The 87,459-nt window shown below is 39.5% G+C and carries 97 protein-coding genes, 1 rRNA gene, 1 pseudogene and 2 other annotated features (1 of these 101 running past the window's edge); of the genes and pseudogenes, 94 read left to right on the forward strand and 5 right to left on the reverse strand.

What is annotated here, in order from left to right:
• Positions 1-1,303 carry the 5' portion of a glycine betaine uptake BCCT transporter gene (locus tag AC1VU3_RS07615; RefSeq protein ID WP_480389162.1) on the reverse strand. Its footprint begins 185 nt before the window's first position, so 1,303 of the gene's 1,488 nt are visible here — the first part of the coding sequence; it begins with the start codon at positions 1,301-1,303; its stop codon lies off the left edge, out of view.
• A gap of 654 nt (positions 1,304-1,957) precedes the next feature.
• Between AC1VU3_RS07615 and AC1VU3_RS07620 the strand changes: the two genes are divergently transcribed.
• From AC1VU3_RS07620 to AC1VU3_RS07865, 50 genes are all read left to right on the forward strand, one after another.
• Positions 1,958-2,257 (forward strand): hypothetical protein, encoded by a 300-nt coding sequence (locus tag AC1VU3_RS07620; protein ID WP_480389161.1) that lies wholly within the window; start codon positions 1,958-1,960, stop codon positions 2,255-2,257.
• Positions 2,258-2,526: 269 nt separating this feature from the next.
• Positions 2,527-3,351, forward strand: a complete 825-nt coding sequence (locus AC1VU3_RS07625) for a M55 family metallopeptidase (protein ID WP_480389160.1) — start codon at positions 2,527-2,529, stop codon at positions 3,349-3,351.
• A gap of 10 nt (positions 3,352-3,361) precedes the next feature.
• Complete coding sequence (locus AC1VU3_RS07630) at positions 3,362-4,297, forward strand: ABC transporter permease (protein WP_480389159.1); 936 nt, start codon at positions 3,362-3,364, stop codon at positions 4,295-4,297.
• On the forward strand, positions 4,297-5,241 hold the full coding sequence (locus AC1VU3_RS07635) for an ABC transporter permease (RefSeq protein ID WP_480389158.1): 945 nt from the start codon (positions 4,297-4,299) through the stop codon (positions 5,239-5,241). The genes AC1VU3_RS07630 and AC1VU3_RS07635 overlap by 1 nt, the downstream gene beginning before the upstream one ends.
• Positions 5,242-5,246: 5 nt before the next feature.
• Positions 5,247-6,380 carry an ABC transporter ATP-binding protein gene (locus AC1VU3_RS07640; RefSeq protein WP_480389157.1) on the forward strand — a complete coding sequence of 378 codons (1,134 nt, stop codon included), beginning with the start codon at positions 5,247-5,249 and terminating at the stop codon, positions 6,378-6,380.
• A 48-nt stretch (positions 6,381-6,428) separates the two neighbouring features.
• Positions 6,429-8,081, forward strand: coding sequence for a peptide ABC transporter substrate-binding protein (locus tag AC1VU3_RS07645; RefSeq protein WP_480389156.1), 1,653 nt, complete (start codon positions 6,429-6,431; stop codon positions 8,079-8,081).
• A gap of 84 nt (positions 8,082-8,165) precedes the next feature.
• Positions 8,166-9,089 (forward strand): S66 peptidase family protein, encoded by a 924-nt coding sequence (locus AC1VU3_RS07650; protein ID WP_480389155.1) that lies wholly within the window; start codon positions 8,166-8,168, stop codon positions 9,087-9,089.
• A 10-nt stretch (positions 9,090-9,099) separates the two neighbouring features.
• Positions 9,100-10,197 (forward strand): dipeptide epimerase, encoded by a 1,098-nt coding sequence (locus tag AC1VU3_RS07655; protein WP_480389154.1) that lies wholly within the window; start codon positions 9,100-9,102, stop codon positions 10,195-10,197.
• Entirely contained in the window at positions 10,194-11,117 is a 924-nt protein-coding gene (locus AC1VU3_RS07660) for a C40 family peptidase (RefSeq protein ID WP_480389153.1), read from the forward strand. Before AC1VU3_RS07655 ends, AC1VU3_RS07660 begins: the two co-directional genes overlap by 4 nt.
• 12 nt (positions 11,118-11,129) lie before the next feature.
• A complete protein-coding gene (locus tag AC1VU3_RS07665) occupies positions 11,130-12,092 on the forward strand; it encodes an ABC transporter ATP-binding protein (protein WP_480389152.1) in 963 nt (320 codons plus the stop codon).
• Positions 12,093-12,319: 227 nt separating this feature from the next.
• Positions 12,320-13,117: a hypothetical protein gene (locus AC1VU3_RS07670; RefSeq protein WP_480389151.1), complete on the forward strand. Its 798-nt coding sequence runs from the start codon at positions 12,320-12,322 to the stop codon at positions 13,115-13,117.
• On the forward strand, positions 13,110-13,478 hold the full coding sequence (locus tag AC1VU3_RS07675; RefSeq protein ID WP_480389150.1) for a GntR family transcriptional regulator: 369 nt from the start codon (positions 13,110-13,112) through the stop codon (positions 13,476-13,478). The genes AC1VU3_RS07670 and AC1VU3_RS07675 overlap by 8 nt, the downstream gene beginning before the upstream one ends.
• On the forward strand, positions 13,475-14,182 hold the full coding sequence (locus tag AC1VU3_RS07680; protein ID WP_480389149.1) for an ABC transporter ATP-binding protein: 708 nt from the start codon (positions 13,475-13,477) through the stop codon (positions 14,180-14,182). Before AC1VU3_RS07675 ends, AC1VU3_RS07680 begins: the two co-directional genes overlap by 4 nt.
• Positions 14,175-15,098 carry an ABC transporter ATP-binding protein gene (locus tag AC1VU3_RS07685; protein WP_482983215.1) on the forward strand — a complete coding sequence of 308 codons (924 nt, stop codon included), beginning with the start codon at positions 14,175-14,177 and terminating at the stop codon, positions 15,096-15,098. Before AC1VU3_RS07680 ends, AC1VU3_RS07685 begins: the two co-directional genes overlap by 8 nt.
• The gene (locus AC1VU3_RS07690; RefSeq protein WP_482983216.1) at positions 15,076-16,002 is read left to right on the forward strand and encodes an ABC transporter permease; all 927 of its coding nucleotides are present in this window, start codon (positions 15,076-15,078) and stop codon (positions 16,000-16,002) included. The genes AC1VU3_RS07685 and AC1VU3_RS07690 overlap by 23 nt, the downstream gene beginning before the upstream one ends.
• 320 nt (positions 16,003-16,322) lie before the next feature.
• Entirely contained in the window at positions 16,323-17,366 is a 1,044-nt protein-coding gene (gene rsgA / locus AC1VU3_RS07695) for a ribosome small subunit-dependent GTPase A (RefSeq protein ID WP_480389274.1), read from the forward strand.
• Between the two features lie 509 nt (positions 17,367-17,875).
• Positions 17,876-18,346, forward strand: a complete 471-nt coding sequence (locus AC1VU3_RS07700) for a CtsR family transcriptional regulator (protein WP_480389146.1) — start codon at positions 17,876-17,878, stop codon at positions 18,344-18,346.
• Positions 18,347-18,366: 20 nt separating this feature from the next.
• Positions 18,367-18,903: a UvrB/UvrC motif-containing protein gene (locus AC1VU3_RS07705; protein ID WP_482983217.1), complete on the forward strand. Its 537-nt coding sequence runs from the start codon at positions 18,367-18,369 to the stop codon at positions 18,901-18,903.
• A complete protein-coding gene (gene mcsB, locus AC1VU3_RS07710) occupies positions 18,893-19,990 on the forward strand; it encodes a protein-arginine kinase McsB (protein ID WP_480389144.1) in 1,098 nt (365 codons plus the stop codon). Before AC1VU3_RS07705 ends, mcsB begins: the two co-directional genes overlap by 11 nt.
• A complete protein-coding gene (locus AC1VU3_RS07715; RefSeq protein WP_480389143.1) occupies positions 19,980-22,430 on the forward strand; it encodes an ATP-dependent Clp protease ATP-binding subunit in 2,451 nt (816 codons plus the stop codon). The genes mcsB and AC1VU3_RS07715 overlap by 11 nt, the downstream gene beginning before the upstream one ends.
• A 57-nt stretch (positions 22,431-22,487) precedes the next feature.
• Complete coding sequence (gene radA / locus AC1VU3_RS07720) at positions 22,488-23,858, forward strand: DNA repair protein RadA (RefSeq protein ID WP_480389142.1); 1,371 nt, start codon at positions 22,488-22,490, stop codon at positions 23,856-23,858.
• Positions 23,859-23,938: 80 nt separating this feature from the next.
• A complete protein-coding gene (locus AC1VU3_RS07725) occupies positions 23,939-25,036 on the forward strand; it encodes a PIN/TRAM domain-containing protein (protein WP_482983218.1) in 1,098 nt (365 codons plus the stop codon).
• Positions 25,037-25,103: 67 nt separating this feature from the next.
• A complete protein-coding gene (ispD, locus tag AC1VU3_RS07730) occupies positions 25,104-25,793 on the forward strand; it encodes a 2-C-methyl-D-erythritol 4-phosphate cytidylyltransferase (protein WP_482983219.1) in 690 nt (229 codons plus the stop codon).
• Between the two features lie 2 nt (positions 25,794-25,795).
• Positions 25,796-26,275, forward strand: a complete 480-nt coding sequence (ispF, locus tag AC1VU3_RS07735) for a 2-C-methyl-D-erythritol 2,4-cyclodiphosphate synthase (protein ID WP_482983220.1) — start codon at positions 25,796-25,798, stop codon at positions 26,273-26,275.
• A gap of 116 nt (positions 26,276-26,391) precedes the next feature.
• A complete protein-coding gene (gltX, locus tag AC1VU3_RS07740) occupies positions 26,392-27,855 on the forward strand; it encodes a glutamate--tRNA ligase (protein WP_480389138.1) in 1,464 nt (487 codons plus the stop codon).
• Positions 27,856-27,911: 56 nt separating this feature from the next.
• Positions 27,912-28,129: a binding site (T-box leader), on the forward strand.
• Between the two features lie 104 nt (positions 28,130-28,233).
• Complete coding sequence (cysE, locus tag AC1VU3_RS07745) at positions 28,234-28,908, forward strand: serine O-acetyltransferase (RefSeq protein ID WP_480389137.1); 675 nt, start codon at positions 28,234-28,236, stop codon at positions 28,906-28,908.
• Complete coding sequence (gene cysS / locus AC1VU3_RS07750) at positions 28,889-30,289, forward strand: cysteine--tRNA ligase (RefSeq protein WP_482983221.1); 1,401 nt, start codon at positions 28,889-28,891, stop codon at positions 30,287-30,289. Before cysE ends, cysS begins: the two co-directional genes overlap by 20 nt.
• A 59-nt stretch (positions 30,290-30,348) precedes the next feature.
• Positions 30,349-30,708, forward strand: a complete 360-nt coding sequence (locus AC1VU3_RS07755; protein ID WP_482983237.1) for a Mini-ribonuclease 3 — start codon at positions 30,349-30,351, stop codon at positions 30,706-30,708.
• A 2-nt stretch (positions 30,709-30,710) separates the two neighbouring features.
• Positions 30,711-31,472: a 23S rRNA (guanosine(2251)-2'-O)-methyltransferase RlmB gene (rlmB, locus tag AC1VU3_RS07760; protein ID WP_482983222.1), complete on the forward strand. Its 762-nt coding sequence runs from the start codon at positions 30,711-30,713 to the stop codon at positions 31,470-31,472.
• Between the two features lie 4 nt (positions 31,473-31,476).
• Positions 31,477-31,986 (forward strand): NYN domain-containing protein, encoded by a 510-nt coding sequence (locus AC1VU3_RS07765; protein ID WP_482983223.1) that lies wholly within the window; start codon positions 31,477-31,479, stop codon positions 31,984-31,986.
• A gap of 70 nt (positions 31,987-32,056) precedes the next feature.
• Positions 32,057-32,701 carry an RNA polymerase sporulation sigma factor SigH gene (gene sigH, locus AC1VU3_RS07770; RefSeq protein WP_480389132.1) on the forward strand — a complete coding sequence of 215 codons (645 nt, stop codon included), beginning with the start codon at positions 32,057-32,059 and terminating at the stop codon, positions 32,699-32,701.
• Between the two features lie 72 nt (positions 32,702-32,773).
• Positions 32,774-32,923 (forward strand): 50S ribosomal protein L33, encoded by a 150-nt coding sequence (gene rpmG / locus AC1VU3_RS07775; protein ID WP_480389273.1) that lies wholly within the window; start codon positions 32,774-32,776, stop codon positions 32,921-32,923.
• Between the two features lie 41 nt (positions 32,924-32,964).
• A complete protein-coding gene (gene secE / locus AC1VU3_RS07780; protein WP_480389131.1) occupies positions 32,965-33,150 on the forward strand; it encodes a preprotein translocase subunit SecE in 186 nt (61 codons plus the stop codon).
• A 100-nt stretch (positions 33,151-33,250) separates the two neighbouring features.
• Positions 33,251-33,784: a transcription termination/antitermination protein NusG gene (gene nusG, locus AC1VU3_RS07785; RefSeq protein ID WP_480389130.1), complete on the forward strand. Its 534-nt coding sequence runs from the start codon at positions 33,251-33,253 to the stop codon at positions 33,782-33,784.
• Positions 33,785-33,949: 165 nt separating this feature from the next.
• A complete protein-coding gene (gene rplK / locus AC1VU3_RS07790; protein ID WP_480389129.1) occupies positions 33,950-34,375 on the forward strand; it encodes a 50S ribosomal protein L11 in 426 nt (141 codons plus the stop codon).
• 129 nt (positions 34,376-34,504) lie between these two features.
• Positions 34,505-35,197, forward strand: a complete 693-nt coding sequence (rplA, locus tag AC1VU3_RS07795; protein WP_480389128.1) for a 50S ribosomal protein L1 — start codon at positions 34,505-34,507, stop codon at positions 35,195-35,197.
• A gap of 42 nt (positions 35,198-35,239) precedes the next feature.
• Positions 35,240-35,385: a sequence feature (ribosomal protein L10 leader region), on the forward strand.
• 32 nt (positions 35,386-35,417) lie between these two features.
• Entirely contained in the window at positions 35,418-35,918 is a 501-nt protein-coding gene (rplJ, locus tag AC1VU3_RS07800; protein ID WP_480389127.1) for a 50S ribosomal protein L10, read from the forward strand.
• Between the two features lie 73 nt (positions 35,919-35,991).
• Complete coding sequence (gene rplL, locus AC1VU3_RS07805; protein WP_480389126.1) at positions 35,992-36,354, forward strand: 50S ribosomal protein L7/L12; 363 nt, start codon at positions 35,992-35,994, stop codon at positions 36,352-36,354.
• Positions 36,355-36,429: 75 nt separating this feature from the next.
• Positions 36,430-37,050, forward strand: coding sequence for a class I SAM-dependent methyltransferase (locus AC1VU3_RS07810; protein ID WP_480389125.1), 621 nt, complete (start codon positions 36,430-36,432; stop codon positions 37,048-37,050).
• Positions 37,051-37,259: 209 nt separating this feature from the next.
• Positions 37,260-40,814, forward strand: coding sequence for a DNA-directed RNA polymerase subunit beta (gene rpoB / locus AC1VU3_RS07815; protein WP_480389124.1), 3,555 nt, complete (start codon positions 37,260-37,262; stop codon positions 40,812-40,814).
• Between the two features lie 161 nt (positions 40,815-40,975).
• Positions 40,976-44,578, forward strand: a complete 3,603-nt coding sequence (gene rpoC / locus AC1VU3_RS07820) for a DNA-directed RNA polymerase subunit beta' (RefSeq protein WP_480389123.1) — start codon at positions 40,976-40,978, stop codon at positions 44,576-44,578.
• Positions 44,579-44,824: 246 nt separating this feature from the next.
• A complete protein-coding gene (locus AC1VU3_RS07825; RefSeq protein WP_480389122.1) occupies positions 44,825-45,073 on the forward strand; it encodes a ribosomal L7Ae/L30e/S12e/Gadd45 family protein in 249 nt (82 codons plus the stop codon).
• Between the two features lie 98 nt (positions 45,074-45,171).
• The gene (rpsL, locus tag AC1VU3_RS07830; RefSeq protein ID WP_144540957.1) at positions 45,172-45,591 is read left to right on the forward strand and encodes a 30S ribosomal protein S12; all 420 of its coding nucleotides are present in this window, start codon (positions 45,172-45,174) and stop codon (positions 45,589-45,591) included.
• A gap of 40 nt (positions 45,592-45,631) precedes the next feature.
• On the forward strand, positions 45,632-46,102 hold the full coding sequence (gene rpsG / locus AC1VU3_RS07835; protein ID WP_480389121.1) for a 30S ribosomal protein S7: 471 nt from the start codon (positions 45,632-45,634) through the stop codon (positions 46,100-46,102).
• A 50-nt stretch (positions 46,103-46,152) separates the two neighbouring features.
• Positions 46,153-48,231 (forward strand): elongation factor G, encoded by a 2,079-nt coding sequence (gene fusA / locus AC1VU3_RS07840; RefSeq protein WP_482983224.1) that lies wholly within the window; start codon positions 46,153-46,155, stop codon positions 48,229-48,231.
• Between the two features lie 115 nt (positions 48,232-48,346).
• Positions 48,347-49,534, forward strand: coding sequence for an elongation factor Tu (gene tuf, locus AC1VU3_RS07845; protein WP_480389119.1), 1,188 nt, complete (start codon positions 48,347-48,349; stop codon positions 49,532-49,534).
• A 95-nt stretch (positions 49,535-49,629) separates the two neighbouring features.
• Entirely contained in the window at positions 49,630-50,319 is a 690-nt protein-coding gene (locus AC1VU3_RS07850) for a response regulator (RefSeq protein ID WP_480389118.1), read from the forward strand.
• A complete protein-coding gene (locus AC1VU3_RS07855; RefSeq protein WP_482983225.1) occupies positions 50,316-51,347 on the forward strand; it encodes a sensor histidine kinase in 1,032 nt (343 codons plus the stop codon). The genes AC1VU3_RS07850 and AC1VU3_RS07855 overlap by 4 nt, the downstream gene beginning before the upstream one ends.
• 98 nt (positions 51,348-51,445) lie before the next feature.
• Entirely contained in the window at positions 51,446-52,207 is a 762-nt protein-coding gene (locus AC1VU3_RS07860; protein WP_482983226.1) for an ABC transporter ATP-binding protein, read from the forward strand.
• Positions 52,197-54,173, forward strand: a complete 1,977-nt coding sequence (locus AC1VU3_RS07865; RefSeq protein WP_482983227.1) for an FtsX-like permease family protein — start codon at positions 52,197-52,199, stop codon at positions 54,171-54,173. The genes AC1VU3_RS07860 and AC1VU3_RS07865 overlap by 11 nt, the downstream gene beginning before the upstream one ends.
• A gap of 42 nt (positions 54,174-54,215) precedes the next feature.
• Here AC1VU3_RS07865 and AC1VU3_RS07870 read toward each other — a convergent pair whose 3' ends face one another.
• Positions 54,216-55,502, reverse strand: coding sequence for a protoglobin domain-containing protein (locus AC1VU3_RS07870; RefSeq protein WP_482983228.1), 1,287 nt, complete (start codon positions 55,500-55,502; stop codon positions 54,216-54,218).
• A 185-nt stretch (positions 55,503-55,687) separates the two neighbouring features.
• Between AC1VU3_RS07870 and AC1VU3_RS07875 the strand changes: the two genes are divergently transcribed.
• The 38 genes from AC1VU3_RS07875 (at position 55,688) to AC1VU3_RS08060 (ending at position 80,605) form a co-directional block, all read left to right on the forward strand.
• Positions 55,688-57,004: a Na+/H+ antiporter family protein gene (locus tag AC1VU3_RS07875; RefSeq protein WP_482983229.1), complete on the forward strand. Its 1,317-nt coding sequence runs from the start codon at positions 55,688-55,690 to the stop codon at positions 57,002-57,004.
• Between the two features lie 626 nt (positions 57,005-57,630).
• A complete protein-coding gene (gene rpsJ / locus AC1VU3_RS07880; RefSeq protein ID WP_042478628.1) occupies positions 57,631-57,939 on the forward strand; it encodes a 30S ribosomal protein S10 in 309 nt (102 codons plus the stop codon).
• A 46-nt stretch (positions 57,940-57,985) separates the two neighbouring features.
• Complete coding sequence (rplC, locus tag AC1VU3_RS07885) at positions 57,986-58,615, forward strand: 50S ribosomal protein L3 (RefSeq protein ID WP_480389112.1); 630 nt, start codon at positions 57,986-57,988, stop codon at positions 58,613-58,615.
• A gap of 26 nt (positions 58,616-58,641) precedes the next feature.
• On the forward strand, positions 58,642-59,265 hold the full coding sequence (gene rplD, locus AC1VU3_RS07890) for a 50S ribosomal protein L4 (RefSeq protein ID WP_480389111.1): 624 nt from the start codon (positions 58,642-58,644) through the stop codon (positions 59,263-59,265).
• Positions 59,265-59,549 carry a 50S ribosomal protein L23 gene (gene rplW, locus AC1VU3_RS07895; RefSeq protein ID WP_480389110.1) on the forward strand — a complete coding sequence of 95 codons (285 nt, stop codon included), beginning with the start codon at positions 59,265-59,267 and terminating at the stop codon, positions 59,547-59,549. Before rplD ends, rplW begins: the two co-directional genes overlap by 1 nt.
• A gap of 42 nt (positions 59,550-59,591) precedes the next feature.
• Positions 59,592-60,422: a 50S ribosomal protein L2 gene (rplB, locus tag AC1VU3_RS07900; RefSeq protein WP_480389109.1), complete on the forward strand. Its 831-nt coding sequence runs from the start codon at positions 59,592-59,594 to the stop codon at positions 60,420-60,422.
• Positions 60,423-60,482: 60 nt separating this feature from the next.
• Positions 60,483-60,761 carry a 30S ribosomal protein S19 gene (rpsS, locus tag AC1VU3_RS07905; protein WP_480389108.1) on the forward strand — a complete coding sequence of 93 codons (279 nt, stop codon included), beginning with the start codon at positions 60,483-60,485 and terminating at the stop codon, positions 60,759-60,761.
• 21 nt (positions 60,762-60,782) lie between these two features.
• Positions 60,783-61,127, forward strand: coding sequence for a 50S ribosomal protein L22 (gene rplV, locus AC1VU3_RS07910; RefSeq protein WP_480389107.1), 345 nt, complete (start codon positions 60,783-60,785; stop codon positions 61,125-61,127).
• Between the two features lie 3 nt (positions 61,128-61,130).
• Positions 61,131-61,787 (forward strand): 30S ribosomal protein S3, encoded by a 657-nt coding sequence (rpsC, locus tag AC1VU3_RS07915; RefSeq protein ID WP_480389106.1) that lies wholly within the window; start codon positions 61,131-61,133, stop codon positions 61,785-61,787.
• Between the two features lies 1 nt (position 61,788).
• Complete coding sequence (rplP, locus tag AC1VU3_RS07920; RefSeq protein WP_480389105.1) at positions 61,789-62,223, forward strand: 50S ribosomal protein L16; 435 nt, start codon at positions 61,789-61,791, stop codon at positions 62,221-62,223.
• A complete protein-coding gene (gene rpmC / locus AC1VU3_RS07925) occupies positions 62,213-62,413 on the forward strand; it encodes a 50S ribosomal protein L29 (protein WP_053591325.1) in 201 nt (66 codons plus the stop codon). Before rplP ends, rpmC begins: the two co-directional genes overlap by 11 nt.
• Positions 62,414-62,431: 18 nt before the next feature.
• The gene (gene rpsQ / locus AC1VU3_RS07930; protein WP_480389104.1) at positions 62,432-62,695 is read left to right on the forward strand and encodes a 30S ribosomal protein S17; all 264 of its coding nucleotides are present in this window, start codon (positions 62,432-62,434) and stop codon (positions 62,693-62,695) included.
• Positions 62,696-62,737: 42 nt separating this feature from the next.
• The gene (rplN, locus tag AC1VU3_RS07935; protein ID WP_480389103.1) at positions 62,738-63,106 is read left to right on the forward strand and encodes a 50S ribosomal protein L14; all 369 of its coding nucleotides are present in this window, start codon (positions 62,738-62,740) and stop codon (positions 63,104-63,106) included.
• 36 nt (positions 63,107-63,142) lie between these two features.
• A complete protein-coding gene (gene rplX / locus AC1VU3_RS07940) occupies positions 63,143-63,451 on the forward strand; it encodes a 50S ribosomal protein L24 (protein ID WP_480389102.1) in 309 nt (102 codons plus the stop codon).
• Positions 63,452-63,474: 23 nt separating this feature from the next.
• Positions 63,475-64,014, forward strand: a complete 540-nt coding sequence (rplE, locus tag AC1VU3_RS07945; protein WP_480389101.1) for a 50S ribosomal protein L5 — start codon at positions 63,475-63,477, stop codon at positions 64,012-64,014.
• Between the two features lie 18 nt (positions 64,015-64,032).
• Positions 64,033-64,218, forward strand: a complete 186-nt coding sequence (locus AC1VU3_RS07950; RefSeq protein ID WP_480389100.1) for a type Z 30S ribosomal protein S14 — start codon at positions 64,033-64,035, stop codon at positions 64,216-64,218.
• 30 nt (positions 64,219-64,248) lie between these two features.
• Complete coding sequence (rpsH, locus tag AC1VU3_RS07955) at positions 64,249-64,647, forward strand: 30S ribosomal protein S8 (RefSeq protein WP_480389099.1); 399 nt, start codon at positions 64,249-64,251, stop codon at positions 64,645-64,647.
• A gap of 31 nt (positions 64,648-64,678) precedes the next feature.
• Positions 64,679-65,218, forward strand: a complete 540-nt coding sequence (gene rplF / locus AC1VU3_RS07960) for a 50S ribosomal protein L6 (RefSeq protein ID WP_480389098.1) — start codon at positions 64,679-64,681, stop codon at positions 65,216-65,218.
• A 30-nt stretch (positions 65,219-65,248) separates the two neighbouring features.
• Positions 65,249-65,608: a 50S ribosomal protein L18 gene (gene rplR, locus AC1VU3_RS07965; protein ID WP_480389272.1), complete on the forward strand. Its 360-nt coding sequence runs from the start codon at positions 65,249-65,251 to the stop codon at positions 65,606-65,608.
• Between the two features lie 21 nt (positions 65,609-65,629).
• The gene (rpsE, locus tag AC1VU3_RS07970) at positions 65,630-66,130 is read left to right on the forward strand and encodes a 30S ribosomal protein S5 (RefSeq protein ID WP_480389097.1); all 501 of its coding nucleotides are present in this window, start codon (positions 65,630-65,632) and stop codon (positions 66,128-66,130) included.
• A gap of 14 nt (positions 66,131-66,144) precedes the next feature.
• Complete coding sequence (gene rpmD / locus AC1VU3_RS07975) at positions 66,145-66,327, forward strand: 50S ribosomal protein L30 (RefSeq protein ID WP_480389096.1); 183 nt, start codon at positions 66,145-66,147, stop codon at positions 66,325-66,327.
• A 31-nt stretch (positions 66,328-66,358) separates the two neighbouring features.
• Positions 66,359-66,799 (forward strand): 50S ribosomal protein L15, encoded by a 441-nt coding sequence (rplO, locus tag AC1VU3_RS07980; RefSeq protein ID WP_480389095.1) that lies wholly within the window; start codon positions 66,359-66,361, stop codon positions 66,797-66,799.
• Positions 66,799-68,088 carry a preprotein translocase subunit SecY gene (secY, locus tag AC1VU3_RS07985; protein WP_480389094.1) on the forward strand — a complete coding sequence of 430 codons (1,290 nt, stop codon included), beginning with the start codon at positions 66,799-66,801 and terminating at the stop codon, positions 68,086-68,088. Before rplO ends, secY begins: the two co-directional genes overlap by 1 nt.
• 68 nt (positions 68,089-68,156) lie before the next feature.
• Positions 68,157-68,810, forward strand: a complete 654-nt coding sequence (locus AC1VU3_RS07990) for an adenylate kinase (RefSeq protein WP_480389093.1) — start codon at positions 68,157-68,159, stop codon at positions 68,808-68,810.
• A 450-nt stretch (positions 68,811-69,260) separates the two neighbouring features.
• Positions 69,261-69,479, forward strand: a complete 219-nt coding sequence (gene infA / locus AC1VU3_RS07995) for a translation initiation factor IF-1 (protein WP_016429904.1) — start codon at positions 69,261-69,263, stop codon at positions 69,477-69,479.
• A gap of 37 nt (positions 69,480-69,516) precedes the next feature.
• Entirely contained in the window at positions 69,517-69,630 is a 114-nt protein-coding gene (gene rpmJ, locus AC1VU3_RS08000; RefSeq protein WP_076758849.1) for a 50S ribosomal protein L36, read from the forward strand.
• Positions 69,631-69,653: 23 nt separating this feature from the next.
• Positions 69,654-70,019, forward strand: a complete 366-nt coding sequence (gene rpsM, locus AC1VU3_RS08005) for a 30S ribosomal protein S13 (RefSeq protein WP_480389092.1) — start codon at positions 69,654-69,656, stop codon at positions 70,017-70,019.
• Positions 70,020-70,044: 25 nt separating this feature from the next.
• Positions 70,045-70,434, forward strand: coding sequence for a 30S ribosomal protein S11 (rpsK, locus tag AC1VU3_RS08010; RefSeq protein WP_480389091.1), 390 nt, complete (start codon positions 70,045-70,047; stop codon positions 70,432-70,434).
• A gap of 143 nt (positions 70,435-70,577) precedes the next feature.
• On the forward strand, positions 70,578-71,522 hold the full coding sequence (locus AC1VU3_RS08015) for a DNA-directed RNA polymerase subunit alpha (RefSeq protein ID WP_480389090.1): 945 nt from the start codon (positions 70,578-70,580) through the stop codon (positions 71,520-71,522).
• A gap of 54 nt (positions 71,523-71,576) precedes the next feature.
• Positions 71,577-71,957, forward strand: a complete 381-nt coding sequence (rplQ, locus tag AC1VU3_RS08020) for a 50S ribosomal protein L17 (RefSeq protein WP_480389089.1) — start codon at positions 71,577-71,579, stop codon at positions 71,955-71,957.
• 312 nt (positions 71,958-72,269) lie between these two features.
• Positions 72,270-73,118 carry an energy-coupling factor ABC transporter ATP-binding protein gene (locus AC1VU3_RS08025; protein WP_480389088.1) on the forward strand — a complete coding sequence of 283 codons (849 nt, stop codon included), beginning with the start codon at positions 72,270-72,272 and terminating at the stop codon, positions 73,116-73,118.
• Entirely contained in the window at positions 73,094-73,960 is an 867-nt protein-coding gene (locus tag AC1VU3_RS08030; RefSeq protein ID WP_482983230.1) for an energy-coupling factor ABC transporter ATP-binding protein, read from the forward strand. The genes AC1VU3_RS08025 and AC1VU3_RS08030 overlap by 25 nt, the downstream gene beginning before the upstream one ends.
• Before the next feature lie 2 nt (positions 73,961-73,962).
• Complete coding sequence (locus AC1VU3_RS08035) at positions 73,963-74,760, forward strand: energy-coupling factor transporter transmembrane component T family protein (RefSeq protein ID WP_480389086.1); 798 nt, start codon at positions 73,963-73,965, stop codon at positions 74,758-74,760.
• Between the two features lie 10 nt (positions 74,761-74,770).
• The gene (gene truA / locus AC1VU3_RS08040; RefSeq protein ID WP_482983231.1) at positions 74,771-75,523 is read left to right on the forward strand and encodes a tRNA pseudouridine(38-40) synthase TruA; all 753 of its coding nucleotides are present in this window, start codon (positions 74,771-74,773) and stop codon (positions 75,521-75,523) included.
• Positions 75,524-75,691: 168 nt separating this feature from the next.
• Entirely contained in the window at positions 75,692-76,129 is a 438-nt protein-coding gene (rplM, locus tag AC1VU3_RS08045; protein WP_480389084.1) for a 50S ribosomal protein L13, read from the forward strand.
• Positions 76,130-76,151: 22 nt separating this feature from the next.
• Positions 76,152-76,544, forward strand: coding sequence for a 30S ribosomal protein S9 (rpsI, locus tag AC1VU3_RS08050; protein WP_480389083.1), 393 nt, complete (start codon positions 76,152-76,154; stop codon positions 76,542-76,544).
• Positions 76,545-77,394: 850 nt separating this feature from the next.
• On the forward strand, positions 77,395-79,161 hold the full coding sequence (locus AC1VU3_RS08055; protein WP_480389082.1) for a glycoside hydrolase family 3 protein: 1,767 nt from the start codon (positions 77,395-77,397) through the stop codon (positions 79,159-79,161).
• Between the two features lie 175 nt (positions 79,162-79,336).
• Positions 79,337-80,605, forward strand: coding sequence for a S41 family peptidase (locus tag AC1VU3_RS08060; protein WP_480389081.1), 1,269 nt, complete (start codon positions 79,337-79,339; stop codon positions 80,603-80,605).
• 145 nt (positions 80,606-80,750) lie between these two features.
• Here AC1VU3_RS08060 and AC1VU3_RS08065 read toward each other — a convergent pair.
• A pseudogene (locus AC1VU3_RS08065) lies at positions 80,751-81,013 on the reverse strand (excalibur calcium-binding domain-containing protein).
• Positions 81,014-81,209: 196 nt separating this feature from the next.
• Between AC1VU3_RS08065 and AC1VU3_RS08070 the strand changes: the two are divergent.
• The 4 genes from AC1VU3_RS08070 (at position 81,210) to AC1VU3_RS08085 (ending at position 84,811) form a co-directional block, all read left to right on the forward strand.
• Positions 81,210-81,713: a GNAT family N-acetyltransferase gene (locus AC1VU3_RS08070; protein WP_482983232.1), complete on the forward strand. Its 504-nt coding sequence runs from the start codon at positions 81,210-81,212 to the stop codon at positions 81,711-81,713.
• Between the two features lie 16 nt (positions 81,714-81,729).
• Positions 81,730-82,914 carry an MFS transporter gene (locus AC1VU3_RS08075; RefSeq protein WP_480389079.1) on the forward strand — a complete coding sequence of 395 codons (1,185 nt, stop codon included), beginning with the start codon at positions 81,730-81,732 and terminating at the stop codon, positions 82,912-82,914.
• A gap of 51 nt (positions 82,915-82,965) precedes the next feature.
• Complete coding sequence (locus AC1VU3_RS08080) at positions 82,966-83,679, forward strand: N-acetylmuramoyl-L-alanine amidase (RefSeq protein WP_482983238.1); 714 nt, start codon at positions 82,966-82,968, stop codon at positions 83,677-83,679.
• Positions 83,680-83,758: 79 nt separating this feature from the next.
• Positions 83,759-84,811: an Mrp/NBP35 family ATP-binding protein gene (locus AC1VU3_RS08085; protein ID WP_482983233.1), complete on the forward strand. Its 1,053-nt coding sequence runs from the start codon at positions 83,759-83,761 to the stop codon at positions 84,809-84,811.
• 32 nt (positions 84,812-84,843) lie between these two features.
• Here AC1VU3_RS08085 and gerD read toward each other — a convergent pair whose 3' ends face one another.
• The gene (gene gerD, locus AC1VU3_RS08090) at positions 84,844-85,449 is read right to left on the reverse strand and encodes a spore germination lipoprotein GerD (protein ID WP_480389077.1); all 606 of its coding nucleotides are present in this window, start codon (positions 85,447-85,449) and stop codon (positions 84,844-84,846) included.
• A 139-nt stretch (positions 85,450-85,588) separates the two neighbouring features.
• Here gerD and AC1VU3_RS08095 point away from each other — a divergent pair, with 139 nt between their 5' ends.
• Positions 85,589-86,269, forward strand: a complete 681-nt coding sequence (locus tag AC1VU3_RS08095) for a KinB-signaling pathway activation protein (RefSeq protein WP_482983234.1) — start codon at positions 85,589-85,591, stop codon at positions 86,267-86,269.
• Between the two features lie 31 nt (positions 86,270-86,300).
• Here AC1VU3_RS08095 and AC1VU3_RS08100 read toward each other — a convergent pair whose 3' ends face one another.
• Positions 86,301-86,960, reverse strand: a complete 660-nt coding sequence (locus tag AC1VU3_RS08100) for a polysaccharide deacetylase family protein (RefSeq protein ID WP_480389075.1) — start codon at positions 86,958-86,960, stop codon at positions 86,301-86,303.
• Positions 86,961-87,383: 423 nt separating this feature from the next.
• Here AC1VU3_RS08100 and AC1VU3_RS08105 point away from each other — a divergent pair.
• Positions 87,384-87,459, forward strand: a 16S ribosomal RNA gene (locus AC1VU3_RS08105); the annotation flags it as partial.

An 87,459-nucleotide genomic window follows, 5' to 3' on the forward strand; every position in this document is an offset into this window, starting at 1 on the left:
TATTTGGTGGAGTTAAAGATCCGTTTGTAGACTGCATACCAAGCACAAAAGTCGCCGAATCAGCAGAGGTTATAAAGAAGGAACCGATCAGTAAGATGGCAAACAGGGAAATAACAGTGGATAGTGGCATCGTATGGAACATTTCGAAGATAGTTAGTTCTGTTGATAAGCTAGCTAAATCCACTAGTCCATTTTTTTGGATATCTATTGCCGTTGTACCGAATGCTGAGAACCATATAGCACCTAATAGTGTGGGAACGATTAATACTCCCGTCATAAATTCACGAATTGTCCTTCCTTTGGAAACTCGAGCAATAAACATACTGACGAAAGGTGCCCAAGAGATCCACCAAGCCCAATAGAATATTGTCCAAGCGTCTAACCACTCTCGATTTCCTTCGTTAAGTGGAGCAGTACGCATACTCATTTGTACGAGGTTTGCCAAGTAACCTCCAAGGGAGTCCGTAAACATGTTGAATATTAACAAGGTTGGACCAAGCACTATAACAAACAGTAATAAAGCCAAGCCGAGAACTAAATTAATATTTGATAAGTATTTAATTCCCTTGCTTAGACCAGACCAAGCAGATGCAACAAACAATATGGTGACTACTACGATGATTAGGAATTGAGAGAATGCGCTTATTTCAAAGCCAAATAAATAATTAAGACCAGCATTAATTTGAACAGCGCCGAAGCCAAGTGAAGTTGCTACCCCAAAAGCGGTCGCAAATACTGCTAGCACATCGACTAGAATACCCCATGGGCCTTCCATTTTTTTGCCGAAGATTGGCTTCAGTGTTGATGAAATTAAACCAGGTTCTTTCTTTCTAAATTGAAAGTATGCAAGCGATAATGCAATTACTCCATACATAGCCCAAACATGTAGACCCCAATGGAAAAAGGATTGCCTTAGCGATTCTTTAAATGCTTCATCGGTATTAGGTTCTGCTGTAGCCGGATTGATCGCAAAATGTGATAGTGGTTCTGCCGCACCATAGAATACTAACCCAATTCCCATACCAGCCGAAAATAACATGGCTAGCCACGATATTGTGCTGAATTCAGGTCGATCTGAATCTTTTCCTAATCGAAGTTTTCCATATGGGCTAACGATAAAAAATAGGCTCACAAGAACCATGAGCGACATTAAGAGCATGTAATACCAACCAAAAGAGGTTGAAACAAATGTCTTGATCTTATTTGTAACGATCTCAAAACTTTCGGGAGCTATTACACCATACCCGACAGCTAAAATAATGAGTCCTATTGTAATATAGAACACTTTTGATATATTCTTCATGCCTACCTCCTAAAAATTTTAATACAAGTTTCTACTATACTAATATAGAATTTGAGAATCAACCTTTATGACCTACATAATTAATATATGATTAATATATCCTTGTTTCCAAATTACAAAACATTATCAATTGCCCATAAGTTTGTTAAAAATAATAATGGTCTCTATTTTCAGACAAAGTTAAACTGAATAATCAAATTATCATCCCTTTTCATTTTAAAAGATTTTTTCCTCATTTACTATGTCATATTTTTTAAAAAAATAATTCTGTCCTTTAATGGGTTATTTGATTAGCAGAGTTTTTATTAGAAATGAAGGTCAGCAGGTGGAAAAAGGGTTAAGGAAAAATTATTATATGCAGGAGTATTTAGAGGGATACCATTTTAATAATGAAATAATCAAAGATTGTTGGGAATTGTTACGAACGGTAGTCCTTGGACTTATTTAGAAAGCAGGATTTTCAAATGGAATTCAAAGAAGGGAAATCCTTCGATCATTCAATCAGCAAGTTGGTCACGCTCACCTTGAAGGGAAAAGTAAGGGGATCATCAAGAAAACGATAGCTACAAGAAAAATATTTAGCAATTGAGGTGTTTGTCTAGGTTGTCTTTCTTCTTCATGCATTTATTAAGTATATAAAGGAGGTGACAAAACATGCACCATAACAACTGTCATTCATGCAAGCAGTCAAAATGGGCTTCTCCAGCTCAGCCGATTGTATGTCCGCCTCAGTATCGTGTTCACGATACATTCGTTCCACGAATCCAACCGGTTATCCAACCGATTGTAAATGTAAATAGAGAGCACACGGTAAATATTCCTCAATACTACTATGCAGAAACAAATGAAACTGTAGCAGGAGAATCTATTAGAGCATGCCCTAGGTCCGGTAACGATTTTGGCTTTGGTGGCGGAGGAGGTTTCCCATCGCAATCCTTCCCTAGATTAAGATAGTTTATTATTCCTATGTCCTACTTCAAAACAAAAGCAATAGTTATTGAATAATTAGTATAGTTAAGAAGGTCACAGACATCCTAGTCTGTGACCTTCTTTTTTTATTTGATACCTTCCTTTTACATAAACTAGTCAATTCTATAGAATTTTCTTATAATAAATTGTTGCATTTGAAAAAATTTCCTCCTATAGAGATATTGAAATTTTCTATATATTTTGATAAAGTTGTTACACAAATTAGAAAATAGGCAAAAGTTGGGGGCTAAGGAATGAAGCTGTTTATATCTGTAGATATGGAAGGGATAACTGGGCTTCCAGACTATACGTTTGTCGAGTCTAATAAGCACAACTATGAACGTGCTAGAAGAATTATGACTCAAGAAGCAAACGCAATCATTGAAGGAGCACTGTCCGCTGGAGTCAAAGATGTTTTGGTAAATGATAGTCACTCTAAAATGAATAATATTTTAGTAGAGGAGTTACATCCTGAAGCAAGTTTGATAACGGGTGATGTCAAGCCATTTTCTATGGTTCAATCATTAGATGAAAGCTTTACAGGTGCGGTTTTTGCTGGTTACCATGCCAGAGCGGGACAGCCGGGTGTTATGAGCCATTCCATGATATTTGGAGTTCGTAATTTTTTTATTAATGATGTGGTTGTTGGTGAATTAGGCTTTAATGCTTATGTAGCGGGCTATTACGGTGTGCCAGTATTAATGGTTGCAGGAGATGACGGAGCCTGCAAGGAGGCAGAAAAACTAATTGATCATGTAGTAACTGTTGCAGTAAAAGAATCTATTTCCAGGTCCGCAGTAAAAACACTGCATCCTAAGAAAGCGCAAGTTCTTCTTTCAGAGGGAATTAAAAAAGCGCTAGCAAACAAAGATAAAATTAAACCTCTTATACCTCCGGATAATCCTACCCTAAAAATAGAGTTTGCTAACTATGGACAAGCTGAATGGGCAGCCTTGATGCCTGGGTGTCATATTATTGAAGGTACGACAATTGTTCAGTACAATGCCAAAGATATTCTTGAGGCATACCGCGCGATGCTTGTTATGACAGAGCTAGCAATGCAGACAAAATTTTGTTAGGAGGACTGTCATGACAAAATATATTATAAAGCGTTTCTTAATGATGGTTGTGACAATCCTTGTCATAGCTTCTCTTACTTTTGTGTTAATGCACTCCATCCCTGGATCTCCATTTAATGAAGAAAGAACAACGAATGAAACAATACAAGCCAATCTTGAAAAGTTTTATAAGCTAGATCAGCCATTATATGTACAGTACTTTTACTATCTGAAATCGATTGTGACTTTTGACTTTGGGCCATCTATTAAGAAGCCAAATGAAACAGTCAATGATTTACTCGCAAGGGGCTTCCCTATTTCCTTTGAGTTAGGAATTACCACCATTCTAGTTGCTTTATTATCTGGAATTATTCTAGGAACTTTAGCTGCTCTGAGGCATAATGGCATATTGGATTATGCGGCCATGACCTTTGCAGTAATTGGTATATCCGTGCCAAACTTTGTGCTTGCCACGCTGTTAATTCAGCAGCTTGCTGTAAATTTAGAATGGTTACCAGCTGCTACTTGGAGTAGTCCAAAACATATGATATTACCAACACTTGCTTTAGCAACAGGACCTATGGCTATCATAGCGAGGCTTACAAGGTCAAGTATGCTGGAGGTATTAACACAGGATTATATTAAGATGGCGCGTGCCAAAGGGCTATCTCCTGTACGCATTGTTATACGCCATGCATTAAGAAATGCACTAATGCCGGTGGTAACCATTATGGGTACAATGCTTGCTGGAATATTGACGGGAACCTTCGTTATTGAGCGTATTTTTGCTATTCCTGGAATGGGGAAATACTTTGTAGAGAGTATTAATAACAGGGATTATCCAGTCATTATGGGTACAACGGTTTTTTATAGTGCCTTTCTAGTGTTCATGTTGTTTCTAGTAGATATCGTATACGGCATTCTAGATCCGCGTATTAAGCTGCACAGAAAAGAGGGGGATGCATAATGACTAATATACAACCTGTATCTCCTGAAGAGATAAAAGATGAATGGTTTCGTCCAAAGGTTAAGGAAGAAGGAGAGGCAGAAGCTGTTGTTAGACCTTCCCTATCATATTGGAGCGATGCATGGAGAAGGCTAAGAAAAAATAAGCTAGCAATGAGTGGATTAGTATTTTTAGTTATCCTTGCAATTATGGCTATATTTGGTCCTATGATGACACCGCACACAATGGATGGTCAACAGCTTTCGAATCAAAATAAGGCACCTTCATTAGAGCACTGGTTTGGAACGGATGAGCTTGGAAGAGATGTCTTTACTAGAACTTGGTATGGAGCAAGAGTTTCTCTTTTCGTTGGCTTAATGGCAGCATTAATTGACTTCTTTATCGGTATTATTTATGGAGGAATCTGTGGTTATAAGGGTGGAAAAACAGACACGGTTATGATGCGAATAGTAGAGGTGTTGTACGGGCTTCCGCATTTATTAGTCGTTATTTTACTAATGGTAGTGATGGGTCCGAGCTTAACCACCATTATTGTAGCGTTGACTGTGACTGGTTGGGTAGGAATGGCCCGGATTGTAAGGGGCCAGGTACTACAAATTAAAAACTATGAATTTGTAACGGCATCGAAGTCTTTTGGAGCCAAAACTTCTCGTATAATAAGAAAAAATCTTCTCCCAAACACGATGGGTCCAATTATTGTACAAATGACCTTAACAGTACCAAGTGCAATTTTTGCAGAGGCTTTTCTTAGCTTTTTAGGGTTAGGGGTTGCTGCTCCTTTTGCGAGTTGGGGAGTAATGGCAAATGATGCGCTTCCAGTAATTTTATCGGGACATTGGTGGCGTCTATTCTTCCCAGCGTTTTTTATCTCCTTAACAATGTTTGCATTTAACGTGCTTGGAGATGGGCTGCAAGATGCACTTGATCCAAAGCTTAGGAGGTAAGGAAGATGACAGAACATCAATTGGATAATGCGAGGGAGCTTATACGAGACAGAGTCGATGAATTAGGGGCAACAATCCAAGAAGGAGATTCTGTTGCCAAAACGAGCAAGCAAAAGTATAAAAAAGTGATATCTGATGAAAAAATTCTGGAAGTGAAGGATTTGCAAGTAGCCTTCAAAACCTTTGGTGGAGAGGTTCAAGCCGTAAGGGGAGTCAGTTTTGACTTATATAAGGGAGAGACTCTGGCAATCGTGGGAGAGTCTGGCTGCGGAAAGAGCGTCACTTCTAATGCCATAATGGGTCTTATCCCTAAGCCTGCTGGCATTATTAAAAATGGCAGCATCTTGTTTAAGGGTAATGACACCACGAAAATGACTGATAAGGAATTGAGGAAGGTTCAAGGGGTAGATATTTCGATGATATTTCAAGACCCTATGACTGCCCTGAATCCTACATTGACGATTGGGGAGCAGCTCACGGAGGGATTGCGTACTCATAAAAAAATTAGTAAGCCTCAAGCAAGGCAAAAAGCCATTGAGATGTTAAATCTCGTGGGTATTCCAAATCCTCAAGAGCGTTTAAAGCAATATCCTCACCAATTTTCTGGGGGAATGCGACAGCGAATTGTGATTGCTATAGCTTTAATTTGTGAACCAGAGCTTCTGGTTGCGGATGAGCCAACGACAGCGCTTGACGTAACGATTCAGGCTCAAATTCTAGAATTATTTGAAGAGATTCAGAGAAAAACCAATATATCTATCATCCTGATCACGCATGACTTAGGGGTGGTAGCGAAAATTGCAGACAGAATTGCCGTAATGTACGCAGGTAAGATTGTGGAAATAGGAGATAAAAGAGAAATTTTTTATACCCCACAACACCCTTACACAAAAGGATTACTAAATTCCGTGCCACGTCTAGACTTGCTGGACGAGGAGCTACAGCCAATCGAGGGTACACCACCCGATTTATTTTCTCCACCAAGCGGGTGTCCTTTTGCAGCAAGATGTAATTTTGCAATGGAGGTTTGTGATCGTGTCTACCCGTTTACGGCAAACTTATCAGAAAAGCATGCGGTAGATTGTTGGCTCCAGGATGAACGAGCAAAAGCAATGCAAAGTCAAATTAAACAGGGATGAGCGCATGAAAGTGCATTCACATAAACATTAAAAAAGGGGGAACTAATTTTGAAAAAATGGTTATCGTTAATGGTTATTGCATTCCTTACAATCGTATTGGCTGCGTGTACTGCAAATGAAGAAGCTGGTAAAAAACCTGCGGATACCGATACTAAGGCTCCTGAAACAGGGGAGAAGGAAGAACCAGCTGAAGAAGAAAAAGTGCTGTATTTAAACAATGGAAACGAACCAACCTCGTTTGACCCATCTGTTGGCTTTGATTCTGTTTCGTGGAGTGCTTTAAATAACTTAATGGAAGGCCTCGTACGACTTTCACAGGACCATCAAGCAGAAGCTGCAACTGCTGAAGATATACAAGTTTCTGAAGATGGTTTAACTTATACGTTTACCATTCGCGATAATGCAAAATGGTCAAATGGAGATCCTGTCCTTGCAAGTGATTTTGTGTATGGCTGGCTGCATATGTTAAACCCTGAAACTGCTTCTCCTGCAGCGTTTTTAGCATATTTCATTGAAGGTGCAGAAGCGTATAACACAGGCGAAGGTGCTCCGGAAGATGTAGCTATTAAAGCGGTTAGTGAAAAGGTTTTTGAGGTAAAGCTAAATGCTCCTACTGAAGCATTCTTAAATATCATTACGAATCCAAGCTTCTTCCCGGTTAACGAAAAAGTTGCGACAGAAAATCCAGAGTGGTTTACAGAAGCTGAATCCTTTGTAGGGAATGGTCCTTTTAAATTGGCGAAATGGGAGCATGATACAAGCTTTAGCTTTGAGAAAAATGAACATTATTGGGACGCTGCTACTGTAAAGCTTGATCGCGTGGAATGGGCAATGATCAATGACTCGAATACAGAGTATCAAATGTACGAAACTGGGGAGTTAGATGTATCTGGAGTTCCTAGTGAGATGGCTGAACAATTAATGGATAATCCTGAGATGAAAGTAGAAGACCAAGCGGGTCTGTATTTCTATCGTTTTAACGCGTCTATGGAGCCTTTTACAAATAAGAAAGTACGTCAAGCATTTGCTTATGCTGTAAACTATCAAGATATGGTTGATTACGTAACAAAGAATGGAGAAAAACCAGCTGAAGGGTTCGTACCTTATGGTTTTGTTGGACCAGATGGGAAAGAGTTCAGGGAGACTGCAGGAAAATTAGTTGAATTCAATCCTGAAAAAGCAAAAACATTACTGGAAGAAGGAATGGCAGAGGAAGGCTGGTCTGAATTACCGGCAGTAACTTTAACTTATTCTACGAATGATACACATAAAAAAATTGCAGAAGCACTTCAAAGTATGTATAAAGATACTCTAGGAGTAGAGGTTGCTCTCCAAAGTATCGAATCAAGTGTATTTGCTACCGAGCAAAAAGAATTTAAATATCAGCTGTCTCGTTCTTCTTTCTTATTCGATTATGCAGACCCGGTAAATGCTTTAGAAAGCTTTATCACTGGTTCTTCCATGAACAGAACTACTTGGTCAAACGCAGAATTTGATAAACTGATTGCTGATATTAAAAATGAAACAGATTCACAAAAACGTTGGGCAATGTTAATTGAAGCAGATAAGATGCTAATGGAAGAAATGCCAATCTTCCCACTTCATTACTACAACCAAGTGACGCTAGAAAAACCAAATGTTTCTGGTATTGTTAGACACCCAGTCGGATATTTAGATCTGAAATGGGCAGATAAACAATAGATTATAATTATTAGATTACTAAGGGAGAAACGGCACTTACATGTATAAAGTGCCGTCCTTTCTTTATTCACAGGAGGAAGATTAATGAAATTAAGACCAAGAAGATTACAACAAGGTGACACGATTGGCATTATTGCTCCTTCAAGTCCTCCAAACAAAGATCAATTAAAGCGCTCTCTGACCTTCTTAGAAGAACTTGGATTATCTTATCAAATGGGAAAAAGTGTAGATAAAGTCTATGGATATTTGGCTGGAACAGATGAAGAAAGATTAGAAGATTTGCATGAAATGTTTGCTGACCCAGGGATTGCTGGAATTATTTGTGCAGGCGGTGGATATGGTTCAGCAAGATACGCTGATAAAATTGACTATCAACTGATGAATGAACACCCAAAAATCTTTTGGGGTTATTCTGACATAACCTTTTTACACACTGGAATGAATATCTATTCTAATATGGTGACATTTCATGGACCGATGCTGGCTTCCGATGTTGGAAAAAACACGTTTGCTGATCTTTCTAAGAAAATGTTCCTTCAATTATTTCAGCCAATGGAATTGCATTACACAGAAGATATTTCCCCTTTGACTCAGATAACTCCAGGTATAGCCAGTGGTGAATTAACTGGCGGTAACCTATCCCTGCTGGCAAGTGGGATAGGAACAAAATACGAAGTAGATACGAAGAATAAGCTTTTATTATTAGAAGATATTGGAGAGGAACCTTACCGAGTAGATGGAATGTTAAATCAGCTACGACAGGCAGGAAAGCTACAGGAGGCAGCAGGATTTGTAATAGGTGATTTTTGTGATGCGGAACCTAAAAAGAGGAAGGAATCGCTCACGTTAGATGAAGTGTTTGATCACTACTTAGGAAGCCTCGGCAAGCCGACGGTAAAAGGTTTTCAAATAGGCCATTGCCAGCCTCATTTTGCTGTTCCATTGGGCTCAGAAGCAGAGCTTGATGCTAATAATCTAACACTCTCTATTTTGCCGGGTGTGGAATAAGGAGAAGAACATGTATATCCAATCAATTGAAACATTTGATATAGCGGTACCATTAACTAAGCCATTTAAAACAGCACTCCGAACAGTGACAACCGCGTTCTCTGTATATGTAAAGGTAACTACAAGTGATGGAAGGGTAGGATACGGGGAAGCCCCTCCTACTCATGTAATTACCGGCGATTCAATGGATAGTATCCGCTATGCAATCAATAACATTATTGCTTCGCAACTCATTGGCCTACATCTGTTAGAAAAGGAAGTTGTATTTGAGCGGTTAAATAAATCGGTAGTTCGTAATACAAGTGCAAAGGCAGCGGTTGATATGGCTCTTTATGATCTCCTTGCTCAGCATGCCGGGCTGCCTTTATACCAATACCTAGGTGGATACCGGAGTAAAATTGAAACGGATTATACAGTCAGTGTAAATGAACCAGAAGAGATGGCAGAAGATGCGGCCAATTATCTAAGTAACGGTTTTGGAATTTTGAAAATAAAGGTAGGAATCGGCGAGATACAGGATGACATCGCGCGTATCAAGGCTATTAGAGAAAAAATTGGCTATAAGGCTTCACTTCGTTTAGATGCGAATCAAGGATGGAGTGCTAAGGAAGGGGTTAGAGCCATCCGAGCTATGGAGGATGCGGGTTTAGATATTCAGTTTGTGGAGCAGCCTGTCCCAGCGCATGATTTAGAAGGTTTAAAATACGTAACAGATCATACGGATACACCTATCATGGCAGATGAAAGTGTTTTTAGTGTGTATGATGCAACTAGAGTAATTAGTATGCGAGCAGCGGATTACATAAATATCAAGCTCATGAAGGCCGGTGGAATCTACAACGCATTAAAGATTAATAATCTAGCAGAAGCATATGACATAAGTTGCATGGTAGGTAGCATGATTGAAACAAAGCTAGGTATTACTGCTGCAGCCCACTTTGCTGCGAGTCAACCAAACATTCGGTATTTCGATTTCGATGCACCGCTTATGCTTGCAAAAGATTTGGTGGAGGGTGGAGTAATCTATCATCAGAATATGATGTCCTTTCCTCCAGAAAGCGGTTTAGGTGTCAAGAGTATACAAAGGGAAGGGGTAGCACCGAAATGATGTCAAAACAACCGTATGAATGGGTATGTGGAGTAAAGGTCGCTACTGTTTGGACAAATCCAGCATCAGCTAGAGAAATAGATACACCTGGAATTTCTAATCCAGTTCAAATGATGGAATGGCTAGAAGCACTTCCTTACAAAGAACGTCTTGCTCTTTGTGACGATAATCGAGTCCAAACACAGCTTTTATATGGAGAACCCGTATTAGTGGAGGATATTCAAGAAGAGTGGGCAAAAATTATTGCGGTATGGCAACCCTCTAAAAAAGACGAGAGAGGCTACCCTGGCTGGGTCCCTCTTTCTCAGCTGAAGCGTGTTACTTTGGAAGACGCTATTGGGATAGGGAGGGTAACAGTTAACAAAGCGCAAATGTTCTATCCAAATGGAGACCCATTTCTAATAGTCCCTTTCAATACTATATTGCCTGTTGTTGAGGAAAAAGAGACCTCTTATGTGGTGCAGACACCAGAAGGACAAGCTTTCATCTCTAAGAAGCAGGTTCAATTTGCGGAATCTGTTGAGCAGCTACCAATGTTTTCAGCAGAAAAAGCGGTAGACCTCGGAGAAGAGTTTTTGGATTTACCATACTTTTGGGGAGGAATGTCTCCCTACGGCTACGATTGTTCCGGCTTTACTTATAATATGATGAAAGCGATAGGTCACTTTATTCCTCGAGATGCAGGAGATCAAGCATTAGGAGGAGTAGAGTTAGCTATGGATGACCCTAAACAATGGAAGAAGGGTGATTTGTTATTTTTTGCGACGAAAGGAACAAATAGAGTTCGTCATGTAGGGTTTTATTATGGAAATGGGCAACTGCTCCATTCTCCTTCTACAGGTAAGGCGATTGAAATTTTGTTGCTAAAGGGGTCAAAGCTGGAAGAAGAGATTTGTGCTATAAGACGATATACCGTATAGGGGGGGAGAATTATGACAGAGAAAGTACTTTTATCGGTACAGGATTTAAAGCGTCATTTTGATATTGGAGCTAATCAAACACTAAAAGCGGTGGACGGTATTAGCTTTGATATTCGAAAGGGAGAAACGTTTGGTTTAGTAGGGGAATCTGGCTGTGGTAAATCCACCGCAGGTAGAACAATTTTAGGGCTTTATAATAAAACCGAAGGAAATGTTTTATTTGAAGATAAAAATGTTCATGGGATGAACGATAGGGAAAGAACAAATTATTTAAAGAAAATGCAAATGATTTTTCAGGATCCGTATGCCTCTCTCAACCCTCGTTCTACCGTTTTGGAGATCATCGCAGAGCCGATGCAGGTCCATAAGCTTTATGAAAGTAAAGCAGAAATGAAGGAAAGGGTTTATGAACTTTTAGAGGATGTAGGACTTAATAGGGACCATGCAAATCGCTACCCACATGAATTCTCCGGCGGCCAAAGACAGAGAATCGGTATTGCAAGAGCGCTAGCTTTAGATCCAGAATTCATCATTGCGGATGAGCCTATTTCTGCTTTGGACGTATCCGTGCAAGCGCAGGTTGTGAAGCTGCTTCAGCGTCTTCAGAAGGAGAAAGGGTTAACCTATCTGTTTATCGCACATGATTTATCTATGGTGAAATACCTTTCCGATCGGATTGGAGTAATGTATTTAGGGCATATGGTAGAGCTTACGACAAGTGAAAAGCTCTATGAAAACCCGTTACATCCTTATACACAGGCTTTACTATCTGCAATTCCAATACCTGACCCGGATATTGAAGAGGCTAGAGAGAGAATTATCTTAGAGGGCGAGCTTCCAAGCCCTATTAATCCTCCTTCTGGGTGTGTATTCCGAACAAGATGTCCACAAGCTATGGAGGTTTGCGCACAGAAGAAGCCAGTTTGGCAGGAAGAAGAGCCTGGCCATTTTGTAGCTTGTCATTTATATCAATAGTAAAAGATCTTGGGTTTCCCAAGATTTTTTTTATGCCGGGAACCCGATGTTCGTTGGCTCGTCCCTCGAGGTTGATTGGGAACTGACTGGGTGGCAGAGTCTCCTTCTGTGTCCCTTTTTGCTTGTTATTTGCTCATTGGAATTATTTTCTTAAATTGGTTGACATCTTTTTTAATATTAGTGTACTATGTAACTAATACACTAATATTATCAATCGGAGGAATAAAATGGGCAGAGTGAAGGGCTTAGTTTGGAAAGAATGGATGCAGTATAAAGGCATTATGATACTAGGTATTATTACGAGTGTTATTGGAACGATTGCCAGTCCCTTTCTATTAAAAAGAATGGTTGAAATGGAAGAGCATATAAGTGAGGTTCACCTTATTACCTCCTCTATGTGGATGTATGCATATATTATCTTTTTCTTGGCAATTTTCTTCACTAGTTTAGAAAAAGAGATGAAGAGACCAGATATTTGGTTCCATAATCAGTCATCAGCGTTTACGTTAGTTGGTGCAAAGCTAATAGCTGTATCGCTATTTAGTTTAGTTGGATTACTGATTAATGGTTTTGTCACTATAGTGGAGTACTACCTAATCGTAGAAGAGAATAACCTAGGCTTTGTGTCACTACTCCAATTGGAGCTTTCACTAATTGTGACGACTTATCTCGTGGCATTAGGGGCAACCATAGGTCTACTAACTATGTGGATTTTATGGCGTTTATTAAAGCCTCTTAATACATCCTTTGCATATATCGTAGCAATCGTTGTTTATTTTTACTTTCACCGAACTTATCTTAGAATTACTGAATCGGAAACGTATCAGAACTTCGCTAGTCAGTGGAAGATTCATTTAGAACCCATAGAATTGCTGGAGATAAAGGGTGCCTACTTTGCTGTTTTCATGGATTATACCAATATTTATTTATTTGATTTATTCATTAGGGCTACATTCTTAGTTATCTTATTTTTGCTATCCGTCCTGGTAATTCAAAAGAGAGTAAGAGGGTATCAATATGACTGACTTTCTACCAGACAAACCGATATATCAACAAATCATCGATAAAATATGTGGGGAAATTTTAAAGGGACGTGTGAAGCCTGGTGAAAAGCTCCCATCTGTTCGAGAGAATGCAATGGAATTAGGCGTAAATGCGAACACAATGCAAAGGGTGTATAGAGAACTGGAGTTAATGAAGCTAACAGAGACTAAAAGAGGGCAGGGGACTTTTGTGACGGAGGATCTTCACAGACTAGAATTACTTCGACAGGAAATGATGAATTCACTAGTAGAGAGCTTTATTCAGCAAATGGAATCATTTGGATTTAAGGAAGAGGAAGTCCTTATGCAGCTGAGTAATTGGAAGAGGGGGGATAGCAGATGATTCAAGTAGATCAAGTAACCAAAAAATATGGGAAGCGCGAGGCTGTAGATAGAGTGACGTTATCCTTTCCGAGAGGAAGGATCATTGGTCTGTGTGGGGAAAACGGCTCGGGAAAATCTACGCTTTTAAAATTAATGGCAGGGATATTATCGCCCGATGAAGGATCTATCCTATTGGACTGCGAGAATGTGTCCTACAAAACTGCTGCCAAAGTTGCATACTTAACCGATGCCGATGATATTTTTCCTTATTTTACGGTAAAGCAGCTATTTCAATACTATGCTTCCCAATTTAGTGATTTTCGGATGGATAAAGCAAAGCTTGTAGCCGAATTTCTCGGCATCGACCTTGATTCCTCCTTAAAAAGGCTTTCTAAAGGGAGTAGAGGACGGGCAAAGATTGCTGCGACGTTAGGGAGAGAAGTTGATTATTATTTGCTTGATGAGCCTTTATCAGGCTTAGACCCAATGGTAAGGGAGGATATTATTCGTGGCTTCCTTCGTTTTGTGGATATTGAGAAACAAACTATTATATTGTCTACACATGAAATAAAAGAGGTAGAACCGATTTTGGACGAAATCATTGTTATGCAAGCAGGTCAGGTGATTGCACATCAAAAAGTTGATGATATTCGTGAAAATAATCGTGAGGACATTACACAATGGATGAAAAGCTTGTTTAAGGAGGAGAAGATACATGGATAAGCAGCCAATTGTCAGGCTTGAAAAACTTTCAAAGGTTATAGGTAAAAAGAAGATTATTGATAATCTAAGCTTAGATTTATATCCAGGGCAAATAACTGGCTTTTTAGGGCCAAACGGAGCAGGGAAAACGACCACCATTCGTATGATGACCGGACTTATGAGACCGACAGATGGAGAGGTATTTATAGATGGGCAAGCCATTTCCCAGCACTTTGAGGAGACGATGAGTAAGGTTGGGGTTATTGTTGAAAATCCGGAGATGTATAAGTTTATGAGTGGCTATAAGAATTTAGTTCACTTTGCAAGAATGCATAAGCATATTAGCAAGGAGAGAATAGAAGAGGTAATTGCTCAGGTTGGTCTGCAAAATCGGATTCATGAGAAAGTCTCTACTTACTCCTTGGGGATGCGTCAACGACTAGGATTAGCCCAGGCATTACTTCACCGTCCAAAATTTTTAATTTTAGACGAACCAACAAACGGGCTAGATCCAGCTGGAATTCGAGAATTTCGGACATATTTGCGAAAAATTGCGAAGGAGGAAGGGGTCTCCATCTTCGTATCGAGTCACTTGTTAGCAGAAATAGAGCTAATGTGTGATCGAATTGCGGTTATTCAGAATGGAAGGCTGGTTACTCTAAAAGAGGTAAAAGAAGAGCAGTCTTCAGAATATTATTTGGAGGTTACACCGAAAGATAGAGCTCAGGAGTTCTTAACGACAAAGGAAATTCAGTTTACAAGACACGAGCATGGCCTCCTCGTATCTATAGAAAAGGACCAGGTTCCAGTCCTAGTAGGAGAGTTCTTAGCGAACGGTGTGCAGGTATATGAAATAACACCATACAAACGTACGTTAGAGGATCAATTTTTAGAATTAACAGGGGGTGGACAAATTGCTGAATCTCATAAGAAATGAATGGTTGAAGCTTTGGAGTAAGAAGGGTACTTGGGTGATGGTTATCTTAATTGCTTTGCTAATGTTTGCTTCAGCAGGGCTCGGAAAATGGATGAGTACAATGGATGACCCTGTGGATTGGAAGCAAGCTGCCAGCTCTGAATTAACAATGATTGACCAAGAGCTGAACAGTGGAGTAGTATCAGCTGATTTAAAGGACCAAAAAAGAATATTAGAGCATCGCTTGGAGAATAATCTGCCACCTGTTCAAAGCTACTCTGCTGAGGAGTACATTCTGGACGTTCCGTCTATGTTATCTGTTGTAACTCTCTTTACGGTAATTGTAGGAGCAGGAATGATTGCAACAGAATTTTCGACAGGGACTATAAAAATGCTATTAACGAGACCGGTGAAAAGGTGGAAAATACTGGCTTCTAAGTTGCTGGCGATGAGTTTATTTGCAACGGTACTTACAGCTATCACGGTAAGCTTAGGGATCATAACAAGCTATCTATTCTTTGAGTCTACTCCAGCTTATATACTAGAAGCTAATAACGGAGAAATTACAGAAATATCCTTCTGGGGAAGAGTCTTATTGCTAACTGTTCTTTCTTTAGTAAATGTGCTGGTTATTAGCGTTTTGGCCTTTATGATTGGATCTGTATTCCGCTCTAGCTCTCTGGCGATAGGTATTTCTATCTTCCTACTATTTATGGGGACGAATATAACTTATTTACTTTCCATGAAGTTTGATTTTGCAAAGTATATTTTATTTGCTAATACTGATTTATCACAATTTATAGGTGGTGAACCACTCATAGAGGGCTTAACTTTACCTTTTTCTATTTCTGTTATAGCCATCTATACAGTTGTATTTTTAGTTATTAGCTTTGTGACCTTTAATAAACGAGATATTACTGCGTAAAAAGCCTATTGCATGTTCAGAAGTGTTGTAGTATTCTGTAAATAACAAACGAAAGGAGTGGGGTATTATGGCAATTGTAACTATTAACCAACGAATCAGTCATTTCATGATGTCCCATTCTGTAAACTGGATTAAATAAGGGGGAAAGCTTGAAGTTAATCAAGCTATTCTTTTGCTATTCCATTTACTTTCTTTCTAATGAACGGGGACCATGATTGCTGATTTCGTGCAGTCATGGTTTTTTATTGCCTAATTTTAACCTTTGACTAAAAAGGGCATGATGTTTGGCTAATTATTAGGAGGAATTTAAATTGGATAAAATAGAACAATATGGTTGGAATAATAATTGGGAAGAAAAGTTAAATGGTAGAGGAATTGCTGGTAGGATTTTGTTGGAGCATAAGCATTTATATAGAGTGATAACAAATGAAGGGGAATGGCTGTGTACATTATCCGGAAAGTTTAAGTTTGAGCAAGGGCGAGAGATGTTTCCAGCGGTAGGCGATTGGGTAGTTTTAGAAAAAATGCCTGGGGAAGAAAAAGGGATTATCCATGCTGTACTACCTCGTGTTTCTCAATTTTCCCGAAAGGTAGCTGGTTCTACAACGGAAATACAGCTAGTAGCAGTAAATGTGGATTATGTGTTTCTTGTGATGTCACTTAACCATGACTTTAATATTCGCCGTATGGAGCGTTACTTACTTGCGGCTTGGGACTCAGGGGCAATTCCAGTGATTGTACTAACAAAAAAGGATATGTGTGAGGACTTGGCGTATTATCTAAGTGAGGTAGAGTCAGTAGCGTTTGGGCTAGATGTCTATACAGTGAGTAGTGTCACTGGGGAAGGCATAGAACAACTGTCCAACTTACTGGGAAATGGAAGGACAGGAGCATTGCTTGGTTCATCAGGTGTTGGAAAATCTTCTTTGATCAATGCTTTATCTGGGCAAGAAGTAATGACGGTAAGTGATATCCGAGAGGATGATAGTAAAGGAAGACATACTACTACCCATAGAGAGCTAACCTTGCTACCTAATGGCGGTCTATTGATAGACACGCCAGGAATGAGAGAATTTCAGCTTTGGGATAATAGTGAGGGCGTCAGTGCCAGCTTTCAAGATATCGAGGATTTGGCATTAAATTGTCGCTTTCGAGATTGCGAGCACAAAAAAGAACCCGGTTGTGCTGTCCAAGAAGCTATTCAAGACGGCAGGTTAAAAAATGAGCGATATAAGAGCTACGTAAAGCTCATGCGAGAGCTTGCCCATATCGAAAGGAAAAATGATATGGTGGCTCAAAAGGCGGAACGGGATAAGTGGAAGCAGCTATCCAAGTCGCAAAAAGGTTTTAAAAAGAAAAGATAAGTAAAACGGAATATAAATTTTCTCTTTGAGGTAACCTGAAACTACTGACTATTTTAGTCGGTAGTTTTTTTATCCCGCATTAAGGGACAGTAAGACTCCGACTTCAAGCTGGCAAAAGACATGAGACAGCGAAGTGGGAGATCAACTGTCCTAAAAGCCCGATTGGTTCAACTAATGATTGGCGGGGGATGAAAGAAAACCCCCACCAATCAAAGTTTCACTTTATAGGATAAGACGATGACAAAACCACCTAGCTTTGCTTGTCGGAGCAGAACAGGCGCTTGCGCATTTCGTGGTGTCCAGTTCCAGCGCCTTGCCCCTCGAGGTCAAATGTGAAAAAGCTGTGGTGGCCGGAGAGCTGCCTCCTCGCTTTTCCCCATTTGCTTGTCAGAGCAGAACAGGCGCTTACGCATTTCTAGGGAAAAGCATATGAATTGCATGGGAAAAAGAATCTCGTTATAATATAGTCAAAGATAGTCAAAGTCAGTTTGCGGAGAAGAGGTGAGAAGATGAAAAATATATCTGACATTATAGAAGGGTATTTAAAAGCGATTATAGAAGAAGAAAGCAAAGGACAAATTGAAATTAAAAGAAGTGAAATTGCTGAAAAGTTTCAATGCGTCCCATCGCAGATAAACTACGTAATTAATACTCGGTTTACCCAAGATCGTGGTTATTTAGTAGAGAGTAAGCGCGGGGGTGGAGGGTATATTCGAATCCTTCGAGTCCGTGCGCATACAAAGGCTGATTTAATTGAGCATATAATAAATAGTATTGAAAATGGTGCCTCAGAATCGGTTACGGAAGATATTGTATTTCGATTACTGGAGGAAGAAGTAATTACAAAAAGAGAAGCAAAACTGCTCTTGGCTGCTCTTAGTAGGAATACGCTGAATATCCCTTTTCCAACAAGAGACAAAATAAGGGCACGCCTTCTAACTGCGATGCTGCTTACTTTGAAATATGAGAAAAATGATTAGGAGACGGGGTGTGTTGAGAAGTGATTTGTGAAAATTGTAAACAAAGACCTGCCAAAGTAACAGTTACACAAGTTCATAATGGTGAACACTTTGAAAGACATTATTGTGAGGTATGTGCAAGTGGACTCAACCCGTTTTACGTAGAATATAAACAGGACCCGCTCTCCTTGCATCAGTTATTGTCTAATTGGTTTAACCATGCAGAGCAACCAATTCACCATAGACAACAAAGACCTGCAATTGCCTGTGAAGAATGTGGATGGTCTATTCAACGCTTTTTGGATGAAGGAAAATTTGGTTGTGCTAACTGCTATAATAGCTTCCGCGATCAACTACCCACGGTCTTAAAAAGATTGCATAATGGGAATGCTACCCATGTGGGAAAAGCGCCGGGTGCTATTGGAGAGAGAATAGCTTTGAAAAAACGAATTGATAGTATTCGGGACCAAATGAAAGAAGCGATTGAAACAGAACAGTTTGAACAAGCGGCGAGACTTCGCGATGAAGCGAGGGCATTAGAAAGTCAACTTGCCGGAGGTGAAGAAGATGTCCATTGATCATTTTTTAGATAACTCTATCTCCAGTTGGATGGAAGGTAATGGAGAGCATTCCGATATTGTGATGAGCACTAGAATACGATTAGCTAGAAACTTGAACGGCTATCGTTTTCCATTAGCATTTTCGGAGGATGAAGCACATAAAATTGACCATTCTGTCTCTTCCACTCTCATAGACGCAGATGAGCATTTAAAGATGAACTTTTCCTCTATTCAAATAAAAGATATACCGGAGCTTAGTAGACAGGTACTGGTTGAGAAGCACTTAATAAGCCCAAAGCTAGCAAATTCACCTGAGACTGGTTCTGTGTTGTTATCTGAGGATGAATCGGTAAGTGTCATGGTCAATGAGGAGGACCATATCCGGATTCAATGCTTATTTCCAGGTCTTCAAATAGAAGAGGCATATAAGCAAGCAGATACCATTGACAGATTATTAGAAAAAGAACTACCGTATGCCTTTGATGAGCAATTTGGTTACTTAACAAGCTGTCCAACAAATACAGGCACAGGCTTACGTGCTTCTGTCATGATGCACTTGCCGGCACTAACCAAAACGAAGCAGATGAGTAGAATCATAACGATTATTTCCAGGTTAGGAATGGTAGTGCGAGGCATTTACGGAGAAGGTAGTGAAGCGCTCGGCAATGTGTACCAGGTGTCCAACCAAACTACGTTAGGTAAAACCGAAGAGGATATCTTGGCCGATCTTCAGAGTATCACAGAGCAAATTATCCAAAAAGAGAGAGAAGCTAGAGATACTTTGCTAAAGCATTCTCCAAATACATTAGAGGACCGGCTCTACCGTTCCTTGGGAATCCTTTCTTATGCAAGGCTCATGACTACGGAGGAAGCAGCACGTTGCCTTTCAGATGTCCGTTTAGGAATTGATATGGGGCTAATCAAAGATGTGGATGAAACTATTTTAAATGAATGCATGATCTTTATGCAGCCTGGTTTTCTACAAAAGTTTGCAGGCAGTTCATTAACCACAACAGAAAGAGATATGTTTCGAGCGAAGTTGTTAAGGGAACGTTTGCAAAAAGGAGAAAAAGAGAGAAAAGGAGAGAAATCGCATGATGTTTAATCGTTTTACACAAAGATCCCAAAAAGTACTACAATTGGCTCAAGAAGAGGCAATTCGTTTAAAGCATGAATCAATAGGAACAGAGCATATCTTGCTTGGTTTAATTCGAGAAGGAAGCGGAATTGCTGCGAAAGCATTAGATGCTATCGGAGTGGACCCGAAATTAATTGAAAAGGGAATTGCAGAACTAGTAGGTACAGGAACAGAAGATGTTGGCCCGATTGTACACTATACACCTCGTGCGAAGAAGGTAATTGAACTTTCCGTAGATGAATCTAGAAAACTTGGTCATTCTTATATCGGCACAGAGCACTTGCTTTTAGCGTTAATTCGCGAAGGTGAGGGAGTAGCTGCACGAGTATTAAATAATTCAGGTGTAAGCTTAAATAAAGCTCGTCAGCAAGTTCTTCAGTTATTGGGAAGCTCCGATCAAGCTCATGGAAGCAATGGCAATAGCAGTGCTGCTCCAGCTAGTACGCCAACATTAGATGGTCTTGCAAGGGATTTAACACAAATTGCAAGAGAAGGTACATTGGATCCTGTTATTGGTCGAAGCAAAGAAATTACGAGGGTAATTGAAATACTTGCTCGTCGTACTAAAAACAACCCAGTATTAATCGGAGAACCAGGAGTAGGTAAAACAGCTATTGCTGAAGGTCTTGCTCAACAAATTGTACAAAACGAAGTACCAGAAATACTACGTGATAAACGTGTCATGACATTAGACATGGGAACCGTGGTGGCAGGAACGAAATATCGCGGTGAATTCGAAGACCGTTTGAAAAAAGTAATGGATGAAATTCGCCAAGCGGGCAATGTCATTCTATTCATTGATGAGCTGCATACTTTGATTGGAGCAGGAGGAGCGGAAGGTGCAATTGATGCTTCTAACATTTTGAAACCTGCCCTAGCTCGTGGAGAAATTCAGTGTATAGGTGCAACTACGCTTGATGAATATCGCAAATATATTGAGAAAGACGCAGCTTTAGAACGTCGTTTCCAACCTATTCAAGTAGATCAGCCTTCAGTAGACGAAGCAATTCAAATTATTTACGGCTTAAGAGATCGTTACGAAGCTCACCATAGAGTGAAAATTTCTGATCAAGCTGTTGAGGCAGCGGTGAAAATGTCAGACCGATATATTTCAGATCGCTTCTTACCAGACAAAGCAATCGATTTAATTGATGAGGCAGGATCAAAGGTTCGTCTTCGCTCTTATACAACTCCGCCAAACTTAAAGGAACTAGAAGCACAGCTAGAGGCTGTTCGTTCTGAAAAGAATGCTGCTGTACAAAGTCAAGAATTTGAAAAAGCAGCTTCCTTTAGAGATAAAGAGCAAAAAATTAAAGATAAATTAGAAGAAATGAAAGATAGCTGGAAAGAAAAGCAAGGAAAAGAAGAATCAGAAGTAACGGTAGAAGATATTGCTTCCGTAGTATCCATGTGGACTGGTATTCCGGTTTCCAAGCTAGCACAAACAGAATCGGAGAAGCTGTTAAAATTGGAAGAAAAGCTTCATGAACGTGTTATCGGGCAAAAAGAAGCGGTAGATGCAATTTCGAGAGCAATCCGTCGCGCGCGCGCAGGCTTGAAGGATCCAAAAAGACCAATCGGTTCCTTTATTTTCTTAGGGCCAACAGGGGTAGGGAAAACAGAGTTAGCTCGTGCGCTTGCAGAGGTTATGTTTGGTGACGAGGATGCAATGATTCGCGTAGATATGTCCGAGTACATGGAAAAGCATTCGACTTCTCGTCTTGTAGGTTCTCCTCCGGGATATGTTGGATTTGATGATGGAGGCCAGCTAACAGAAAAAGTCCGTCGTAAACCTTATTCTGTCATCCTTTTAGATGAAATAGAAAAAGCGCATCCAGATGTGTTTAACATTCTCCTTCAAGTATTGGAGGATGGACGCTTAACAGATTCTAAGGGCCGTACAGTAGACTTCCGTAATACAGTGGTAATAATGACATCTAACGTTGGAGCAGATGCTCTGAAATATAACAAATACGTTGGCTTTAATCTTCAAGATAATGCAAAATCAGATTATAAAGACATGAAAGGAAAAATGTTAGAGGAATTGAAAAAAGCATTCCGACCTGAATTCCTAAACCGTCTAGATGAGATGATTGTGTTCCACTCACTTGAGAAAGAACATCTAAAAGAAATTGTGACGCTTATGACTGAGCAGCTGGCAAAACGCTTGAAAGAGCAAGGGATCGATTTAGAGCTTACTCCAGCAGCACAAGACAAAATTACTTCTGAGGGCTATGATCCGACATACGGAGCACGACCACTACGTCGAGCACTTCAGAAGCATGTGGAAGATAGACTTTCTGAAGAATTGTTAAAAGGAACTGTTCTAACAGGTCAGCACGTAGTATTTGATGTAGAAAATGATGAGTTCGTCGTACGAACAGCAGAACCAGTAACAGAAGGCTAATAAAATTACGGCATTCCGAACGTGAGAACGGAATGCCTTTTTACATAGGAGGAAGTAATGGCGAAAAGTAAAACAAAATTTATGTGCAGTGAATGTGGTTATGAAGCGGCAAAATGGATGGGTCGATGCCCTGGCTGTGGTGCTTGGAATACCATGGTAGAGGAAAGAGAAGTTGTATCTAAAGGACCAAAGCGCTCCTTCCAGCATTCCACTGGCGTAGCCCAAAAGGCAACTCCCATTGTCTCAGTAGAAACGGTTGAAGAGCCAAGAGTCCAGACAGAATTGACGGAGCTGAATAGAGTATTAGGAGGGGGGATTGTCCCAGGTTCGCTTGTACTGATAGGAGGAGATCCCGGCATCGGGAAGTCCACCTTATTATTACAGGTCTCTGCTCTGCTCGCTAATAAAGGAGAAAGAGTATTGTATATATCTGGTGAGGAATCTATTCGCCAAACAAAGCTTCGTGCAGAACGTCTTGGTGTTACTTCTAGCGAGTTATACATTTACTCTGAAACAAATTTGGAGCTAATCAATGACACAATTGAGCAAGTGGAGCCAAAGTTCGTTATTGTGGACTCTATCCAAACAATCCATCATCCGGAAGTTACTAGCGCTGCTGGAAGTGTGTCGCAGGTGCGAGAATGTACAGCAGAGCTAATGCGTATCGCAAAAACGAAAGGCGTGGCAATTTTTTTAGTCGGTCATGTGACGAAAGAGGGACAAATAGCGGGTCCAAGATTACTAGAGCACATGGTAGATACAGTTCTATATTTCGAAGGAGAAAGGCATCATACGTATCGTATTTTACGCTCACAAAAGAATCGATTTGGTTCCACAAACGAGATTGCTATATTTGAGATGGTGCAATCAGGATTAAAAGAAGTGCTAAACCCCTCAGAATTATTTTTACAAGAGAGATCTCATGGTGCTGCTGGGTCAGCCATTGTTGCCTCGATGGAAGGGACACGACCAATTCTCGTGGAAATTCAGGCGCTGGTTACACAATCAAGCTTTAACTATCCTAAAAGAATGGCGACTGGCATAGATCAAAATAGGGTATCCTTGTTAATGGCTGTATTAGAAAAAAGGATGGGGTTACTTCTCCAAACCCAGGATGCTTATATTAAAGTTGCGGGAGGCGTAAAATTAGACGAACCTGCAATTGATTTAGCCGTTCTAGTAAGTATCGTTTCTAGTTTCCGAGACACTGGAGTGAATCCCACGGATTGCTTTATAGGTGAAATCGGTCTAACTGGAGAAGTAAGGAGAGTCTCTAGAATTGAGCAGCGTGTCCAAGAGGCGGCCAAACTTGGATTTAAAAGGGCAATTATTCCCGCTTCTAATCTAGGTGGTTGGGATTACCCTAAAGGAATTCAGGTTATAGGGATTGAGTCAGTAAACGATGCGATGAAAGAAGCATTTTCTTGATGGGAGCTTAAAATGCTCCCATTCCCAATAGACTTCTTTTAGAAGTAGGAAGTATAATGAAAAAGGCGGAGGTGGACATATTGTTAAAATGGATTATACAAATTTCGTTTATATTAATAGGTGGAACACTAGGGTTAATATTTTTACCGCACTTATACGAATTAATTAATTTATCCCAAAACCCTTGGATTAACAATATATACGTTTCTATTCTTATAGGAGCAGTTTTACTGTATTTTGCGGCACTATTCTTAACCGACTATTTGGTGAACTTCATTCAATGGATGGAAGAAAGATTACTAAAAGCTCCAATCGGAGATTTATTATTTGGAACGCTTGGTCTAGTTATTGGTTTAATCGTAGCCTTCTTATTAGGGACAGCAGTCAACAGCATTGAGCTACCAGTTTTCCAGTCTGTTATCCCAGTATTGCTGTCTATCATTCTTGGATATTTGGGCTTTCAGGTTGGCTTTAAAAAGAGAGATGAGCTTCTTCAAGTATTCACTCCATCTAAACAACTAAATGGGAAGAAAAAAACACCTGAGGACCTGGATGATGAAAGACCCGCAAGTTCTTCTGGAATATATAAGCTTTTAGATACAAGTGTTATTATTGATGGACGAATTGCTGATATTTCCGAAACTGGTTTTATTGAAGGGGTACTGGTTGTTCCTCAATTTGTTCTTACAGAGCTTCAACATATTGCTGACTCCTCGGATACGTTAAAAAGAACAAGAGGGAGACGTGGCTTAGATGTGTTGAACAAGCTTCGATCTGAACGTGCAACAGCTGTGAGGATTGTAGAGGATGATTTCGATGATATATCAGAGGTGGATTTGAAGCTCGTTCGTTTGGCTAAGAAAATGGATGGAATTGTTGTAACAAATGACTTCAACCTTAATAAGGTATGTGAGCTTCACCAGGTACGTGTATTAAATATTAACGATCTTGCTAATGCGGTAAAGCCAGTCGTTATTCCCGGGGAAATAATGCACGTAGTTGTTATTAAAGATGGAAAAGAGCATAATCAAGGTGTGGCATATTTAGACGATGGAACAATGATTGTCGTAGAAGGCGGCAAATCTTATATAGGACAAGCGATAAATGTAGAAGTGACGAGCGTCTTACAAACTTCTGCCGGTAGAATGATTTTTGCAAAACCACAAGAAACGAAATAGGGGGGAGGGTTGTTCCGTAAACTAGGAGCAATCCCTTTTTCTGTATCAACGAGGAGGAAGCCAAAAGGTGGAGTATACAGTGCTATTGCCAGCAGCTGGTAGCGGGAAAAGAATGGGGGCAGGACAAAATAAGCTCTTACTTCCGTTGAACAATGTTCCTATATTAATACATACACTTCGAGTATTTCAAAAGGATCCAAAATGCCATCAAATTGTTTTGGCGGTGAAAAATGAGGAAAGAGCACTCATCCAGCAACTACTGGAGGAACACTCCATAACGAAGGTTTCGGCTATTGCTGAGGGGGGAGACGAGAGGCAGCATAGCGTTTATGCTTGCTTGAAGGAAGTCTCTGTAAAAGGGGTTGTCCTTGTGCATGATGCAGCAAGACCTTTTATTAAACAGCATGTTATCCACCAGCTTGTAGAAGCTGCTCAAAAATATGGTGGGGCAGTAGCTGCTGTTCGGGCGAAGGATACGATGAAAAAGGTAGTGGATCAGGTTATTCAAGAAACGGTAGACCGAGAAAGTCTATGGATTATTCAGACGCCACAAGCCTTTCCATATGAAATCCTAGAAAAGGCGGAAAGAGTTGCAGAACAGGATGGCTTTCTTGGGACGGATGAAGCAATGCTCGTGGAGAGGCTTGGAGAAAGAGTGTACATAGTGGAGAGCACCTACGATAATATAAAAATGACGACCCCAGAAGATTTACTCTACGGAGAATTTCTGTTAGCAAAACAGGAACAGGAGGAATAAGAATGATACGAGTTGGACAAGGCTTTGATGTACATGAATTCGCAGAAGGAAGACCGTTAATAATTGGGGGAGTAACTATCCCACACGAGAAAGGCCTTATTGGACATTCAGATGCGGATGTTTTGTTGCATACAATAACAGATGCAGCTCTTGGGGCAATTGGAGAAGGGGATATAGGGCGACATTTCCCTGATACTGACCCGGAGTTTAAAGACGCAGATTCTGCAAAGCTGCTTGAATATATTTGGAAAATGGTTAAAGAAAAAGGGTATGTCTTAGGAAATGTAGACTGCACCATTATTGCACAGCGACCAAAAATGGCTCCTTATATAGAAGAAATACGTGCTCGTGTAGCCCAGCTGCTTAATGCTGATATCTCACAAGTAAATGTAAAAGCGACAACTACAGAAAAATTAGGATTTACTGGTCGCGAGGAAGGTATTGCTTCCCTTGCAACCATTTTGTTAATAAAAAAAGACTAACTTTAAAAATAGCATGAGCAGTGGTAGAATATATAAAGTTTATGAACAAAGATAACCTCTGATGGTATAACTGTCAGAGTTTGCTTATATTCGGAAGAAAATTAGGAGGATTTATCATGACACAAGAAGTTCGCGTACGCTATGCACCAAGTCCAACTGGAAATCTCCATATTGGGGGAGCACGCACTGCATTGTTTAACTATTTATTCGCTCGTCACCATAATGGGAAATTTATCGTTCGTATTGAAGACACGGACATCGAAAGAAATATTGAAGGTGGAGAGCTGTCTCAGTTAGAAAACCTAAAGTGGTTAGGAATGGACTATGACGAGTCAGTAGACATCGGTGGACCTTATGCACCTTACCGTCAGATGGAGCGATTAGATATTTATACAAAGCATGCGGAGGAAATGATGGAGAAGGGGCATGCTTATAAATGCTTCTGTACTCCTGAAGAGCTTGAAGCTGATCGTGAGGCACAAAAGGAAAGAGGAGTAGCAGCTCCTATGTATAATGGGAAATGCCGTCATCTATCTGCTGAAGAAGTAAAGGCAAAAGAAGACGCGGGTCTATCATATACTATCCGTATGCGTGTGCCTGAAAACGTTACTTATTCATTTAATGATTTAGTACGCGGTCCAGTTTCCTTTGAATCTAAAGATGTAGGTGACTGGGTTCTTGTGAAAGCAAATGGAATTCCAACCTATAACTACGCGGTAGTGTTAGATGACTACATGATGAAGATTACGCATGTATTCCGCGGAGAAGAGCATTTATCCAATACACCAAAGCAATTAATGGTGTTTGACGTGTTTGGATGGGAATATCCTGAGTACGGTCATATGACTTTAATTATTAATGAAAATAGAAAAAAACTATCGAAGCGTGATGAATCAATCATCCAATTTGTTGCACAATACAAGGATCTCGGATATCTACCAGAAGCTATGTTTAATTTCTTCGCACTATTAGGGTGGTCTCCAGAGGGAGAAGAAGAGATTTTCACAAAAGAAGAATTTATTAAGATTTTTGATGTGAATCGTTTATCTAAATCTCCATCTATGTTTGATAAACAAAAGCTCACTTGGATGAATAACCAATATATTAAACAGCTTCCTTTAGAAAAAGTGGTAGAGCTTGCTCTTCCTCATTTGCAAAAAGAGGGACTTCTTCCACAAGAACTATCGGAAGAGCAAATGGAATGGGCTACTAAGCTAATTGCACTTTATCATGATCAAATGAGTTATGGGGCTGAAATTGTAGAGCTTTCTACCCTGTTCTTTAACGATGAGTTAGCATATAATGAGGAAGCCTTAGAAGTGTTGGCGGGCGAACAAGTTCCTGAAGTAATGGCGGCTTTTAAAGCTCAGTTAGAGGGCTTAGAATCCTTCGAAGCTACAGATATTAAAGGAGCTATTAAGGCAGTGCAAAAAGAAACAGGACATAAAGGAAAAAATCTCTTTATGCCTATCCGTGTGGTGACTACAGGTCAAACGCATGGTCCGGAATTAGGGGACGCAATCAGCTTAATTGGCAAAGAGAAAGTAATTGAGCGCGTTGCAAAATTTGCAAAACAATAAAATTGACTTTTATAAACCAAGATGTAAGAATGGGAATACAAATATAGAACGGTAAGAGAAAAGCTAGGACGAGGAGAAGTAAGAGGCTTATGTTCTTTAGAGAGGATCATCACCGGCTGAAAGTGATCTGAACCAATGAGCTTCTGAAATGCACCTCTGAGCGCCATGTCGAAGTTTCGAGTAGGCTGGACGTTTATCCGCGTTAAGGATGTTGAGTGGGAATGAATGATATTCTTTCCAATCAGAGTGGAACCACGCTTTTCGCGTCTCTGTCTAATTATAGACAGAGACTTTTTTTATGGAGAGAATTGAGCATCGGTTGCACGGAGTCTTTTCGCTTTACCTATGTATTTCTCATGTTGGAAGGAGTGAATGAGTATGTTTAATCGTATGAAAGAGGATATAGCGGTAGTGTTTGAGCAGGATCCTGCTGCTACTAGCAAGCTGGAGGTAGTACTCACATATGCGGGGCTACATGCTATATGGAGTCATCGAATTGCACATACCTTATATAAAAAGGAGTTTTTCTTCCTTGCCAGGTTAATATCGCAGTTAAGTAGATTTTTTACAGGAATTGAAATCCATCCAGGTGCAAAGATTGGGCGTCGCTTTTTTATTGATCATGGCTCAGGAGTTGTAATAGGAGAAACATGTGAGATTGGGAACGATTGTACTATCTATCAAGGGGTTACACTTGGAGGGACCGGGAAAGAAAAAGGGAAACGCCATCCTACATTAGAGGATAATGTATTGGTTGCTACGGGAGCTAAGGTGCTGGGTTCTATTACGATAGGGGAAAACAGTAAGGTTGGAGCAGGTTCAGTGGTGTTAAAGGATGTCCCTGCCAATTCAACAGTTGTGGGAATTCCAGGAGTGGTGGTTATACAGGATGGTGTAAAGGTGAAGAAAAAGCTAGATCATCAAGACTTACCGGATCCTGTTTCGGATCGTTGTAAACAGTTAGAGGATAAAGTAGCTGAATTGCAAGGACTAGTTGACCAATTAACAGAGGAAAAGGAGCGAAATACTCGCCATGACAATACAAATATTTAACTCATTAACGCGTGAAAAGGAAGCATTTATACCTTTAGAAGATGGAAAGGTAAAGATGTATGTCTGCGGTCCGACTGTATATAACTACATACACATTGGGAATGCTAGACCTGTAATTGTCTATGATACTGTCCGAAAATATCTACAATATAGAGGATACGAGGTAACGTATGTTTCCAATTTTACAGATGTAGACGATAAGATTATTAAAGCAGCAAACGAGCTTGGGGAAGATGTTTCAGAGCTTACGGAACGTTTTATCCATGCATATTTTGCAGACGTGGAGGCATTGGGCTGCAGTAGAGCGGATGCTCATCCTCGCGTAACCGAACACATGAAGGAAATTATTGAATTTATCGAGGTTTTAATCGAAAAAGGCTATGCGTATGAGTCTCAAGGAGATGTATACTATCGAACTCGAAAATTCGAGGGCTATGGAAAGCTTTCTCATCAATCAGTGGATGATTTAAAGGTCGGTGCCCGTATTGAAAGAGGGGAGAAAAAAGAAGATCCTTTAGACTTCGCACTTTGGAAAGCCGCTAAACCAAACGAGATTTATTGGGAAAGCCCATGGGGAATTGGAAGACCCGGTTGGCACATAGAGTGCTCCGTTATGGCGCGTGAAATTTTAGGAGATACAATTGATATTCACGCAGGAGGGCAAGACTTGACCTTCCCACATCATGAAAATGAAATTGCTCAATCAGAGGCGAGAACAGGGAAGACTTTTGCTCGCTACTGGATGCATAATGGCTATATTAATATCGACAATGAAAAAATGTCAAAGTCATTAGGAAACTTTGTTTTAGTGAACGATATTCGAAAGGAAATCGATCCACAAGTTCTTCGTTTCTTTATGCTAAGTGTCCATTATCGTAACCCGATAAATTATTCCAGAGAATTGGTAGAGCAAGCTGAAGCTGGTTTAGAACGTATCCGTACCTCGTACGAGAACATTTTACACCGCTTAAATAACACCGCTAATCTTGGAAATCAAGACGATGTGTGGAATCACAAAATGAATGAGATTAAAGAGCAATTCGAGATTGCGATGGATGACGACTTTAATACAGCAAATGGTATTGCAGCAATCTTTGAGCTATCGAAGCTAGCTAACACATACTTACTGGAGAAGCAAACCTCTTCCCTTGTACTAAATAACTTTATTGAGCTGTTCGACTCTTTGATGGGTGTTTTAGGCATTGTCCTTAAGAAGGAAGAAGAGGTTTTAGACGCAGAAATAGATGCGTTAATTGAAGAAAGAACAAAAGCTAGAAAAGAAAGAAACTTTGCTCGGGCTGATGAAATTCGTGACCAATTAAAAGCGATGAATATTATCCTGGAAGACACAGCGCAAGGCATTCGCTGGAAGAGGGGATAATCGTGACTGAATGGAAAGAAACTAACACAAAGCAATTGAACTCCCTAGCGCTTGCCTATATGGGAGATGCAGTTTATGAGCAGGTTGTAAGAGAGCACCTTATAAAGAAGGGTGGCGTAAGGCCAAACCTTCTTCATAAGGAGGGAACATTCTATGTTTCTGCAAAGGCGCAAGCCTCGATTGTGAGAGAAATGCTGGACCTTCAATTTTTAACAGAGGAAGAAGAAGCGATATTAAGAAGAGGAAGAAACGCCAAATCAGGATCAGTTCCAAAAAATACAGATGTTCAAACGTATAATTATAGTACGGCATTTGAAGCTGTTATTGGCAGCCTATATCTTAGCGGGCAACAAGAAAGATTACAAGAAGTATTGCAGTTTGCGATTGAGTTTATAGAAAAAAAGAAAGGGGAGAAATAATAGTGGTAGAAAACACAGAACAAACTGGAGAAATAATCGCTGGAAAAAATCCTGTCCTGGAAGCTCTGCGTTCGGGAAGAGATATGAACAAGGTATGGATTGGAGAAGGTGTGCAAAAAGGCGGTATATCGGAAATTATTCAACTTGCAAAAAGCGCTGGAGTAATCGTGCAATTTGTTCCGAAAAAGAAGCTAGATCAACTCACGGATGCTAATCATCAAGGGGTTGTAGCTTCTGTTGCAGCATACCGTTATGCTGAGCTGGATGACTTGTTTCAGCTTGCTGCAAGTAAGAAGGAGGATCCGCTTTTCATTATTTTAGATGAGATTGAAGATCCGCATAACCTAGGCTCCATCATGAGAACTGCCGATGCGGTTGGTGCTCACGGTATTATCATTCCGAAAAGAAGAGCTGTAGGCCTCACTGCCGTGGTTGCAAAAGCATCTACTGGAGCAATCGAACATGTTCCTGTATATAGAGCGGGTAATTTAGCGCAAACAGTTGATGAATTAAAGGAGCGTGGGGTGTGGATTGCGGGGACGGATGCTGCAAAGTCAACGGATTATCGAAGAATGGATGCAACTTTGCCACTTGCTTTAATCATTGGCAGTGAAGGCAAGGGGATGAGTCGACTATTGAGAGATAAATGCGATTTTCTTTATTACCTGCCAATGGTCGGTCATGTAACTAGTTTAAATGCATCTGTTGCTGCGTCCATACTTCTGTATGAAATATGGCGTGTAAGAAATCCGTTAAAGGAATAGACTCATGCAGATATTACTTGTCGATGGATACAATATCATCGGCGCATGGAGCGAGCTGAGGAGCTTGAAAAATGGTAAGCTACTAGATGCTAGAGATAGACTGATTGAATTAATGGCAGAGTATAAAGCATTTACCGGTATCCGTGTCATTATTGTATTTGATGCCCACTTAGTTCCAGGCATCGAAAGTAAAACAAAGCAAAACAAAGTAGAGATTATCTATACGCGAGAAAATGAAACGGCTGATGAGCGGATAGAAAAGCTTACGAAAGAACTAAGTCAGCGAAGAGTACAGATATATGTAGCAACATCAGATCTAACAGAGCAAAGAGTGATCTTTGGTCAAGGAGCATTAAGAAAGTCTGCGAGAGAATTAGAAATTGAAATGATTTCTATTTCCTCCAGCATTACTAAGAAAGTAAAGAATATTCAAGAAATGAAGCCTAATTCTAAAATCGAGTTATCGCACGAAGTTGCAGAAATTTTCGAAAAATGGCGAAGAGGATTGAAATGACTCATTGACGCTATAAAATCCGTTCCTGTATACTTATGGTAATACTCGAAATTTAGCTGAGGTGACTTCATTGAAAAGGACAGAACTTGATCTACAAAAATTGGATAGTTTATTGGATGAGGAACTTGTAGAGATGGTTCATCAAGGGAACACTGAAGCGTTGGATTATTTAATTACAAAGTACCGTCCCTTTGTGCGTATGAAAGGAAGATCCTATTTTCTAATAGGTGCGGATAAAGAAGACATACTTCAAGAGGGCATGATTGGTTTGTTTAAGGCGATACGTGACTTCAAAGAGGAAAAGCTATCTTCCTTTAGAGCTTTTGCAGAGTTATGTATTACTAGACAAATAATTACAGCCATCAAAACTGCTACCCGTCAAAAGCATATTCCTTTAAATTCATACGTTTCTTTGGACAAGCCTATTTATGATGAAGAATCTGATCGGACATTGATGGACATGATTACTGGTTCTGTAGTCGATGACCCGGAGGAGTTAATCATTAATAGGGAAAATGTGCACTACATGGAAGGCAAAATGGGTGAAATATTAAGTGAACTGGAGCAACAGGTTCTTGCTTTATACCTTGACGGCCAATCCTATCAAGAGATTTCGGTAGAGTTGAACCGGCATGTTAAGTCTATCGATAATGCCTTGCAAAGAGTTAAAAGAAAACTAGAAAGATATATGGAAGTTGGTAGCAATTACGCTTAGCTGGGATTTTGTTGACATGAATTGCCTGAGGTGATACTCTTGAAAAAGACTTATACGCCAAAAGGTGAGAAAATGACTAAAAAAATCGTCTTGAGTTGTGCGCAATGTGGACATAGAAACTATACAGTGCCTGCTTCTAAAGACAACGAAGCGATAAGAGTTGAAAGAAAAAAGTACTGTGCACATTGTAACGCTCATACAGTTCATAAACAAACAATATGAGTAGTGATGTAAGATAGATTTCTCTGTGGAGGTTTAGCTAAATGGCTAATAATAGTGGATTTTTCAAGAATGTAGTTTCAGAGATGAGAAAAGTAAGTTGGCCAAGACGTAAGGAATTAACGAAATACACGGTTGTAGTAATCTCAACTGTTGTAGTAATGGCTTTATTCTTTGCTTTAGTTGACTTAGGGATTTCTTCACTTTTACGCTGGTACCTAGCATTATAATTGATAGCAAGTATATATTTGAGAATAGCCCGTCTTAGTAAACGAACGGGTTTTTTCATTTTGTCTTAGAAAAGGAGGGAAGGACATTTAGTCCTGACGCATGGAAAAAAATTGGTATGTTGTTCATACGTATTCCGGTTACGAAAATAAAGTAAAAGCAAATCTAGAAAAACGCGTGGAAACAATGGGTATGCAAGATAAAATATTCAGGGTTATCATTCCAGAAGAACAAGAAATAGATATTAAAGATGGTAAAAAACGCACGGTAATGAGAAAAACGTTCCCAGGGTATGTGTTAGTGGAACTGATCATGACAGATGACGCGTGGTACGTTGTTCGAAATACGCCAGGAGTTACCGGCTTTATTGGTTCCTCTGGTGGAGGGACAAAGCCAACTCCATTACTTCCAGAGGAAGTAGATTTTATCTTGAAGCAAATGGGTATGACAGAGCGCAAGGTTGAGGTAGATTTTGCTGTTGGTGAATTAGTAGAAGTATTGGAGGGGCCATTCGCTCATTTCCAAGGTAAGGTTGAAACAATTGATACTGAAAAAGGAAAAGTAACTGTATCAATTGATATGTTCGGTCGTGAAACCAACATGGAGTTAGACTTTGATCAAGTGATTAAAGTATAAATAACACTTGCTAAAAATTTGGATAAGTGATATCATTTCAAAGGTCAGACTAAAAAAACGTCTGTATTAATTTTTATAATGTTATCAGCGCAGAGCTGAGAGACAGATATTTGAGTGGGAGGGGAAACCCTATTACCACATCACGGACTTAAGGAGGTGTGTCTCGTGGCTAAAAAAGTGATTAAAGTTGTAAAATTACAAATCCCTGCTGGAAAAGCAAACCCAGCGCCACCAGTTGGTCCTGCACTAGGTCAAGCAGGTGTTAATATCATGGGATTCTGTAAGGAGTTCAACGCACGTACTGCAGATCAAGCAGGTCTAATCATTCCGGTAGAAATTACTGTATTTGAAGATCGTTCATTTACTTTCATTACAAAAACTCCACCGGCAGCAGTGCTACTTAAAGTAGCAGCAGGAATTCAATCTGGATCAGGTGAACCAAACCGCGTAAAAGTGGCAACGGTTAAACGTGATAAAGTTCGCGAAATCGCAGAACAAAAAATGCCAGATTTAAACGCTGCATCTGTTGAATCAGCTATGTTGATGGTTGAAGGTACTGCACGCAGCATGGGTATTACGATCGTAGACTAATACTTAATGTGCATTTTGATATGACGCATTTGTTTTTTGGAAGGTTGTAGTTGTTCAAAAAGGATAACTGCAACCTTTACACGTGGGAGGTTTATTCCGCTATAACCACTATCAAGGAGGACATTTTAAATGGCTAACAAAGGTAAAAAATTGCAGGAAGCTGCGAAATTAGTAGATAAAAACACTTTATATACAGCAAAAGAAGCTATTGAGCTTGCGAAAAAAACAAGCACAGTAAACTTCGATGCGACTGTTGAGGTTGCTTTCCGTCTTGGAATTGATACTCGTAAAAACGATCAACAAATCCGTGGAGCAGTTGTACTACCAAATGGTACAGGTAAAACTCAACGCGTATTAGTTTTTGCTAAAGGTGATAAATTAAAAGAAGCAGAAGCTGCTGGTGCAGACTATGCAGGTGATGTAGAATACATCAACAAAATCCAACAAGGATGGTTTGACTTCGATGTAATCGTTGCTACTCCAGACATGATGGGTGAAGTTGGTAAAATCGGTCGTGTATTAGGACCTAAAGGCTTAATGCCAAACCCTAAAACTGGTACAGTTACATTTGATGTAACGAAAGCAGTTCAAGAAATCAAAGCTGGTAAAGTAGAATACCGTGCTGACAAAGCTGGTATTATCCATGCACCAATTGGTAAAGTTTCTTTCGAAGACGACAAATTAGTTGAGAACTTCTTAGCTGTATTTGATGTTGTACAAAAAGCTAAACCAGCTGCTTCAAAAGGTGTTTACATGAAATCTGTAAACGTAACTACTACTATGGGACCAGCTATCAAAGTTGATCCACAAACAGTAAAATAATTATTGACAGCCTGAGTTATATTTGATATTATAGCTTCTGTTGTGAAATATACATTTGTACCGAAGACAGTAGGAGCGACATGTCGCTTAAAATTCCTACCGAGGACATGAAATTTCAAATTCTAATTTAGAAGATGACTTTCTGCCTCTGTGTCTACTTGTAGAACAGAGGCTTTTCTTTTGTCGGTATAAGTGGCCAATTCTTATAGGAGGTGCCAAGATGAGCAAAGCAATTGAAACGAAAAAAGTGCTAGTGCAAGATATCGCAGAGAAATTCAAATCTGCTGCCTCTGTAGTTGTAGTTGACTACCGTGGATTAAATGTTGCTCAAGTAACGGAATTACGTAAACAGCTTCGTGAAGCTGGCGTGGAATTTAAAGTTTATAAAAACTCACTTACACGTCGTGCTACTGAAGTTGTTGGGGTTGACGGAATCAATGAATTCCTAGTGGGACCTAACGCAATCGCATTTTCTAACGAAGATGTAGTTGCACCTGCAAAAATCATCAACGATTTTGCTAAAAAGAACGAACAGCTTGAAATTAAAGCTGGTATCATCGAAGGAAACGTAGCTTCAGCTGAAGACGTAAAAGCATTAGCGGAACTTCCATCTCGCGAAGGACTACTTTCTATGCTTCTTTCTGTACTTCAAGCTCCAGTGCGCAACTTCGCACTTGCAACAAAAGCTGTTGCAGAACAAAAAGAAGAGCAAGGCGCATAATTCTCTTTGCTGCTTCGTAATAAATAACCGGCAAATAGCCTAATAAATTATCCAATAATAGGAGGAAAATAAAATGAATAAAGAGCAAATCTTAGAAGCTATCAAAGCTATGACAGTTCTAGAATTAAACGACTTAGTAAAAGCAATCGAAGAAGAATTTGGTGTAACTGCAGCAGCTCCTGTAGCAGTAGCAGCAGCGGGTGGCGCAGCAGCAGCTGAAGAAAAAACTGATTTCGACGTAATCCTTGCATCTGCAGGAGACCAAAAAATCAAAGTTATCAAAGTTGTTCGTGAAATCACTGGTCTTGGCTTGAAAGAAGCTAAAGAAGTAGTAGACAACGCTCCAAAAGCACTTAAAGAAGGCGTTTCTAAAGAAGATGCAGAAGCTATGAAAGCACAACTTGAAGAAGTTGGAGCAAGCGTAGAACTTAAGTAATTTTTGTGCATGCCGAAGTAAAAGCTCGTCAGAATACGACGGGCTTTTCTTCGTATGTATTGTGGAGGGCTTACGGTGTCTGAACATTATTATTCTAAAAAACCTCAAACTGAAAGCAAACCGCGCCATTGGAATTTTACGTTACTTGGCCATAACTTTCGATTTGAAACAGATGCTGGTGTATTTAGTAAGAGCGAAGTAGATTTTGGCTCCCGTGTATTGATCGATGCTTTTGAGGAACCTAAGCTTCCAGGAGATATTTTAGATGTTGGCTGTGGTTATGGACCGATCGGTCTTTCTTTAGCAAAGACATGGAAGGATAGAACAATTCATCTAGTAGATGTGAACACACGTGCAATCCAGCTGGCAGAAAAAAATGCCCAAGCAAACGGGATACAAAATGTGCGAATCTATGAAAGTGATGGGTTGTCGGCTGTTTCTACTGCAAATTTTGCGGCTATAGTTACAAATCCACCGATTCGCGCTGGAAAAGAAACGATATTTCGATTTTATAGAGAATCGTATGAGAAGTTAGCTTCAAAGGGAGAATTGTGGGTTGTGATTCAAAAGAAACAAGGGGCTCCATCAACTTTTAGTTATTTAGAAGAGATTTTTGGTCAAGTGGAGGTTGTCAATAAAGAAAAAGGTTATTGGATTATCAAAGCCACAAAGATTGACTTGACAAATTCGCTATGATATTATAGTAAAATGCAAAAATATTATTTTGAGGACGTGTGCCCTTTTGTATAAACCAATAACAAAATGGGTATACTGGCCGAGAAAAAGTTTGGTTAATCGAAAATGAGCTCTTCATTAGAACTCGTTTTCTTTTTGTCTTTCGATATCATACACCAAAATATGAATATCGAAAAGACCTAATATCGCTTTATTGAGGGGTGAATGAGTTGACAGGTCAACTAGTTCAGTACGGACAACACCGCCAGCGCAGAAGCTTTGCGCGTATTAGTGAGGTGCTAGAACTTCCGAATCTTATCGAGATTCAAACGGCATCTTATCAATGGTTCCTTGAGGAAGGTTTACGTGAAATGTTTAAAGATATTTCACCAATCGAGGACTTTACAGGCAATTTATCACTAGAATTTGTCGACTATAGCTTAAATGATCCGAAGTATTCGGTCGACGAATCTAAAGAACGTGACGCAACATACGCTGCACCATTGCGCGTAAAAGTACGTCTCCACAACAAAGAAACGAATGAAGTGAAAGAACAGGACGTTTTCATGGGAGACTTCCCATTAATGACGGAGACAGGTACCTTTGTAATCAATGGTGCTGAACGTGTAATTGTATCTCAGTTAGTCCGTTCACCAAGTGTTTACTTCCACGACAAAACAGACAAAAACGGTAAAAAAGGCTTTGGAGCTACTGTAATTCCAAACCGAGGTGCATGGTTAGAGTATGAAATCGATGCTAAGGACGTTGTATACGTTCGTATAGACCGTACACGTAAATTACCTGTTACTGTTTTACTTCGTGCTTTAGGCTTTGGCTCAGATCAAGAAATCATTGATTTAATCGGTGATAATGAGTACCTACGCAATACGCTTGAAAAGGACAATACAGAGACATCTGAAAAAGCCCTTTTAGAAATTTATGAGCGTTTACGCCCAGGTGAGCCACCAACAGTAGAAAGTGCAAAAAGCTTATTATATTCTCGCTTTTTTGACCCAAAACGTTATGACTTAGCTAACGTTGGTCGCTATAAAATGAATAAAAAGCTGCATATTAAAAATCGATTATTTAATCAAACAGTTGCAGAAACACTAGCTGACCCAGAAACTGGCGAAATCCTAGTGGAAGCTGGTACATTAATTGACCGTCGCGTTTTAGATCGCATTATCCCATATTTAGAGAACGGAATTGGATTCAAGACCTTCTCAACGGTAGGGGGCGTACTAGAAGACGATATTACTGTACAATCGATTAAAATTTATGCGCCAAATGATGAAGATCAAAAAGAAATTAACGTAATTAGCAATGCTTACGTGGATGATGAAGTGAAAAATATTACTCCGGCAGATATCGTGGCATCTATTGGTTATTTCTTTAACCTATTGTTTAACGTAGGAAACACAGATGACATCGATCATCTTGGAAACCGTCGTTTGCGTTCGGTAGGAGAGCTTCTTCAAAACCAATTCCGTATTGGTCTTTCCCGTATGGAGCGAGTGGTTCGTGAGCGTATGTCCATTAATGACACACAGGCAATCGTTCCACAGCAGCTAATTAACATCCGTCCAGTAATTGCATCTATCAAAGAGTTTTTTGGTAGCTCGCAGTTATCTCAATTCATGGATCAAACAAACCCGCTTGCAGAGCTTACCCATAAGCGACGTTTATCCGCATTAGGACCTGGTGGACTTACTCGTGAGCGTGCTGGCTTTGAAGTGCGTGACGTTCACTACTCTCACTACGGTCGTATGTGTCCGATTGAAACTCCTGAGGGACCAAACATCGGGTTAATTAACTCGCTTTCTAGTTTTGCAAAGGTAAATAAGTTTGGATTCATCGAAACTCCTTACCGTCGTGTTGATCCAGAAACGGGTCTTGTAACTTCTCGTATCGACTACCTAACAGCTGATGAAGAGGATAACTATGTTGTGGCTCAGGCTAACTCTCCATTATCTGATGAGGGGGCTTTCTTGAACGAAGAAGTAGTTGGTCGTTTCCGTGGTGATAACACTGTATTTAGAAGAGAACAAATTGACTATATGGATGTATCGCCTAAGCAAGTAGTATCAGCTGCGACAGCGTGTATCCCATTCTTAGAAAACGATGACTCCAACCGTGCACTAATGGGAGCGAACATGCAACGTCAAGCTGTTCCTCTATTAAATCCTGAGGCTCCTTTTGTAGGAACTGGTATGGAGCATGTAAACGCACGTGACTCAGGTGCTGCAGTTATTGCTAAGCACCATGGTATTGTGGAGCACGTAGAAGCGAAGGAAATTCGCGTTCGTCGTGTGGAAACAGTAGATGGAAAAGAAGTAATGGGCGATCTTACAACTTATAAAGTGCATAAGTTTGAACGTTCAAATCACGGTACATCTATTAACCAACGTCCAATCGTAAAAGTTGGAGACAGAGTAAAACCTCTTGATATTCTTGCAGATGGTCCTTCTATGGATAAAGGTGAGCTAGCGTTAGGTCGTAACGTTTTAGTTGCCTTCATGACATGGGATGGATACAACTATGAGGATGCTGTAATTATGAGTGAGCGTCTTGTAAAAGACGACGTATACACTTCTGTTCATATTGAAGAATATGAATCAGAATCTCGTGATACAAAGCTAGGACCAGAAGAAATTACGAGAGATATTCCAAACGTTGGGGAAGATGCACTACGCAACCTAGACGACCGTGGAATTATCCGTATTGGTGCTGAGGTTCGTGATGGAGATATTCTTGTTGGTAAAGTAACACCAAAAGGAGTTACTGAGCTTACAGCAGAAGAAAGACTTCTTCATGCAATCTTCGGAGAAAAAGCACGCGAGGTTCGCGATACTTCTCTTCGTGTACCGCATGGTGCTGGTGGAATTGTATTAGATGTAAAAGTCTTCAACCGGGAAGATGGAGATGAATTATCTCCTGGAGTTAACCAATTAGTTCGTGTTTATATCGTTCAAAAACGTAAAATCTCCGTTGGGGATAAAATGGCCGGACGACATGGTAACAAAGGGGTTATCTCAAGAATTCTTCCGGAAGAGGATATGCCTTTCCTTCCAGATGGAACACCAGTAGATATCATGTTAAATCCACTTGGGGTACCATCTCGTATGAACATTGGGCAGGTACTAGAGCTGCACTTAGGTATGGCTGCTAGAATCCTTGGTATTCATATGGCATCACCAGTATTTGATGGTGCGAATGAAGAGGACGTTTGGAGCACGATGGAAGAAGCAGGTCTGAACCGTGACGGGAAAACAACCCTATATGACGGTAGATCTGGTGAACCGTTTGATAACCGTGTATCCGTTGGAGTTATGTATATGATCAAGCTTGCCCACATGGTAGACGACAAGCTTCATGCCCGCTCAACTGGACCATATTCACTTGTTACGCAACAGCCTCTTGGAGGTAAAGCGCAATTTGGTGGACAGCGTTTTGGTGAGATGGAGGTATGGGCACTTGAGGCCTATGGTGCAGCTTACACATTACAAGAAATCTTAACAGTTAAATCCGATGACGTTGTTGGTCGTGTGAAAACATATGAAGCGATCGTTAAAGGTGAAAGTGTACCTGAACCAGGAGTTCCTGAATCATTCAAAGTATTGATTAAAGAATTACAAAGCTTAGGTATGGATGTTAAGATGCTTACAATTGATGAAGAGGAAATCGAGCTTCGTGATTTAGATGAAGACGATGATATTCCAGCAGCAGATGCTCTAGGATTATTACCATTGTCCGGAGAAGAAGAGCCTGTTGGAAACCTAGAATAAATAAGACTTTAAGGGTTGCAAGCCAATTTGTTAGAGTTCTTAAGAAAAAAGTAAACTCGGACAGGTGCTGCCTGTCCGAATTTCGATATAAAAATGCGCAAAATGCAGAGCTACTTGGAAAGTCTTTTTAAAAGACACAAGACTAAAGGGAGGTAGGCTCCTTGATAGACGTTAATAATTTTGAGTATATGAAAATAGGTTTGGCTTCACCAGATAAAATCCGTTCTTGGTCTTATGGGGAAGTAAAAAAGCCTGAAACGATTAACTATCGTACATTAAAACCAGAAAAAGATGGTTTATTCTGTGAGCGAATTTTCGGTCCAACAAAAGACTGGGAATGTCACTGCGGAAAATATAAACGTGTTCGTTATAAAGGTGTAGTTTGTGATCGTTGTGGAGTTGAGGTAACTCGTGCAAAGGTTCGACGTGAGCGTATGGGTCACATTGAATTAGCAGCTCCTGTATCACATATCTGGTACTTCAAGGGAATTCCAAGCCGTATGGGTCTGATCTTGGATATGTCTCCTAGATCCCTGGAAGAAGTTATCTACTTTGCATCATATGTAGTGATTGAACCAGCTGATACACCACTAGAAAAGAAACAATTACTTTCAGAAAAAGAATACCGTGCATACCGTGAGAAGTTTGGTACGAAGTTCCAAGCGGCTATGGGTGCAGAGGCTATTAAACGTCTATTACAAGAAATAGATCTTGAAAGTGAAACAGAAAGCTTAAAAGAAGAGCTAAAAACTGCACAAGGACAACGTCGCACTCGTGCGATTAAACGTTTAGAAGTAGTAGAATCATTCCGTAACTCTGGAAACAAACCAGATTGGATGATTTTAGATGTACTTCCGGTAATTCCACCAGAATTACGCCCAATGGTACAGTTAGACGGTGGACGCTTTGCAACTTCCGATTTAAATGACTTGTATCGTCGTGTTATTAACCGTAACAATCGTTTGAAGCGTTTGTTGGACTTGGGTGCTCCAAGCATTATCGTTCAAAACGAAAAACGTATGTTGCAAGAAGCAGTTGATGCATTGATCGACAATGGTCGTCGTGGTCGTCCTGTGACTGGTCCTGGTAACCGTCCTTTAAAATCTCTTTCTCACATGCTGAAAGGGAAACAAGGTCGTTTCCGTCAAAACTTACTTGGTAAACGTGTAGACTACTCTGGTCGTTCGGTTATCGTAGTAGGTCCTAATTTAAAAATGTATCAATGTGGTCTTCCGAAGGAAATGGCTATCGAATTATTTAAGCCATTTGTAATGAAAGAGCTAGTTGAGCGCGGCTTAGCGCATAATATTAAGAGCGCTAAACGTAAAATTGAGCGTATGCACTCAGAGGTTTGGGACGTATTAGAAGATGTTATTAAAGAACATCCAGTACTACTTAACCGTGCACCAACGCTTCACCGTTTAGGTATTCAAGCATTTGAGCCTACGTTAGTAGAAGGTCGTGCAATTCGTCTTCATCCATTAGTATGTACAGCATATAACGCTGACTTCGATGGTGACCAAATGGCGGTTCACGTACCATTATCTTCTGAAGCACAAGCGGAAGCACGTCTATTAATGTTAGCAGCCCAAAACATTTTGAACCCGAAAGATGGAAAACCTGTAGTAACACCATCTCAGGATATGGTATTAGGTAACTATTACTTAACACTTGAGCGCAAAGGTGCAACTGGAGAAGGTTCTACATTCTACGGTCCTAATGAAGTGTTGATTGCTTATAATAATGGTCATGTTCATTTGCATACTCGTATCGCAATTGCTGCATCTTCATTAAATAATCCAACGTTCACAGAGGAACAAAACAAGATGTGGTTGGTGACTACGGTTGGGAAAGTAATCTTTAATGAGATTCTTCCGGAAACATTCCCGTATATTAATGAACCAACAGATTTCAACCTACAAGTTGAAACGCCTGAAAAATATTTCGTATCTACTACAACAGATGTGAAAAAACATATTGAATCTATGGACCTTGTTCAACCATTCAAGAAGAAAATCCTTGGTAATATCATTGCGGAAGTATTCAAACGTTTCCACATTACAGAAACATCTAAAATGCTTGATCGCATGAAGTCACTTGGATTTAGATACTCTACAAAAGCTGGTATTACAATCGGTATTTCTGATATCGTTGTTCTTCCAGACAAAGGAGAGATTCTTGAAGAGGCGCAAGGAAAAGTAGATAAAGTAATGAAACAATTCCGTCGCGGTCTAATTACGGAAGAGGAACGTTACGCAAGTGTTATTGCACAGTGGAGTAAAGCGAAAGAAGTTATTCAAGATAAACTAATGAAGTCTCTAGATAACATGAACCCAATCTTCATGATGAGTGATTCTGGTGCCCGTGGTAACGCGTCCAACTTTACTCAGCTTGCTGGTATGCGTGGACTGATGGCCAACCCGGCTGGTCGAATTATCGAGCTTCCAATTAAATCTTCCTTCCGTGAAGGTCTAACAGTACTTGAATACTTCATCTCTACACACGGTGCTCGTAAAGGTCTTGCCGATACTGCATTAAAAACAGCCGATTCAGGTTATCTGACACGTCGTCTGGTGGACGTAGCACAGGATGTTATTGTTCGCGAAGATGATTGTGGAACAGACCGTGGACTATTAATTGGTTCGCTTATGGAAGGTTCTGAGGTAATCGAGGAATTTGCTGAGCGTATTGTAGGTCGTCATACGAAGAAAACAATTTATCACCCAGTAACAGGTGAGTTAATTTTACAAAGAGACGGTTTAATAACACAAGATATCGCTCGTATTATTGAAGAAGCTGGTATCGAGCAATTAACAATCCGCTCTGCGTTTACATGTAATACAAAACACGGCGTATGTAAAAAATGTTACGGCTTAAACTTAGCAACTGGAGATACTGTAGAAGTTGGGGAAGCGGTAGGAATTATCGCAGCTCAATCTATCGGAGAACCAGGTACTCAGTTAACAATGCGTACATTCCATACAGGTGGGGTTGCTGGAGACGATATTACACAAGGTCTTCCACGTATCCAAGAAATCTTTGAAGCTCGTAATCCTAAAGGGCAAGCAGTTATCTCCGAAATTTCCGGTATAGTAACGGATGTCGATGAGATTAGAGAAGGGCAAAAAGAGATTACGATTCAAGGTAACGTAGAGACTCGTAAGTACCTTGCTCCATACAATGCTCGACTAAAAGTTGCTGTAAATGATGTTATTGAACGTGGTCAAGTTTTAACAGAAGGATCAATAGATCCGAAAGAGTTGTTAAAAGTAAAAGACGTAGCTACTGTTCAAGAATATTTATTAAAAGAAGTACAAAAAGTTTATCGTATGCAAGGGGTAGAAATTGGAGACAAACATATCGAAGTAATGGTTCGCCAAATGCTTCGTAAGGTTCGTGTCATTGAAGCAGGAGAAACAGATTTACTTCCTGGATCTCTTCTTGATATTCACCAATTCGCTGAGGCAAACAGAGAAGCGGTACTACACGGTAAGATACCTGCAACTTGTCGCCCAGTAATCCTTGGTATTACGAAAGCTTCACTTGAAACAGAGTCCTTCTTATCTGCTGCATCATTCCAAGAAACAACACGTGTTCTAACGGATGCTGCTATTAAAGGTAAGCGAGATGAGTTGCTTGGACTGAAGGAAAACGTAATTATCGGTAAGCTGGTTCCTGCTGGTACTGGTATGCAACGATACCGTCAAATTAAAATAACTTCAAACGAAGCAGATTCTGAGAAAGAAGCAGTAAGTGCTGAATAAGAAGACAGAGTACATGTCCTAGAATAGTGAAATAGGGAATGAAATATGGCATTGCTAATATTTCTTCCCTTTAACTAGGGACTGCGTACGGAATCTTAGATGTACTTATATGTTTAATCACTATATTAGGGGAAAGCTTCATGTTTTCTCCTAATATTTAATGTTAAGTGTTGACACCTTTTTCAAGGAATGATAATATATTTAAGGTTGATAGTTATAGGACTTGTAACTTTGGAGGATATGAAAATGTCTTATGAAAAAGTAAAACAAGCAAAAAAAACAATCATAGGTACAAAGCAAGCAGTAAAAGCAATGAATAAAGGGCTTGTAAGAGAAGTATATATAGCACTTGACATAGAAGATAGAATCATTGATCTAGCTAGATCCGCAGCACAAGAAAATAATGTGGTTATTCACTATGTTGAGTCTAAATTAGAGCTTGGTAAAGCCTGTGGATTGCGTATAGGCGCATCTGTAGTGGCTATTGCTGTGTAACAGTTTTTGTGTAAAATCACAAAAACTTTGTTTTTACCCAAAAAATGAACCACCTGGATGTGTGGTATTAAAAGAACAAATGAAGGGAGGAACAATCGATGCCTACAATTAACCAATTGGTACGTAAGCCTCGTAAATCCAACATCACGAAATCTAAATCTCCAGCATTAGGAAAAGGTTATAACAGCTTTAAAAAGTCTGCTACAAACCTTAACTCTCCACAAAAACGTGGGGTATGTACTCGTGTTGGTACTATGACGCCTAAAAAACCGAACTCAGCACTTCGTAAATATGCGCGTGTACGTCTAACTAATACGTTAGAGGTTACTGCTTATATCCCAGGTGAAGGTCACAACCTACAAGAACACAGTGTTGTACTTATCCGCGGAGGACGTGTAAAAGACTTACCAGGGGTACGTTATCATATCGTACGTGGAGCTCTTGACACAGCTGGAGTTAATGGTCGTATGCAAAGCCGTTCTCTATACGGAGCAAAACGCCCTAAAGTTAAAAAATAATTAACGATTAAATCGACATTCTTCGAAAGGAGGAAAACACATGCCTCGTAAAGGTCCTGTTTCCAAACGTGACGTGTTACCAGATCCAATTTATAACTCAAAACTAGTAACTCGTTTAATTAATAAAATGATGATTGATGGTAAAAGAGGTACTTCTCAAAAAATCCTATACGGAGCGTTTGATTTAGTAAAAGAACGTTCTGGTAAAGATCCATTAGAAGTATTCGAAGCTGCACTAAACAACATTATGCCAGTACTTGAAGTACGCGCTCGTCGTGTTGGTGGTGCTAACTACCAAGTACCGGTTGAAGTTCGTCCAGAACGCCGTTATACTTTAGGTCTTCGTTACCTAGTGAACTATTCTCGCCTTCGTGGAGAGAAAACAATGGAAGAGCGTCTTGCTAATGAAATCCTTGACGCATCTAACAACACAGGTGCATCTGTTAAGAAACGTGAAGATATGCACAAAATGGCAGAAGCTAACAAAGCATTTGCTCACTATCGTTGGTAAGATTTACTTAAAATCATACTCTAATCCGAAACTGGAAGGAGAAATACATTATGGCTAGAGAGTTCTCCTTAGAAAAAACACGTAATATCGGTATCATGGCTCACATCGATGCTGGTAAAACGACTACTACGGAGCGTATTCTTTATTACACTGGTAAAATCCATAAAATTGGTGAAACACATGAAGGTGCTTCTCAAATGGACTGGATGGAACAAGAACAAGAACGTGGTATCACAATCACTTCTGCTGCAACAACAGCTTCTTGGGACAACCACCGTATTAACATTATCGACACACCTGGACACGTAGACTTCACAGTAGAAGTTGAACGTTCACTTCGTGTACTTGATGGTGCGGTTACAGTACTAGATGCTCAATCTGGTGTTGAACCACAAACAGAAACAGTATGGCGCCAAGCTACAACTTATGGTGTTCCACGTATCGTTTTTGTAAACAAAATGGATAAAACAGGTGCAGACTTCTTGTACTCTGTATCCACACTTCGTGACCGTCTACAAGCAAATGCTCATCCAATTCAATTACCAATTGGTGCAGAAGATCAATTTAGCGGAATCATCGACTTAATTGCGATGAAAGCTACAGTATACGGAAATGACTTAGGAACAGATATTCAAGAAGTGGAAATCCCTGCTGAATATCAAGCTCAAGCTGAAGAATATCGTGAAAAATTAGTTGAAGCGGTAGCTGAGCTTGATGAAGAATTAATGGAAAAATACCTTGGTGGAGAAGAAATCACAAATGAAGAATTAGTTGCTGGTATCCGTAAAGGTACTCTTAACGTAGAATTCTATCCAGTAGTTTGTGGTACTGCTTTCAAAAACAAAGGTGTTCAAAAAGTTCTTGATGCAGTAGTTGCGTACCTTCCATCTCCAGTTGATTTACCTCCTATGAAAGGTATCAACCCGGATACTGATGAAGAGATTGAACGTAAAGCTTCTGATGAAGAGGCGTTCTCAGCGTTAGCGTTTAAAGTTATGACTGACCCTTATGTTGGTAAATTAACTTTCTTCCGCGTATACTCTGGTACACTTCAATCAGGTTCTTACGTGCAAAACTCAACAAAAGGTAAGCGTGAGCGTGTAGGTCGTATCCTACAAATGCACGCGAACTCTCGTGAAGAGATTGCACAAGTTTACGCTGGAGATATCGCTGCAGCAGTAGGCTTAAAAGACACTACAACTGGTGATACACTATGTGATGAAAAATCTCTAGTTATTCTTGAGTCAATGGAATTCCCAGAGCCAGTTATCTCACTTTCTGTTGAACCAAAAACAAAAGCTGACCAAGATAAAATGGGTCAAGCTCTACAAAAATTAGCTGAAGAAGATCCAACATTCCGCGTTCATACTGACCAAGAAACTGGTCAAGTAATTATCGCTGGTATGGGAGAACTTCACCTTGATATCCTTGTTGACCGTATGCGTCGCGAGTTCAAAGTAGAAGCTAACGTAGGTGCTCCTCAAGTATCTTACCGTGAAACTTTCCGCTCTTCTGCGAAAGTTGAAGGTAAATTTGTTCGCCAATCTGGTGGTCGTGGTCAATTCGGACACGTTTGGATCGAGTTTGCTCCAAATGAAGAAGGAAAAGGCTTTGAGTTTGAAAATGCTATCGTTGGTGGGGTAGTTCCTCGTGAATATATTCCAGCTGTAGAAGCAGGTCTTCGTGATGCACTTGATAACGGTGTAATTGCTGGTTTCCCATTAATCGATATTAAAGCTAAATTATTCGACGGATCATACCATGATGTTGACTCGAATGAGATGGCATTTAAAATTGCTGCATCTATGGCATTGAAAAATGCTGTATCAAAAGTAAACCCAGTACTTCTTGAGCCAATCATGAAAGTAGAAGTTGTAATTCCTGAAGAATATTTAGGAGACATCATGGGTGACATCACATCTCGTCGTGGACGCGTTGAAGGTATGGATGCTAGAGGTAACGCACAAGTAGTTCGTGCAATGGTACCACTTGCTGAAATGTTCGGATATGCAACTTCCTTACGTTCTAATACGCAAGGTCGTGGAGTATTCTCCATGGTATTCGACCACTATGAAGATGTTCCAAAATCTATTGCAGAAGAAATTATTAAAAAACATAAAGGTGAATAATTGATATTTCCTTTAGTTTCAAGTATAACTATTTGTAGTGTATGAAAGTTTAGGGACTATATGTCCCTACCCTTTTATCATAAAAAACAAACAATTACTGAGGAGGATTTCTCTAATGGCAAAAGCTAAATTTGATCGTTCAAAAACACATGCTAACGTTGGTACAATTGGACACGTTGACCATGGTAAAACAACTCTAACTGCTGCAATCGCTACAGTTCTTTCTAAAAGATTAGGTGGAGAAGCTAAGTCTTACGACCAAATCGATAACGCTCCAGAAGAAAAAGAGCGTGGAATCACAATCAACACATCTCACGTTGAGTATGAAACTGAAACTCGTCACTACGCACACGTTGACTGCCCAGGACATGCTGACTATGTTAAAAACATGATCACAGGTGCAGCTCAAATGGACGGCGGTATCTTAGTAGTATCTGCTGCTGATGGCCCAATGCCACAAACTCGTGAGCACATCCTTCTTTCTCGTCAAGTAGGTGTTCCTTACTTAGTAGTATTCATGAACAAATGTGATATGGTAGACGACGAAGAATTACTTGAATTAGTTGAAATGGAAATTCGTGACCTATTATCTGAGTACGATTTCCCAGGCGACGATGTTCCTGTAATCAAAGGTTCTGCTCTTAAAGCTCTTGAAGGAGAGCCAGAGTGGGAAGAAAAAATCGTTGAATTAATGGACGCTGTAGACAGCTACATCCCAACTCCAGAACGTCAAACTGACAAACCATTCATGATGCCAGTTGAGGACGTATTCTCTATCACTGGTCGTGGTACAGTTGCTACTGGACGTGTTGAGCGTGGACAAGTTAAAGTTGGTGACTCTGTAGATATCATCGGTATCGTTGAAGAGCCAAAATCTACTACTGTAACTGGTGTAGAAATGTTCCGTAAACTTCTTGACTATGCAGAAGCTGGAGACAACATCGGTGCTCTTCTTCGTGGGGTTTCTCGTGAAGAAGTTCAACGTGGTCAAGTATTAGCTAAACCAGGTTCAATCACTCCACACACAGACTTCAAAGCTGAAGTTTATGTTCTTTCTAAAGAAGAGGGTGGACGTCATACTCCATTCTTCTCAAACTACCGTCCTCAGTTCTACTTCCGTACAACTGACGTAACTGGTGTTTGTAACTTACCAGAAGGCGTAGAAATGGTTATGCCTGGCGATAACATCGAGATGACTGTATCTCTTATCGCTCCAATCGCTCTTGAAGAAGGTACTAAATTCTCTATCCGTGAGGGTGGACGTACTGTAGGCGCTGGTGTAGTAGCTTCTATCACTAAGTAATTTATTACTTACTATATGAAAAACCCATCTCGTGACGACGAGATGGGTTTTTTTTATTTCTAAATATGTGTAAACTGGAAAAAAGGGGGGAGTTTATGCAGAAAATATTACTTATTGAAGACGATACATCGATATTTAAGGCAATACAAGAAAGGTTTCTCCATTGGTCTTTTGCCGTGATACAACCAAGTGATTACCAAAATATCCTGCCAGATTTCTTGGAACAAAAACCCCAGTTAGTAATTATTGATATTCAGTTGCCTGCGTTCGATGGTTTTCATTGGTGTAGGGAGATTAGAAGACATTCGAAAGTTCCTATTATCTTTTTATCCTCTAGAGATCATCCGATGGATATGATTATGGCTATGCAAATGGGGGCAGATGATTTTATTCAAAAGCCTTTTCATATGGATGTTTTATTAGCTAAGGTACAAGCTATATTAAGAAGAACTTATGATTACGTGGAAGAAACGTTAGATGTTGTATATTGGAATGGAGCGATGGTAGATTATTCAAGGAGTCTATTATCAAAAGACGATAAGGAAGTTGAACTCACAAAAAATGAGCTATTCATCTTAAGGGTCCTTCTACAATCAGTGGATAAAATTGTTTCGAGAGATGATCTCATGAGAAGATTATGGGACGATGAGAAGTTTGTAAATGACAATACACTTTCTGTGAATGTAAATAGGTTAAGGTTAAAGCTTGAACAAATCGGGTTAGTGGATGTCATAGTTACGAAGAAGGGCTTGGGATATATAGGTATTACAAAGGAGGAGCTATGAGGCTGTTTTTATTATTTATACGAGAACGTATTAGTTGGATACTATTCTTTGTTCTGCTCCAGCTCTGGCTTAATCTTCTCCTGTATCTTGATATATCTTTTCAAGACACCTCTCTTGCCTATATGAATGCAGTAAATTTTTGTTTATTTCTCGCCTTTTTGTTATGGAGATATTTCAAAGAAACAAAATTTCTAAGAGAGTTATTAGAGATGTATGAAGATCAGTTGACCTTTGACCAAGTGATTGCTAAGTTACCGAAGGGACAGTCTGTATTTGATAAAATCATGATGAAAGAAGTTCAAAGCTTTGTCCTTTTAGGGAAACAAGAATTAAACGAATTTAATATAAACATACTGGAAGAAAAAGATCAAACATTATCCTGGATACATGAAATAAAAACACCCCTAACTAGTATGAAGCTGATGCTAGATAATGTAGAAGATACAGAGCAACGCAAAAGGTTAGAGGTAGAATGGCTTAGAATGCATATGCTATTGGATCAGCAACTCCATAATACTCGGCTTCCTTTTATCGAAAAGGATACAATAATAGAAGAAGTAAATTTACAAAAGGTCATCTATCAAGAAATTAAAGATTTAATGCCTTGGTGTAGAATACGTAATATAGGATTTGAAACATTAGATTTAAATCAGAATACGTTGACCGACCAAAAATGGCTCTCCTTTATAGTGAGGCAGCTAGTATCTAATGCAGTAAAATACAGTAAAGAAAACAGTGAAATACTGATATATGTAAAAAAGGATAAGATGGGTCGAATAATTCTTTCTGTAAAGGATGAAGGAACAGGTATTTCGGAGGCAGACTTGCCAAGAATATTTGAAAAGTCTTTTACTGGTAGAGTGGGGAGGGAAAGCACTGCTTCCAGTGGTATGGGACTATACTTAGCAAGAAATGCTGCGGAAAAGCTAGGCATTAAAATTACTGTTACTTCAAAAGTGAATGTGGGCTCTACCTTCTCCTTACAGTTTCCTTTAAAAAATGAAATGCTTCAAATACTCGGTAGGTGACAAAAATGTCATCTACTTTCTTTTATTGTCACCTAAAACAAACGATTTTTCTTCCTAATATAGTTAATATAGAGTTAACAATAAGTAGGAGGTAGACCATGGCGATATTACGAGGTCGAAAAATAAAAAAGGTATTTGGTAAAAAGTCTAATGCGCAAGAAGTGCTAAAGGATATAGATATGGAAGTTCAAGAAGGAGAGTTTGTAGGCATAATGGGTCCATCTGGCTCGGGAAAAACTACTTTACTAAACGTTTTAGCTTCTATTGATAAGGTTACTGCTGGAGTAATAGAGATTAACAATAATAATCTACAAAAAATGAGAGAACAGCAGCTTTCTAAGTTTCGAAGAGAACAGCTTGGGTTCATTTTTCAGGACTATAACTTGTTAGATACGTTAACTGTTAAAGAAAATATTTACCTTCCTCTATCCGTAGGCAAGATCCCAAAGGCGCAAGGGAAGGCTAGAATAAGGGAAATTACAGAACTCTTAGGGATCGATGACATCTTAGATAAATATCCGAATGAAATCTCTGGAGGGCAAAAGCAAAGAACCTCTGCAGCTAGAGCATTGGTCGGTAACCCATCCATCGTGTTTGCAGACGAGCCAACCGGGGCACTAGATTCTAAATCTGCTACTGCTTTATTAAGTAATTTAGAGAAAATTAATCAAGAAAAGAAAGTAACAATTATCATGGTTACACATGATACGGTGGCTGCTAGCTTTTGCTCACGTGTCTTATTTTTAAAGGATGGTCAGATATACTCGGAGCTGTATAGAGGGGAAAAGGATCGAAAGCAATTTTTCCAAGAAATACTGAACACGCAAGGCGTATTAAGTGGTGATGGATATGACGCTTAATCAACTAGTTTTAAGAAGTATGAAAAAAAACATAAAGAGCTACTATCTTTATATCTTTGCCTTAGTATTTAGCGTCACCTTGTATTATTCCTTTGTAACTTTACAGTTCAATCCAACAATTGCTCAACAAGTGGGCAGTGGAAGGAGTGCAGCAACTTTAGAAGTTGCTTCCTATTTACTATTATTTATTGTTGTTTTCTTTGTTCTGTATGCCAATAATTTATTTATGAAGAGAAGAAGTAAAGAGATTGGGTTGTATCAACTAGTAGGTATGTCAAAGGGGCTTGTCACGAGATTAATAGCAATTGAAAATACAATTCTTTGGTTTAGTGCAATAACCATAGGGATATTTGTAGGATTCCTAACCTCAAGAGTATTTGTCATGATTCTATTAAAGATTCTAGAAAAGGATGCATTTGTTGAGCTAACATTTTCTCCGGAAGCTCTTTTGAGAACAATAGTAGTTTTTTTCATCCTTTTAATGGTGGTCCTTTTTCAGACAGCGATTAGAATAAAAAGAGCGTCTTTATTAACCCTTATCACGACAACTGCAATTGCTGATGAGAAGGTAAAAAAGTTTAATTCTTTCCAAATGCTTTTAGGATTTATTGGACTAGTTTTTATCGGATACGGCTACTACCTATCCACATCGTTATCTGACTTAGAGCCAGATATAACTGCTAATGAGCTTTTATTTAAAATGGTTTCTATACTTGCTTTAACGATTGGGGGAACCTATTTTGTTTTTCGTTTCTCTGTGGCATTTATCTTAAATCTGATAAGAAAAAGTAAAAAGGGCTTGATGTCTATTCAAGATGTGTTGTCCTTATCTACTATTATGCATCGGATGAAGTCCAATGCTATGTCATTAACGACAATTACCGTTTTATCGGCAACAACACTTGCTATCCTAACCTTAACCTATATCTCTTATTATTCTGCAGAGGCTACCTCCGAGGAAGCGGTACCTTACGATTATATTATGTACGAGGATACAGGGTTTGGCTTAGTTGAAGCATTTGATAAGGAAGGGATTGAATATTCTAGATATGATATAGATTTACTGGCTGTTCAGGCTGATGTCCGATCTCTATTAATCAAAGAAGCAGCTTTAAACCAACATATTAGTACTGTGGGAGAACTACAGGTAGTAAGCATAAAGGATATACAAAATAAGCTACCTAATCTAACACTAGAAGAGCATGAGGGCTATATATTAGGCTATGATAGTGTACGTGCAGAAAACATAAGGATAGAAGGGCAAAAGCCGCTGGAGTTTAGAACTTCCTCAGGGAAGGATGAAATATTCATTAAAGAAGTTTCTGAGGAACGCCTTGTACCTGATTATCACTCTTATGATTATTTGACAGTCGTTGTTTCAGATACCTATTTTCAAAGGCTGCTAAATGATCCTAAAACTAAGAATCAAAAGGTAGTAGGGTTGGAATTGCAGAATGAGGAGCAATTAGAAAAAGCAGAGGAAGTCTATAAGGAAAATAAAGTTTCTGTAGAAGTTCCCTATCCAAGCGGGGTGGCTACCAAAACCGTAAGTGTCGAATCTCAAGAAAGCTCTAGGTTAGAAATGCTAGATATACTTGGTATGTCTATATTTATAACAGGCTTCTTAGGGTTAGCTTTTTTGATTGCCACCGGTAGCATTCTATATTTCAGGCAGATGTCTGAGGCTGATGAGGAGAAGGGTACGTATACTATTTTACGAAAAATGGGCTTTACTACTGGCGAGATAATGAAAGGTATACGAAGAAAGCAGTTATTCAATTTTGGTTTTCCTTTAATAATCGGACTATCTCATAGCTATTTTGCAGTTAAATCTGGATGGGTTTTCTTTGGAAACGAACTAGTGGCACCTTTGTTGATTACAATGGGGATATATATTATTCTATATTCAATATTCGCAATCCTTTCTGCCGGTTACTATCGTAAGGTAGTGGAGGATTCTCTATAAAAAAACACCTGGTTTCCGAGCTGGAAATCAGGTGTTTTATGTCTATAATTCGTGAGAAGTATCTCTCAGTTTATCGGAGGAGCTAGAAATGCGCAGAACTGCTTCATTTAGTTCAGAGATTACCTGAGAGATAGTATTAATTTCTTCATTAGATCTCATGCTCTGTGCTTTTATGCCTGAAATAGCAGAAGTGATTTCATGAAAAGAAGCTGTAACACTTTCATATTTTTTATTGCCCACTACTAGTAATTTATTCATCTCACCCACAGAGTTACTCATATCTTCTATCTTCTCATCTGTTTCTTCGATTAGCTCTTCTACGGTGCTAATAGCTTTTTTCGTTTCTTCCGCAAGATTTTTCACTTCATTGGCAACTACCGCAAACCCAGCACCTCGATCACCTGCATGGGCTGCTTCAATAGAAGCGTTAAGTGCTAGCAGATTGGTTTGATTGGCAATGGTGGTGACTAGTTCCACGACTTCTTTAATTTTATTTGATGAATCTTGTAAATCCTTCATCTTTTGTTGAAGTGTTTGTAAGCTTGTATCAATTAAATTCATTTGCTGGGTTTGTTGTTGAACTAACTGCTCTGCTTCTTGCGATGTTTCTTGTGTAGCTAAAACAAAAGATAGTCCTTTTTCGGTGAATTCCTCAATTGCTTCCACCTTGGTGCAAAGGGATAAAATAGAAGCACTAGTTTCTTCACTAACATTGGCTAGGATTTCCGATGCGTCTATTACTTGAACCTTCACCTTCTTTTCTTTTTCTCTGATACTTTGTCTCAGCCTTTCATTTTCTAATTCATAGGCCTCTAAGACGAGCTGCTGCTCTAAATTCAACAGCTTTGTAATAGCAGAAAGAGCTTGTATCTTTTCCTTCGTATTTATATTTAGCACTAAGATTAATTGGGAGAACTCATAATAGAGCGTTTCAAAGGCTGCCATATACCATTTTGGTTCAAGTCCTATTCTTACATGTACTTGTGCTATTCGATAACGCTGTGCTATATACTCGTTGTTTATAATTCCTGAAAACATTTCAGACAAATGATCATACAAGGTAGTTTTTAAACGATCAATACTAGAGTGCTGGTTGATAATAGTAAGTAGTCTAGGCTCCGCACCGATTGATCGATAAAAATTTTCTACTGTTTTTTCTAATATTCCTTCTACATAGGGACTTAAGTGATAAATAAGTGTTAAATCCTCTTTATTCAAATGAATCATAGCGATCTGTTTCTGTATATCCGGATGCTCTTGTACGTCTAATGATATAGGAGCTTCTTTTGTTAAATCAATTGTAGGTTGTTTCTTCATAAAAAAGGCCATTCTTCTTCTCCTTTACGTTATGTAACGCTTAAGTCGTTACAATTCCTACATTATATCGGTAACAATTACCCTGTCTGAAGAATAGAGAAAACTAAATTGATAAAGTTAAGTGTATTGACATATGAGCTAGAAAGTTATAAACTTTCACATATTAGTAATCTAGTGTATGAAAGTGAGTGAGTGGAATGAATGCAGTTTTAGTTGCAGTAGGAGTTATGTTGGTTTTAAGCTTACTGCGTATAAATGTAGTGTTTTCTTTAATAGTAGGAGCGCTAGTTGGAGGTTTAGTGGCTGATCTGTCGCTTGCAGAAACAATCCAAGCCTTTACGACCGGTCTAGGTGAAGGAGCGACGATAGCATTAAGCTATGGATTGCTAGGAGGGTTTGCTATTGCAATATCCAAAACTGGAATACCAGATTTATTGGTTGGTGCAATTTTAAAACTTGTGAAAAGAGAAGGGGATTCTGGGAAAAGTGCCTTAGTTAAAACACTAATCTTTTTACTAATACTTATGATGGCTATTTTTTCTCAAAATCTTATACCTATTCATATAGCATTTATTCCACTACTTATCCCGCCTATTTTAAAGGTGCTTAATATGCTTAAAATAGATAGAAGACTAATTGCCTCCATTTTGGCCTTTGGTTTAATAACCCCTTATATGCTTTTACCATACGGTTACGGCGCTATCTATCAACAAATTGTTGCAACACAAATGGATTTATCTGGCTTAAAAGTTTCCTTATCAGATATCCCAACAGCAATGGCATTTCCTGCTTTAGGTATGGTATTTGGGTTAGTAGTTGCATTCTTACTTTACAGAAAGCCTAGAAGTTACAAACAAGACAATTTAGCAATTGATGAAATAGAAGTAAAAGTAAAAAAACGTAACATTGTATTTACAGTTATTGCTCTGCTAGCAGCTTTAATAGCACAGATAGGCACAGATTCGATGATAGCCGGAGCGATGGCTGGTATAGCGGTCCTTTACGTTACAGGGGCACTGCAAATGAAGGAAGCGGATCGCTTGTTAACAGAAGGAATGCGAATGATGGCGTTTATAGGTTTTGTCATGATTACAGCTAATGGGTTTGCTGCTGTTATCAATGAAACAGGACATATCGCTAACTTAGTAGAGTCAACAGCAGACGTGTTATCCGGAAACGTGAGCTTAGCAGTGTTTATTATGCTTTTAATTGGCTTAATTGTAACAATCGGTATAGGTTCTTCCTTTGCGACAATTCCAATTATCGCTGCTATTTTTGTTCCCTTGGCAATGGAGTTAGGATTAAGCCCCTTGGCTACAATAGCGCTCATAGGTACAGCAGGAGCTTTAGGGGACGCAGGTTCTCCAGCTTCTGATTCAACCCTTGGACCAACGGCAGGACTTAACTTCGACGGGCAACATAATCACATTTGGGATACTTGTGTTCCGACATTTCTTGTTTACAACATTCCATTAGTGTTGTTTGGATGGGTTGGTATCGTATATATTCTTTAATATAGAAGAAACAAAAATTCTGAAGGCATAAAATCTGCTATAACCTCATGTGTGATGGTAATGAAACGGACTATTAAAAAGTTAACAGGGAGTATGTGAGAGTTAGTCGCTCACATACTCGCTTTTTGATATTGTTATTGCTACAAAGAGATGTATACCACTTTTGCTTTGCCCACATCAGTTTCCTCCAACCAGTCCTGTATGCCCTTCTAATAAGTTAATCTAAGAGAAATGCAACCATAACAAGTCAGGGCTTCGCTACGGTCTTAGAAGCACCCTGCTGGCGTGTTTATGCAGAATAAAAGATATTGTTGTCTAAACCTATGACAATTGATTTATTTTTAGCAAAGTACGGTATTTAAGCGACCATATTATTTGTAATTTTCCTGGAAGGTTTATATACTGATACAGGATTAAAAGAGAAAGCAAGAAAAGCCTATTAAATATAAAATTAATTTCACCAAAAGACTTGCGGAATCTAGTGAAATTGTATATAATGTTGAATGTTGGTCTTTGACTGCGATGAAACGAGAGGTTACCGACACACCCGGCCGCTTTGCCATGGCGAGTGTACGGAAAATTTTCGTGGAGAATGTCTAGAAATTAGGCGAAAAGGAGGGAAAATAATGGCAAAACAAAAAATTCGTATTCGTTTAAAAGCGTATGATCACAGAATCCTTGATCAATCTGCTGAGAAAATTGTAGAAACTGCTAAACGTTCAGGTGCAAGTGTATCGGGTCCGATTCCACTTCCGACTGAAAGATCTGTGTATACGATTCTTCGTGCGGTTCACAAGTATAAAGACTCTCGTGAACAATTCGAAATGCGTACGCATAAACGTCTTATCGATATCGTTAACCCAACACCACAAACTGTTGACGCGTTAATGAAGCTTGATTTACCATCTGGCGTTGATATTGAAATCAAACTTTAATGGTAAAAGATAAAAAACAACAAATTATTTTAGGAGGTGTGACGAAATGACCAAAGGAATCTTAGGTAGAAAAATCGGTATGACGCAAGTATTTGCTGAGAACGGTGACTTAATCCCGGTTACTGTAATTGAAGCTACTCCAAACGTAGTTCTTCAAAAGAAAACAGTTGAAACTGATGGATACGAGGCTGTTCAATTAGGTTTCGAAGATAAGCGCGAAAAGCTTTCTAACAAACCAGAAAAAGGCCACGTAGCGAAAGCAAGCACTGCTCCTAAGCGCTTCATCCGCGAATTCCGCGGCTTGGATACTGCTAATTACGAGGTTGGTCAAGAAGTCAGCGTAGAAAGTTTTGCAGAAGGCGATGTAATTGATGTTACAGGTACTACGAAAGGGAAAGGTTTCCAAGGTGTTATCAAGCGTCATGGACAATCTCGTGGACCAATGGCTCACGGCTCTCGTTACCACCGTCGTCCTGGTTCAATGGGTCCAGTTGCTCCGAACCGCGTATTTAAACAAAAGAAATTACCTGGTCAAATGGGTGGAAACACTGTAACAATCCAAAACTTACAAGTTGTAAGAGTGGATGCAGAACGTAACCTTCTACTTGTTAAAGGTAATGTTCCTGGTTCTCGTAAATCACTAGTAGTTGTTAAGGCTGCTATTAAATCGAACTAATTCTCTGAAGAAAGGAGGAAACAGGAATGGCAAAAGTATCTTTATTCAATCAAGCAGGAACTTCAGTTGGTGAAATCGAACTAAGCGATAAAGTTTTTGGGATTGAACCAAATGAGTCTGTTTTATTTGAAGCTATTATTGCGCAACGCGCATCTCTTCGCCAAGGTAACCACAAAGTGAAAAATCGCTCTGAAGTTTCAGGTGGTGGACGTAAGCCTTGGAAACAAAAAGGAACAGGTCGTGCTCGTCAAGGATCTATCCGCTCTCCACAATGGCGTGGTGGTGGTACTGTATTCGGTCCAGTTCCACGTAGCTACAGCTACAAATTACCAAAGAAAGTACGTCGCTTAGCTCTTCTTTCAGCTCTTTCATCTAAAGTGCGTGAAGAAAGCATCGTAGTACTTGAAGGTTTAGCATTTGATGCGCCTAAAACAAAGGAATTTGCACAAGTGCTTTCAAATCTATCAATTAACAAAAAAGCGTTGTTTGTAACAGCTGATTTAGACGAAAACGTTGCATTATCAGCTCGTAACATCCCTGGAATTACAGTTGTGTCTGCAACAGGCATTAACGTATTAGATTTAGTTGGTCACGATAAATTAGTGATGACTAAAGCTGCAGTAGAAAAGGTTGAGGAGGTGCTTGGATAATGGAAGCACGTGATATTATTAAACGTCCGGTCATTACCGAGCGTTCTTCAGAAGCAATGGCAGATAAAAAGTACACTTTCGAAGTGGACACTCGCGCTAACAAAACACAAGTTAAATACGCAATAGAAGAAATCTTTGGAGTAGATGTTGAAAAAGTTAACATCATGAACTACAAAGGGAAATTCAAACGTGTAGGTAAATTTGGTGGTTACACAAACAAACGTCGTAAAGCGATTGTTACATTAACTGCTGATAGCAAAGACATCGAATTATTCGAAATATAATCCTTATAACAAGGAAGTAATAAACAAGAAGGAGGGAACAAAATGGCGATTAAAAAGTATAAACCAACGTCAAACGGACGTCGTAACATGACTTCACTTGATTATGCTGAAATCACAACAGATAAGCCGGAAAAATCACTTCTTGCTCCTGTTAAACGTAAAGGCGGCCGTAACAACCAAGGTAAAATTACTGTTCGTCATCATGGTGGTGGACACAAACGTCAATACCGTATCATTGATTTCAAACGAAACAAAGACGGCATTCCAGGACGTGTTGCTACTATCGAATATGATCCAAACCGCTCTGCGAATATCGCATTGATTAACTATGCAGATGGTGAAAAACGTTATATCCTAGCTCCTAAAGGCTTGGAAGTTGGAATGACAATCATGTCAGGTCCAGAAGCAGATATTAAAGTAGGTAACGCTCTTCCGTTACAAAATATCCCAATGGGTACTACTATCCACAATATCGAAATGAAACCTGGTAAAGGTGGACAGCTAGTTCGTTCTGCTGGTACATCAGCTCAGTTACTAGGTAAAGAAGGTAAATATGTAATCGTACGTTTACAATCTGGTGAGGTTCGTTTAATCCTTGGTGTTTGCCGCGCTACAGTTGGTGAAGTAGGGAACGAACAACATGAACTAGTAAACATCGGTAAAGCAGGTCGTAATCGTTGGTTAGGTAAACGCCCAACTGTACGTGGATCTGTAATGAACCCTAACGATCACCCACACGGTGGTGGTGAAGGACGTACACCAATCGGTCGTAAGTCTCCAATGTCTCCATGGGGTAAACCAACTCTTGGATACAAAACTCGTAGTAAGAAAAACAAATCCGACAAACTTATCATTCGTCGTCGTAAAAAATAATGTGGTTTTACTACGGTTCAAAGAGCGAGCCGTGGTGCAATCACGGAGGGAGGTTCCAGTATGGGTCGTAGCTTGAAAAAAGGACCTTTTGTTGATGATCACTTAATGAAAAAGGTTGAAGCACAACAAAATTCTGAGAAAAAACAAGTAATTAAAACTTGGTCTCGCCGTTCTACTATTTTCCCTAACTTCATCGGGCAAACAATCGCTGTATATGATGGACGTAAACATGTTCCTGTATACGTGACTGAAGATATGGTAGGTCATAAACTAGGCGAATTTGCACCAACTCGTGCTTATAAAAGCCATGGTGCAGATGATAAGAAAACAAGACGCTAATTTGAGAGGAGGTTATTCCAAATGTCACAAGCAAAAGCTATTGCTAAAACAGTGCGCATTGCTCCTCGTAAAGTAAGATTAGTCGTTGATTTAATCAGAGGTAAGCAAGTTGGTGAAGCGATTGCAATTTTACAACTTACTCCTAAAGCAGCATCCCCTGTTGTTGAGAAAGTTTTAAAATCTGCTATTGCTAACGCTGAGCACAATTATGATTTAGATGTTAACAACCTAGTTGTTTCTGAAATCTTCGTTGATGAAGGTCCAACTTTAAAACGTTTCCGTCCACGTGCAATGGGACGTGCAAGTGCTATCAATAAACGTACAAGCCACATTACAGTAGTGGTATCTGAGAAGAAGGAGGGATAATTCGTGGGTCAAAAAGTTCATCCTATAGGATTACGAGTTGGAATCATTCGTGGCTGGGAGTCAAAATGGTACGCTGGTAAAGACTATGCAAACTTACTTCACGAAGACTTGAAAATTCGTAAGTATATTGAAACTCGTTTAAAAGATGCTTCTGTTTCAACTGTTGAGATTGAACGTGCTGCTAAACGTGTAAATATTACAATTCACACTGCGAAACCAGGTATGGTAATCGGTAAAGGTGGTACTGAAGTTGAAGCACTTCGTAAACACTTAAACGATATCACTGGCAAGCGTGTACACATTAATATCGTAGAAATTAAAAGAGCTGACCTTGATGCTAAACTAGTAGCTGAAAGTATCGCACGCCAATTAGAAGGCCGCGTATCTTTCCGTCGCGCTCAAAAACAAGCAATTCAACGCACAATGCGTGCTGGAGCTAAAGGTATTAAAACTCAAGTATCTGGTCGTCTAGGCGGTGCTGACATCGCTCGTGCTGAACATTACAGCGAAGGAACTGTACCACTTCATACATTACGTGCAGACATTGATTATGCACATGCTGAAGCTGACACTACTTATGGTAAGTTAGGCGTAAAAGTATGGATCTATCGTGGTGAAGTCCTTCCAGTTAAGAAGAACTCTGAGGAAGGAGGCAAATAATATGTTAATGCCTAAACGCGTTAAATATCGTCGCGAACACCGTGGTAAAATGCGTGGTGAAGCAAAAGGTGGTAAGGAGATAGCATTTGGTGAGTTTGGTTTACAAGCTACTGAAGCTAGCTGGATCACAAGTCGTCAAATTGAATCAGCTCGTATCGCGATGACACGTTATATGAAACGTGGCGGTAAAGTTTGGATTAAAATTTTCCCACATAAACCTTATACGAAAAAGCCTCTTGAGGTACGTATGGGATCCGGTAAAGGTGCTCCGGAAGGTTGGGTTGCTGTTGTAAAACCAGGAAAAATTATGTTCGAGATTGCTGGAGTTTCTGAAGAAGTAGCTCGCGAAGCGTTACGCTTAGCATCTCATAAGCTTCCTGTAAAATGTAAGATAGTTAAACGTCAAGAAATTGGTGGTGAATCTAATGAAAGCTAATGACATCCGTGAACTTACTACAGCAGAAATTGAACAAAAGGTAAAATCACTGAAAGAAGAGCTTTTCAACCTTCGCTTCCAATTGGCGACTGGTCAATTAGAAAACACAGCTCGCATTCGTGAGGTGCGTAAAGCGATTGCACGTATGAAAACTGTGATTCGCGAAAGAGAAATCAGTGCAAACAACTGATAAAGGAGGTTTTCAGGCATGACTGAGCGTAATCAACGCAAGGTATACACAGGCCGTGTAGTTTCTGACAAAATGGATAAAACAATCACTGTATTAGTTGAAACTCATAAGAAACACAAATTATACGGTAAACGTGTTAGATATTCTAAAAAGTTCAAAGCTCATGATGAGCAAAACGAAGCGCAAATCGGCGATATCGTCCGCATCATGGAAACACGTCCGCTATCAGCTACAAAACGTTTCCGTTTAGTGGAAGTTGTAGAAAAAGCGGTTATTATCTAATTATAAATTTCGGAAATTAAATTCCGAAGGGAGGTAACCTAAGTGATCCAACAAGAAACTCGTATGAAAGTTGCTGACAACTCAGGTGCACGTGAAGTTCTAACTATTAAAGTACTTGGTGGTACTGGCCGTAAAACAGCGAATATCGGTGATATCGTTGTGTGTACAGTTAAGAAAGCAACACCAGGTGGCGTTGTCAAAAAGGGTGACGTAGTTAAAGCTGTTATCGTTCGTACTAAGAGTGGCGTTCGCCGTAAAGACGGAACTTACATTAAATTCGATGAGAACGCATGCGTTATTATCAAAGACGATAAAGGACCTCGTGGAACTCGTATTTTCGGACCTGTTGCTCGTGAACTACGTGACAACAACTTCATGAAAATCGTATCTTTAGCTCCAGAAGTTCTTTAATTTCCAGGAAAGTGCCAATCAAGGAGGTGCGACAGAATGCATGTTAAAAAAGGCGACAAAGTAATGGTAATCTCAGGTAAAGACAAAGGTAAAACAGGAGTTATCCTTACAGCTTTCCCTAAGCAAGACCGTGTTATTGTTGAAGGTGTAAACATCATCAAAAAACATATGAAGCCTAACCAAGCTAATCCGCAAGGTGGAATTGTAACCCAAGAGGCTGCGATCCACGTATCGAATGTTATGTTAATCGACCCTAAAACTGGCGAGCCGACTCGCGTAGGTTATAAAGTAGAAGATGGCAAAAAAGTTCGTGTTGCGAAAAAATCTGGTGAAATTATTAAATAAGTAAAGAGAAGGGAGGTACACACATGAACCGCCTAAAAGAAAAGTATCTTAATGAAGTTTCTCCTGCTCTAATGAGCAAGTTCAATTATAAGTCAGTAATGCAAGTACCTAAAGTTGATAAGATTGTTATCAACATGGGTGTGGGCGATGCTGTTTCTAACACAAAAGCACTTGATGCTGCAGTGGAAGAATTACAAACTATCGCAGGTCAAAAACCTGTAATTACGAAAGCTAAAAAATCGATCGCTGGATTCCGTCTTCGTGAAGGTATGCCAATCGGTGCAAAAGTTACATTACGCGGTGAGCGTATGTATGACTTTTTGGATAAATTAATCTCTATTTCACTTCCACGTGTACGTGACTTCCGTGGTGTTTCTAAGAAAGCATTTGACGGTCGCGGTAACTACACTTTAGGAGTAAAAGAGCAATTAATCTTCCCTGAAATCGATTATGATAAAGTTTCGAAAGTACGCGGTATGGACATCGTAATTGTAACAACTGCGAACTCTGACGAAGAAGCTCGTGAGTTATTAACACAATTCGGTATGCCATTCCAAAAGTAAAATAAGGGAGGCGAAAACGTGGCTAAAAAATCAATGGTCGTTAAACAAAAACGTACGCCAAAGTTCAAGGTGCAAGGGTACACACGCTGTGAGCGTTGTGGACGTCCGCACTCTGTATTGCGTAAATTTAAGCTTTGCCGTATTTGTTTCCGTGAACTTGCATACAAGGGACAAATTCCTGGCGTTAAAAAAGCAAGCTGGTAAACCCCTATAACTGGGAAGGAGGTAAATGTAATGACAATGTCAGATCCAATTGCAGATATGCTAACACGTATTCGTAATGCTAATATGGTGCGTCACGAGAAATTAGAAGTTCCTGCTTCAAACATGAAAAAGGAAATCGCTGAAATTCTAAAACGCGAAGGTTTCATCCGTGATGTTGAATATGTAGAAGATAGCAAACAAGGTATTATCCGTATCTTCTTAAAATATGGTCAAAATGACGAGCGCGTTATCACTGGTTTGAAACGTATTTCAAAACCTGGTCTACGCGTTTACGCTAAAACAAACGAAGTACCTAAAGTACTAAACGGTTTAGGAATTGCTTTAGTTTCTACTTCAAACGGTTTATTAACAGATAAAGAAGCTCGCGCTAAACAAGTTGGCGGAGAAATCGTAGCTTACGTTTGGTAATAATCAAACAAACGAATGGAGGTGCAACAAAATGTCTCGAGTAGGTAAAAAACCAATTGAGGTACCTGCAAACGTTACTGTAACAGTTAACGCTGATAACACAGTAGTAGTTAAAGGACCTAAAGGTGAATTAACAAGATCTTTCAACCAAGATATGAAAATTGAACAAGAAGGTAACATCATTACTGTAGTTCGTCCTTCAGAATCAAAAGAACATCGTACAGTTCACGGAACAACTCGTGCTCTATTAGCTAATATGATCACTGGAGTTTCCGAAGGATTTGCTCGTTCTCTTGAATTAGTTGGGGTAGGTTACCGTGCGCAACTACAAGGATCAAAACTTGTACTTAACGTAGGATATTCTCACCCAGTTGAATTCACTCCTGAAGATGGACTTTCTATTGAAGTTCCTTCAAATACAAAAATTATCATTAGCGGAATTAGCAAAGAACGTGTTGGTGCTTTAGCATCTAACATCCGTGCAGTTCGCCCGCCTGAGCCTTATAAAGGAAAAGGTATTCGTTATGAAGGTGAAGTTGTACGCCGCAAAGAAGGTAAAACAGGTAAATAATGCATTGCGCATTAGAAAGGAGTGACTACTGTGATTACGAAACAAGACAAAAATCAAGTTCGTAAGAAACGTCATGCACGTGTTCGTACAAAAATCACGGGTACATCTGAACGTCCACGTTTAAATGTATACCGTTCTAATAAACATATCTATGCACAGCTTATTGATGATTCAAAAGGAATTACACTAGTAAGTGCATCTACTATGGATAAAGATTTTAATGGAACAGCTGGTAATGTAGAAGCTGCTGCATCTATCGGTGAAACTATTGCTAAACGCGCAGTTGAAAAGAACATCAAGTCTGTTGTTTTTGACCGTGGCGGTTATTTATATCATGGACGTGTAAAAGCATTAGCTGATGCTGCACGTGAAAACGGCTTAGAATTTTAAGAAGAAGGAGGGACATATTTCATGCGTGGTATTGACCCAAACAAACTTGAACTTGAAGAACGCGTAGTAACAATTAACCGTGTTGCTAAAGTTGTAAAAGGTGGACGTCGTTTCCGTTTTACTGCATTAGTAGTAGTAGGAGACAAAAACGGTCATGTAGGATTTGGTACTGGAAAAGCTCAAGAGGTTCCAGATGCAATCCGTAAAGCAGTTGAAGATGCAAAGAAAAACTTAATCGAAGTGCCATTAGTTGGCGGAACAACTCCTCACCAAGTACTTGGTCATTTTGGAGCTGGATCTATTCTAGTTAAGCCAGCATCTGCCGGTACTGGAGTTATCGCAGGTGGACCTGTTCGTGCGGTATTAGAATTAGCGGGAGTAACAGATATCTTATCTAAATCTCTAGGTTCTAACACACCAATCAACATGGTACGTGCTACAGTAAATGGTTTATCTCAACTAAAACGTGCTGAGGACGTTGCTAAATTACGTGGTAAATCAGTAGAAGAACTGTTAGGATAAGGGGGGAAATTACAATGGCAACTAAATTAGAAATTACCCTTACTAAAAGCTTGATTGGAACTAAACCTAGTCAACGCAAAACAGTAGAAGCTCTTGGATTACGTAAAATGCATCAAACAGTGGAGCACCAAGACAACGCCGCTATCCGCGGAATGGTTGGCAAAGTAGCTCACTTAGTAACTTTAAAAGAAATTTAAGGTTTATCTTAGAATAAGGAGGTGCCACCATATGAAACTTCATGAGTTAAAACCAGCAGAAGGTTCTCGCTCTACTCGTAACCGTGTAGGTCGTGGTATCGGTTCTGGAAATGGTAAAACTGCAGGTAGAGGTCATAAAGGTCAAAATGCTCGTTCTGGCGGAGGAGTTCGTCCAGGATTTGAGGGGGGTCAAAACCCACTTTTCCGTCGTTTACCTAAACGCGGATTTACGAATATCAACCGTAAAGAGTATGCAATCGTGAACCTTGACACATTAAATCGTTTCGAAGAGGGTACAGAGGTTACACCTGCACTTTTAATCGAAACAGGTGTTGTGAGCAGCGAAAAATCCGGTATCAAAATTCTTGGTAACGGAACTCTTAACAAAAAGTTGACAGTTAAAGCTCACAAATTCTCTGCTACAGCAAAAGAAGCTATCGAGAATGCTGGCGGACAAACAGAGGTGGTTTAATGTTTCAGACAATCTCCAACTTTATGCGTGTGAGAGATATTCGAAATAAAATCATTTTTACTCTATTGATGCTCGTTGTATTCCGTATCGGTACGTATATACCAGTACCTAACGCAGATCCAGAAGTATTAAAGCAAACTGATGAGATGGGTCTTATTGGTTTCCTTAATACCTTTGGAGGCGGTGCTTTAAGCAACTTCTCTATTCTTGCAATGGGGATTATGCCATACATTACTGCATCGATTATTGTTCAGCTGTTACAAATGGACGTAGTGCCAAAATTCGCTGAGTGGGCGAAGCAAGGGGAAGTCGGTAGACGTAAGCTTGCACAATTCACTCGATACTTCACTATCGTGCTTGCATTTGTTCAAGCAATTGCAATGTCCTATGGTTTTAACCGTATTTATGGTGGTGGATTAATTCAAGATGAGGGTATCCTTACTTACATCTTGATTGCAATCGTATTGACTGCTGGAACAGCATTCCTTATGTGGTTAGGAGAGCAGATTACAGCGCACGGTGTTGGTAATGGTATTTCTATCATTATCTTTGCAGGTATCGTTGCTGCTATCCCAAATGCTGCTAACCAGCTGTATGCACAACAAATTCAAGATGCAGGCGATGCATTATTTATCAATATTGTAATCGTTGCTTTACTTCTATTAGCAATTGTGGCGGTTATTGTAGGAGTTATTTACGTTCAACAAGCGTTACGTAAAATTCCTATTCAGTACGCAAAACGTGTTGCTGGCTCTCAAGCTGGCGGACAACAAACACACTTGCCATTAAAGGTAAATGCCGCTGGAGTAATCCCAGTAATCTTCGCTTCTGCTTTCCTTATGGCTCCGCAGACGTTGGTATTATTCTTCGGTGAAAATAGTGTCACTAATTTCATCAGAGATATGGTAGATTACACACAACCAGTTGGTATGATCTTGTACATTGCTTTAATTGTTGCCTTCACATACTTCTATGCGTTCATACAAGTGAACCCAGAAAATGTTGCAGACAACCTGAAAAAGCAAGGTGCGTATATTCCAGGGATTCGTCCAGGGATCAATACACAGAACTATTTAACAAGCGTTTTATATCGTTTAACATTTGTAGGAGCGATCTTCCTAGCAGTAATCTCTATCATGCCACTTCTATTTGTTAAGTTTGCGGGACTACCTCAATCTGTACAAATCGGTGGAACGAGCTTACTGATTATCGCAGGTGTTGCACTTGAGACAATGAAGCAGCTTGAATCTCAATTAGTTAAACGTCACTATAAAGGCTTTATGAAATAATGTTGGTTTTTAGGAACTAATGTAACGTTCCTAAAAATCCACAAAATAGTCCTGGGGGGCATTAACGTATGAATATCGTTTTAATGGGTCTGCCTGGAGCTGGTAAAGGCACACAAGCAGATAAAATTGTTGAGAAGTACGCAATCCCTCATATTTCTACAGGCGATATGTTCCGTGCAGCTATGAAAGAAGGTACGGAGCTTGGTTTAAAAGCAAAATCGTATATGGATCAAGGTGCATTAGTACCTGATGAAGTAACGATTGGTATTGTTCGCGAAAGATTAAGCAAACCAGACTGTGATAAAGGATTCTTGCTTGATGGGTTTCCAAGAACCGTCCCACAGGCAGAGGCATTAGATGCTTTACTTGTTGATTTAAACAAGTCTGTGGATCACGTGGTGAACATTCAAGTTGAAAAAGATGAATTAGTCAAGCGTCTAACTGGTCGACGTATTTGTAAAGAATGCGGAACAGCTTATCATCTAGTGTTTAATCCTCCTGCAAAGGACGGGGTTTGTGACAAAGATGGTGGAGAGCTTTATCAACGTGCGGATGATAATCCGGAAACGGTGACTAACCGTCTGGAAGTAAATATGAAGCAAACACAGCCATTACTTGATTTTTATGATCAAAAAGGCGTGCTAACGAATATAGATGGCCAGCAAGATATTACAAAAGTCTTTGCTGACATTGATGCTCTGTTACAGGGCAACCGCATTTAAATAACCCGGTGCCCGTCTCAGACGACTATCCGGGAGTATGCAAGAAACGAAAATGTTTTTTTCGAGAGCTGCAAAAGCATATTGCGCCCGGTATACGTACCGGAGGAAATGAGAATGCTTTAAAGAGCGTCGGACCCCCTAGTCCACGTGCATTTTGGTTTCTGAAGGGGTATAATTGGTTTCGTGGAAGCATAAATCGAACGGGTACTAATGGAACTCATCCAACACATTCGGACGAACATGTTGACATGAGGGATAGGTTTCTTCCGTCAGTCTACTCGGGTGGATTGCAAGTAACGAAACCTTACGAGTGTCTTTCGAACATCTCTCATGATTTCCAAACATATGCTTATAGCGATTAGTTTCGTTTAATATGAGGCTATACTAACAGCAAATTACGTTTGAGTATTGATGAGAACCTGATTTGTATATAGAAGGGAGACAGGGTTGATGGCGAAAGATGATGTAATTGAAGTCGAAGGAACAGTTGTTGAGACTTTGCCAAACGCGATGTTTAAGGTAGAATTAGAAAACGGTCATACGATTCTTGCGCATGTATCGGGTAAAATTCGTATGCACTTCATCCGCATTTTACCTGGAGATAAAGTAACCATTGAATTATCTCCATACGATTTAACTCGCGGACGTATTACGTACCGTTTTAAATAATCTTTTGCACTCCGGACTACTAAGGAGGTTGGGTTAGATGAAAGTGAGACCATCTGTGAAGCCGATCTGCGAAAAATGTAAAGTAATTCGCCGACGCGGTAGAGTAATGGTAATCTGTGAAAATCCTAAACATAAACAAAGACAAGGATAATAAGAAGGAGGTGCACGACACATATGGCACGTATTGCTGGTGTTGACATTCCACGCGACAAACGCGTTGTTATATCATTAACATACATTTACGGAATTGGGAAAACTACTTCTCAAAAAGTTCTAGCTCAAGCTGGTATCTCTGAAGATACTCGTGTACGCGATTTAACTGAAGACGAATTAAACAAAATCCGTGAAGCAATCGGTACTTACAAGGTAGAAGGTGACCTTCGCCGTGAAGTATCATTAAACATCAAACGTTTAATGGAAATCGGATCTTTCCGTGGTATCCGCCACCGTCGCGGTTTACCTGTACGTGGACAAAATACGAAGAACAATGCTCGTACTCGTAAAGGTCCTCGTAAAACAGTTGCTAACAAGAAAAAATAATCGGTAAAGGAGGTTTCTTCTTAACATGGCACGTAAACAACAAACACGTAAGCGTCGTGTGAAAAAGAATATCGAATCTGGTATTGCTCACATTCGCTCTACATTTAACAATACAATTGTGACAATCACAGACATGCAAGGTAATGCAATTTCTTGGTCAAGTGCTGGGGCTCTTGGATTTAGAGGTTCTCGTAAATCTACTCCATTTGCTGCACAAATGGCTGCTGAAACAGCTGCAAAGTCTTCAATGGAACATGGTTTAAAAACTTTAGAAGTAACTGTTAAAGGTCCTGGTGCTGGTCGTGAAGCTGCAATCCGTGCACTTCAAGCTGCAGGTCTAGAAGTTACTGCAATTAAAGATGTTACACCAGTACCACATAATGGTTGCCGTCCACCAAAACGTCGTCGCGTGTAATAGGTGACTACTCGTTCATAATTATGTTTGAGAACATCATTTATTGTACAGACTGTAGTTGTGAAAAACAGCAATCAGTTAAACGATCGAATTCATGATGGAAAGACCTATACATTCGATGTTTTGAGGGAGGGTAAATTGGAATGATCGAAATTGAAAAACCAAAGATTGAAAGTGTAGAAATCAGCGAAAATGCCAAGTTTGGTAAATTTGTTGTAGAACCGCTCGAACGTGGCTATGGAACTACTTTGGGAAATTCTTTACGTCGTATCCTTCTGTCTTCATTACCAGGAGCAGCAGTAACTTCTATTCAAATAGATGGTGTATTACACGAATTCTCTACTATTGAGGGTGTTGTGGAAGATGTAGCATCTATTATTATGAATGTGAAAAAGCTAGCTTTAAAAATCTACTCTGATGAAGAAAAAGTCATAGAGATTGATTTTAAAGGAGAAGGAGTTATTACAGCAGCTGACATTACACATGACAGTGACGTAGAGATTTTAAATCCGGAGCTTTATATAGCTACAATCGGGAAAAATGGTCATTTCCGAATGCGTATGTACGCAAGTCGAGGCCGTGGCTACACTCCTGCTGATCAAAACAAACGTGAGGATCTTCCTATCGGCGTAATCCCGATCGACTCTATTTATACTCCAGTTTCACGCGTTAACTTTCAAGTGGAAAATACTCGAGTTGGACAACTGTCAAACTTTGATAAATTGACCCTTGATGTGTGGACAGATGGCAGCACCGGTCCAAAAGAGGCGATTTCTCTTGGAGCAAAAATACTAACAGAGCATTTAAATATTTTTGTAGGGATGACGGATGAGGCGAAGAGTGCTGAAATCATGGTTGAAAAAGAAGAAGACCAAAAAGAAAAAGTTTTAGAGATGACTATCGAAGAGCTTGATCTTTCGGTTCGTTCTTATAACTGCTTAAAACGTGCAGGTATTAATACTGTACTTGAGCTTGCAAGCAAGTCAGAAGACGACATGATGAAAGTAAGAAACCTTGGACGTAAATCTTTAGAAGAAGTTAGAGCGAAGTTAGATGAGCTTGGCTTAGGATTACGTAAAGAAGACTAAGCGAAATTTTGATATAGCTAGATATGAATTAATCACCAAAGGAGGGAAACATCCATGGGTTACAGAAAACTTGGACGTACAAGTTCTCAACGTAAAGCGATGTTACGTGACTTAGCAACTGACTTAATCATCCATGAGCGTCTTCAAACAACTGAAGCGCGTGCAAAGGAATTACGTTCTGTTGTTGAAAAAATGATCACTTTAGGTAAACGCGGTGACTTACACGCTCGTCGTCAAGCTGCTGCATATATTCGTCGTGAATTAGCAACAACTACTGATGAAGAAGGTAACGAGTCTACTGTTTTTGCTTTACAGAAATTGTTTGATGATGTTGCACCACGCTATGCTGACCGTCAAGGCGGTTATACTCGTATTATGAAAGTTGGTCCTCGTCGCGGAGATGGAGCACCAGTTGTAGTAATTGAGTTAGTTTAATTGAATGAACAGGGGAACCTGTTTTAAGTAAGAAGAAAGTTGAAGAGGGTTATGGTTTTTATTTACCATCCTCTTCTTTTTTCAAAACAGATTTATACGACATTATAAAAGCAGAGTGTTATGATGAGCGGACTTCTAGTAACGTCTCGTCTAGCTCTACGCACCTCATTTACAGATTGGGATTGAGCAACCAATCTAGAAATAAGTTATAGAAGAGCGCATTTCTCCAAATGAGGTGCGCGCTTTTTTAATTTGTCGTGAAAACATGAGATAATAGAGAGTAGCAGAGATGAGTGGGAGGAGGGCTTTAGAATGAAACCAGAAATAATATCCCTGCAACATACAATATATACATATGATGAAGAAGATACGACCAAGAGGCCTGCCGTAAATGATGTGTCCTTTTCTATATATGAAGGAGAATGGGTAGCAATTGTTGGTCATAATGGGTCAGGAAAATCTACAATGGCTAAGTTAATGAATGGTCTTCTATTTCCTCAGGAGGGAAAGGTATACGTATTTGGAGAGCAATTGACCGAGGAAAATCTGTGGAATACACGTTCCCAGATGGGAATGGTGTTTCAAAATCCGGACAATCAATTTGTTGGTGCTACGGTTCAAGACGACGTGGCATTTGCTCTAGAGAACAACGGAGTCCCCTTTGAGGAAATGGTAGAACGGGTTAAAGATGCACTAGCAAGAGTAAACATGGTGGATTTCCTAAATAGCGAGCCACACCATTTATCGGGTGGGCAGAAACAACGAGTGGCAATAGCCGGTGCCATTGCTTTAAAGCCTAAGTTATTAATATTGGACGAAGCCACCTCTATGTTAGATCCGCAAGGAAAAGAAGAGGTGTTATCCACAGTAAGACAGCTGCGTGAGGAAACAGATTTAACGGTCATCTCCATCACCCATGATTTAGAGGAGACGCTTTTGGCAGACAGGGTGATTATGATGAATCAAGGGGAGAAGTATGCAGAAGGAACACCTCGCCAGATATTTGAGAAGGGTCAGGAGCTAGTAGACCTAGGTTTAGATTTACCGTTTGCCATGAACATGTCTAAGCTATTAATGTCAGAAGGCATCGAATTGCAAGCAGAACATATGTCGGAAGAAGAATTGGTGAATGATTTATGGACATCACACTTCAACAAGTAAGCTATGCCTATGCAAAGGATACCCCATTTGAAAAGCGTGCCTTGTTCCAAGTGGATATAAGCATACCAGCAGGCTCCTATCAGGCAATTATCGGTCATACTGGATCAGGGAAATCAACGGTTTTACAGCATCTAAATGGCCTGTTAAAGCCGACTGAGGGTATTGTTAGGCTTGGTGATGTAGAGGTGAAAGCAGGGCAGAAGAACAAGGATATACGTAGAGTAAGGCAAAAAGTTGGAATTGTCTTTCAGTTCCCGGAGCATCAATTGTTTGAAGAAACAGTTCTAAAGGACATTATGTTTGGACCAATGAATTACGGAGTTTCAGAGCAAGAGGCTAAGGCTAGAGCGGTAGAATTGATTGCCATGCTTGGTCTTCCGGAGGATGTGCTAGATAAATCACCCTTTGATCTATCAGGCGGACAGATGCGAAGAGTAGCCATTGCGGGTGTCTTGGCGATGAATCCAGAGGTATTAGTATTAGATGAGCCAACAGCCGGACTGGATCCTAGAGGACGTAAAGAAATCATGGAGCTTTTTTACCGAATTCATCAAGAAAAGGGCCTTACGACTGTTCTAGTTACACATAGTATGGAGGATGCAGCAAGATATGCCGACAGGATTGCTCTTATGCATAGAGGCAAATGTGTACTGGAGGGGTCTCCAGAAGAAGTATTTGCAGATGAAGAAAGATTGTTAGATTATCGTTTGGAGCTTCCTCAAACAGTAAAGTTTCAGCGTACGCTAGAGAAGATGATAGGACGCAGGCTACCGACAATCTGCTTGACGGAGGAGCAGCTGGCAAAGGAATTAGCCCTATTTCTAAAGGAAGGGCGTGAGTAAGTATGCTAGAAAAAATGATCTTTGGTAGATTCATCCCTGGTGATTCCTTTATTCACCGAATGGATGCAAGAGCAAAGCTAATTTATGTGTTTTTATTCATTGCAATCGTCTTTATTGCAAATAACTGGATTACGTATGGCATTCTTATTTTGTTTACATTCATGATTATCAGATTGTCTAAAATTCGGTTCTATTTTTTAATTAATGGCTTAAAGCCAGTCGTTATCTTAATTATCTTCACGTTTTTATTGCATCTTTTCTTTACAAGAGAAGGGTCAGTAATTTTGGAATGGAAGTTTATTCGTATATACGAGGAAGGGTTAAAACAAGGGATCTTTATTTCTATCCGATTCTTTGTTCTAGTGATTTTAACATCTATTCTAACGTTAACTACTACTCCCATCTCTATAACCGACGCTATTGAGATATTGTTGGGACCACTAAAAAAATGGAAGCTTCCTGTTCATGAGCTTGCACTAATGATGTCAATTTCTCTTCGCTTTATCCCAACGCTTATGGATGAAACGGATAAGATTATGAAGGCACAAATGGCAAGAGGCTCAGATATGACCACAGGCCGGATGAGAGAGCGTCTAAAGGCAGTAGTTCCACTGCTAATCCCGTTGTTTGTAAGTGCGTTCAAACGAGCGGATGATCTTGCTACAGCAATGGAGGTAAGAGGATACAAGGGCGGAGAAGGTAGGACAAGATATCGTCAGCTCTCGTGGTCTACTAGAGACACAATGAGCTTACTTTCTTTAGTAATATTAGCTGCTTTACTTTTCTATTTTAGGCAGTAATGGAGGATTTATGGTGAGACTTCGAGCAGTCATCAGCTACGATGGAAGTCAGTTTTCTGGTTATCAGGTACAGCCAGGAAAGCGGACCGTTCAATTAGAATTAGAGAAGGTTTTAACAAAGATTCATAAGGGAGAGGCTGTCAGAGTAGTTGCGAGCGGTAGAACAGATGCCGGGGTTCATGCAACTGGACAGGTCATTCACTTTGATACTACTTATACATTTCCTATGGATCGGTGGAGAACGGCATTAAACGTTCAGCTTCCCAAGGATATACGAGTACTCTCCGTGAAGCAGGTAAGGGATGATTTTCATGCCCGCTTTGATACGACTGGGAAGACTTATCGGTATATATGGTCGTTAAGTGACGTACACAGCCCATTTGAGCGACATTACAGCGTTCATGCAGAAAGATATCGTCCAAATATCGAAAGCATGAGAGCTGCCTCTAGACATCTTTTAGGGACACATGACTTTTCAAGCTTTTGTGCATCCAATACAAGTGTGAAGGATTTTGTAAGAACTGTTCAGTCTATTGAATTTATATGGCAGGAACAGTCGAAACAGCTGCACATGATCATCAGTGGAAATGGATTTTTGTATAATATGGTTCGGATTATTGCAGGTACTCTCTGGGAGGTTGGAATTGGAAAAATAGGGGAAGAAGACCTACCTAGGATTTTGCATTCCTGCGACAGAAAAAAGGCCGGAAAAACCGCACCAGCACACGGTTTATACCTGGAGGAAGTAAGGTATAAGGATTGAAGCAACTTTTCCAGGTGTTTTATGAAAAATACTTGACTATTGTATGCTCCTGGGGTATGATGATGTATGGTATTTTCATTAACCCCACAATATAAGCCCCGAAACTTATTGGTATGAGGATATAGAAAATTTTAGATCGAAAACGATTGAATTAGGAGGACAAAATACATGCGTACAACATTCATGGCTAAAGGTCACGAAGTAGAGCGTAAATGGTTAGTGATCGACGCTGAAGGCCAAACTCTTGGTCGTCTTGCTTCTGAAGTAGCTGCTATCTTACGTGGAAAAAATAAACCAACTTTCACTCCAAACGTTGACACTGGTGATCACGTTATCATCATCAATGCGGAGAAAATTCACTTAACTGGTAACAAGTTAAATGACAAAATTTACTACCGTCACACTCAATATGCTGGTGGTCTTAAACAACGTACTGCATTAGAAATGCGTAATAACTACCCAACAAAAATGATTGAATTAGCAATCAAAGGCATGCTTCCTAAAAACACTTTAGGACGTCAAATGTTCGGTAAGCTTCATGTTTATGCTGGAGCAGAACATCCACATGCAGCACAAAAACCAGAAGCTTATGAGCTTCGCGGATAATAATTAAGAGGAGGACATACCCTTGGCACAAGTTCAATATATCGGCACTGGTCGCCGTAAAAGTTCAGTAGCTCGCGTACGTTTAGTACCAGGCGAAGGAAACATTGTTATCAACAATCGCAGCATCGAAGATTATGTACCATACGAAACTTTACGTGAAATAATTAAACAACCTTTAGTAACTACTCAAACTCTAGGTAGCTATGATATTCACGTAAACGTTAACGGTGGTGGATTCACAGGTCAAGCTGGAGCTATCCGTCACGGAATCGCTCGTGCTCTACTTACTGTAGACCCTGACTTCCGTCCAGCTCTTAAATCTGCTGGATTCTTAACACGTGACCCACGTATGAAAGAGCGTAAAAAATACGGTCTTAAAGGCGCGCGTCGTGCACCTCAGTTCTCAAAACGTTAATATATTACGTTTCAAGACTCTCAACCTTTTTGGTTGGGGGTCTTTTTTTATGGAAGAATGACTGTTGACCAACAACTCATCTTATCCTCCCATAAAAAAATACAGAGTGACAATCTTCTAACCGTTCAATAAATTCTTCTTTACTGAACTTGTGCAAGAAAAGTTTTGAAGTGTATTGTTTGGGTTTTGTATAATTTCTTGTCTTCTGCTCAAATTATGAAAAGGTAAACCTACCACTTAAAAATCATTCAATGCTTTAAAAGAAATCGTTGCTAACTTGCTGATTGTAGCCTAAAGAAATGTTGACAGGCCAAACGCCATTATTGTGATCACTGGTAAAAAGGTGAAGTGTCTAATGGTTTGTGCTTTAAAAGATAGTCATAAATATAGAGGCTTATCTTTTTGTCATCAGAAAATCCTGGTCTATATTCCTAGTATAAAAATTACATTACATGATGAAGTGTTGACACTTTATATAGCATGTTATATAAAATACATAGGGTGCTATATAGATCGTGGTGAAGTTGTGAGTAAGAGAGAAAAACTCCAATTTTACCTATAAGCATTTTAAAGAGACAAACATTAGCTTGGTTAAACAATGGGTTTTTATTTAAGAATAGGTAAATTCCCAACAAGCAAATGGCTTATCTTTTGAACAAGCAAAGACAGTTATCAAAGATTATGAGTGGGCACTGAAATCACTCGAATCCTTCGATTAAATTGGTTCATATTTGTTTAGAATACGTTAAAAACAGAATTGCTGAAAATGCTATAAAGATAAACGAATGATTTTTTACACGAATGTATAGGTACCTATATTAAAATCATCAGCAGAGGAGTATTACAAGAAATGACTAAAGTTGACTTAAAAGCAAAACCTTATTTTTTATCTGACTCAGATATTCAATGGGTTACAGAAACGATCGCTTCAATGTCAATTGAAGAAAAAATCGGTCAATTATTTGTGAACATGGGATCTAGCCGTGATAAAGAATATTTGACAAGTGTTTTAGACAATTATCATATCGGTGCTGTTCGCTATAACCCAGGTACAGCGGAAGAAGTATACGACCAAAATAAAATTCTTCAAGAAAACAGTAAGATTCCTTTATTAATTGCAGCGAATACAGAGGCAGGTGGTAACGGTGCTTGTACAGATGGTACAGAAGTTGGGCTAGAAGTTAAAATTGGTGCAACAAAAGACGCTAAATGGGCGTATGAAATGGGCCGAGTTTCTGGTGTAGAAGCTTCTGCAATCGGATGTAACTGGAGCTTTGCGCCAGTCGTTGATATTAGCATGAACTGGCGTAACCCAATCATCTCAAACCGTATTTTCGGTTCTGACCCGGACCAAGTTCTAGAAATGAGCTTAGCGTACATGAAAGGTATCCAGGAAAGCGGAATCGCTCCTGCTGCTAAACATTTCCCAGGAGACGGTGTTGATGAGCGTGACCACCATTTATCTTTCGCACCTAATCACTTATCTTGCGAAGAGTGGGATGCTACATTTGGAAAGGTGTATCAAGGTTTAATTGATGCTGGTCTACCATCAATTATGGCTGGTCATATTCATCAACCAGCTTACTCAAAATTCTTCAACCCTGAATTAACAGATGAAGATTTATTACCAGCATCACTTTCTAAAGAATTAATCACAGACTTATTACGTGGTAAATTAGGATTTAACGGTGTTGTTGTAACAGATGCTAGTCACATGGTAGCGATGACATCTGCAATGAAACGTAGAGATATGCTTCCTACTGCTATTGCAGCTGGTTGTGACTTATTCTTATTCTTCAACGATCCAGATGAAGACTTCGGTTTCATGATGGATGGATACAAAAACGGTGTTATCACTGAGGAGCGTTTAGAAGCAGCTCTTACTCGTATCCTAGGTCTTAAAGCGTCACTAGGACTTCATAAAAAAGCGAAAACAGAAATCATGATGCCAAAAGAAGAAGCAATGAAACAAATCGGTCTTCCTGAAAATGTAGCGCTATTTAAAGAAGTTGCTGATCGCGCCATTACATTGGTAAAAGACAAACAAGATATCTGGCCTGTTACTCCTGAGAAATACAAACGAGTATTATTGGTTAACGTAAAAACGGCAGAAGGCGCATTTACTAAATTAATTAGCGGAAATAAACCTAAGCCAATTGATCTTCTGAAAGCAGAACTTGAATCAAAAGGCTTTGAAGTGGAAATTCACGTATCACCAATGGATAAAATCTCTGAATTACCACCAGAAGAACAAATGAAGAGCATCGCGAATGCTTATGCAGCAAAACGTCCTATTAAAGACTTAACCGACAAATATGATTTAATCATTAATGTTGCAAACGTTAAACCGGGTGAAGTAGTACAACGTATGACATGGAATGCTTTAAAAGGAACACCTGATATTCCATTCTATGTTCACGAAATACCGACTATTTTCGTTTCTGTAAATTACCCATTCCACTTAGCGGATGTTCCTCAAGTGAAAACATACATTAATGCGTATGATGGTAACAAAGGAACAATTGAATTATTAGTTGAAAAATTGATGGGTCAATCTGAATTTAAAGGTGAAGACCCAGTTGACGCATACTGCGGCTTTAAAGATACTCGCATTTAATTAACAAATAACCCGAACACCCTTAAGTTAGAGTAAAACTAACTTAAGGGTGTTTTTTCATGCAGTCTTTGTTTACTGCCGATAGGGGAAAAAAGAAGGAATTATGCTTAGGAGATAGAATCATTATAATATGTAATTTTTTGGAACATCACTAATGGGGAAGAGGAGAATTAGAATGAGCTATCTGTCTATTTTTGAAGAAATAGTATCTATTACTAATACTGACTATGCTGGCTTTGAGGATAAGAGAGGCTGGGGGAAGCCAGATACTTATAGAAGAAAAATCAAAGGCATGGAAGCTGCAAATGAATTGACCCCAAATAAATTCACGAATCTCATTAATGACTATCTTGCCGATTTTCAGGATCACCATATGTATTTTGTGTTACACGGGAGTGAAGGAGCAAGGCCTGAAACAATTGGCTTTCAGGTGCGGAGAAGCGGGGATCTTTTATATATTACTGATGTTCAGGAGGAAAGCAGATTAAAGAAGGGTGATGCCATTCTATTAATAGATGGCAAAACCATACCCTCTATAGCTAGTGAAGAAAGTAGACTAATCGGGGAAACGATGGTTGAAAGACAGCATTGGATGCCTGTTCTTTTAGGAACAGAGCGTATAGAGTTACAGAATGGGCTTCAACTAGAAATAAATAAATACGAAAGAAAAGAACGAGCTCCTATTTACCGTGCTGAAAATCTTACGAGGGAGACACTGATGCTCACCTTCTCAGACTTTAACGATTATCAAGCTATCCGCCATTTTATTGAGCAAAATAAGCCTCGACTTCAAAAAGCAAAAAATCTCATCATAGACGTACGAAATAACAAAGGTGGGAATGTACATGCTGTTGATGAGTTGCTCCCATTTCTTTTTAAGCAAGAGGAAAAACCAAGCTCTGAGATTCCGGAAAGAGAGTTTAACTGCACTAGCAGGAATGTGGAGCTATTTTCGAAACAAGTAAGTGAGGCAAAAAGTTTTCAAATAGATGAACAAACACTAAACATGTTAGAGACTGCTCTTTCTACTTTAGATTCAAATAGAGATGTGGGTTTTACTGTTATTGATTTTTCTTCTTATATTGAAGAAATGGGAGATGAATTTCAAGGAGAGAGATATCCGCTAAACGTTATCCTGTTAACGGATTATGGATGTGCAAGTGCTGGGGAGGACTTTGTGAGAGTAGCATTGGAATCTTCTAAGGTCACAGTGGTCGGCCGTGCAACGATGGGAATAAACGATTACAGTGATTTACTACAAGTCACATGGAATGGAGAATTCTCTTTCTTCTATCCGTTTTCTAGGGTAAAAGAAAAAACGGTTGTGGACTCAATTCACGGGAAAGGGATTAAGCCACATTATTATATTGAATGGTCACCTGATTTCATTCATCAAGACAAGGACTTGGAGCTGGCATTAGAAATGCTTGAAGTGAAAATATAATATACAAAGTCCTGACCAACATTCTGTTTCCCTCATAGAAAGCGTCCGAAGCAGCGGAGAACCTGAGTTCTAAAAACAAGTAAGCACTTATGACCTTTATCAAATGATAGATCATAAGTGCTTACTCATTCGATTTGCCCCAGCCTTATTTTTCGCAAGCAATTCCGTCTTTGTCTCGATCCTTGCTTTTATTTGCTTCATATAATTCTTTTGAGACATGTGGCTTGTGCTTTGTTTTACCACCTTTGTTTTTTACGGAAGTCGTTTTAGCAACTCCACCCTTATAATCCTTGTTTAGCTCTGTACAGTTTTTATAGCTTTTTGCTCCTGCTTTACATTATTAGCAAATCCGTATGAGATGCTAAAGAGCAAAACGAAAGAAAGAATAGCCGCAAACATTCTCTTCATTTATAAATCACCATTATTTACCTTTTCATATCAATATACTTCAAATCGTAGTATGAAGCAATAGAGTTATCACCTGGGAAATAATTTGTATATTTTAGTAGATTTCTATTAATTAAGAATTATGTAAAAGGATATTGTATCCCTTTTGGGAGAGGTGTATAGTAAGGGACGATTAAAACAGTTAGGGGTGAGTTAAGTGATTGAATCGGAAAGATTCATCTATCGAAAGTACGAGGATGAAGACTTGGAGTTTTTAGCTTCCATGCTCTCTGATCCTGAAATGGTGAAATTTATTGGGGGTGGAAACACTCGAAATCTACAGGAGTCCAAGGAATTTTTAGCTGGGATCTATGGTCATTATCAGAGCGATGATGAATATGGGTTAAAATTGATGATTCGTAAAAGCGATGGAGCTCTTGTAGGTCACGCGGGCATAGTTCTTCAACAGATAGAGGGAATTGAGGAGTTAGAAATAGGTTACTGGATTGCAAGTGATTATTGGGGTAAAGGGTATGCAAGTGAGGCTGCGCAAACGTTTAAGAAGAGGGGGACTGAAGTAATAAAAGCAAATCGGCTCATTTCTTTGATTCAAATAGCTAATAAAGCTTCTAGAAAAGTTGCCGAAAAAATAGGTATGACTTTGGAAAAGGAAATTATGCTTAAGGGCAAGGAAGTCTGTGTTTATGTATATAACAAATAGAGAGAAGCTGTGATTGATGAGAAATAAGTTTAATGTGGTAACTACCACTTTACTTGCGAGTATCTTTTTAGCTCGCTTTGGAACCTTTCTAGTAATACCGTATCTAACGCTATTTTTATTGAATGAATTTGATTTTACGGGAGTTCAAATAGGGACAATTCTATCTACCCTTGCATTTTCTGGACTTATTATGAGTTTTTTTATAGGACCCTATATCGACAAGTTCCCGAAAAATAAAGTTATATTAGCTGGTCTTGTAGGATATCTGGCATGCTATATCTATTTCCCTTTTATTGATGAATATGCTGGGTTTATCGTATTTGCGGTTGTGTTAGGGATGAGTCAATCTACAGTGGAGCCTACATACCGAGTGCTTCTGAGTCTCTATACAGAGCCCGAAAATAGGAGACTTATCTTCAATATCCGCTATTTTTTAATTAATATATCGGCAGCTATCGCACCACTAACATCTGTCTACTTTCAAAGGTTTGGGTTAGAAAATATCTTCTTTGCAGTAGCTTTCATCTTCTTTATAAACATACTTACCTTCCTGGTGTTATTTAAGAGGTATCCAGTGGAGCAGCCGATTGTTCCTGCTAGGAAGCCGAGTATTTTCTCCTCCTTTTACGTTTTTAAGAAAGACTATGCGTTTGGAGTATTTGTTTTAGGCTTAATCTTTATTAGCTTTGGCTATAGTCAATTTGATTCCACTTTCAGTCAATATCTTGGAAAAACCTTTGATGTGGAGATAGCCGTTCAATATTTTGCTTGGCTTATTACGACAAATGCTATTACAGTGTTAATCATTCAATATTTTGTCTATAAGATTGGAGAGAAAATTAGTACTACTACTTCTATCATGATTGGTAGTGGAATGCTTGCACTTGGGCTGCTAGTCTTCGGTCAAAGCCCAAATATTGTCGTTCTAATTATAGCGATGGTCATTTTTACTGCAGGTGAAGTGCTCGTTTTTACAATGGTAGATATACATATAGATGGAATGTGCGAGGACCATGAGAAGGGAACCTACTTTGCTCTGTCTGGAGTGAAATCGATTGGGAGAATATTAGGTCCGAGTACAGGGGGGCTTTTATTGGATAATGTAGGTAGTGGAGCAGCCGTCTTTTTTATTATTTCCGTAGTAACCCTACTGGCTGTTCCTTCTTTTTTCATTAGCTCAAAAATCAAGCCTCGTTTCTAATCATACTCTTTGTCCCTCATACGTATAATGAGTGCAAAAGGAGAGATGAATCTGAAAAAATGGCTAGTAATATCTGTGTTGTTTTTAGTATCTCTAGTTGCAGTAGTATATGGTACAAGAGCGAGTGATATTGGTTTCTTTTTACCAGAGCCACTAGCTGGGGTGAAGATTGTCATTGACCCGGGACACGGGGGAATTGATGGTGGTGCAAGTCATGGAGAGATTGTGGAAAGAGATATTACCTTGGCTATGTCACTAAAGCTAGAGAAGTTGTTAAAGTCTCAAGGGGCAACAGTGGTAATGACTCGTAGTAAAGAAGGAGATGCAATTGCGGAGCATAGGCCGAACGAAGAATATCGAACGACGCGTTCGCGGAAAGTAGCAGATCTTCTTTTGCGAGAAGAAATTATTAATAATACAAAGCCAGATATCGTCATTAGCCTTCATGTTAATGCAGTGCCGGAAGATAGATGGAGAGGTGCTCAAGTATTTTATCATGCAACGGGGCATGAGAATAGTGAGCCTTTGGCAAAAGCAATTCAGGCATCTATTCGAAATAATATTGGCAACACGGAAAGAGAAGCGCTTTCTATTAAACAAGTTTATGTGCTGAAAAAGGCAAATGCACCTGCTGTATTGGTTGAAACGGGGTTTATAAGTAATGACGAGGAGCGGGCTCTTCTCACTTCTGATAAGTATCAAAATCAAATGGTGGAAGCGATTGCAGATGGTATACGCTCGTATGTTGAGGAAACCGTTTATTAGGCAATCTTAGGGAATCTAGACACCTACCTATGGTATACTAGTAAAGATGATTTTATCTTTTAAGGGGAGTGTCTACAAAATGATTAATGAACAACAAGTTCGTGCGTTACTTGGAGAATTAACAGATCCATTTTTACATAGAACTCTAGAAGAAACAAATGGGATTACCCAGGTCTCTATTAAAGAAGAGAAGCAACATGTGAGTGTAAAATTGGCTATTGCAAAGGTTAATTCTGCCGAGCAAATGCAACTTCAAACAAAGGTAGTAGATATATTAAAAACAGCTGGAGCTAACACAGTTGGAATACGCTTTGAGGAATTGCCGAAAGAAGTGTTGGAACAGTTCCGTGGTAAGGGCACGGAGGGGGACAGTGAGAATTTATTATCCCCAAACAGTAAAGTAAAAATTATTTCCATCGCTTCTGGTAAAGGAGGAGTTGGGAAATCTACTGTTTCTGTTAACCTTGCCGTAGCATTAGCGCGATTAGGGAAAAAAGTAGCGTTAGTAGATGCCGATATTTATGGCTTTAGCGTTCCAGATATGATGGGGGTCAAGGACGTACCACAAATTAAAAACGATCGTATTATTCCAGTAGAGAGAAAAGGTGTAAAGGTTATCTCTATGGGATTCTTTGTAGAAAACAATGCTCCAGTTGTATGGCGTGGACCAATGCTAGGAAAAGTATTAGATCAATTCTTTAAAGATGTGGAATGGGGAGAGCTAGACTTTCTACTATTAGACTTACCTCCAGGAACTGGAGATGTAGCATTGGATATACACCAAATGCTACCGGCTTCTAAGGAAATCGTTGTAACAACTCCTCATCCAACGGCAGCATTCGTTGCAGCTAGAGCTGGTGCTATGGCACTTCAAACAGACCATGAGATTCTAGGTGTCATTGAAAACATGGCTTGGTTTGAATCTAAATCGACTGGTGAGAAGGAATTTGTATTTGGAAAAGGTGGAGGTCCAAAGCTTGCTGAAGAGCTTCGAACAGACCTACTTGGCCAAATACCACTTGGTCAGCCTGACTGGAATGACATAGATTTCGCTCCATCCGTTTACGGAGAAGATCATGATACAGGAAAGCTATACTTAGATATAGCAAAAAAAGTAATCGAAAAAGCATAAGAAAAGGGCCGTTTCCTATAAAGGAAGCGGCCTTATTTTCCGGAACCTTCTCCGCCTTTTCCTCCATCTCCACCTTCTTTGCTTTCTTTATCTTTTGATTCTCCGCCTTCTTCAGATTTACCACCAGCTTCTTCGACAAGCTTTTGCCATTTTGCTTGTAAGGCAGGACTATTGATAGTTTCTTCTACTACCTTTTCCATTTCCTTTCGAATGTCACTCGATTTTAGAGCCTTTTCCAACTCTTTTTTCATTTCTGGAGAAGAAAAGAATGCTTCTAAATCCTTCAGGTAGTCTGAGTCCTTCATCATGTTTTTCATCAAGTCCTCTTGCTGCTTCTGCATGCTCTTTGCCATCGTTTCTGAGAACTTTGGATCTTGATATACTTCTTTCCAAAAATCCTCGGCCTTTTTCGACAGCATTGTTTCTTCCACAGATTTTTTAACCTGATCATTTTCAATTATTAGCATGTCTTGGAACTGGGAATCAGCTAAGATGGTACGAAGAGCCTTTTTCCCTTCCTCTGTCTGTAGCGCATCAACCACCATTTTTTTATTGTCTTCATAAGAAATGTTCGTTGAAGAGTCGCTACAACCTGCTAAAACGACAAGTGTAAATAAAATTAAGGAAAAATATTTCATTATATACTTCACCCTCCTTTCATGTATTGTTCACATTTACTTGAGAAATATGTATTGACTTCAGGAAGAAATAGATTTTTCTATATCTTATTTGATACAATCAAATGAGGAAATAGAATAATATGGAGGAAATCTCGCTGTGACTATTCGAAATTGGTTTAAATTTTTTATAAATGCTATGTTAATAGGTGGGATTACGACGGGTTTATTAGGATTATTTATCCGTTGGGACGACGCTTTTGCAAAATACTTTGAAGCAGGTGAATGGGGTGAGTTCCTTGCTGCCTTTGCTTTTATGGTAGTTATGGGATTCACTATAAGTGTTATTGCGCAAATGGGCTTCTTTGCATATTTAACTATTCACCAAATGGGCGTGAATATATTCAGATCCTTAACACTTTGGAACTGGGTACAATTATTAATCATCGCGTTTGTTATTTTTGATTTAATTTTCTTCCGATTCCGCCCGAATGCTGAGACGTCTGCTGATGTTTGGCTTTATACAGGTCTATTGGCTATCTTAATTATTACTGCGGTGGTTGTAGCAATTATTAAAGCGAATAAAACAAAAAAACATGCCCTTATCTCTGCGATGTTTTTCATGATTGTTGTATCAACGATTGAATGGCTGCCAGTGTTAATGGTTAGAGCGGATAATGTCGATAGCTGGGTTACTTTATTATTGTTCCCAATCTTAGCTGTTAATGCATATCAATTAATTGCTCTACCAAAATACAATGCAAAATCTGACGAAGATCGCGCGAAATTAGAGGCTAGAAGAAAAGCGAGAAGAGAAGGAAATGCTGTAAAAAAAGATTAAAAAAAGCATCGGCTGTGTGCCGATGCTTTTTTTAATTTGGATAGGACTTTGTTTTAACCTTTAACTCAAAAATGTTTTGTTCAATTGTGACAAAATCTGTTGTTTGAAGAATCTTAGAAAGTTCTTTTATGTCCACTCGTTCTTGTTGGTGAAGAGGTACAGTAATGATATCACCTTTTTCTAGCTTAGGAAATTCTTCTAACCAATACTTACTCGATCCCAGTGAGTTTATCTCGTGCGCCCATGCTTGTTTTTGTAATTCGTATGGAAACTCGTAGTCTATCGTTCTAAACCATAAAGGTTTCTTTCCTATCGCCTTTTCAAAGCGCTCTACTTCTCTGTCGAATAATCCTTTATCCTCTATATAAGTGATACCTTCTTTTCCTAATAGTCCGATTGGGATTTTCTTTTCATTCATTAACTCAATTATTTCTTCCGACCTTTCGATCCACTCAATACTTATAAAAAACTGAGGGTATGGAGTCTCTAAGTTATTAATAAGTTCCTGGACGTCCTCTCTTCCGAAGGTTAAATCAATCGTTAGAGTATTTCCGTAAGTACCCTGAGAGATGACTGTTGGGTTTTCCGTTACTTGAAATACAGGTAGTAAGCTAGGATAATTGCTAGGATAGATTAAGAGTAAGAAGAATAAAAACAATGAGGAGACTATTATTAAAAGCCTTGTTTTCAAAGCACACACACCTTTTCGAATTGGTATTTAGTTAATTTTATGATTTGCTGTTGACATTCATGTTTAAAAGATGCTAAGATACAAAAGTCGTCAAAACGACAGCGTAACTTGATTGAAAAACTCAAAAAAAGTTCTTGACTTTGGTTTTGGTGAATGATAGAATGATTGAGCTGCTAAATCAGTAGCGCAAACTAATGAAGATAAAAAAGTTCTTGACTCTTCGATAAGAAGATGATAAACTTGAGAAGTTGTCAAAAAACAACTGACATGAACATTGAAAACTGAACATGCAAAACGTCAAGATATACAGCGATTGAAACGAATCGCAAAACAAACATGACATCATTTTATGATGATGCCAGCAAAATTTATGAGCTATCAAAGCTTATCTGTTTTGGAAGACTTCTATTATAGAAGTCAACTTTTATGGAGAGTTTGATCCTGGCTCAGGACGAACGCTGGCGGCGTGCCTAATACATGCAAGTCGAGCGGATGATGA

The organism is Psychrobacillus sp. Z16_25, from assembly GCF_056856695.1.

Excerpts from the sequence above, each read along its gene's own strand:
- rpmC (WP_053591325.1), top strand. The coding sequence starts at position 62,213 with ATGAAAGCTAATGACATCCGTGAACTTACTACAGCAGAAATTGAACAA.
- AC1VU3_RS07620 (WP_480389161.1), top strand. The coding sequence starts at position 1,958 with ATGCACCATAACAACTGTCATTCATGCAAGCAGTCAAAATGGGCTTCT.
- rpsL (WP_144540957.1), top strand. The coding sequence starts at position 45,172 with ATGCCTACAATTAACCAATTGGTACGTAAGCCTCGTAAATCCAACATC.
- AC1VU3_RS07650 (WP_480389155.1), top strand. The coding sequence starts at position 8,166 with ATGAAATTAAGACCAAGAAGATTACAACAAGGTGACACGATTGGCATT.
- rplO (WP_480389095.1), top strand. The coding sequence starts at position 66,359 with ATGAAACTTCATGAGTTAAAACCAGCAGAAGGTTCTCGCTCTACTCGT.
- AC1VU3_RS07875 (WP_482983229.1), top strand. The coding sequence starts at position 55,688 with ATGAATGCAGTTTTAGTTGCAGTAGGAGTTATGTTGGTTTTAAGCTTA.
- fusA (WP_482983224.1), top strand. The coding sequence starts at position 46,153 with ATGGCTAGAGAGTTCTCCTTAGAAAAAACACGTAATATCGGTATCATG.
- rplF (WP_480389098.1), top strand. The coding sequence starts at position 64,679 with ATGTCTCGAGTAGGTAAAAAACCAATTGAGGTACCTGCAAACGTTACT.
- rplM (WP_480389084.1), top strand. The coding sequence starts at position 75,692 with ATGCGTACAACATTCATGGCTAAAGGTCACGAAGTAGAGCGTAAATGG.
- rpsH (WP_480389099.1), top strand. The coding sequence starts at position 64,249 with ATGACAATGTCAGATCCAATTGCAGATATGCTAACACGTATTCGTAAT.
- rpsQ (WP_480389104.1), top strand. The coding sequence starts at position 62,432 with ATGACTGAGCGTAATCAACGCAAGGTATACACAGGCCGTGTAGTTTCT.
- rpsS (WP_480389108.1), top strand. The coding sequence starts at position 60,483 with ATGGGTCGTAGCTTGAAAAAAGGACCTTTTGTTGATGATCACTTAATG.
- gltX (WP_480389138.1), top strand. The coding sequence starts at position 26,392 with ATGACACAAGAAGTTCGCGTACGCTATGCACCAAGTCCAACTGGAAAT.
- tuf (WP_480389119.1), top strand. The coding sequence starts at position 48,347 with ATGGCAAAAGCTAAATTTGATCGTTCAAAAACACATGCTAACGTTGGT.
- AC1VU3_RS07675 (WP_480389150.1), top strand. The coding sequence starts at position 13,110 with ATGACTGACTTTCTACCAGACAAACCGATATATCAACAAATCATCGAT.
- AC1VU3_RS08085 (WP_482983233.1), top strand. The coding sequence starts at position 83,759 with ATGATTAATGAACAACAAGTTCGTGCGTTACTTGGAGAATTAACAGAT.
- AC1VU3_RS08035 (WP_480389086.1), top strand. The coding sequence starts at position 73,963 with ATGCTAGAAAAAATGATCTTTGGTAGATTCATCCCTGGTGATTCCTTT.
- AC1VU3_RS07865 (WP_482983227.1), top strand. The coding sequence starts at position 52,197 with ATGACGCTTAATCAACTAGTTTTAAGAAGTATGAAAAAAAACATAAAG.
- secE (WP_480389131.1), top strand. The coding sequence starts at position 32,965 with ATGGCTAATAATAGTGGATTTTTCAAGAATGTAGTTTCAGAGATGAGA.
- rpmG (WP_480389273.1), top strand. The coding sequence starts at position 32,774 with ATGACTAAAAAAATCGTCTTGAGTTGTGCGCAATGTGGACATAGAAAC.
- AC1VU3_RS07860 (WP_482983226.1), top strand. The coding sequence starts at position 51,446 with ATGGCGATATTACGAGGTCGAAAAATAAAAAAGGTATTTGGTAAAAAG.
- AC1VU3_RS08075 (WP_480389079.1), top strand. The coding sequence starts at position 81,730 with ATGAGAAATAAGTTTAATGTGGTAACTACCACTTTACTTGCGAGTATC.
- AC1VU3_RS07850 (WP_480389118.1), top strand. The coding sequence starts at position 49,630 with ATGCAGAAAATATTACTTATTGAAGACGATACATCGATATTTAAGGCA.
- AC1VU3_RS07715 (WP_480389143.1), top strand. The coding sequence starts at position 19,980 with ATGATGTTTAATCGTTTTACACAAAGATCCCAAAAAGTACTACAATTG.
- rplV (WP_480389107.1), top strand. The coding sequence starts at position 60,783 with ATGTCACAAGCAAAAGCTATTGCTAAAACAGTGCGCATTGCTCCTCGT.
- AC1VU3_RS08025 (WP_480389088.1), top strand. The coding sequence starts at position 72,270 with ATGAAACCAGAAATAATATCCCTGCAACATACAATATATACATATGAT.
- rplB (WP_480389109.1), top strand. The coding sequence starts at position 59,592 with ATGGCGATTAAAAAGTATAAACCAACGTCAAACGGACGTCGTAACATG.
- rplP (WP_480389105.1), top strand. The coding sequence starts at position 61,789 with ATGTTAATGCCTAAACGCGTTAAATATCGTCGCGAACACCGTGGTAAA.
- AC1VU3_RS07700 (WP_480389146.1), top strand. The coding sequence starts at position 17,876 with ATGAAAAATATATCTGACATTATAGAAGGGTATTTAAAAGCGATTATA.
- AC1VU3_RS07635 (WP_480389158.1), top strand. The coding sequence starts at position 4,297 with ATGACTAATATACAACCTGTATCTCCTGAAGAGATAAAAGATGAATGG.
- cysS (WP_482983221.1), top strand. The coding sequence starts at position 28,889 with ATGACAATACAAATATTTAACTCATTAACGCGTGAAAAGGAAGCATTT.
- rplJ (WP_480389127.1), top strand. The coding sequence starts at position 35,418 with ATGAGCAAAGCAATTGAAACGAAAAAAGTGCTAGTGCAAGATATCGCA.
- rplE (WP_480389101.1), top strand. The coding sequence starts at position 63,475 with ATGAACCGCCTAAAAGAAAAGTATCTTAATGAAGTTTCTCCTGCTCTA.
- AC1VU3_RS08015 (WP_480389090.1), top strand. The coding sequence starts at position 70,578 with ATGATCGAAATTGAAAAACCAAAGATTGAAAGTGTAGAAATCAGCGAA.
- AC1VU3_RS07665 (WP_480389152.1), top strand. The coding sequence starts at position 11,130 with ATGACAGAGAAAGTACTTTTATCGGTACAGGATTTAAAGCGTCATTTT.
- AC1VU3_RS08060 (WP_480389081.1), top strand. The coding sequence starts at position 79,337 with ATGAGCTATCTGTCTATTTTTGAAGAAATAGTATCTATTACTAATACT.
- rpsE (WP_480389097.1), top strand. The coding sequence starts at position 65,630 with ATGCGTGGTATTGACCCAAACAAACTTGAACTTGAAGAACGCGTAGTA.
- AC1VU3_RS07755 (WP_482983237.1), top strand. The coding sequence starts at position 30,349 with ATGGGAGATGCAGTTTATGAGCAGGTTGTAAGAGAGCACCTTATAAAG.
- AC1VU3_RS07825 (WP_480389122.1), top strand. The coding sequence starts at position 44,825 with ATGTCTTATGAAAAAGTAAAACAAGCAAAAAAAACAATCATAGGTACA.
- truA (WP_482983231.1), top strand. The coding sequence starts at position 74,771 with ATGGTGAGACTTCGAGCAGTCATCAGCTACGATGGAAGTCAGTTTTCT.
- rpsJ (WP_042478628.1), top strand. The coding sequence starts at position 57,631 with ATGGCAAAACAAAAAATTCGTATTCGTTTAAAAGCGTATGATCACAGA.
- AC1VU3_RS07670 (WP_480389151.1), top strand. The coding sequence starts at position 12,320 with ATGGGCAGAGTGAAGGGCTTAGTTTGGAAAGAATGGATGCAGTATAAA.
- rpmD (WP_480389096.1), top strand. The coding sequence starts at position 66,145 with ATGGCAACTAAATTAGAAATTACCCTTACTAAAAGCTTGATTGGAACT.
- AC1VU3_RS08055 (WP_480389082.1), top strand. The coding sequence starts at position 77,395 with ATGACTAAAGTTGACTTAAAAGCAAAACCTTATTTTTTATCTGACTCA.
- radA (WP_480389142.1), top strand. The coding sequence starts at position 22,488 with ATGGCGAAAAGTAAAACAAAATTTATGTGCAGTGAATGTGGTTATGAA.
- rplA (WP_480389128.1), top strand. The coding sequence starts at position 34,505 with ATGGCTAACAAAGGTAAAAAATTGCAGGAAGCTGCGAAATTAGTAGAT.
- infA (WP_016429904.1), top strand. The coding sequence starts at position 69,261 with ATGGCGAAAGATGATGTAATTGAAGTCGAAGGAACAGTTGTTGAGACT.
- cysE (WP_480389137.1), top strand. The coding sequence starts at position 28,234 with ATGTTTAATCGTATGAAAGAGGATATAGCGGTAGTGTTTGAGCAGGAT.
- rpmJ (WP_076758849.1), top strand. The coding sequence starts at position 69,517 with ATGAAAGTGAGACCATCTGTGAAGCCGATCTGCGAAAAATGTAAAGTA.
- AC1VU3_RS07640 (WP_480389157.1), top strand. The coding sequence starts at position 5,247 with ATGACAGAACATCAATTGGATAATGCGAGGGAGCTTATACGAGACAGA.
- AC1VU3_RS07660 (WP_480389153.1), top strand. The coding sequence starts at position 10,194 with ATGATGTCAAAACAACCGTATGAATGGGTATGTGGAGTAAAGGTCGCT.
- rplL (WP_480389126.1), top strand. The coding sequence starts at position 35,992 with ATGAATAAAGAGCAAATCTTAGAAGCTATCAAAGCTATGACAGTTCTA.
- rpsG (WP_480389121.1), top strand. The coding sequence starts at position 45,632 with ATGCCTCGTAAAGGTCCTGTTTCCAAACGTGACGTGTTACCAGATCCA.
- AC1VU3_RS07765 (WP_482983223.1), top strand. The coding sequence starts at position 31,477 with ATGCAGATATTACTTGTCGATGGATACAATATCATCGGCGCATGGAGC.
- rplD (WP_480389111.1), top strand. The coding sequence starts at position 58,642 with ATGGCAAAAGTATCTTTATTCAATCAAGCAGGAACTTCAGTTGGTGAA.
- AC1VU3_RS07625 (WP_480389160.1), top strand. The coding sequence starts at position 2,527 with ATGAAGCTGTTTATATCTGTAGATATGGAAGGGATAACTGGGCTTCCA.
- secY (WP_480389094.1), top strand. The coding sequence starts at position 66,799 with ATGTTTCAGACAATCTCCAACTTTATGCGTGTGAGAGATATTCGAAAT.
- rplW (WP_480389110.1), top strand. The coding sequence starts at position 59,265 with ATGGAAGCACGTGATATTATTAAACGTCCGGTCATTACCGAGCGTTCT.
- rpsM (WP_480389092.1), top strand. The coding sequence starts at position 69,654 with ATGGCACGTATTGCTGGTGTTGACATTCCACGCGACAAACGCGTTGTT.
- AC1VU3_RS07680 (WP_480389149.1), top strand. The coding sequence starts at position 13,475 with ATGATTCAAGTAGATCAAGTAACCAAAAAATATGGGAAGCGCGAGGCT.
- AC1VU3_RS07990 (WP_480389093.1), top strand. The coding sequence starts at position 68,157 with ATGAATATCGTTTTAATGGGTCTGCCTGGAGCTGGTAAAGGCACACAA.
- AC1VU3_RS07855 (WP_482983225.1), top strand. The coding sequence starts at position 50,316 with ATGAGGCTGTTTTTATTATTTATACGAGAACGTATTAGTTGGATACTA.
- rplC (WP_480389112.1), top strand. The coding sequence starts at position 57,986 with ATGACCAAAGGAATCTTAGGTAGAAAAATCGGTATGACGCAAGTATTT.
- AC1VU3_RS08030 (WP_482983230.1), top strand. The coding sequence starts at position 73,094 with ATGGACATCACACTTCAACAAGTAAGCTATGCCTATGCAAAGGATACC.
- AC1VU3_RS07630 (WP_480389159.1), top strand. The coding sequence starts at position 3,362 with ATGACAAAATATATTATAAAGCGTTTCTTAATGATGGTTGTGACAATC.
- AC1VU3_RS07870 (WP_482983228.1), bottom strand. The coding sequence starts at position 55,502 with ATGGCCTTTTTTATGAAGAAACAACCTACAATTGATTTAACAAAAGAA.
- rplQ (WP_480389089.1), top strand. The coding sequence starts at position 71,577 with ATGGGTTACAGAAAACTTGGACGTACAAGTTCTCAACGTAAAGCGATG.
- AC1VU3_RS07685 (WP_482983215.1), top strand. The coding sequence starts at position 14,175 with ATGGATAAGCAGCCAATTGTCAGGCTTGAAAAACTTTCAAAGGTTATA.
- rpsK (WP_480389091.1), top strand. The coding sequence starts at position 70,045 with ATGGCACGTAAACAACAAACACGTAAGCGTCGTGTGAAAAAGAATATC.
- gerD (WP_480389077.1), bottom strand. The coding sequence starts at position 85,449 with ATGAAATATTTTTCCTTAATTTTATTTACACTTGTCGTTTTAGCAGGT.
- ispF (WP_482983220.1), top strand. The coding sequence starts at position 25,796 with ATGATACGAGTTGGACAAGGCTTTGATGTACATGAATTCGCAGAAGGA.
- mcsB (WP_480389144.1), top strand. The coding sequence starts at position 18,893 with ATGTCCATTGATCATTTTTTAGATAACTCTATCTCCAGTTGGATGGAA.
- AC1VU3_RS07655 (WP_480389154.1), top strand. The coding sequence starts at position 9,100 with ATGTATATCCAATCAATTGAAACATTTGATATAGCGGTACCATTAACT.
- rplX (WP_480389102.1), top strand. The coding sequence starts at position 63,143 with ATGCATGTTAAAAAAGGCGACAAAGTAATGGTAATCTCAGGTAAAGAC.
- nusG (WP_480389130.1), top strand. The coding sequence starts at position 33,251 with ATGGAAAAAAATTGGTATGTTGTTCATACGTATTCCGGTTACGAAAAT.